Raw genomic sequence first — 115343 nt, forward strand, 5'->3', positions numbered from 1 at the left:
CTGTAAAACGTGACTTTTTCATTGTTGTCTCCTGTTTGTGATATTACAGAAAACTCTAATTAAACATGTCTCATGTTAAGGGAAGTGGACAGTGTCTATTCTCAAGCCATGGATTTAAAAAGAATGGGTACAAGGGTCTTATTCGGAAGTGGCTTTATTTGGTTTATAAGTACTATTTTATTCGGATTGGTATCTGTGTTTGTTTTTTGGATCATACATTTGTCAAACTTGAGCAAGCATCATTAATCTCACGTTAATAGCATGACGACAGTGAGCCAAAGGCGCTCGCTGTCGTTTGATAACATCGAGCTCTCAGCTATATCAAGCAAGGAACTAACTTTAGTAACTTTGCTCTTATAAGATTGCAAGAAAAGGAAAAACTAAGTTTATTCAGTCCTTCATCAGCAACATAGATGCATTTCAGCGTACACGTGTAAGCTTTTAATTTATCAACAAAATTTCTTAATCAAATGAAACTGCAGTAAAAAACTCGTTAAAAATTTCGATAGAGCAATTGATCTATTGTCATTTTTATGCCGTAATGTATGTATATCTATCTGGTCGGATGAGTTGATTATGAGTTTAAGAACACAACTAAAGAAAGTATTACCAAGTATCTCAGTAACAGAACAAGAAGCATTAGATGCGGGTGATGTTTGGCTTGAAGGCTCGATTTATCGTGGCCAGCCTGATTTTGATGCCCTAAGAGCTGTACCTGAAGCAAAGCTTAATGCTGAAGAGCAGGCGTTTTTAGATGGCCCTGTACAAGAACTAATGGCGATGATTGATGATTCTGTAATTCAAAACAGCAAGCATCTGCCAGAACATATTTTAGAGTTTTTGAAAAAAGAGCGTTTTTTCTCGCTTATCATTCCTAAGTCATTTGGTGGCCGTGAGTTCAGCCCATACGCTAACTCGACGATTGTTGGTACGATTGCGACTAAATCATCGGCGGTAGCTGTAACTGTAATGGTTCCAAACTCATTGGGTCCGGGTGAGCTTCTTCTGCATTACGGTACACAGGAGCAACAAGCTCATTATTTACCTCGTCTGGCTGATGGCCGTGAAATTCCATGTTTTGCACTAACTAGCCCTGAAGCAGGTTCAGATGCGGGCGGCATTCCAGACATTGGTATTGTGACTAAAGGCCAATACAATGGCGAAGAAGTTATCGGTCTAGAGGTAACTTGGGACAAGCGTTATATTACTTTGGCGCCAATCGCGACTGTGCTTGGTTTAGCGTTCAAGGTAGAAGATCCAAATGGTCTATTAGGTGGTAAAGAGCATTTAGGGATCACCTGTGCGCTTATTCCTAAATCACACCCAGGTGTAGAGCTTGGCAATCGTCACGACCCTATGGGCATTCGTTTTTACAACGGTACAACTCGTGGCGAAAAAGTATTTATTCCAATGGATTTCATCATTGGTGGTCAAAAGAATATTGGTCGCGGATGGCAGATGCTAGTGAGCTGTTTAGGCGCAGGTCGCGGTATTTCTTTACCTGCGCTTGGTGTGTCAACGGCACAAGTAGCACTTAAGTCGGCGTCTGAGTATGCAGCGGTACGTGAGCAATTTGGCTTATCAATTGGTCAATTTGAAGGTATTCAAGAGAAGCTTGCGGATATCGCAGGGAAAACTTACCTTCAAGAAGCGATGCGTGTTTTAACAACTGAAGGTTTAGGCATGGGCTTAAAGCCGTCGGTAGTGACTGCCATTGCAAAGTATCACATGACTGAAATCGGTCGCGATGTGTTAGATTCAGCTATGGATATTCAAGCTGGTAAGGCCATTCAAAATGGTCCTCAGAACACGCTTGCTAGTGGTTATGTGGCACAGCCAATCGCTATCACAGTAGAAGGTGCGAACATTCTTACGCGTAACCTGATGATTTTTGGTCAAGGTGTAATGCGTTGTCACCCTTACCTTCAGTCTATGGTTGAGTCTATCCATAGCGAGGACAAAGATGCGGACAAGTCGTTTAATAAGATTTTACGTAAAACAGTCGGTTACAGTGTCGCGAATAGCTTGCGTGCATTCCGCTTAGGTGTTCTGCCGTTTACGGCTGGTAGCAAATCATCACTACCTGAAGTACAAGCATACGAAAAAGCAGCGCATCAGCTATCTGCTAAACTAGCTGTATATGCTGACTTCTCACTCCTTGTGTTGGGCGGTAAATTAAAGCAAGCAGAGATGCTTTCAGCACGTCTAGGTGATGTGATGAGCTACTTGTATGCTGCAATGGCCTCTATCAAGTATTACGAGCAAAAGGTCGCGGTTGCGGACAGACAAGCTGCTGCGCCTTACTTCCATTACGCAACGCGTTGGGCGCTACAAAATGCTGAAGATGCACTACATAAGTTTTTAGACAACTTCCCAGCGTCAATGACTCGCAAGTTCATGCGTGTGATCACAATGCATTATACGCACAGAATGCCAACCATTAGCGACGATTTGGTACGCGAACTGGCAAAAGCGGCGCAAATGGATACTGCATTCAAAGCCCAGTTAACGCACTTAGTTAAACCATGTGCTGGCGATGGTCATGACATTAACGAACAAGCGTATAAAGCGAAAATGGCATGTTTAGACCTACTTGCTAAAGTGAAAAAAGCGCTGCGTAAGAAAGAGATCAAAGCGGGTGTTCGTTTTGCACAAACATTGGATAACGCATTAGCGGCTAACTTAATTACAGCACAAGAGTATGCGCAACTTATTGATTACAATAAGAAACGAGAAAAAGCGATCCGTGTTGATGAGTTTGATTTCGACTTAAATTTGTTGGATGACAATGCACAGCCGGTTGAAAATGTGCAACAAGCAAGCTAGAAAATACTCAACAATGCCTTAAGTGTCAGAACCATCGACACTAAGATATCCACGCGAAGCCTCTAAATTTAGAGGCTTTTTTTATGGTTCGTGATAAGGTTCTATAAAAATCACTTACTCAGCAATCATGTTATATCACATACTTAACCAGCAGTACTCTGACATTATAGATACAGACAAAAGTATGCCGCTGTGGAGTGGTTGTGGTGAAGTGCGCAAAATGCGATTGGATGGACAAAATCGTGTTGTGAAGTTTGCCCAAGTACCTGAACAGCTTAGTCACCCTCGCATCAAACAATCAAATATTGCGCTTGCGAGAAAACTAAAGTCGTATCAAGTGGAATTAGATTTTTATCAATATCATAGCCAGGAGCTGAGAGACAGCTGTGCTGTTCCAGAATTCTGTTACGGTGTACAACGCGACGATGCGACTTGCTTAGTATTATCTGACTTTACTAATTGTGGTTTCGCGCCTGAGCTTGAACCTAACATGACACAGCATAGAGCTATTTTAGATTGGCTGGCGCAATTTCATTGTTACTTTTTGCATCCTCAAAAGCCAGTTGGATGGCAATGTGGGGGATACTGGCATTTGGATACTCGACCCGATGAGTGGAAAAAAATGCTAAGTAGCGAGCTGAAAATGGCCGCTAAGTCTATCGATCACAAACTTAGAGAATGTGCTTATCAATGTGTTATTCATGGCGATAGCAAAGCAGCAAATTTTGCACTAAACCACAAAAACGATGTGATTGGCTATGATTTTCAATACGTTGGGCATGGTATCGGTGTACAAGATGTCATGCTGTATTTCACCAGTGTATTTGACGAGCGAGACTTGTATGATCACAGTGATATGTTGCTTGAGTACTACTTTTCAAGGCTAGGAGTCTACTTAAAAGAAAAATTGACCCAACATGAAGTGACACATTTAGAGCACGTGTGGCGAACTTTATGGCCTTTTGTGTGGGCAGATTTCCACCGTTTTTTGATGGGTTGGAAACCGGAGCACTTCAAAATTAATCAATATATGCTAGAACAATCGCAATCGGCTTTGAGCAATTTGAGAAACCTATGATTTTTGCATTGATAAGTGCCTTATGTTGGGCTGGATTTGATACATGCCGAAAGCAGCTTTCTAAGTCATTCAGTGCACCTTTCATGTCTGTCATTTTTAGCTCGTTGGTATTACCTATTTTTGTCACGATGTGGTTGTTAAGTGGCGCGAGCATTCCATCAAGCAATTATTATTGGGTTGCCACTTTGAGCGGTTTGATGGGGGCGATAGGCAGTGTTGCATTTATCAGGGCATTGTCGCTAGGAAAGCTGGCTGTTGTTTTACCGATGATGTCATTCACACCAGTTTGTTCGGCGTTGTTTGCTTGGGTTTGGTTATCTGATCCGCTTAGCATTTATCAATGTATTGGGATCATTGGTATAGCGATTAGCTCCTTTTTAGTATTGGGTGGCAGATTTAAAACCAATGAGAAGGGTATTTGGCAGGCGTTGCTAGCTGCATTTTGTTGGGGGGGCTGTATTGTGCTTGATAAGTTTTGTTTGCAATATAGCTCGAAAGAATTTCATGCGGCCTATATTACTTTTATTATCTTGATTGCGACCAGATTGCTACTGCGTGTAAAGCTAAACACAGAGAAAGTACAGGGTAAATCGGCTTGGTGGTTGCTATCGGCGGGCTTTTTAGCGTGCGCATTAATCTTGCAGTTTATTGCTATTACGCAACTTCAGCCGGGTATTGTGGAAGGGTTAAAAAGGGCGGTCGGTATTACCAGTGCGCTTTTGATTGGTGTTTTTATGTACAAAGAACGACTTAGTAAGAAGCAGTTAAGTGGCATTGCATTTGTACTGTTCTTTAGCGCTATGTTAGTGAAATAAAGCGCCCACAGGTGGGCGCTAATAAGGTTTTTATTTACAAGAACCTACACGTTTCCAAACGTTGCTGAAGATGTCTGGCTGAGCTGCTTGTGACCACCAAATTGCTTCGTACTTGTAGTTTTTGTAAGCGACCTGATTGCCGATTTGGTACATTTTTGAAGCTGACCATTGTGCGACACCATCACAACCAGGAGGGGTTACGTCACCCACTTGTACTGATTTAGTCACTGAGTTTGATTTGTTACCATCTGTTGCAGTTAACGTTACTTGGTAAGTACCCGCGCTTGCATATGTGTGGCTAGGTGACATTTCTGTGCTGCTTGCACCATCACCAAACTGCCAAGAATAACTGCGAGCATCTTTCGATGTGTTGTTGAACTTAACAGATTGACCATTTACGCTGAAACTAAAGCTTGCAACTGGCCCACCTACAGGGTCGCCACTACAGCCATTTTGAGCGATAAAGTCATAAGCCGCTTTTGCTTGCACGATACCATGGCCATATGAAGTGTCGCGACCAGCCGCGCCTTTATCTTTCGCAGTATCGTTTAATATTTTACGAATTTCTGCGTTTGTACAATTAGGGTAGTGGCTCCATACCAGCGCCGCGACACCTGACACATGCGGTGTTGCCATTGAAGTACCACTGATTGATCTATACCCATTGTTATTCCAAGTTGAGTTAACACCAACACCCGGTGCGGCGATTTCAACTTGTGCATTGTATTGTGAGAAAGACGCTTTGTTTTCAGAGCTATCAACAGCAGCGACTGACACAACCGCATCATAGGATGCCGGGTAGCTTAAGCTACTATTGCCGCTGTTACCTGCTGCAGCGATGTGTAACATGCCACGGTTATAGCTTTGCTGGAATGCACTGCGCTCAGCCGTTGAGCTACCACTACCACCTAAACTCATGCTAGTTACATTTGCGCCAGCAGCTTCACACTGTTCAATTGCTTTGATTAGATCTGAGCCGTATGCCCAATTGCCTTGGTCGTTAAACACTTTCACAATGTGCAAACCAAGTTGACCTGATGGGTTAACTCCTACCACGCCTTGACCATTGCCACCAATAGCAGCAATTGTACCTGCTACGTGAGTACCATGGCCGTTACCATCGTTGTACCAATTACCTGTGTCATTTGAGCCGTAGCCATCATCGCCAGTAATACCAGTGCTTGGCAAATCAGGGTGGTTTAAGGTATAGCCTGTATCCATAATACACACTTTACGATTGCCACTCATGGTATCTGCAAGCTGATTAGCCTGTACCATGTTAATACCATAAGGTGTTGATTCAGCCATTAAAAAGCGTTTGGGGTCAATCTCAACATTTGCCACTTGAGGGTTTGCTTTTAGTTCTGCTAACTTCTGCTGAGTGACATTCAGAACAACAGCATTCACGCTTGGCAGCGTTGTCATTGGCTCTGTGCTTACTTGCTGAGCAAAAGCGGTAAGCGTTTGAAGCTTATATTCAGTGGCTTGCGCCTTGCTAGTTGAAATTGGGAATGTATTGATAGCGTTGTCATTTAGGGTGACAATAACTCTTTGTTCATCATTTGCTGATGCAGTACCACAAAGGGCAGCACCAACGCATGCAGAAAGAAGAGACATTTTTACGCTGTTAGAAACTATTTTTTTCATTTTAAGTTACCTTTATTACATGTTGTTAACGCATGTAAATAAAACAGGTAATTTGATCTATGTCAATAGTTTGTTTTTTGAACATTTTGCTGGGGGATTTGTTTTGTCAAAATGCAGAATTTGATTGGATAAAAATTGCTCAAAGTTGTGTTTTCACTCAATGACTAGTTAATTTTCTGATTAAAAAACATATAAATTCATTTTAATAGGTTGGTTAGACTATCAAGTGTAAACGCCTTCGGTGCTGGGGTGGTATGCAAGCGAGAAAAATAGCGAAAATCAATTTTATCGATTTTTCCACTGTGTATAGCATTGTATAACGGCGCGTATTTTTTCTCATAGACTTTAAAAATAGGGATTTTTCGATGGCCAATTACATGGCTATTGTCGCTGTGATGCTCGTTTAGATATACCAACAAAAGTGCACCGAGTGTAACGTGTCCTCCAATTGAAGCGTCAAGTAACAGATCTTGTTCTTCGTCCCAATTTATTCCGCCAATGTATATGTAGTCTCGTAATGAAAGCTCTTTGGCTGCTCGCGCTGCGCCTTTGGCCATGGCATCGTTGGCAGCCCAGATTAGTTTGGTTTGTGTAAAACGAGCCAATAGACCTTTAGTAACCGTGTAAGCTTCTTGTTCGGACCAATTAGCGTTAGCACGTTGTTGGAGTTTTAAGTTCGGTGAGCGATTGCTGTAACTAAGTAATCCCTGTTCACGTTGCCGAGCAGCATCAGTCGCCGATTCGCCAAGCAGTGCTAATGCATTGACTGTAGGGTTTTTATTCGACTTTATAATTAAACTATCTAGTTTTTGAATCAGTAAACGGCCAGCTTGGTGGTTGTCTGGGACTATCGAACCCAAAATGCCGAACCCTTTGCTTTTGAGACGGATCAAGGTTTGTTTATCAGGGGTGTTTAGTAAAAAGACGATTCGATTATGAACTTCTTTAGAGGCGAGTAAAGCTTGTGATACCGCCGATTTTTCGTCGACAAAAATGAGGTAATGGTCTTTTCTGGTTAATGCCATTTTGATCATGCTTTTCATCACAATATGGTTTCTATCAGCGTATAAAGTGGTTAGCTCTATATTTAGGTCATCTGCTGCAGCATCCATAAAAGCTGATACATTTTTCCAAAAATTACCGGTAGGGTTCTCTTGTGAAAAGCCTGGGTTCACAAAAGTTACTTTAATGGGCTCAGCAGCACAGGCTAAAGGGGCTAACAGTAATAATAGGGTCATCAATGACACTTTGATCAACACGCACCTCAGACAAAATCTTTAACTAAGTGATTATTATGGCACAAAAAAATAAATGTGCAGGGCGGGCGACTTTTGTGTCGATGCTAGGTGCTTTTGTATCAAGCCAAAAACACATTTATAATGCAGCCGAGCTTTTTGGGAGGGGTTATGCATAAAGTTTTATTTTTAGCAATTTTATTGGTTTGCGGTGTTACGCACGCAAAAGAGTCGAGTGAATTAGAAGTCACGATGAAAAACATGGGACATGCTTTTAAAAGCGCACTTAAAAGCGAGTCGAAAACTGACATGCTAGAGCAAATAGCGCTTTTCAAGCAGTACCTTGCGCAAAGCCAAAAGCATCAATTTAAAACTGGTTTACATGATAAATCCTTACAAGGCCTCAGTGAAGTCCTAAAAGTGGTAGAACAAAGTGAGCATCTTGCAAAACAAGGAAAAATGGTCGAGGCAAAACAACGACTTAAAAAGGTTGATGCGTTACGCAAAGAGTATCATAAGCTACATGAACCGCCGAGTGTATGGGATCTTATCTTTGGTTAGTTGCATAAATAACCTCAGCTGCATATAAGAGAATTTGCCCAATAAAGCTATTTCACTCACTCTCTTCGTTATTTTCATTTGTAATAGCTCGCTATTACAAATGAAAATGCCTTGATATTAAGCGAAACATCGTCATTGGAGATTGAAGGGGTTGTAATTTCTCTCTTCTGAGTTATCAAAACTCTTATCCGCAGCTGAGGTTAAGTAGCGCCTGGACCTAGAGGTACGTATGGGCAGTAATTGCGCAGTATTATGAATTTTTTGAATGTTCTGTTTGAATCTTGAGCATCCGTTCATTTTGGGGCTGGCTATTCGTCGTCAGCCTGATATAAATAAGAGGCTAATAAGAAAAAAGGAGCCGCTATGACGGAGCAACACGATCAATTAGACAATAGCGTCATTGCGACATTGAAAAATAAAGACCACTCAGCTTTGAATACGATGTTAGATTCTCTGGCATGTACGCACGCCGATGTATTGGAACTATTGGCGCAATATGTGGTTTTGAGCGAGCAAGAAGATGAGTTATTTGATAATTGGTATGATGGACTGTGTAAGAGTCAGCTTGATGTTTTAAAAGCGTTTGAAATTATGCGAGCACATTTTGAGCAATCATTATGAGCCAAAATGTATTTATGATGGCACTTTAGGAGCAATTAAGTATAGTTTGCCTACTTAAACCTGCTTTGGCGGGTATCTAGAGGAACACATAACTTGTTTGAGGTTATGTAATTTTATGTCAATGAAGTAATTGCTATATAAGCTTTATGAAAATATTAATTTCTCTTGCTTGATTGGCACACCTCTAATTTAAACAAATCGATTCAACTAGCTGAAACTTCAGTTTTCGAGCTAGCTAGTCAAACAGTAGACTAGTGATTAAATCTTCGACTTGTTTTTTTTCCAAAGGTAGCGAGTTCGCCGTAATAGAAAAGCCTTCAATTAATGGGATCAAAAGGGACACGATTTCTTTTACTTTTTGTTCTTCAAAACCAAGTGGCGTAAGTAGACACTCCAGTTCAATACCACAACGTCTGTAATAATCATCCAAGCTAGCTTGCAATTTCTCAGAACGATAGGAAATAGCCCATATTTCCCGAAATACTTGGCACCAGTCCTGAATATCTTCAAAAGAAAGCAAATTTCGCACGAAATTCTTGATTTCCTGATGGCAGTTATCTTCATCTAAATCTCTAATCGAATCTCGTATATGAGCTAGGCAAACCTCAAGGTATGAGTCGATGACATTGACAATTAGCCCATCTCTATCTCCAAAATGGTACTGAATGTTGCTTAAGGTAACGCCGCTTTTTTCTGCCACTTTTCTGAGCGTGAGTCCATGACTACCGTTCTCACTTAGCATCTTAGTTGCCGTTTTGATGATGATCTCTTTATTTGATTCAACTCTCATTGCCACTATTTCCCCTATAAATTTGCATTATAACCAAAAAAAATATTTGTTACTTTTTTGTACGGCTTTTTACAAGGGGCATAACATATCCTATTCGTCGTCGTCATGACAACTGATTTCGAATTACTTTTTATCTTAAAGAGGTACTAACCCTTGAGTGTTTCTAAAACTGAGACTCTCAATAGGGTTAATCGGTGTTTCTATGATTAATCTACTGATTAATATAAATATATTAATAAATCGACTACTTTGGCAGTTTCGAGAATGTGATGTAATAAAGTTGTCATTGATACTATTTTCGAAATTTAACGCTTTCAGCATCTAGATTTATTGGACAAAAAAAGCGCTTCTACTGATGCATCAAATAGGACATATGGGCACAATTTTGCTTCATGCAAAATTAAAATAACATTTCACTTTTGTTAACTTTATCGAATTTATTGCATCAACCTGTTGACATTATTGGTCAAGTGACCTAATTTGTGCCCATCTTAAATCAACCGTTTCTGAATAAGGAAAATTACTATGGAAATTACAGAATCAAAAATCATTGAAATCACCGCTGAAGTTATCGATCTTGAAGAAAGCGAAATTAGTATTGATGACGCTCTAATCAATGATTTAGGTGCTGATTCATTGGATATTGTTGATCTATCTTTTTCGCTAGGTAAGGCGTTTGGGATCAAACTTCCAGCAAAAACAATCTTAGTTATGGCTCAAGAAATGAGCGATGAATCATTCGTTGAATCAAGTCGTTTAACAGAGTTGGGTGCTGAGCTTTTATGTCAGGGTCCAAATAAGTACTCTACTGATGATGTTAAAGCGGGTACTTATGTGAATGACGTACTTGAAAACAACACGTTGAAGAGCTGGCTTAACCTATGTCAATTTGTCGCGCAACACGAATCTAAAAACGGCGATAAAGCTGTTAAGGAATATATCGAAGGCTTCCTAAGCTTAGAAGTTGCTTGATCACGTTCGTATTTATTTGATTCAACCATAGTTATCAGCGGCATTTAGTTGCTGATGACTTTTAATTTGCTCTACAAGGATTTGGAATGCGAACTGTTGTAGTAACTGGTGTTGGAGTGTATATCCCAGGCTGTGCTAATCCTGAAATGCTCTTTAGCACATTACAAGAAAAAACCTCTTTTATTAAATACGACGAGCGTATTGCTGCTTTAGGTATTGATGGCATCGCGACTTGTTCAGTGTCAGACGATGAAATCTCCACACTGGATTACTTGTATCCAAACATCGCAAATGAAGTCAATACTAGTGGCAAAATGGCTTTTCACGCACTTAAAACTGCGCTTAACGAAGCACAAGTAGATATTGCTGCGCTTGGGCGTAGATGTGGATTATTTTACGGTGTCCACAAGCACCTTATGTCCCCTCAATTGTTGCACAAGCTTTGGAATCAATATGATCCAAAGAGTCAAAATATTATGCCCAATGAGCAAGGTATTAATGAACTTCAGTCATGGTACAAGCCTGATCAAGTCATGAAAAGCATATCTCGAGAATTGGGATTCAGTGGACCTGCATTTGCGTATGCAGATGCTTGTGCTGCTGGGACAACAAACATTATAGCCGGTATGAGACGTATTCGTAGTGGTCATCTAGATGTGGCGTTGTGTGGTGCATCTGATCAAGGTTCTCAACCACTTTGGAATCTCGTCTTTAAGCACATCGGTGCATTAAACATGAATGAGTATAACAGTGCTGAAGAGGTATGTAGGCCATTTGATAAAGATCGCGCAGGAACTGTGTTAGGCGATGGTGCTGGCTTTCTTGTGTTAGAGGAACTCGAACACGCTAAAGCCCGCGGCGCAAATATACTCGCATATATATCGGGCGGAAGCAGAGACAGCGAGTCAAACAAAATAACTTCCAGTGATCCGGATGGTAGCTTTTATTTTTCAGTTATGGAGCAAGCGCTTGCGGATGCAGGTCTCGATGCGAGTGATATTGATTTCATTAATGCTCATGGTACTGCGACTAAAAGCAATGACATCGCTGAAGGGCGAGCAATTAATCAGTTATTTGGCAATGAAATACCTGTGTCTTCAACTAAATCTGCGTTGGGCCACTCCTTATCTGGAAGTGGAGCCGTTGAGGCAGTATTGAGCGTATTAATGCTAAACAAAGGAATTTTACTTCCTACTCTCAACTATCAAGCGGCGAGCGCAGAAGAAGAACAAATAAATATTGTCACAGAGCCTGTTAAGTCTCCAATTCAACATGTGCTCAGTAATTCTTTTGGTTTCGGTGGTCAGAACGCGAGCCTCATTATATCTGCTAAATGCTAGGACAATAGGTTAAGGAGAAATAAGTTGTACATTAAGCACGGTTACTCATTACTTCCTCAAGGTGTAGCGCTTTCGGATATTGCCAGTGCCGCATCGCGCCTCACCTTTGAAAAGTTACCCGAGTGGGATCTCGAAGGCACAGCATATGGCGCTGTGATAGGAAAGGTAAATCTCAAATCTGTTAATGCCGACAGAATGGTTAAAAAAACCACAGAGCGACAATCGCAATGGGTTGTTTATGCTGCAGCAAAGACCGGGCAAGAACAACATATAGACCCAGAAGATGGTGCTCGTACTGGGCTTTACATTAGCTTGGGCGCGGTAGACTGCGACGAAGAGGAAGAATACGAATATATAAATGCAAAGGAAAAGTTCCAAGCATTGAGTGAGTATCAACTCAATAATAGCAAGCCACTAACAGGGCTGATTTTATTAAATACTACCGCGACTAGTCACGTCTCTCAAATGTTTAATATCACAGGCAGCAATTGCTGTTTTGCGCCTATGCAGGATGGTGGAAGTAATGCGTTTATTGAAGCGATTTATGACATGGAAGAAGGTCGCATCGACAAGGCACTATGTGGAGGTGGTAGTCAAAAAGTATCACCTTGGTATTTCCTATCAAATGAAGATTATTGGAACCGCTACGACGAGATCAATTTAACTGAAGCAGCATCATTTTTTGTCTTAGATAAGTCACCAAAAGATGCAGAAGCTCAAGTTATTTATCACCACAGACGTAATCTCCCAAATGGACTGTCATTGTCACCAGTCATGGATAAAGTTTACACAGCATTAGACGTGCATGATGTTGAACTGAACGAAGTGATGGTGGTAGGTGGCTTACCTCAACGTGAAGCCATTACAGCGTTAATTAAGGAATGTTGGTCAACGATTACACCAAAGTTTACAGAAGATTTGGTCGGTTTTGCTGGTGCGGCTTCGGTCCCGCTTTGTATTAACTTGTCGCTGCTCGATTTGAAAAAGGCGAATGAAGAACAAGAAGGCAAATCAAAAGGATGCTTGGTTTTGGTGTTTGGAACTGAAAACCAATTCAGCTGCTTCGTATTGTCTGGGGTGAAAAATGAACATGAATAAGGTAGTGGTAACGGGCATAGGGATTGTCAGTCCTTATGGAACTGATTTGGACGAATTCTGGAATGCGCTTAAAAATGGTCAGGGCGCAATTCAGTCTTGGCAATACCCCGGTGTAGATGGGTTTCCTGTTCAGTATGGTGCGCCAGTTGATGTTGAAAAATTAAGAGGGGCGTACGAAAGCTATTTTGAGACGAGTAAAAGTGTTGAACGTAGAGTGATTTTTGCGCAAATAGCAGCGGCACTCGCTGTGCAAGATTCAAAAATTGACTCATCAGCAACCTCGCAAACATTGGGTGTCTGTGTATGTAGCGGTGTGGCTGATGCCGATAATGAAACGATGGCAGCGTTAATGCAAATTGATGCGCAAAATCCAGTTGCCGAGTTGGTTGAAAAACGTGATGAAGTGGTGAGTAGGCTTGGTGGTTTTCGTTCAAGCAATGATGCATTGGCAAGCAGACTTGCAAATGAATACGCTGTCAATGGCCCCGTAATTAATCTAACAGGTGCTTGTGCTGGTGCTACACAGTCAATTGGTGTGGGTATGAAAGCGATTCGTAGAAACGAAGCCGATATCATGATTGTTGGCGGTGCAGATTCAGTGTTCAACTTAAGAACTATGAGTGCGCTAGTTTCTCTTGGTGCAACCAGTACGTCGGTACGCCATGGTGAACAACTGTGTCGTCCTTTTGATGAAAATCGCTCAGGGCTTGTTGCAGGTGAAGGCGGTGCGGTGTTGATTTTGGAAAGTGAGCAGTCAGCAAAAGCTCGTGGGGCTAAGATTTATTGTGAAGTAACAGGTTACGGCAGTTCTTTAGATGCTTATAAAGTGACAGCCCCTCATGAGGACGGTTTAGGTGCTATCGCGTCGATGGAAAGCGCACTTGCAGATGCCAACCTATCCCATGACTTAATAGGCCATGTAAATGCGCACGGGACATCAACGCCGCTGAATGATGTGATCGAAAGTAAGGCTATTGAAGCCGTTTTTGCTGACCATGCGAATGACATTATTGTGTCTTCCACAAAATCAATGATTGGCCATTGGATTGCCGCAGCCGGTGCACCAGAGGCGATAGCGACGATACTAGCGCTACGTGAACAATGTGTTCCACCCACAATTAATTTAGAAAAACCGGATGAAAATTGTCGCCTAAATTATGCGACGGAACTACGTGAAAAACCAATGCAGTACGCTTTATCTAACTCATTTGGTTTCGGTGGGATAAACGCTTCGGTGATCTTTGGAGTGTATCAAGATGTCAAATAGTAATTCAGTTGCAATTGTTAGCCAAGCGGCAAGTTTCCCTACTGGCGATTTCGGGAATGTATTTTCAACTGCCGAAGATATTTTAGAGCAGATACCGTCAGCGAATAGAAGACTTCAGCGTTATATGTCTGATTCTGCTGCATCGGCTATTGCTGTGGCAGGCGCTGCGATGACGAGTGCAAATATTAAGCTAGATGATGAGCAGCATCAGATTGGGATATACGCGAGTCAGCATGGCTACTTAAATCCACACTTACGTGAATTTACGAATACATTGAGTAACACACTTCCAGATAATGAAAAGCAAGCTTACGTCGACTTATGGAACGGGCAGGAAATTAGCCCATTTGTAGTGACCAAAATGCTAAGTAACAACCTGTTAGCGATTTTGAGTTTACATTTTGGGATCCGTGGTGACTGTGCTGCGTTAATTCGTGATAGCGCAGGCTCCTCTGCTGCATTACTTGAGGCAATGCATAGTGTTCAAGACGAGTATTGTCAAAGTGCCGTGGTAGTCAGCGCGGGGTGTGATGAAGATTTTGTACAAAACTATTTTGACAATAAAACAAGCAACTTGAACGAGGTTGACGTCGGTGCTGTGTCATTTATTTTGCAAAATTCAGCGTACGCTAAAAGCAATGGACTGCCTATTCTCGGCATCTTACAAGACAGTATTAGTGGCTACTCACTGGACAATGTCTTAGCTCAAATTCATGACCAAATTATTGATATTAATACTAATGTTGAGGTTGTGATTGATTTAAACAGTAGTGAGCAGATACAAGCCGTACAGCAAAAGTTTGGCCAACTTCATAATGTGAGCCTTACTGACATGAAATCAATATCTGGCGCTCGTGGCTGCGATAGTTGCTTGACTCTCCTTCATGCGGCGTTGCTTGAAAAACGACAAGATAAAAACACATTACTCGTAGTACTTAACGGTAGCAAGGACGACCATTTTTCGTCAGTAATCGTATCTCAGGATGTTTAACATGAATAATTATCAAAAATACTGTAAGCCTTCGCTTCACAAGGCGCTACAAACAATGGGGCTAGACGTTGAGTTTCACCGTGCAGATCAAGATAAACTGTTTTATTACGATACTGACACAGCAACAGAAGTAGAAATTCTGGATTTGCTTGGTGGTTATGGCGCTGTTCTTTTAGGCCATAATGACTCTGAGCTCACAAAAGTAGCAACGAGTAACTATCTTGAGCAAAGACCATTCAATGATCAATTTGCCGTCAGAAGCAGCTCAGCAAACCTTGCCGCTGTTCTTAATCCGATTATAAAAGCGCAAACCCAGAGCGATAATGACTTTTTATTTTCGTTTTGTTCTACAGGCGCTGAAGCGGTTGAAGTGGCGATTAAACATGCTGAACTTGCAAGAACTCAGCACAATCAGAATATTTCAAAAGAAATTGAATTTGCGCTTTCTAACTTAGCACGTCAAGGCGATAAAGCGCTGAATCTAGGCACAGAATTACAGCAAAAATTAGGTCTACAAGACGAAACACTTACGGCTAAAACACTGGCTGATAAGGTGCGTGACTATAACCGTGAAATTATGAGTCAGCAGCCGCTTTATCTTGCTTTAAAACATAGCTTTCATGGCAAGTTGAGCGGTTCAATTCAACTGACTCACGGTTTAGGGTTTAGAGGCCCGTTCCAGCATATGGGATTAACGTCTCAATTTATCGATACGGACAACATTGAACAGCAAGTTCAAGCGTTATTTGATGAACTCAATAATAAACTGATTAAAGTCCGTGTAAATAATGAACAAGCCTCTATGCGCGAGGAAACTGTGCAATTGGTTAGTGGCTTGTTTGTTGAACCAATTCAAGGTGAAGGCGGTGTTCATTGCTTAACCAGCGCGCACGCGCAACAGTTGCATGCAGCAGCTCAGTTGCTCGGTGCCCCAATTATTTCTGATGAGATCCAAAGTGGTTCAGGGCGTAGTGGTGAGTTTTTAGCGGGTCATCATATCGGATTGAAAGCTGATTATGTGATTCTGTCTAAGGCGCTGGGTGGCGGTATTGCTAAAATAGGCTTGGTTGCAATCAAGCAGTCTCGTTACGCCGTGGGCCACGATTTAATGCAAAGTTCAACTTTTGGTGAAGATGGACATTCAGCTGAAATCGCAAGAGCTTATGTAGAGCGATTGCATGCAGATGAAGGGACTATTTTATCAAGAATTCAGCAAAGAGGCGCGCAACTAAAAACGCGTTTAGAGCAGGTTCAAGCTGAATTTCCAGATGTCATCATTGATGTCAGAGGGCGTGGTTTGCTGTTAGGTGTTGAACTTAAACCGTTGCATGATGCCGAGTCTTCAAGCTTGCGTTCAATATCTTATCAAAATGCGTTGGGATACATTGTTGCTGGATTTATGTTCAACGAACATCAACTCCGTGTAGCGCCATCAGCTAGTGCGCCAAATGTAATAAGACTTGAACCAAGCGCATGCTTAACGGATGAAGGAATTGAGAGGGTTGCTCAGGCCTTCGAGCAATTATGTAAAACATTGCGTTTCCAAGATGCATACTTCTTGATCCGCTACCTATCAAAAGGCTTCGATAATCGATTACAAAGAAATCAACCTGAAGATTACCGAGGAATATACCCTGTTAGCGAAAAGCCGAATTGCACAGTGAAAGTTGCCTTTATCAATCACTTAATATCACCTGCTGATATGTTCAGTGTAGAGCCTTCTATGGCAAAGGTTTCATTTGAGGAAGTTGAGTATCTGATGAATAAGATGGACTTTGACTTACGTGTTGCACCGCTTTCTCACACAAAGTTCACTTCGAAACAAGGTAATAGCGTTGAATTTGTTATGTATCCACTTGGGATCACTTCAGCACAAATTTCAACCATGATTGAAAACAATGAGCTTGAACAAATTCGTTATGCGGTTGATGAGCGTGTAAGCGCTGCAAAGGCTGATGGCTGTTCAGTTGCTGGCCTAGGTATGTTTACTTCCGTTGTAACCAATAATTGTAAATCAATCAGAACACCAGATATCACTTTGACGACAGGTAATTCACTCACGGTAGGTATGTCAGTTGAAGCAGTAAAATCTCATTTAGATTCAGTAGATCGACAAGTTAAACGCGCGGCGATAGTTGGCGCTGCAGGCAACATCGGCACCGTTTACGCATCGATGATGACTGAGATAACACCACAACTTGTACTTATTGGTAGTGGCCGTAGCGGCTCATTGAATCGCTTACAAAAGGCTGCTGAATCAATTTATCAGGATGTATTTGAAGATCTGATATCTGGTCGTCAAACAGAAATGGGGTCGGTACTTATGCAAAACCCTGAAATAAGTCGTTGGGTTGAGCAATTACCGGGTGACAAAACGATTGGTAAGCAAATATTTGCCCTGTTTGATGGACAAGAAAATGCGCCGATCAAGTTATCAAACGAACTAAGTGAAATTAGTCGCTGCGAGTTACTCGTGTGTGCCACAAACGCGTCACAAGCATTCATTGAACCCGAGCTGCTGCAGCAAAACACAATCATTTGTGATGTATCAGTGCCACATAATATTGATGAAGCAACTTTGGCACAAAGACCGGACATTACATGTATCCGAGGTGGGGTTGTGGCGACGCCACATAAAGAGAGTTTAGCTCAAAATGTTCGGGCTTATCTTAATGCTGGTGAGGTTTACGCGTGTATGGCGGAAACAATTTTGCTCGGTTTAGATGGTACTGAACAGCATTACTCTTACGGTGACTTAAGCAAAAGCAAAGTCAATCAGATTTTAGATATGGCTGACAAACACGGATTCTCGCTATCTCAGGCGAAAGTCGAAAACTCGATGTAAGGAGAAAAACATGAGTAATTTAACTGCGTTTGTGACTGGCGCTACTCGAGGGATTGGCCGAGGTATTGCCTTGTCTTTAGCGCAAGCGGGCTATGATGTTGCGTTTTGCTACCGTAATAAGGCCGTAGCAGATGAGTTAGTTTCAGAACTGAATGAGCTGGGCGTACAAGCGCTTGCGATTGAAGGAAACTTGGACGATATCAGCGCAATCCCGAGTATGTTCGATACGTTTGCGACAAAGTTCGACACCTTAGACTTGCTGGTCAATTGTGCGGGCTTAACTCGAGATAATTTGTTGGTTAGTACTTCAGACGAAGATTTATTGACGGTTATTCAAGTGAATTTGGTTGCGACGATGGTATGCAGCCGTGAAGCACTCAAGCTGATGCTGCCTAAAAAACGCGGGAATATCGTTAACATTTCATCTATTTCTGCGCATAAAGCAAACCCAGGGCAAGCTAGCTACGCCGCGAGTAAGGGGGGCGTGGAGTCATTTACTAAGGCGCTGGCCGTTGAGGTAGGCAGGAAGAAGGTACGAGTGAACTGTATTGCACCCGGTGTGATTGAGACGGATATGGTACAGGATCTGTTGGCGGATAGAGGTGGCGACCTTAAGAAGAAAGTATTAACAAAACGTTTTGGCCAGCCTTCAGATATTGCAAAGGCAGTATTGTACCTTGCAGATCCCGAAAATGAGTTTGTCACTGGACAGATCATTGAAGTGAATGGTGGGATGATGCTGGTATGAGTACGATGAAATTAGCAGTAGTAACGGGCGCAGGAAAAGGAATTGGGGCGGCGACCTGCCGACAGCTTCTTGAGCAAGGCGTCACTAAAGTAGTTGCTATGGACATTGACGAAAAGGCCCTTGGCGAGCTGAGTAACTCAGTTCAATCACCTGAGAGCTTGGTGCCTCTAGTTTGCGATTTACGAGACTTTGCTGCGTTGCAAGAAAAAGTAAGCTGGATATTGCGTGAACTCGGTAAACCAGACGCTGTGGTGATAAGCCATGGTGTCGCTGACGAAAATGAAATTTCTGACAATGATGTTTGGGATAAGGTTGTATCAACCAATTTATTGTCTTCGCAAAGGCTCCTGTCACTGCTGGTTGATGAGATGAATAATGGCGGCGGCATTGTGATCATATCGTCGATTTTAGGTTTAGTCGGCAAGGTAAAAAACACGGCATATTGTACTTCTAAGCACGCCTTATTAGGCATGATGAAAGGACTTGCGTTGGATTTAGCAAGAAGAAAAATCAACGTTAATGCAATTTTGCCTTGTTGGGTTGATACCCCAATGCTTCGTAACGAAGTACAAAAGCAAGCAGATATGACAGGGATCGAGCTTGAGGCGATGTTACGCCAAATACGCAAACGGATCCCTTTGCGCCAATTTGTTAGCTCAGAGGATGTTGCAGCTAGTGTCGCGTTTTTACTCTCACCGCAAGCAAAAATGATAACGGCTCAGTCACTGGTAATTGATGGAGGTGAAGGGTGCGGTATGTAGTCGCTGGAACACTGATGCTATTGAGCACGAGTAGTCAGGCTTCTTGGTTTGTGCAACCGGCGCTTGAGGTGAGTTATAGCCACAATCTGGTTGATAATTATGACTCAAGACGACAAGTTGCGTTGGACTTAGAGGCTGAATATCAACGTGATGCATTCTCATTTAAGTTTGATGGCTCCTATTATCATGACTTTATTTATCAGTCTGAATCTGAACGCTATTCGCAACGCGATGAGGATGTATACGAAAATCGTTTACGCGTTGATGAGGGATATGTTGGTTGGGAATCCGAGACTGTAATGTGGCGCTTCGGTGTTCAGACAGTAGCTTGGGGCGAAGCGGACGACTTACGACTAGTCGATGTGATCAACCCACTTGATTTTAGGGACTCAGTATTATTCGACTTGGACGAATATCGAATTGGTGTTCCGGCCATTCGCGCCGAGGCGTTTTTGTCTGATGACGTAACGCTCGATGTGATCACATTACTTGGCTATCAATCAAACCGTTTTGTGCCGCAAGGCGGTGAATTGACTACTCCAGGTTATGTCGATGTCGATATTAGTAAAGACGAAATTATCGAAGTTGGTATGAGGTTAAGTTCATTTTTGTGGGGTGCGGATGCTAGTTTATTCGCATTTTCAGGACATAACGACACGCCGATCCCGTTAGGTATGGAAGCCTTTTCTGGCGCCAATCAAGATGAATGGCTTAAAACAAAGCGCTATACCATGTTAGGTACAACCATTAGCTCGCCATATAAAGAGTACTTATTTAGAGGTGAGTTCGCGTACTCAATGGACATCTTGGAAGCGGGAAGTGATTTTAGCTATAAGTCTGTAGATAAAATTCAAAGCCTATTAGGCGTTGATTATCGTTATATCGATTGGAACTTCACGTTTCAAATTGCTCAAAACTATATCTCTGGCTATTCGAAAAACCTAATTGCTGAAAGGACAGAAAATACCCTCACGCTATCAGCTGAGCGAGAGTATATGGCGGGCATGTTAACTACCAGAGCCGCATATAGCTATGTTGATAGCTATAACGGGGGCAGCCTATATCAAATCAAAATGACTTATCGACCTACTTCAAAAATATTGCTTACGTTCAATATTGATGTTTTAGACGGTGATCAAGGCAACGCGTACGGAGTCTTGCAGAACCAAGATAGGTTATACGCAGCTATAAAATATTATTTCTAGAAAAAAGGATGAACGATGAAGAAAATCATAAGTTTAGTTTTGCTGATGAGTGCTGCTGCACATGCATCTGATGCAAATAGTATTCTGACAAAGGTTAGGGACCGCTACGATGGCGAGGACTATGTTTCTAAGCTGACATTGAAAACAACCCTCCAAGATGGGCTGGTCAATACTCGTCAGATGTACATGATGCAAAAAGATATCGATGATGAAGAGTTCAGCGTTATGTCTGTGCAAGCGCCGGTAGACTTGCGAGATGTGAGTTTTCTAATGAAGACATACAAAGAGAAAGCACAGCAAGAAGATGAGCAGTGGATGTACTTACCAGCGTTTCGTAAAGTTCGTCGTATTTCTCCTGTAGACAAACGTGGTGCCTTTATGGGCAGCGAATTCTCATACTTTGATCTAGATAAACTCAGAGTGGGTGATTTCAATTCAAAAGTTTTGGGTGAAGAAACTGTAAATGGCCGCCCTGCGTGGAAAATTGAACGTATACCTACTAATCAAGACGTTATCAACAAAACTGGTTACTACAAAGTGATCGTATGGGTTGATAAAGAACGCGATCTTGTCATTAAGCAAAGATACTTTGATGCAAAAAATATCGCGTTTAAAGAACAAGAGTCAGTGTCTGTAGAAAAGCTTCAAGACATCTGGACAATCACCAAAAGTAAAATGACAAACCATGTTGAAAATAAAGTGACTGAGGTTATTTATCACCAGACAATTTATAACGTAGGTTTGCCCTCATCAGCATTTAAAAAGAGCAAGTTGAGACGCGGTATTAACCATACCGATGTAGCAATGCTTAAACCAATTACACTTAACTAATAGAGCAATAAGATATGATGGAGAAATATTTAAATTTCGTTTTCAAGTACCCACTGCTAATCCTAGCAGCGTTGGCAGGCTTGACTTACTATTTGTTCGTATCAATTGGCGGCCTGAGTGAAGACAACAACCCGTACTTCTTACCTGAAACGCACCCAGCGCGTTCAGCAATTTATGAAATGCGTGATGAATTCACAGGAACTTATGACTCAATCCTCGTTGCATTTTATAACAAGGAAGGAGTATTCAATACGCAAACATTAAACGCCATCTATGAGTTAACCGAAAAGTCAAAAGGCATCATGTTTGTTGATGAGACTGATGTTGAATGGCTGCAGTACATTGCTGATGCTAATCAAGGTGTACAGCCACTTGTTGATGGTATCAATCAGATGTTAGAAGGTGGATTGACGCAGAGCGACGGTGAGATTGCACGTGAGTTATATCGAGAGTCAGCCAATTGGGGCGTGGCGTTTCAGGACCGAAAGTTCCTAAAAACAGTTGCTGAACGTTTGGACCCAGTACGTGAAATGGCAGGTATGGCTGCAACAGAGAACGTTTTCTTAGACGAATACGGTACTTTATTTGCGCAAAAGACAGTTAACAATTACGACCTAGACCCTAAAATTGTTAAAGATGCGATCATGAACAACGAGTTGATGGAGCATGGTTTTGTTAATGAAGAAGGCACAATCGCATTATTAGTGGTTGAGCTTAGCTTGTTAGAAGATGATGCCTATGGTCAAGTTCGTGCTTATGAAGCTTACAAGCAGATGGTTGCTGATTATCAAACTGCACATCCTGAGTTCAAAGATGAAATGTATGTAGGTGGTGTTCCTGTATTCTTTGCTGCGCAAAAGCAGGTAATTGATCATGACTTTGGCTTATTACTGCCAATCGTATTGTTACTAATAGCGGTTGTATTAGCACTATTCTTCAGAACAATTTTGGGTGTGGTATTGCCACTACTCAACGTTATACTGTGTACAATCTGGACGCTGGGTATCATGGCGCTGGCTAATTTCCCGATGGATATTATAACCGCGATCTTACCTGTGTTTTTGATCACAATTTGTTCATCAGACGCAATTCACGTTATGGCTGAGTACTATCACCAGAAAAAAGTGACCAAAGAAAGAGCCTTGGCGATGAGACGCGCTATGATATTAATGGCGTCTCCAGTTATTCTTACTACATTGACAACATGTTTTACTTTTATGATTTCAACGTCTACTGCAATTCAGAGTTTACGTAACTTCGGTTTATTGATTTCATTTGGTATGTTTGCAGCATTGATCATTTCATTACTATTAATCCCAGCGGTACTGGCTTTATTTAAAGGTAAAGTTGTAGCGACAAAAGAGAACGTAGTTGATGATAAAAAGATTGCTCAAAAGTACTGGATCAGCCGCGTATTGATTGGTGGCTTGAAACCAGTAATGAAGCACCGTACACGTTTTACTTTCGTATTTGCAGTATTCATGATTGGTGCAGCTTATACCGCATCTCACGTTGAAGTTGACGATATGGGTAGCGGATACTTTGCACAAGATAGCATGTTCCGTATCGCTGATGACTTCATCAACAATAATATTGCGGGCACAAGCCCAGGTTGGATAGAGATTGACACAGGCAGTGCTAACGGTGCGATGACACATGATGCGCTGATGTTTGTTGATAAACTAGAGAAGTTTATCCACGAACAAGAAAAGGTGTCATTCAGTTATTCAGCAGCACGTTATGTGCGTCGTATCTACTACACTTTGAATGATTTTGACCCATCATATGACCGTCTGCCTGAAAAAGTAGAAATTTTAGAATATACAGACGAAGATGGCGAAGTGATCCGTGATTCAGTATCTGGTGAAGATTTGATCCGCCAATCTGTACTTATGTATGAAAACAGTGGTGGTACTGACATCAATAACGTTTACAACAACGACTTCTCTAAAACGATGATCCTGTATACCCTAGGTACAACGGTTGCAAGTGATTATCAGCAGTTCTTAGATGCTTTAGAGCCATGGCTCGCAGAGAATACACCTGAAGGCTATTCAATTAAACTTGCAGGTACACCAATTATTTGGACTGCCGTGCTAGATGCACTTATTACCAGCCAAACTCTAAGCGTATTCCTAGCATTTGCTACTGTAGTTGCTGTAATGAGCTTGTGGTTAAGATCAATCAAACTTGGTGTTGCCGGTACTTTACCACTGATCAGTACTGTTATCGTTTACTTCGCGCTAATGGCTATCTTTGGAATTGAGCTAAATATCGGTACAGCTATCATTTCATTCCTAGTATTGGGTATTGTTGACTACTCAGTACACTACTTACTAAGGATTAAGGTTGAGTTGGAGCGGGGCGTAGCAATCGACGAAGCGCTAGAGTCAGCTATTTTAGTGTCTGGTAGAGCGATTATGGCGAACGTGTTTGTATTTAGTATCGGCTTTGTGGCTTTACTGTTCTCAGACTTTAAACCATTAGTAGATTTAGGTACATTGGTTGGTTTATCTCTATTTATCAGTGGCATCATGACATTGTTCATTGTTACTTTGTTTGCTCCTTGGTTCTTCAGTGCTGAGGCATCAAAGGCAACTGGCGATGTTTCAATGAGCTTGAATAGGGCTTAAACCTTACTATGAAAATAAAATTTACTATCTTTGTAATTTTATTTTTGATGTGTGGCTTCGGCCACGCATCTCAAATAAAAGCATTTACGCCTAGTGAGCTATCGCTTGCACTCGGAGAGCTAGATGCGAAAAAAATGGACCGTTTTGCTCAGTTTTACAATGACAACGTTTACTTTTCAGACCCTGAAGCTCAAGTTGCTGGAAAGGAAAGTCTGGTCTCTTATTTTAGACAAATGTTAGACGTGATTGGTATCAATAAGACCACAGTTAATAAAGTGATAAGAGACGAAAATAACTTAGTCGTTTTTTGGACTTCATATATCTACTTTCAAGGCAAACAGGACGAAGAGTATGTGTATGAAATGGTCTCTGAATTGCAGCTTGATAAACAAGGTTTGATAGTGACAAGGCGCGATTATTTTGACCGAATGGTGAGCTATCAACATATTCCTGGTTTTATTGAAGATGCAGGGAAACGTTTAGAACATCATATAACGTCCAAGGTGAGTGGAGATTAAGGAATAATATGTATTTAGTGACAGGCGCGACAGGGAACACAGGTTCTTTGGTTGTATCCGAATTGAATAAGCAGGGCATTAAACCAAGAGTTTTTGTTCGTAATCAGTACAAAGCGCAAACAGTGCTGGCTAACAATCAATATGAGACTGCCATTGGAGACTTTGCTGATAAGTCGAGTATTGAAAAGGCATTGGTTGGTGTTAAAAGTGTTTATTTGGTTACAAATGAGAATACAGGCTTTTTGGAGCAATTAGATACCTTTATCCGCTGTGCGGAGGCTGCAAAGGTTGAACGCTTTATTGTTTTATCAGCCCTTGCTGATGTGAACTCTGACGTCGAATTTGTGCGGTTGCATGGGCAATATGAACAGAGAATTCAACAGTCCTCATTGAATTACTCTATTATTTACCCAGACTGGTTTATGCAAAATTTTCTTTTTCACCTGCAAAGGAGAGAGTTTATTTTTCCAGGTGGAGATGGCAAAGTCAGTTTTATCGATATTTATGATGTCGCGAGCTTTGCAGCAGCATTAATGACACAACCGGATCTACCAGAACAGCAAATATATTCAATCACAGGTCCTGAGGCGATGAGCTTTTCTCAAGCTGTAGATAAGTTTAACCAAGTGCTCGTACCATATAATGCTAACAAGTTTGTTTATACGCAATTAACGCCACAAGAATATGTTAATTTAATGGTCGCAAATGGACAGCACGCGCAAGGCGCTCAGTACTACGCAGACATGACCAAATTTACCCGTAATGGCACAAATTTCATGCCTACAACTGATTTTGAACGTATAGTGGGAAGAAAGCCGAATAGTTTTGAAGTGTTTATCGACAGATATCTTAACTATGTCTTACAGTGCTTAGGGTAGTATCAATATGAGCAAATACACCCCGTATTTGCTCTATAAGTCATATTTAGAAATGAGCATTTGACCTAACATCTATGACTTGAGTGACAAATCGTATTTGGTGACTAGGGAATCAATATATCGCTCGCGCAAAGAATGACTTCGCTCATGTTGAGCACTGTGGCTAAAAGCGCGATTAAGCAGCTTTAGTGTTTGTAATAAAACTGGTCTTTGCTCAGTTGTAATACTCGCAGCATTACGCTCTTCTGTTATTTCATCGACAATCGCTCTGCCTAGTTCAATATGTACCAACTCTTCAATCAAACCATTTTGGCTTACCACTCCATATTTACTGCATAGATACTGTTGCCAAGCACTTTGTACTTGCTCTGTAATATCTTCACTAAAGCGTTCATCCTGGCACAGGTAACCTTGCTGCTGGCATTTACTTAATGCATGTAAGTATTGCTGATAAAACAATTCAAACGCTTGTGCTGAACTTGAGATTTTATGCTTAAGTAAATCTAACCCCCATTGCACACATCCTCTAGGGTAATAGTCAGTGAATTCTTCACATTCATAAAGTCCCAAAAAAGAACTGCACTTGATTTGATTTTGAATGCTGTAACTTGGTTTTGGAAATAACCCGATTTGTTGCCACTCATCAAGCTGTCCGCTCTCTATTTTTAGTGCATGGCAAAGCTCTTCTGTGCGATAGAAATATGTATTTAGATAATTAAGCAAACTCATAAGTGGTACTGGTTAAATATACAGTGCTTGTATTTTGAATCATGTTCTCATTTTTTACAAGAAAAATATTGATGGTTAAGGCATAACAGCGCGATGAGGAATTAAGCAAAAGACAAAGATATGTTTCAGCTAGATAAGCATGTGGTCTGTTTATTTAAAGGTTAAAGATTATATCCGACGAGCAAAGTAAGGTAGAAACAAAAAATAAACTTGAATGTTGTATTCAATATGCCTTGAATTGCTTGTGTGTTGTGTGTTGTGTGTTGTGTGTTGTGTGTTGTGTGTTGTGTCGGCAAATGCCTTCAAAGCACTCCAATAATAAAATCAGCAACAGAGGGTTATCGCCTGATTTACATAGAATAACGATACGATCAGACTCTGCTTTGCCAAAAGTACCCGAATGACTGCTGTAAAAACACACCGTAAAGAACAACATGCCCTAAATAGCTTGTAATTTAAAAATTTAATAGCGCTAGCACTCGGATAATACCGCTAATTATGGTAAAACAATGCGCAAACTCTGTAACCCCAAAGTAAGAGCAAGATGCGAACAATCCAAACCATAAAACAAGCAAGTTTAATTACTGCAATAAAAACCCCTTACACAATGGCTGGTGAAATTGATCTGGCAACATACGATGCGTTAGTTGAGGCCCAAATTGAAGCGGGTGTTGATGGGATTATTGTGGGTGGCACCACAGGTGAAGGGCAGCTCATGAATTGGGAAGAGCACCTTATGTTGATTGCCCATAGTGTGAACAAATTTTCAGATAGATTAGTTATTGTTGGTAACACAGGGAGCAACAACACACGCGAAGCCATGAAAGCAACTGAATATGGCTTTGCATCGGGTATGGATGCTGCGCTGCAAATTAACCCTTACTATGGCAGAACATCGGTTGAGGGCGTTAAAACACACTTTGAGCGAGTATTAGAAATTGGACCGGCATTTATTTACAATGTACCTGGTCGTACAGGGCAAGACTTAACACCAGATGTTATTGAGCCGCTTGCACAGCATAAAAACTTTATTGGTGTAAAAGAGTGTGCGGGTAATGAGCGTATTGCGCATTATGAATCGAAGGGGATTGCATGTTGGTCTGGTAATGATGATGAGGCACATGATAGCCGTCACTGCTTCCAGTCTCATGGTGTTATTTCCGTGACATCAAACCTTGTGCCAGGTTTATTCCGCCAGTTGATGGACAAAGAAAATAACGAGCTAAATACCCAACTACAACCACTGATGCAGTGGCTTTTTTGTGAGCCGAACCCAATTGCCATTAATAGCGCATTGATCATGACAGGTGCGGTAAAACCTGTGTTCCGCTTACCTTATGTACCTCTTAGCAAAGCACAACAAGCACGTGGTATTGACCTTATTAATGAACTCAATGAAACCGATATCGTTGGTAGTAAAGCAGTGCTAATTGACGAAACATTACTAAAACTTTGTTAGGTCAGCACAAATAACGTATAATCTGCGGCCCTTAATGTATTGGCCGTAGGTTTTTACCATGAATTTTAAATCTTTTAGCTTTTCTCCTTTGCTGTTACAAGCATTAGACGAACTTAATTTTCACACCCTAACCCCAATACAACAAACCGCTATTCCTGTTGTGCGTAAAGGTCACGATGTTTTGGCAACGGCGCAAACTGGCACCGGTAAAACCGCTGCATTTGCACTACCGATCATCCAAAAGTTGATAGAAGGGGAGTCAATTGACAGCCCTAGAGCCTTAATAGTTGCACCAACGCGTGAGCTAGCCGAGCAAATCGCGCAAAACTGCACCGCTTTTAGTAAACACACAGAGCTTAAAACGGTTGCGCTGTTTGGTGGTGTCAGTGCCGAAGGGCAAGCACAACAACTAAGCGATGGCGCTGATATTGTTGTGGCAACACCTGGCCGTTTACTGGATCATATTCGCCTCGGTAACTTGAGCCTAGCAAAAGTCACACATCTTGTTCTGGATGAAGCTGACCGTATGCTTGATATGGGCTTTATTGGTGACATGCAGCAGGTCATTGACCTTGTAGATGACGAGCGCCAGTTATTATTGTTTTCGGCCACTTTCCCGCCAACGATGAAACAGTTTGCGAGTAAGGTGCTACGTCATCCAAAATACGTACAAGTGACGCCAGAAAACACCACGGCAGAAACCGTTCGCCATGTTGTATACCCAGTTGAGCAATCGCGTAAACGCGAGTTATTGTCGGAGCTGATCGGTAAGAAGAACTGGCAGCAAGTGTTGGTATTCGTCAACATGAAAGATGTAGCTGACGAGCTGGTGGAAGAACTGAATCTCGACGGCATTCCTGCGATTGTATGCCATGGAGATAAAAAACAAGGCGCACGTCGCAGAGCTTTACGCGAGTTTAAAGAAGGGAAGTACCGTGTACTTGTCGCAACGGAAGTAGCAGCACGCGGAATTGACATTGAAGGCTTACCTCGTGTTGTTAACTTTGATTTGCCTTATTTGGCCGAAGATTACGTACACCGTATTGGTCGTACGGGCCGGGCAGGTAACTCGGGCCAAGCGATTTCTTTTGTATCTCGTGAAGAAGAACAAGTGCTAGTACATATTGAGCAGTTGATCGAGCAACAGATCAAGCGCTATTACTTACCGGGCTATGAAGTGAGCAGTCGTGATACGCTCATCAAAAAGCTAACCAACAAGCCATCACACCAGCGTCGCCAGCCACGTAGTAATCGTCCAAGCAACCAAGCAAGCGGTGAAGCAAGAGCTAAAAACCGAGCGCGTATTGCGAATGTGCGTAAGCAAATTAAGGGCAAAAAGCTGGGTTTGGATAAGTAATCTCAGTTGAGGCTAAATAAGCTCGTTAAATTCAGGTAAGAAAGCGGCTGGAATAGCCGCTTTCTTAGTATTAGTCGATGTTTACTTGTTTAACGTTAATGATAATTTCACCTTCGCTGGTTGTGTCATCACCAACAACAAATAATGAGAGTTCGCCTTGTGTTGTTACAAAGGTTGGCGCGTTGGGTGAAATGGCCGCTATTACCGCATCATTTTGCTGGTTAATGTAACTTACGCCCACGGAGCGGTAAGTATTACCTGCAGCATTATACTTTGCAGCGTTATCAAAGATTTCTAGCGCATATGTGGTATTTGCATTAACTGCATGCTTTAACGGCTCACCTACTTGCGTACCTAATACGTGTGTTTTGGTATTCACCGTAAGCAATTCGCCTCTGATTTTCGATTCACCGGTTATAGAAACGCGCACATCGCTAATTTTAACGCTTGAGTCAGTAGTGAATGGCGTGAAGGCAATTTTACCCTCGCGTATAAAGCTTTTTGCAAAGCCTTCACTTTCGCTAAAACATTGGCTATAGGTTGGGTTAGCTAACGAATTAGCTCCGCCTCCGTGACCATTATCCCCTCTAAATGTATCGCTATAAACAAAGTAACTATACAGCCTCACGCCAGCATCACCTGGCGTCATTCCTTGACCAGAATACGATGTATCAACTTCAAAACATACTGAGTCAATGCTCGTAAAATATTTAGAAATATCGACATAAGCTTTAGCAAAGTCGGCAAGGTAGCCAATATTTTTATTTTTTATATCATAACCATTCGCTTGAGATTCTGATATTGCAAGTGGAAAGTTACCTTTTACGACAGGTGTTAAGCTTCGTGTTTCAGTTGCTGCGAACGTTGATACAGTGAAAAGTAATGACGTGGCAATTAGTGCTTTTTTAAGCATGTTTTTCCTTTTATAAATTATACAGCGCATAGTCCTTCTATGCGGGGTGTAGTATATTTACTCTAAAGCCTGGGTCAAATTAATTATTTAAAAACAATATGTTAAAGTTGTGTGTGTCGGTGAGACGCTTGCGGTGTTGTTGCTTACTCGCAACATTAAGGGGTAAAGACATTAGAGCAGCGAACTCGTTTAAGGTGCTGAGATTTTGAGAGCTTAGAGTGACTGAATTAATTTAATGAAGAGTTCCATTAGAAAAGTAACTGTAGGTAAAAATTTGTCTTGTAAGCCAGAGGGAAGTCAGAAGTTCAAAAGTACTCTTAATTATTAAAAAGTAGGGCCGCCTTAATACAAAGATAGTGTGAGCTTTTAATAGAGTCTTGGTTATATTTTAGTTACAATGTGGCTAAAATAACAACAGGGTAGTTAATTATGGAAGCACGTCAACGGTTTCATTTTATTGATAATCTCAGGAGTATAGCTTTACTACTGGGAATTGTATTTCACGCTGCGCTCGCATACGGGCCTTACTATCATAACATTTGGTTTACTGCAGATCCTAAAACATCGCCTTTATTTGACTACTTAACCATGTGGCTTCATGTATTTCGAATGCCGTTGTTTTTTGTGATTGCTGGTTTTTGTAGTGCTTTACTTATAGCGAAATACGCGAGCAAAGGGTTTATTGTGAATAGAACCAAGCGCGTATTACTCCCTTTTATTGTGTTCTATCCATTAAGCATACTGGCATTTATTCACGGGTTAACATGGGGGGCTACGTTCGCAGAGCCTTTACCAGCTATTTTTAGCGTGCTGCAAGAAGTAGAAGAACCAAAAATAAGCACCATGCATTTGTGGTTTTTATGGAACTTGATGCAGTTTTGCATCGTACTTTGGGTGCTGAGTAAAGCTCCCAAATTATATGAAAAAATACTGAGTTTTGTCGTGACACCGCTATTTTTTTGCGTACTTCTGCCGCTGCTCATATTTTTTTCACTAAGCTTTCAGTCAATTCCCTTTCCCCCGCCAGATAAACTTATTCCACAGGTTTGGTCTTTTGGCTTTTATGGCTGCTTATACATTATTGGAGCCGGGTTGTATGAAGCCAGAGAAAAAATAAGTCGTGCTGAGAAATATATCTTACCATTAGCAGTTATCGCGATTGCCTCTTTTGGTTTTTATCTCTTTTTAATGCCAAGCCCGCCCTCAATTGAGGCGGTAACGAAAGCTGCGATTCATGGGCAGTTCGAGCCAGAAGGGGCTGCACATTATGTTCTAAGCATGCTGCAAACGCTTTCGATCATAGCGTGGACTGGATTAATGTTTTTAGTAGGATCAAGATTTCTTAACAAAGAAAGTGCATTAAGTCGTTATATTTCAGATGCATCTTACTGGATTTATTTAATCCATGTTCCGCTCTTGATTTATATTCAAATGCCATTGATTAACTTAGAGCTGCCAGCTTTAGTAAAGTTTGTAATTAGCACATTGATAACCTTGTTTGTTGGTCTGATAAGCTACCAATTGTTAGTTAGAAAAACTTGGTTAGGTATGTTTTTAAATGGTAGGAAACACATAAGTAAGTTACAAACTAGTCAGCCAGCTTCTATCAGTAAATCAGTTTAAATATAAAAATGGTATGAACGGATATGATTTAGTTGCCGTTCATACCATTCGTTTGTTTTATAGTTCACTGACATTCGAATTCAGATAATACGTGCACTACTAAGGCTAAGCGGTGAAAGTGTAGTGGCACCATTATTATGATGTAGAAATATCTGGGACGAATTGCAGATTGATTTAATTAGTGATGATATCAACATGCGTGGCATCATTTAGCACCACGCCTTTTTATTAACATTAATGACTAGTTAATGTGAACAGAGTAACTGTTTTCTGACGAAGTACCTTCATTTAAAGTAACTTTTGCATGTGCAACTAACGCTCTTATGCCTGTAACATCCCTTGCAAACCAGTTAAGTTTCCCGTAGCCAGTATAATCAGAACTGTCTTCTGAAGATTTTAGCTTAACTTTCGCTGTGCTATATGCTTTTATGCTCAACTTAATAGATGGGCCAAAAGGTTGTGTTGCCTCCACAGCAGATAAAGCATCCCAAGATTTAATGTTTCCGGTCAAATCATTGCCATCGTCAGTCAAAAGGTTGCCTGAATCTGTATGTAAGTATATTTCTAGCTCAAGTGATTGAGAGCTATTATTGGTTAGGTAAAGTGTGGTACTGGAGTTGTTGTTATCAGAGAAAGTGTAATGGGGTAGAACTGCGAAACCATAATCCATTGCTAGTGTAGATGCGCTTGTTACGCCGAGAATTAAACTTGTGATAAGTGCTTTCATATTTTTCCTTATAACTGTCATTATCAAAAAACAATATTTGTATGCTAAAGCTCAAGAGAGCGACTATGTATCAAGTACACAGCCTTTTATTTTATAAGGCTGTGTACTTTGTCCCCAATATTATTACACTATTTGATGTATAGGAAATTGTAAGGGAGCTTTGGTTAGGTCAATTATTAAAAAATTACTTTAAGCGGCCAGCATATAGAGTTAATACTGGCGTCTATGTGAAAACTGCTTACGTAGTGAGTTACAAGAATCAGTGAGTTTCGAAGGGCTATTTAGGTCAGGTGAGTTATCTTGAGTCCAACATTTAGCTTTATTACGCCTAGCTTTCATACATGACGTTGTCACCGCTTACATAGACAGGTGTTGCGTAACAATTATCTGGACATCTATCGCCAATCTCAAAGGTGACTTTTACAGTATGCGCTGATTATAAATTATTAAAGTGTTGACCACTACACCTTATGTACGCCAATTTTAGGTGGCTTTTCATGTAACTCCCTTAGGAAAATACTTACAGTAGGTTTCGGATACAGGGCAGAGCTTATCTTCGGTTAATGGTCGTTAACGAAGTATGCTCTCACCCTGAGTTAAATGCTTAAACGCATTTTTAATCTCAAGATATTTATATTCATTTAGTTAGGTTTGCGCGCAAGTCTAGTAATATTGTCGTTCTGGTATTTAGTTTTCCCTTATTATTTTGATTTTTTAATTGATTTAACATCGATTTTGTTTTAATGCCTTGCTATTTCGAGAGATACAAAGAAAACACGTTTTTTATTTTATTGAAGTGAATAATGTTTTTCCTGTGATTTTTAATAGTTTGACCGTTGCCTTTTGATGGGGTAGTTTCCTTTATTGGGAACTTGATAACCAAATACAACAGAAGGAAACTAAAATGAAAAAAAGAGTACTAGCCGCACTGTGTTCAAGCCTTTGTTTTACACAACCTGCTCTGGCGGATAATGATATTGAAAAAATAGTTGGGTTACTTTCGGGTAAACAGACTGTTCAATACCTTGTGCAAAGCAACCCAGCGGCAGAGTTACACCTGCAAACGGTAGAATATTCAGTTGAGTTGCCTGGTAATGTTTTCTACACGTTAGAGTTTGATTCGAATGAAGTAAAAGAAACCTCTGGCTCACTTTATCTACGAGATACTCAAGGTGACGTGCAAGGTTCTTTGAGTGTATCTCGCAAAGGGAACTTACAAGGCTATATCACAACACCAAGCGGTGAGTTTAAAATAATTAGTGTGAAAGACAAGCTCGTGGTCATGGAAGTGAAGCGTCCGCTAGGTTTGAGCGAAGAGGCAGAACAAGAACTAATGAAACACCCAAGCAGGAGTTTCGGATCAGTATCACTACCTTCACGTTTAAGCCGAACAAGCGCTATATCTAGCTCACAAACTCGCACCTTACGTCTATCACTATATTACACAAATGATGTGGCTAAGTTTTTAGAAGGCATCGGTGCTGATCCAAAAGAATATCTTGAATTTTATATAGATCGTACAAACCAAGCATATAAAAATAGCGGCATAAACGTTTCAGTTGAAATTGCGAATGTCACAGGGGTTGATTACGACGAATTTAACCCTTTGTATTCGGCGGTTGACTTTTGGTTGAGTGAAGGAGAAAATTTAAACAAATTAAAGCTCTTATTCCCTGATGATGATTATGTTTGGGAAAGAAGTGAAATGGACGAGGAACTAAAACAAAGCGAAAAATACGGCTCAGATATGGATATGCTTTTCACCGACCTACGTGAGGGGTATTGTGGCGTTGCTCAAGTTATTGGTGCTGAACTAAGAGACCAGTCAATGGCGGTGACAAACATCCACTGCTTGTCTGGCAATACACTTCCTCATGAAATGGGTCATTTGTTTGGAGCGGAACACAATTGGGAAGCGACTGCAGAAGTACCATTTAGAGCTCAATATGCGCATGGCTATTATGATGCACAAGACTGGTCATTTAGAACGATTATGTCGTACAGTTGTGTAACATCAGCTGGAGGGCCAAAAGAGTGTCCAAGGATTAATTTCTTTTCTACACCGCGTAAAGAATTCAACGGAAAATATATTGGTACTGCGGATGAACATGATAATGCGCGTCAGCATAACGAATGGGCACCACTACTCACTAACTTGAGCGCAGGCGCTGATTGTGAGCAGTTCAACCCTTGGCAATTACACAATGCATACCAAAAAGGCGCCGAAGTTGTAAAAGATGGCATGCTTTATCGAGCAAATTGGTGGAGTTATAACGACAATCCAAGCACTGCGAGTTCAAAAAGTGAATGGAAGCAGGTTTGGCAGCAACTAACCAACTGCCGCTAAAACCAAGGCTTTATGATACTCAGTAAAAATACAGGCAAACTCAGAGGTTTTTTCTCGTGAGCCTATAATGGTGGAGCACAGCCGTGCTCCACTTTGTTTTTAGAACTTTAAAATGCTTGACCTGCGTTAACTGGCACAGAATAGCTACTTTCCATTGATGTACCTTGTTTACGTACCACGCGAGCGTGGGCAAACATCGCATTTGGCACATTCTAATTAGATGTCCAGCTAATAGTTACTGTGCCATTTTGCCCATTATTCACACCAACCGGTTGCAATTTGATGATAGAAGTACCTTGTCCACGCATGGTGAGTTTTGCTGATGGACCAGGACCGGAAGTTGGTTCACTAGCAAATAGTGTGTTCCAAATCTCTATGTTGCCGCCGATGATATTACCATCATCATAAAATACGCCACCGACGTCTGGTTTGACCGAGATCTCTACTTCAAGCATTGCATCGGTCGTATTGGTTAGATAGATGAAGGTGTTTGATGCTTCATTACCTTGGAAGGTGTAATGAGGCAAAACTGCGCTGCCTGTGTTTTGTGCCAAAGCAGCGGAGCTCGTCGTAGCAAAAAAATACATGGTAGTAGCCTTTTCATCATCATTTTTCCTTAAATTTGAGTGTTATTTCGCTACTTGCACATTAAGTACATGAGCACGCTTCAATATACACCTGAGTTATTTATACTTCCTGCTATACAATGAACCTTTGTATAAATGATGTTGCAAAATGTGTACGAGTGTTATCAGTGATAAGTTCGGGAGTACAAGAGCAAACGAAGTTAGAGTGAATAACCTGGGAGCAAATTTGTATTTTATCTGGTTGTGTCTTTGTATATTTTTGTCTATTTCGTAGCACCTCTGGTGTGTGCAAAAAAATAAACAGTCGTACGATTAAAGAAAAGCATATGACTCTCGTGTGAACTCGAAAGTAATAATGATGCCGAAGTAACTCGTCATACAAAAAGGGCAGCCAGTTGACCGGTTCGTTATGTAGTTCAAAGCAAAAGTGATGAATTCTGCGCCGAATATCGGTAAGATGCGGCAAATTTTATTTTTATTAAACGGAGTTGTACTTTCATGGCAAAGACATTGAAAGTTCCTCATACCTTAATTTTGTTGTTGGGGATGATGGTGGTCGCTTTGGTGGCGACTTGGATTGTACCGCAAGGCTTTTTTGATACAGCGACCACGGAATCTGGCCGCCAAATGGTGTTAGCGGGGACGTATCATGTCGCCCAAGATACCGTGATGCTTACGCCGTGGGACTTGCTTAAAGCAATACCGCGTGCATTTGCAGCTGCACAGGATGTTATATTTTTTGTGCTCATTGTTGGTGGGGTACTATCAATTGCTCGAGCAACGGGTACGGTAGATGCCTTGATTGGTCGACTTCTTGAGAAGCACGGTGATAAGCCGCAAAAGCTTATTTTTATGGTGGTATTTTGTTTCGCCATGGCGTCGAGTTCAATTGGTATTGCGGGTGAATACATCCCGTTTGTACTTATTTTGGTTGCACTTTGTAAAGCGATGAGACTGGATGCGATGACCGCTGTCGGCATGATCATTGCGGGCTATGGCATTGGTTATGGTGTGTCGGCTTTCAACCCATTCACCGTTTTAATTGCTCAACAGATTGCTGAGATCCCTGTTTATTCAGGTATTTGGTTGCGATTAGCTATTTTCATTCCGTTTGTGTTAATTGGTTTCCATCATGTGTGGAGCTACACTAAGCGAGTGCAAGCGAATCCTGACCTTTCAATTATGAAAGGTGTGCCTTGTCCATTGTCGGGTCAAGCACAGCCGAATTATCCAGCATTGAACAAACGCCATCAAACTATTCTGTTTTCATTTCTGGTGACCTTAGTTGTGGCTGTTTGGGGCATCGCAACACAGCATTGGTACCTTTATGAGCTTGGCGGTTTGTTTATATCTTGGGGTATTTTAATTGCTATCTTGGGCAAATTAAGCGCAGATGAAGCTGCACACAAGTTTATTGATGGTGTTGCAGAGCTTGTCACTACGGCAATTTTGATTGGTGTGGCTCGGGGGATCGCTTTGATTTTAGAAGATGGACAAATCCTTCACACCATAGTGAATGCCCTTTCAACGCCACTGTCGTATGTTGCAGCAGAAGTTTCAGCTGTTGGCATGTTGTTTATCCAAACGTTTTTAAATTTATTCATTCCTTCGGGCTCAGGCCAAGCATATGTGACCATGCCGCTTATGGTGCCAGTCGGTGACTTAGTGGGGGTACCTCGTCAAGTGGCTGTTTTGGCTTATCAATTTGGCGACGGGTTTTCTAATATGATAGTACCAACCAACGCGGTACTGATGGGGATCATTGGTATGGCGGGTGTGCCTTATACGCATTGGTTTAAATTTTGTGTGCCGTTAATGGCTAAGCTCATGGCCGCTGCGAGTGTCGTGCTAGTGCTAGCCGTTATGTTTGGTTATGGTTTGGATGTTCAACCTAGCTTATAAAAACGAACGAGAGTGAATGAATAGGCAGCTATACCTAATAGCTGCCTATTTAACCTTAGTTGCAAATAAGCCAAATATCATCATTGGATGTTGAAGGGATGGCAAGATCTCAATTAAAACCCTTATTCGCAGCTGAGGTTATTCATATTATTTGCTTGGCTTTTGCTCGACTACTTGCCAATTCCAAGGACTGATTTCATAAACATTGTCTGAATCAGTAGTGCCACCTTTACATACATCATCTTTGCCAACAATTCGCAGTGGTAGCTGTTCTTTGTAAGCATTAAGTAATAGCTCATATTGAAGCTTTGCTACTGGCGATGATAAGTCTAAATACCAAGTTAATGAGTCTGTATCTGATATACAAGAGGCATATGTGGCACTTTCTTTGTGTACTTTCATACGAAAGTAAATTTGATGGTCATCCGAAGCCGCTTCAGAACGTAAAATTAATTCATCAACCGTACCATAGACATCATTTACTGCGTATGCAGGCGCTGAAACACCTGCTAAGAGTGCTAATGACAACAGCGTATTTTTCATAAGGCAATATCCTTTATATTGAAGTTATTATTATCAAAGGGATATGTTAACACTTTTTCCTATAAAGTTAACAGCTTGGAGCGTGTATTTTTTATTACGGCAGCAATAAATTATCATTAATTGCTATAAACTTATCGCAACTTTCAATAAGTTGCTGCGATGTTAGTTTTTCTGCGCCGTATACGTGACTGGATACACTATAGTGGTTACGCAAATGTGTGAGTAATAGAGCAAAGTCTCCATCGCCGGAAAGCAGCACTACTTCGTCAACCGTTTTAGCCGTTTCCATCATATCTATGGTAATTCCTACATCCCAATCGCCTTTTTTAGAGCCGTCTTGTCTTTGAATGTAGGGTTTTAATTTAACTTCAAAACCAATTGCACGAAGAATGTTTTGAAACTGAGTTTGTTTGTCATCTCCGCGATACGTTGCATACGCGAAAGCATGTTCGATATGGCAGCTTTGCTGAATTTCGCGCCAGAATGCATTGTAGTCAAAGTTACGTCCAAACGAATGTTTGCAGGTGTAATAAATGTTTTGAACATCAACAAAGAGCGCTATTTTTTTCACATTCGTTCCCAATAAAACCTATGTGGTTATCTTATCCGAAGTTGAGGTTAACTTAGTCGGTTCACTTAAACCATATATTTTGTGTTTACTGATTTAGATAAGGCTTAGCATATCGGCAAAAAGTTGATATAAGCCATATTAATGTATATTGTATGCAAAAATAAAAATCGAGGAGTGTGCCTTTTGGCCAAAAAAATATGAAAAGAACAATAATATTAATGCCAATTTTCGTTTTAGGGCTCGTAGCATGCCAAAGTAGCTCGATACATGGAAATACGATTACCATGCCTAAAGTAAATAACTGGTGGCAACACAACGTATCACTTGATAACTATAAGCGTGCTGTTGAATACATCCACTATCAAGCAAAGAGAAAAAAGACCAACTGGGCCCAAGTGAATGAGTTGCTATATGGGCTAAGAGGCTTTAGTTACTTTGGAGATACTTCATTGCTTGAAGTACAAGAATATAAATCGCTTTCGTCAGCCTTGTTAATGCTGGTGGGTAAACCTCGACCAGCAAACGCAAATGCGAGATTTATTGAAAACTATTCGGTGCTTGTCTATCGCTTTTTACGTAAAGAAAAACAGTTAGACCGTTGGCCAATCCATTTAAGTCATATTGAAAGTTTGCTCACTGAGTTGAAGAGCGAACAAGGTACTGAATATGACTATGCTAGATGGGAGCTATTCAGAGCGATCGGTTTTGTCGCATTTGCAGCACGCTCAAATGAACAATTGAAGTCAGATTTTGCCGCTCAAGCAAAGGTTGTTAATTCACTTGTGAATGAGTTGAGCTATGCGACTTGGCGACGAGAACATGCACTTTGGGCGCTTGGTTACATTAGTCAGCTTTTGGATGAAAAGCAACAAACTGAACTAGACAATCTGGTTTGGCAAAAATTACAAAGCCTACCAGCAAAATCGGGGCGACAGGCCAAGCAGGGCTATTCCGATCTATATTTAGTGAATAGTTTTCGTGGTAAAAGCGAATGTGAGCACAATACCCCCGAGCGCTGTATGAGTCATGATATCGATAAAGTATTGCCTATTAAACACGCGTGCTCTGACAGACTTTGGATCCGAGCAACATCACTTGATGATGAGCAACTAGCATATAGCTGCAACCGTTTGATTTCTCAAGAAAGTGATTTTCATAGCTTGTTTAACACCCAAATGAAAAGTGTTGCAAATGATAATAATAAAGCTTTACAGGTAGTTATTTTTGATAACTATAGTGATTACAACCGCTACGGTCAGCTACTTTTCGATATCAATACAAACAATGGTGGCATGTACATTGAGGGGACACCCAGCGATCCAAATAACCAAGCATCATTTTTCAGCTTTCAGGCGTTTTGGACTGACGATAAGTTTAAGGTTTGGAACTTAAATCACGAGTATGTACATTATCTAGATGGTCGCTTTAACAAATATGGCGGATTCGGACATTTTCCTGACAAACTTGTTTGGTGGAGTGAAGGCCTCGCTGAGTTGGTTGCAAAAGGGAATGAAAATTCGCGGGCAATGAAAGTGCTTAACGAGACAGAGCGGGCAGAGTGGCCAAGTTTAGAGGATATTTTCGAGACTAAATATGGACAAGGCTCAAAGTTGATATACCAGTGGTCGTACCTAGCGATGCGATTTTTATCTGAACATAAATTAGATGAGCTTCGTGAGTTACAGTATGCGCTTAAATCAGACTTTTTTTCAGGTTATGAGACCAAACTGCAAGAAATTTCAAAGGATTATGAGCAGGAGTTTGCTATGTTCCTCAGTGAAATAATGACTAACGCAGATAAGCCAAGTGACACATCGGAACCAAAGATCCGTAAAGAATATCGTTACTTGTATCGCAGCTACCTACAGCCACCACACTTGAAGTTAACCGAATTACATCGCCATTATTTTTAGCTCAAGAGGGACATAAAAAGCGCTGCGCAAATTTTAAGTGCAGCGCTAGCTGATTGGCGGTTAAGATTTATGTGCTCTTTTATCTTCATAGGCCGTGAAGCTTTTTTGATAAAAGCGTAGAGGCCAAGTGTGGTAAGGAATAAACACACGAGGTAACATATATAAATCGGATTGGGTTTGATAGTTGGCTCGACCTCTGATTGTCGTCGTTGCGGTTTCGAACCCAGCCATTTTTACCTGCTCAACATTGTTTTGCGTAAAGTGACCGTATGGATAGCAAAAATCACTAACAGGTGTTTGAAATTTATTCTCAAGATCTTTTTTACTGCCAATAATTTCTTCAGTCGCCTCAGTATCGCTCAGTGTATTTAAGTGTACATGGTTTTTGGTATGCGCACCTATATCTTGGCCTAAGTTAAGCCATTGTTTAATTTGAGATTCATTCATTAATGGGTTGGCCTCTATATTTTTATGCTCATCCCATTTATTGTGCTGACCAATGAGATCACTCACCACGTAAAGCGTTGAACTAAAGCCAAGTCTATTTAATATTTTAGCGCCATGTGTCAGATTGTTTAAATAGCCATCGTCAAACGTAAGCCCGACGACTTTTCCCAGCTTTTCGCCTTTTAAATATGGCGTAAGGTCTTTCATACTGAGCGCTTTATACCCAAGTAACCTAAGCATTTGCATGTGGTTTTCAAAGCGTTGTGGCGGAACATGGATACTACGTAAAACAGTACCTTTCTTTTTTACAGCGAGACTGTGGTACATCAAAATTGGTATTGGTTGCATCATATTGTTTTTACGGCTGAGTTAGGGCAATTTGATTGTGTTATCTTATAAAACTTTTCTTTAACAAAAGCAGTGATGGTTCTTCTTAGGCGTAATTCAGGATAACGTTGTAATTGTATATCGAAGCCATAATGTGCGTATTTGTTGAAAAACGTGTTAATGTTTGCTTGTGCAAATGACTTTCTTCCTTTATGTGAGTAATGGTGAACCCAATTCTTGCCTTCAAGAAGGCTGCCATGAGTTTCAAGTACCTGCGCCATAGCAAATTGTTCGACAGTTCTGACTTCTGGAGCATGTAAATGTAGTGCGATCAACAGGTCATCTGCTTTATCTATGAGCGCCCGCTGGCCTGCGGTAATTCCGACCATTAACGACCCCCACATATGTTGCTCGTGAGAAAGCGTATAGATTTGTCCGTTTTTTAACGTTATTGGTGCACCATATGATTGGCGATATTCAGTAAAGTTTTTCTTTGTCAGCGGCCCTTCATCTAAGAACATAAGTGATTGACTGGCTGTTATTTTGTCAAACAACACATTGATGTTTTCAGTGAAATAGGTATCAGTATCTAGAGCGAGTATTTTGTCATTTACATCTAAATCTAGGTGGTCAATTGTATGCGCTAACGCACGATTTTTAATCCGGTAATGGTATTTACCTTGTAAGCTCCACGCATGTTTTAGCTTTTTCGTAATGGTAATATGTTTAATAGGATAGTTACTGAACAGTTCTGGCTTTTCACTGACTACGACGATTTCCGGCTGATTGTCACAATTGCAATGATTTAAGATAGATAAAATACTGGCTTTTACGCCTAGGTAATAGAGCAGGTCATCTCCATATGCGACATAAAGCAAAACTTTACGTAGCTGACATTGCCAGTTTGTTTGCGCGAGATTCTTCATACTACTAGCTTCCTTTTCACCCAAAAAATGAGCTCACTTTTTTGGCAAATTAATGAAAAAATTAAATTGATTAACTTTGACGTCAAATACAATGGCGGAATTGTAGAGTGGATGTCTGTACAAAACTATTTGGAATAAGTAAGAAAGTGTAGGCTATTTGTAAAACAGTTTTTGATGTCTTAGATTATGAAAATACGGCTTTTTATTTGTCACAGGAAAGGTGTGAATGAAGTGCTTTATAGAAATAATTGACTTGTTTGAATACAGGTAGCGAGCTAAATTCGCCCGCTACCTTCTTCATTAAAAAACGCTTGGATTAGTAGAAATAGCGCTTACTGTTCCAAAGTGGTGTTTTACCACTATCTAAACCTACAAATTTGACTGAGCCAGAAGTCACACCTTCAGGAATAACAAAGTCGAGGGTCGTTGCTGTTTGACCATATGCGTAAACTGCAACTCTATCAATTTTCTGGTCATTAACGTACACGTCAACCAATTCAGTGTTTTTAATTTTCACCGTAAAAGTATTGTTGATATCAGCAAGAGCGACGTGGCGAGGTTGCTCAAAGCTTACGCTTGCCGGCTTGGTTCTTTGGCTAAGCAAGGCTTTTGAAATGGTCGCAAAATCTTCACCATCACCGTTTAATATATCTTGTAAGTCGTAGCTAATAACTTGGTCAGCAACACAACCATAGTCTTCGATAAGGCTGTTTACGTTATGACCATGACGAACCATCTGACGCCAAGAAACTCGCATACCTTGTCCGTGAGGTAGCTTTTCGAAAGGAGCGCCAACATAAGTTGCGAAAACATCTTGCTCTAGTACGTTTGCACCACCTGCACCTGTACGTTTGTGTTGACCAAAGATAGTTGCAAAACCATTATCTTGCATACCACATGTGAAAACATCACCCGAAGAATAGGTTTTTGCGTTCGACCAAACACCAACAGGTTTATAGTAAGCTTGGCCTACTTGGTTGTTCTCGTCTTTAGTAACAAATGTAGTGGTTGCGGTGTATTGCGCGTTAGTATCTGCAGCATCACTTACTACCTTTCTCCAATGTTCATCAAAGTACATGCCAAACTGATTTTCAAGCATCATGTATTGATTTAACGGCGTATTGGTTAGTCTAAAACGTGTTGGTGTTGCTTTTTGTGGTGCAAATAGTTGCATCAATGCATCAGCATACAGGATGTTGCCGCCTGGGTTATCACGTACATCAATGACTAATGCGTCGGTGTCGCTTAGTTGGTTATCTAATGTTTGTACTACAGCGTTGATTGCACCTTCCGTCCCTGTTTGCGGAATAAATGATGCAATGCGAATGTAACCAACCGATTGGCCATCAACATTTACTTTGTTCCAAGTAATTGTTGGTTCAAAAGTTGGGTTTTGTGCTAGTGCAAAGTTATCGTCAATATCAGCTTCAGCTTCAAGCGCTTGAATTCGAGCAAAAACATCGTTGGTGCTCTGTGCGTATATATTTGCTTGATTCTGTTCACTGGCTGCGCTTGGCGCACTATTATATACAAGCCAAGGTAATGTGACATTATACACCTCTCCAGTTTCGTGAGACTCTAAAGACAGAGTTAGCTCATTGCTTTGAGGTACCAGAGAAGATGAGTGTGATCTTAAGCTTAATACTTCTAGTGCACGAACATAGCCACCATCAGGGTTAGCGCCAGCACCATTTTCAAAGTTATCTTTTACAACTTCATCTATGTCTCTGCCATTGTAAGAGACTACTTTATCGCCCAGCGCAATCTTGTCACCTTCAGGTATCAGCGCTAAGAAGCGACTCCAAATATCGTTTACACGAACTTCAACCGAGCCATCTTCAGCAATTGTTTGTGCGAATTTAAATGGTACAAACGAGATGTAGTTTGATAATGGAGCTGGGTAGTTATAGTTTAAATGAAGATCTCGTTGTGAAAGAAAGATTTTTTGAATCTTTTTATGAAACTCTTCAGACGAAAGAGAACCCAACTCATCGATGACAGAATTAATCGCATCTACTGGGTCTAAATGGCCTGTTGGGGAAATTCCGTAGTAAAGATTTTTTGCATACTTGTGGACATATAAACCGTCTAGCAATAGCTTGGCCTGCTCAGCTACAACTACTTTTTCATCGTATGTGTAATCAGGAAATACAAGTGCGTCTCTTGTATCTTGCAAGTATGAAATTTGTGCTTGTGCTGCTGATGAACATCCAAGAGCCAACATAATTGTCAACGCTGTCTTTTTTAACATGGTTCTGACCTTTTTTATTGTAGTTACCATTATTTTTAATTACATTTTTACCTAAAAGCAATACGGGTTAAATAAAAATGTGATAGCAATGTTTTAAACGATTCTTTTTTGTAACATTTGTGTTTTTGTAGTCATTCACTGTTTCTTTTTTTTATTTCATTTTAAAACAATGGTTTAATTTTTTTGATGTGTGTGTTTTTTCGGTTTTTCCGTTCTATGAATAAGAGGTGTTGTAGCTGTTAACTTGTAGTGTAAACAAATGTAAATTAATGGTTTGGTCTTTTGTTTTTCATGGTGGAGAGGCTGCGCTAAAAGATAACGACCAATTTTGCATTTCTACAAGTCGACTTTTTGTTCGTTCAAACTCAAATGCGAGCTTTTTGCCAACATAAAGTGAAGTTAAGTCAACTTGTGCATTTATGACGATCAGGCACTTCCTTTCGTAACACTCATCAACCAAGGCAATAAATCGTCGGGCTTGATCATCTAACTCATAGCTAATATCGTCATTTTTTGTTCGTTGGTATCCATCTTCAATGCCTTGCGCTGTGTTGTCGTTCAAAGCGTGTTTGCCCATTTGTGGAATATTGGCAATAAACAAAGCGCTAAACTTGTTGGCAAGTTCCATATAGTCCGCTGTTGCTCGAGGTGCTGAGCATATAGCCATAAAGTCAAACATGGCGACCTTTTGTCCAATACCAACTAGCGTTATTTCACGTCGGCATAGGGTTATCGGCGCAGTGCCAAAACTTCCTCCTGCGTAAGCAAATTTTTTATTAAAGGCTATTTTGTTGTTTTGATAGTAGTGGGTGGTATTAAACCCATGTGCAAATCTGTGGTCGTATTCACCTGAAATATTGACTATTTTGCATTGCTTTTCCAAAAGTGCGATCGTAGGTAAAAAGCGGTCACGTTGTAATCCATTATGGTAGAGGGCTTGTGGGTGACAATTGGAGGTCGCAACTAAAACAACGCCTTCGATAAATAATTGTTCAAATAAGCGAGCCATTATCATTGCATCGCCAATGTCTGTCACAAAAAACTCATCAAAACAGAGCACTTTTACGTTTTTTGACCAGCTCTTTGCGATGAGGCTCAAAGGGTTTGGTTTCCCCTGAATATGGTTCATTTCTTGATGCACTTGTTGCATAAAATGATGAAAATGAAGGCGTTGTTTCGAATTTGAATTAAGCGTGTTGTAAAACATATCCATCAACATTGTTTTACCACGCCCAACAGGCCCATACAGATAGATACTTTGTGGCGTGTTGCCCGCTTCGATAGCATGTTGTAGAGCATCTAGCATTAAAACTGCTTCGAGTTGCGCAGGATCTTTTGTAAGTTGTTGAGAGTTAAGTTTTTGCTGATAGTATTGGCGCATTACACAGGTTTTTACAAATGAACGCATTACAGCATAAAGCGTAAAAACATGCGACTATTTTGCTTTTCAAATAAGGAATGAGGAAAATATGAATACACCACTTCAGCAGCTCAGAGAGGTTATTCAAAGCTACAGTGAAATATCTGATTTAACATGGGCACAGCTGGTACCGTTATTTCAAATTGTCCATTTCAAAAAAGATGAGTATTTGTATCCATTTTTTGAGTTGCCGAGCACATTCGCGTTTATTCACTCAGGGTTAGTTCGACTTTTTGCAAGCGATCACAATGGTCAAGAATATAACAAGCGATTTTTCAAAGCGGGTGAATTCCCAGGAATAATGAGTGCTTTGCACCAGCAGCAAAGTGTTGAGCAGGGCGTACAATGCCTTCAAGATACAGTTGCTGTATTGATTAACTTTAAACAGTTCAGGCAATTACTTTTTGATAATGCTGAATTAATGCGATTTCAGATTAAATACTTAGAAAAAAACTGGTTGTTGGAAAAAGATCACCGTGAGATATGTTTGATACAACAAGATGCAACGCAAAGATACCTATTGTTTCTTGAGCAGCATCAAGAACTTGCTAAAGTGATACCTCAATATCACTTGGCATCACACTTGGGCGTGAGTGCAACACAGTTAAGTCGGATCAGGCATACCTTAAAAAATCAGTGATTATTTACATAGGTAAATGAGCCTCAATATCGAGTAGCGTACTCTCCTTAGCAAATGGACAAGCCGTTGGAGAGACAAGATGCACAATGCGACAAACATAGAAAAACTACTAAATTGGCGTTACGCAGTACGCCGATTTTCCTCTGAAAAAGTTCAGAGCAATGTATTAGAACAGTTGTTACATGCAACGCGACTGAGTGCTTCATCTTATGGTATTCAACCCTATAAGATACTAGTGGTAAATAAGCAAGGCTTAAAGGAGCAGCTGGTTGGAGCCAGCTACAATCAACGAAAAATAGCCGAAAATAGTCATCTTTTGGTCATTGCGGCGAACATGGAAAATATTGGCTTGCAAATCGACAACTATATTCAGCGAATGAAGCTTGCAAACAATTTAGAACAGTCCAAGCTGGCAGCGATGGCGCAAACCATTCGAGCGTCATTGTTACATTTGAGTGAAACCGAGCGCTATCAATGGGCAAGCCAACAAGCTTATGTCGCACTTGGTACGTTATTGATAAGTGCTGCGAGTTATAAAGTGGATACGTGCCCAGTGGGGGGGATTGAGCATCATAAGTACGATGAAATACTTGGTTTAAAGGAAAAGCAGCTCAAAACAGTGATTGCGTGTCCGATAGGTTACAGAGAGGCTGGTGATGCCATAGCAAAGAACAACAAAGTTCGTCTTACCTTAGGAGAGCTTGTTATGGAGGTAAACTGATATGTTATTTGCCTTATTGTCTGTGTGTGCCGGTGCGGCAATCGCATTGCAAGCAAGTATGAATGCACAACTTGGCAGTTTGCTCAATAACCCAATACTTGCGACGGTGTGTGCATTTTTCTTTAGTGCAAGTTATTCTCTTATCGCTTTAGCGACAATGGGGAAGTCTTTGCCAAACTCACAAATGATAGCGTCTGTGCCATGGTATTTATGGGGTCTGGGCGGCGTGCTCAGTGCGGTTGGTGTGGGCTTATGCTATTTTCTTATACCCAAAATGGGTATTGGTAGTTTGATGTCTTTTGTTTTAAGCGGGCAAATATTGATGGCGATGCTCATTGCACACTTTGGCTGGTTTAATGTCCCTCAAGTAAGTATTTCGACCCAAAAAGTATTTGGTATATTAGCACTTGTAGCAGGTATTGTATTGATTAATAAAGACTTTCAAAGTATTTTAAAATGAATGTGTATCTATCCATGGGGTACATCACATTACGCCCCATGGAGCTTGTATCGTCCTATTTATATGCGCTTAAATCCGTTTCTTCAGCTTCACACACTGCTTTTATTGCTGGATGTTTAGCAAGTTCTGACAAGTAGCGTCTTAAGTTAGCAAAGCTAAGAGGTGGCTTTTTAAGTTCATCAGCCCAGATGCACAACATGAACATATAACAATCCACTACAGAGAACTGCTCGTTCACCATATAGGTTTTGTCGCCAATGTGATGATTAAGGATCTCTAAACACTCGCTGATACGAGATTGCTGCGTATTGACAATGTCGTCATACATAATGGCGCTTTGAGTATGGCGTTCTGGGTAGTAATAAACCATCAACTCATTCTGCACAGTCGTAGTCAGATACATTAGCCATTGATAGAATTCGGCCTTAGCTTTTTGCTCGGAGGGGATCAAATTGCCTTGTGGATGCTTTTCACTTAAATAGAGGCATATGGCTGCACTTTCGAATAGCACAAAGTCATCATCAACCAAGGTTGGTATTCGGCCTGTTGGGTTAATTTTGAGATATTGTGCTGATTTGTGGGCAACTTTGGTGCGGTCTACAAGTTCAAGCTGGAAGGGAACGTTGAGTGCTTTCAATACAAAGTGCGGCGCGAGGCTCGCATTACGAGGGTAATAAAACAGCGTGTACATAAAATACCTTAATGATAAAAATAATGTTTCGTGAGAAACCTAAGCTCCTTTTTTGGCGAGTTCTACTGAACTGTAGGTGAGCATTCGCCTTTTAACAAATCAAATTTGGTTTTTTATGTCAACATCTTACTTGAATTGGTACCTTTATTAAATACATGCAATAAAAACGCCAGCTAAAGCTGGCGTTTTTATTGAGCTATTAAGGTGTGTAATAAATTGGTGAGTTAGGCCCGACTGGCATGCCAAAACCAAACACCCAAATATAAAATAGGGCAACCCAACCGATAAAGAAGAACATGCTGTAAGGCAACATGGTTGCAACTAAAGTTCCGATACCCATATCTTTCTTATATTTTGTTGCAACAGCAAGGATCAAACCAAAATAACTCATCATGGGCGTGATTAAGTTGGTGACGGAATCACCAATTCGGTATGCCGCTTGAATTGTTTCAGGCGCATAGCCGACCAACATGAGCATCGGTACAAAGATAGGTGCGGTTACTGCCCATTGAGCAGAAGAAGAGCCAAGACTTAAGTTTACAATGGCACACATTAATATGAACAGCACAAATACTTCTGGGCCTGTAAGGTTAAGCGCTTGTAGTAATGCAGCGCCATTAATCGCTAAAATAGTGCCTAAGTTTGTCCATTTGAAGAAAGCAACAAATTGTGCTGCGAAAAACACGAGCACAATATACATGCCCATAGAACTCATTGACTTACTCATCGCGTTAATGACATCTTTGTCATTTTTCATTGTGCCAACAACGCGTCCGTACACAAAGCCTGGAATCGCAAAAGTCACAAAAATAAATACGACAATCCCCTTTAAAAATGGAGAGCCGGCGACTAAGCCTGTTTCAGGGTGACGCAAAATACCGTTCTCTGGCACAATGGTCAGTGCAAGTAGTGCAGATACAACCAGTAATGCTACGCCAGCCCATTTTAACCCTGATTTTTCTTTTTCAGATAAGTGCTCGATATTATTTTCACCGAGGTCGACGCTGGCTTCTTTCGGATCATACATACCAAGACGAGGTTCAACGATTTTCTCAGTGACCCAAGTACCAACAATAGCGATAAGAAATACAGAGATCATCATGAAATACCAGTTGGCTTCTGGACCAACTTGATATGTAGGATCAATCATTTGCGCCGCTGGGGTCGTAATACCTGCAAGCAGAGGATCTATGGTGCCGAGCAGTAAGTTAGCACTGTACCCGCCGGAAACGCCGGCAAATGCCGCAGCAAGACCTGCTAACGGGTGGCGCCCCAAACTGTGAAATATCATTGCGGCTAATGGGATCAAAACAACGTAGCCGAGTTCTGACGCGGTATTTGACAAAATGGCGGCAAATACAACCATAAAAGTAACTAGTCGTTTTGACGCGCCCATCACCATGCCACGCATTGCGGCAGATAACATGCCGGAATGTTCAGCAACACTTACGCCAAGTAAGGCGACTAATACGGTTCCTAGAGGCGCGAAGCCTGTGAAGTTGGTCACCAAACCAGTCACAATTTTTTGCAAACCTTCGGCGCTGAGCAAACTTACAACTTCAATAACGCCATCTGGCGCACGTCCTTTAGCACCTTCAGGCCGAGGATCAATCGCACTTAATCCCATCCAGTCGGCAATGCCGCTAAAAATAACGATGGCAATACAGAACATCGCAAATAAAGTTATTGGGTGTGGAAGCATGTTACCCAAGAATTCTATGGTAGCTAAAAAGCGGTTAAACCAGCCTTTTTGCTGAGAATTCTGGGCTTGCTCATTGGTGTTAGTCTCTACAGCATTTGACATCACGAACAATCTCTAAATCACAAAATCCCCGTAATCTATCATTTTATGACGTTATTTTCACAGTGAATCGGCGATTAAACGTATTAATAAGACGAAATTTACCGATTATCTACATTTTCACGCTTTTTGTTATTGCAGTGCACTTCCAAAAACCCTGTTGTCATATAAATTAATAAGTATAACTTTCAAATCATTACAATGGTTTTGTATGAGTTTTGACAATGCGTAAGGCACAATACTTTTTACAGTGATAGTTAATGTGTTTTTAAAACAGACTCAACTGGTTATTCGAAGCGGATTTCGTTCTGTTTGGCTGGCGTTTCCTAGAGGCATGTGTCGTGATCACACGTTGTGTTTCATTTTTATCTAAGTGCCTGTCATAGAAGCTTTTTATTTTTGACTTCGCAGTGCTTGCAGCTTCTTCCGGTAGTTGACTGGGTTTGTCGTATAAATCTGTTTTCAGACCAGCGTAAAGCCAAGGCCGATGAATATAGCTGTCTGGTACATGGGCTAATTCAGGAATATAGTGGCGTATAAACCCACCTTTTGGATCGTATTTTTCACCCTGAGTAACGGGGTTATATATTCTAAATGGATTGATGCCAGTCGTTCCCGATTGCATTTGGACTTGTGGGTAGTGGATACCAGGTTCGTAATCGACGAAAGTACTTGCTAAAAATGCCCCCGTTTTTGGCCAATCTAGCCATAGGTGATAGCTTGCAAATGACATGAGCATGGCGCGCATTCTGAAATTTATCCAGCCCGTTTTTAACAACATTCTCATGCATGCGTCGACAAAAGGCACGCCGGTTTGGCCATGCTGCCAACGTATAAAGCTCTGCGCGTTAAATTCACTTGCACGCATATTGATGAGTGATTTATGAACCGACTCATACGCATATCTCGGTTCTGACTCCAGTTTTTGCACAAAGTGGCTATGCCAATGCAGCCGTGCAATAAAACCCGACAAATTCTTTTTATCTACTTTAAGAGCATAGGCCCGATGTATAACTTCTCTGAGGCTTAGTACACCGTAACACAGGTAAGGGCTAAGACGAGAGCTTGCGGTTATTGATTTAATGGGGCTTGAAATCCCATACATATACTGGTTGATCCGGCCACCGAAAAAGCTCTCTAGTGTTTTGTTAGCTTGATACAATCCACCTTGTTGGGATTCTAAAGCTGAAAATTTGTCGTTGCCGGGGTAAATGTTGAGTAACGATAAACCACTATGTTGAGTTAATAATGAATTAATACGATTTGGAATACGGTAGGTGGAAGAGTCAAGCCATTTAGATGCTTTAGCTTGCCAGTGGTCGCGATTCAGCTTAGTGCGAAATACGGCCTGCTGTTGGTATTCAAAAGAGGATATGTGCTGTGCTTTACACCACTTGAATACCTGAGTATCCCGCTTATAAGTCCAATCGTTACCCGTTTCCTGATGGCAATATAACGAATGGATCGGATACTTCTGATGTATTTTTTCCAGTATATCGACAACGCTGCCGCTGCGAATGCATATAAAACCGTTGTACCTAGCCAACTCATTAGCAAAGCTATGGATACTTTGAGCGATAAATTGAAATTGACGTTTACTTGTATCAGCTAGGGACCAATACTCAGGTTCAATCACATACAAAAATAGCGTTGGCCGAGTGTTTTGTTGACTGAAAAAAAGAGGAGCGTGGTCGTTAAGTCTGAAGTCACGCTTTAGCCAAACTAAATTAATCACTGACAACTCCCTTAAAAAGCAAAGGGTATCGCCGGATCCGGTTGCCAATGTAGTCATCGGCTAATACTTGTTCGCAGATCCGCTCCACATTGTCATCAATATCAAATACCCATTCGAAGCGTTCTATCGCGAGCAGCAGCCCACGCTTAAGGTGTGCTTGTTGTTTAAATTGAGCGCAGTTACTTTTAATAATGGCCAATTTGTGAGGATGCGCTTTAAGTTCTTCAAGTGCAGAAATAATAAAAGCGCGATTGCGATTATCATCTCTGCGAGCTTTTAATTTAGGTTTTTGCCAATACATTGTTCATATATCGGTTAGTCACCGTCTAGATGCTTCCCGATGGACTCCACTTTTTTAATAAAGTCTTCTTTATTTTTATCAACCGCATAATCCAAATGGTAGGTGTTGTGAAAGCCAAATCGCATTAATACGCCACTGCCTTTTAGATAAATGGTGTATCCGTCAACGTCTGAAAACGCCAAGATACCTTCATAGAGCTTACCTTCTTCCGTTACTTCACCATGTTTTTGTATCGTCTCGTAAACTTTTAAAATGGTTTTACTGTCTAGTTCATTTTTCATGATTATTCCCTGTATGGTTTTAGTATTACGTTATAGATTTAAGGTAAGATCATCCAAAATCAAGTTATTAAGTTAGTTTCTTTATGCACATTCAATTTTTGGGTACATCATCGGGTAGCCCAAGTCACACAAGAAATATGTCAGCTACGGCAGTGAGCTTTGATACGTCAAAACAGTGGGTGCTGGTGGACTGTGCTGAAGCAACTCAGCACCAATTGCTTAAAAGTAACTTATCAGTGCATAAGCTCAGTGTGATCTGCATCACACATTGTCATGGAGATCATTGTTATGGCTTACCTGGGTTGTTGGCTGCACTAAGCATGAGTGGGCGTACAGAGCCTGTACATTTGATAGCACCCCAAAAAGTGATTCATTTCGTTGCAGCAACCCGCGCTATGACAAGTTTGACTTTACCTTTTGATTTAGTCACGCATGCCATTGAGGCAGTGAAAGGCCAACTCGACTTTGCGTTGTGTGCTATCGATATTATTGCGCTGAAACATAGAGTACCCAGTTATGCATTTAAAATAACGGAAAAGGGAATTCCGAATAAACTGAAAATAGCTGCCTTACAGGCTCAAGGCATTGCTAGTGGTCCTCATTATAATCAATTACAAAAAGGGCTCAACGCACAGTATCAGGGAAAAACACTCAAAACGAACAAGTACACTTACCCCAGTTGGCGACCTAGGCGAGTGATAGTCAGTGGTGATAACGAAAAGCCAGCCTTACTCAAAGCACATTGCGAAGATATAGATATGTTGGTTCATGAAGCGACGTTCACTCATGCTGATTTACATAGAGTTGGGCTCCATACAGGGCATTCTGACGCAAAACGTGTTGCAAAGTTCGCCCAAAAATGCGCGATACCAAGGCTTGTATTGACGCACTTTAGTGTGCGCTATCATGGCCCGAATATGTTAGACAAGTTAGAACAGGAAGCTAGAATGCACTTCAGTGGGGAATTACACCTAGCCCAAGATTTCGATACGCTAACTATCAGCAAGCATTTGAGCGAGTAAGTTACAGTCCGTTTGCACTTGTTCGGCATATTGACGGCTCGAAGCAATTATGGTGTTGACATAGCTTGGCAAGGTGTCTAAACAGGCTTGTTGGAACAGTAAAGAGCGGCGGTCACCGCGCATATGCGTTAATGCTAAGGCAAAGCCACAGCTATCTGCAAACTGGGTAAAGCCATTTTTCAGTGCAGCACGTTTACCGAGTAATATATCTTCGGGGGCGATACCGACTCGGGCATGGTGTCGTGAGCGAATGAGCCAGTGTTTATCTAACCAAAACGCATCATCTAAAACTAGATCAGGGCGGCGCTGCATTTTGCGCTGACAATTTACCGTCAGGTGTGCGGCATTTAATTGATTGACAGGACTTAAATTTGGATAAAATGCTAGTGGTGCTGCGGTACGCTGCTGTTTAACCTCAACGATATGACAAAGGCTTAAGTCTAGTTCTGTTTCACTATTCACCTCAGGGCCGACAAGTAAATAGTAACGTTTCATATTATTAGAACCTGTACCTGCATTCAGGCGCTCCACGCAATCAAGAATTGTATCGTCAACGTAGGGAGAAAACGTGCTGACTATATCTTCAAACACCGCAGGGGAAAGAGACTCAAATCGTTCAGGGTTTTGTTTAAAACGTAATGGGAAAGTCGCTAAATCCAATTCTTTTGCCAGCGTACTGTTAGTCAAAAATGCGGCGCCACCGGCTTTTCGTTGTAATGCTTTTTGCCAGCGCTTGTGGAGTATGTGCTCTTTATCAAAGTGAGTTAAAGCAGATTGACTATTAATTTCGTGGCTAAGCGAACGCTCACATGCAGACAAATAACTGCTGATTAGTTGTCTCGCGGCTATGTCAAGCTGCTCTTGTGCCACTAATGGCTTTTGTCGAACTTTTACATCATCACTTTTAGCTTGCTCTCTTTTAGCGTGATCATGTGCCAGATATAGGCTCGTCACTAATCTAAAAATGTCCCAAACAGCGTGGCCTATACATGCATCATCAAAATCATTTGGCGCAAAAATCAATGTATCACCGTGCGAACCCTCTTCACTTATAAAGCCAAAGTTGCCGGTATGACAGTCTCCAACAATATTGGTTAGAGGTAAGGTGAATAGTTGTTCTGGAAGGGCAATATGGTTACTTTTAAAATCATGGTACATAAGTGCCGCACTGCCGCGAAAGAACAAATAAGGGCTACTGGCCATTTTTAAATGTTTGGGCAACTTAGCTACAGCAGGCACGCCATCAACGTTATTCAAAATAGATTCTATTTGATCTGCTCTTCTCATTGCATTCCCCTATAAATAGAAACGTCTAGGTATATTCAAAACCTTGGCGCCTAGCCGTTGTAAACGGATGTTCTTCAACGCTAACTTAAGTTTGTGACGTCTTTGTTACACTTTGTGGTCAAAAATGAACCCGTTGAACAAATGTGGTGAGGAAAGTACCTCAACTGGCTGAGCGGGACTTTTTATTTTAAATAGCACTTTAGTTATTGATTAAAAATGAAAATTCTTATTTAAGTATGTGAGTTTTGGTTTGAATACAGATATGTGACTCATACTTTCGGGTGGCTTGTTTATTTACTTTGTGCATAACCTAAACCACTCAAATTACGCATTGATTGCGTTGCTGTCAATGGATAAAAAATAGGGGCATGCTCATCCATAAAGTTGAATGTACCCAATTATTTACCAAAGATGTTTATTGTAAATTACTCAATACAAAATCTCACGTGAGACTTGTTTGTACATAAATTGACTACAGCGCGGCTTTTTTCATATACCTAATACGCAACTACTTAAGCAAACTTAATATTTACAAATAAGTGGTGTGAGTCGTACTTAGCAAAACGCTAAATAATAATAATTAGTGAGTCGATAGGATAAGATATGAATCATTTCAATCGTAGTAAGGTCGCCGTCAGTCTGGCATTACTGTTCGCGGGTAGCTCAGGCTATGCAGCAGAACAAGACGGAGTAGATGAAGTCGAAAAAATTCAAATTACGGGTTCTCGTATTCAGCGTTCAACCGCTGGTACACCCACCCCAACAACCATCATCGATTCAGCGCAAATAGCGTTATCAGGGGTCACTAATGTTGGCGATATTTTACGTGACTTACCTGCGTTCACTGGTGGCTCAGGTCGTTTAGGCACCGAAAGTAATGGTCAATTAGTCGGGGTTGAATTGGCCGATTTACGCGGACTTGGTACAAACCGTACTTTGGTATTGGTCAATGGTCGCCGTCATATTGGCAATAGCCCTGGCGACTCATCCGTTGATTTAAATAGTATTCCAAGTAACTTAGTTCAGCGAGTGGAAGTTATCACTGGAGCTGCCTCTGCTGTGTATGGGGCAGATGCGGTATCTGGTGTAATTAACTTCATTATGAAAAAAGACTATGTGGGCACTCAGGTAAATGTGCAATATGGTGAGTCCGCACAAGGCGATGATGAGAATTCAGTATTTAGTATTGTGCACGGTCTTGATTTTAATAGTGGTAAAGGGAATGCAGCGTTTACATTTGAGTACAACGACCGTAAAGAAGTGCGTCAAATGGACAGAGATTTTGCGTCGAAGGGTTTGTCTTGGGTTAATGCAAATGATCCAAGAGACCCAGAGTTTGACCCAAACAATCCGCCTCCTTATGAACAAAAGATTGTTGAAGACCTTCGTTTTCTCCCTTTAAGCGCTGAAGGGATCGTGGCTGCAGATCCGGGCTTTGGCCCAATTGGTGAACTCGGAGTCATCAACATCGACGAAAATGGTAATGTAACTCCTTTTGACACTGGTTTGTGTTTTGGTATTAAGTGTGTGGGTGGTAAGGGCTTCTCAATTCATGAGTATGGCATGATAAGCCAACCGTCAGAACGAGTGCTTGCAACGACCTCAATTAATTATGCACTCAACGATTCACATAGTGTTTTCTTTGATGCTAAGTATTCAAAAACAAAGGCGCAAACCACTTCACAGCCCGCTATCAGCGATGGTTACTTTGGCCCGTTTGCAATTGCTAAATTAGATAACCCATACATTCCTCAGTCGGTGCATGAGGTTATGGTGGCGCAAGGTATTGAGCAGTTGTTTATTCGCAAAGCGCATGCTGATTTAGGAAAACTTCCTAATAACAACACGTTAGAGCTTGCTCAGTTTGTGTTTGGTGGAAGCGGCGAGGTAAATGACGATATTAGTTATAATTTTTACGCCCAGTATGGCAGCAGTGAGCAAGATGATCGTCGCTTAGATAGGGTAACGGACAAGTATGTTCAAGCATTGGATGCTGTGCGTAATGAAGGCGGTGAGATTGTCTGTCGTGACTCCAGCAATGGCTGTGCACCGCTTAACCCGTTTGGTTTAAATGCGGCTTCTATGGAAGCGGTTGGCTTTGTTATGCAAGAAACGGGTACCAAGAGTAAAATTACGCAAACCGTTTTATCTGCATCAATTGATGGCAGCTTATATAGCTTACCTTATGGCGACATGTTGTTTGCAGTTGGTGCGGAATATCGTGAAGAAACAAGCGAAGCGCATCCAGATGAGATCTTACGCACAGCGAGAGTGACAAATGCGGTTTGGAATGCACCTCTGAATTCTGTTGAGGGTGAGTATGATGTGACAGAAGTGTATGGGGAACTTTATGTACCATTAATAAGTGATGTTTACTTGGTTAATGACTTAGTTTTAGAAACCGCTTTTCGCCTGTCAGATTACAGCAGTGTAGGCGAACATACCGCTTATAAATTAGGCTTAGACTGGACTGTTAATCCATCACTTAGGATCAGAGCATCTCATGGATTGGCAGTACGAGCACCTAATATTAATGAGCTATTTTCTCCTGAGTCAAGCAGCCCTGAACATGTGGAAGACCCATGTGATATTGACCGTATAAACAGCCCTAAAGATGCAGCTATTAGAGCAAACCGAGTCAAAAACTGTGCGGCACGGGGTGTACCAGAGAACTTCAACTCGCTTGCTGATGGTGCTTCACAGCCCGTATTTAAAGCGGGTAATAGAAACTTAAAACCAGAAGAGTCTACGACTTTCACCTACGGTTTTGTTTTTACACCGGAATCAATTGACAATTTCTCCGTGGGGATAGACTACTGGAAAATTGAGATTGAAGACGCTATCGCAACCGTGTCTACCAATTCGATATTGTCGCGCTGTGTTGACTCATCGTCCATTGATAACCAGTACTGCCAAGCGATCAGTCGTGGTGAAGATGGTAACTATACCAAAATTGTGGCCGAAACTTTGAATATTGCCCGTCTTGAAGCTGCAGGCTATGACCTAGAAGCGCATTATGGGCTGGATATGGCAGAAGCTGGTGAACTCAAGTTCAACCTTGTGGCATCTTTGATGGAAGAAAACAAAGACTATTATGACGCGGAAGATTTAACCAAGTTTAATTCTCGCGTTGATACACGTAATCGTCCTAAAGTGAAAGGCAATTTGAATGTAACCTATGATATTGAAAATGTTCAATTACATTTAGGCTTTAGATATCTTGGTAGCTCGAAGTACGATAATAAAGTGGCGGATAATTATTACGCGATAAACAAGGTTGACTCGGTGCTTTATACCAACATGCGTGCGGCTTACAGCTGGGATGACAATCTGGAAATGTATTTTGGGGTCAATAACCTAACTGACAAAAAGCCACAAGCGATACCAGGGATAGACAATGGTAGCGTAATGTATGATGCAATTGGCCGTAGTTACTATGCTGGTGTAAATTATTCATTCTAATGAGTTAACAACATATGCAAAAGGCCAAGTCGCATAGCAAACTTGGCCTTTTTATTTGGGATAAAGCGCGATTAAGCGTTGTTATCTCGCATTGGTACTTTCAAAAATTTTGTCTGCAGAAGCGGCTACAAAGCCTGTGTAAATTTCGCCATCCGGTTTGTTGTAACGCAGTGCAAACTCATAGAAGCAGCTTGGAATGCTAAATTCACCGTCGCTGAACTGCACGTTGAAGTGATCTGCAAGCGTTGAAGATTGTTCTAGTAACACCTCTGGTGAGCCTTTAATTTCTCCGCCTGAACTGTTTAGCTCAAAACCAGCATCTTTTAGCGCTTGGTTTACCGCTTCAATCGTTGTGAAGTTTTGTAAGTAGTTAATGCTCACTGTAAAGTGGTTTGCACGGTAACCCCATGCGGCCATCCAAGCTGCGTATTCGCTTTCTTTTAGCAATGCTTGATATGCTTCATGACTTACTTGCCAGTGAGTGCCTGAATATAGGAAGTTATCCGCCGTGATCGCGCTTTCGTCGATTTGTGCAACCATGTCTTTAACGATTGCTTGAAGTTCAGGTGAGAACTTCTCTACCAATAACTCAGAGATGAATACTTTTGGTTTTGTTGGATCTGAATGCTCAAAGTGCTTTGCATACAGCTTTTTAGCTTCAAAGTGGTACTCACCACACTCTTCGTAACCAACCGCTTTAAAGTGAGCTGCTAGCTTTTCTAGGCCTACTTTTTCAAGGTTGAAAGTACGAAGCGCGATGTGGTCATTGATCACGTCGTCTTGTTGTGTTGAACCAAGCAGCTCATGAACTTTAACTGCTGAAGGGGTTACCGAAAGGTAGTTATTCCAAAGTTCGTCAAATAGTTGATCAACATTGTTGTGCATAATGGATTCCTTAATAGTGCGGTTTATCCGCGTTAACTTGGTGCGATTAAGCTCGACGCAGCAAGTTTATAACGTAAACGTTCTTACTTTATCGCCTTCATTCAGCGTCAACGCTTTTGCAACTGTGCTATCAATTTGTAGAACATTGCTTTGTGCATCATAAGAACACTTATCGGTAAATGTAGCTCTAAAGTTTTCAAGTCTCTGATTTGAAATAGCGCGTGCTTTTGAGTTTACGCCGTCTTTAATTTGTATATTTGCTACAACAGAACGCTGTACGGTTCTGATGTTAGACAGTTTTGCTTCAACCGTAGGGCCCGCATCAAATAAGTCGATATAGCCTCTGTGTTCAAAACCTTCTTTTTGTAAAAGTTTAAGCGCAGGTTTGGTTTTTTCATGAACCTTGCCTATCACCGCCTGAGCATCTTTACTGAGCAAGTTTGCGTAAATAGGGTATTTTGGCATGAGTTCACTGATGAAGACCTTGTCACCTAAACCAACAAGGTGGTCGGCTTGTGGGAATTCGATGCTGAAAAAGTGCTCTTGTAACCATTTCCAAAATGGCGAGTTACCTTGGCTATCGCTGACACCGCGCATTTCAGCAATGATGGTATCGCTAAAGCGCGTTTCATGATCGGCCATAAACACAAAACGTGAACGGCTCAAAAAGCGCCCGGCCAAACCTTTTCGAAAAGGCTCTCGCAAAAACAACGTGCAAATTTCACTACAGCCCGTGTAATCGTTACACATGCTTAAAATATCAACGGTGTTATACACGTTTAGCGTACGAGAATGGTGAACGGTCTTGCCTAAATGATAGTGATACAAAGGGACTTGCATGCCCACGGCAGCTTCAATGGCTGTGGTGCCCATGATGTCGCCGGTTTCGCTATCTTCAAGCACGAACACATAGCCCTCATCTAGCGGCTCATTCACTTGCTTGGCAAAGCTTTGCTCTGACCGTTCGATCTTGGCTTGTAATAGCGCGTCATCCACTGGCAATGAGGTAAAGCCATGGCCTGATTCAATGGCAATTTGCTTAAAGGCAGCGAAATCGCTGCTGGTAATTGGTCTAAGTATTTGCATAGAGTTAACCTTTAGGAGGCACAGAGTGCCCCCTAAACCAATTAGCCGTTTACAACGTCAGCAACTGCTAGTTCAAAACGTGCTAAACCAGCTGCGATGTCTTCGTTTGGAATAACAAGCGAAGGGGTGAAACGAATTACGTTTGTACCAGCAACAAGTGTCATTAGGCCATGTTTAGTGCTAGCTACTAAGAAGTCTCTTGCGCGATCTTTAAAGCTATCGTTAAGTACAGCACCTAGTAACAAACCTTTACCACGTACTTCTGCAAACACGTTGTACTTCTCGTTAATTGCGTTTAAGCCATCGCGGAACAGCTGCTCTTTTACTTTAACTTGCTCAAGTACTTCTGGTGTGTTTACTGTGTCAAATGCTGCTTCAGCAACCGCACATGCTAGCGGGTTACCGCCGTAGGTCGAGCCGTGCGTACCAATTTTAAGGTGTTTTGCAATGTCAGTTGTGGTGATCATCGCACCGATAGGGAAGCCACCGCCCAGCGCTTTTGCTGTGCTTAGAATATCAGGCGTTACACCTAAACCTTGGTATGCGTATAGCTCACCAGTACGGCCTACACCTGATTGTACTTCGTCAAAAATTAATAGTGCATTGTGCTTGTCACAAAGTTCACGAACGCCTTGAACGAATTCTTGAGTTGGGCTGATGATACCGCCTTCACCTTGTAGTGGTTCCATCATAACGGCACACGTTTTGTCACTGATCAACGCAGCGAACGCATCTAAGTCGTTGTAGTCGCAGTGTACGATGTCAGCAGGCTTAGGGCCAAAACCATCTGAGTAAGCCGCTTGGCCACCGACAGTTACCGTAAAGAATGTGCGGCCGTGGAAGCCCTTGTTGAATGCGATGATCTGTGTTTTTTCTTCGCCATGGTTATCAAGCGCAAAACGACGTGCTAATTTAAGTGCTGCTTCATTCGCTTCCGCGCCAGAGTTTGCAAAATAAACTTTGTCTGCGAAAGTGGCATCGGTAATCTTTTTAGCTAGGCGTAGTGCAGGCTCGTTAGTCATTACATTTGATAAGTGCCATAACTTTTGACCTTGCTCAGTTAACGCGTTAACAAGCGCTGGGTGGCAGTGACCTAAACAATTAACCGCGATGCCACCTGCAAAATCAATGTACTCGTCACCCTTTTGATCCCATACGCGTGATCCTTTACCTTTTACAGGGATAACTTCTGATGGATTGTAGTTAGGTACCATAACCTCATCGAACAGTTCGCGATTAGTTTGCATGACGACTTCCTCATAATTTACTTCAATTTGTAATGCATCCTTTTTATACAATTTTATTGGATGCGCATTTGTTTCCATTATCACGATGATTAAAGTAAATTTGCAGTGCAAAATTGCGCAAAATGGTTAAAATAAAAGTCAAATTAACGAAGGTATTTGGCAAAATGATAAATTCACAAGACGAAAAGCTCATTTCTCTACTGCGAAGCAATGCACGGGCGAGTATTTCAGATCTTGCAAGAAGCTTAGATGTATCCCGCTCTACGGTCCAAAGTAGACTGCATAAATTGGAGCAATCGGGCGTTATACAAGGCTACAGTGTCGAGTTTGGTGCCAGTTATTTATCTGAGCTGGTGGAGGCACACGTTTCTATTAAGGTGAAGCAAAAACTCACCACCAAAACCAATATTGCTCTTAAGCACCTCCCCAATGTTAGTGCCCTTTATGCCATTAGCGGCGAATACGACATGATAGCGGTGGTAGAAGCACAAAGTTTGCAGCAACTCAGCATCATTTTGGATGACATCGGTAATTTGGAAGGGGTAGAGCGCACCAACTCGTCGGTGATTTTGGAAACCAAGTTTAAGCGTTAGGGTGGTCGTCTATAAAAATAAACAAGAAACGTGGGGTGGCGTTTTGTTTATTCCGATCCACGTTCGTATTGAGTTGGTTGATTATGTGGTGCAGTTACGTCATCCGGAATAGATTTCAAAAATTGGCTTGCTCTGGAAAAATCATTTACTGTGGTTTTGCACAGGTATAATTTAAGGCATTAAATTTTGCAGCGAGAGACCCCGTTAATTTTTGTACCAATTGTTCATCTGAGGTCTTGATTGTTAGTCCATCATATTAATTCGAGATAGGTTTTACTTCGTTAGGTAAATTATCATATTCTCGTTTAAGTAGATTCTCGTTTTATTTTAGGGAGGCTGTTGACTTTTTAAGGGTAAATTAGAAGTTAACATGTTAATATTTAGAGTTATTAAATTTGATAATTGGTGTGTAGTAGGGCTAATGGGTAGAACATTAACGCGAATTCACGCTAATACGCTGTTATAAATCAAGGATAGTCCAGTGAAACTCGAACTATGGGAGGGGTTAGATAAACATCCCGGTCAAAATCGGTTTATTGCTTCTTTAAATTATTCCTATGGGTTACTGAAAATTCAGGTTGAGTACCGAAAGCTGGATACATCTTATATTTTGATGTTTAGGTCACCAACGTATTTTAGGGTTATGGATGAGGGCGATTTGTTAAAGTTTCAGAGTCAATTTAACAAACCTATTTTTGCTGACAGCTTCATATTTGAAGCATTTGAAACTGACCTCATTGACTTTTGCCACAACGAAAAACAAGAAATACTTGATAAAAGTAAGTATCGGCATTTTATAATTGTATCTGACGATGATTTCATTGACGTTGTTACGTACGATGACGAACCAACTTTGGCTGTAATTGATTTATAACAAGCGCCTAAACAAAGGACTCAAAAAGCTTGGCTTGAGCTCCTTCGTCGCAATTTTAGCCAACCATTTTTCGCCAGTTAGGCGAGCGTTAGGCATTTCCACGCGGCCAGACCAAAATATATTTAAGGAGTGAATGTGACAGATAACTTGCCCGCGATACTAGGGGAACCATCAAAAGATAATTTCCCTGCAACAGTTGATGCCGAGATAGGGTATTTATCACAAGCAAGAAAGCTATTGGATGCAGGATTTCCTGATCACTCGCTTTTAGACATATGGAATGCAGCAGTGCACAACTTGCGCAGAAGAATCGAAGCTTATGGTATTGAGCTTTTTTCTTCGGCTGTAAAGGATGAAGCTGGCAGAAAAAAATATGATAAAGATGGTGAGACACTTGGTGAAAGATGGTCTGGTGTTGATGACCTCACTCTAATAAATGGTGCTACGAAGCTTGGTGTCTTAAATAAGAAGGCAGGTAAGTCTTTAGAGATGATTAACTGGATGCGTAACCACGCATCCCCAGCCCATGGTAGTGATGATGCTGTAGAAGCTGAGGAAGTATTTGGGTTAGCTCTAATGCTTCAAAAAAATCTCTTTGAAGCCGAAATGCCAGATCCTGGTCATTCACCGTCGGGTCTATTTGAACCAATTAAAAGTTCGGAATTATCCGAAGAGAATGAAGAAATATTAGAGACCAGATAAGAGCATTTAAACCTGGGGACATTCGCCTGACATTTGGATTCCTGCTAGACATGATCTGTAAAGGGGAAAGTCCTTCTCATGAAAATGCTAGTAAGCTATTCCCTGAGGCATGGGGAAGAGCCAACGAAGACTTAATGAAATCAGCCGGCCAGCGATATCATTCATATCTAGTAGACCCTGACTCAGATTCAAGTGACGATAATGGTGCAAAAATACGAGTTCTAGAAACTCTTGTGAAAGTCGAGGGCATTAAATACATTCCTGATGCTGCCAGAGCTAGCCTTTACAGGCATGCTATTAAACAGCTAGCTAAAGCGAAAGATACTTCCTACGGCTGGGGTGACGAAGAAAAAGCTGCAAAAGCACTTTCTCAATTTGGTCCTCATGTACCCTCCATTGCATTTGAAGATGTTTACCAAGAAATTTTGGCTGTCTGGTGTGGCAACTACTGGGGAAGATCAACTGCGCATGTCACTCTGAAGCCCTTTATTGATGCGCTTAATAGTAACCAACTCATGACTTTGGCGAGAATGTTTAAGGACAATGAGCGAGCAAATGGAGAGCTATTCCAAGGGAAACCTAGCGCGAAAGCGAAAGCGCTTTTAGATTACATTAGAGGGAAGCTTACGATTCAAGCTAGCATCGATGAGATCGATGAAATTAAGGATCTAATTGATGACATGTAAATGGCCTAACAAAGCGTGGCTGTCGAACAAATTTAACGCTGCGCAGCAAGCTCGCCAACAATCGCAACGTTAGGAGGCAGGATGAGTAAAATATTCCACTCATATATTAAGAAGTACCAATTTTTAACACCAGAGCGTCTTTACGACGAGTTTGTTGAGCATTTTGAAACCGAATTTACCAAAAATGACTCTACTATCTATCTGATTGCAAAGTGCAAGAAACCACATTGGGTGAAAGATTCGATCAAATTCTTAAGAGATTATAAATTTTCGGCCAAAATCAGAATTGATGACATTATTCATGCTGTTGAAATAGATATGGCTGAATTCTGGCATGTTATGCCATTTATGCAGGAGAACTTCCCTGATAAGTACTCTGTGGCTAGTTATTTTATGGCTAGGTCTGATTCTCTACCATGGAGACTTTTACCGAAGGATTTGCGTTACAAATTTTTATCTTCAGTAGATTCTATAAAAGGCGATGGAAAGCAATTGACTATCAATTGTGAGATCATGAAAAACTCTAACAAAGAGGCAAAGTCATTAACTGACATATTTTTGTATCAAGCAATAAATCACTATAACCTCCCTGAGCCCAAGTTGGATATCATCTATATTGGATCAAGCTTAAAAAGTACCTTTTCTAGGCTCCAGAAACATGAGAAGTGGGGTTGGATTCAATCTCAGAAAGCCCCAGATGAAGATATATTGGTTTATTTTTGTGAAATTGAAGGTGATGAGTTTACCGTAAATAGCCAGCTTGTTTCCCGCAATGATCACGGGCTAAGTCGAAAAGATGAAACTTTGATAACTGAAATGGCATTGATAAACTATTTCAAGCCAAAGAAGTACAATGACAAACATGTGGATCGAGATATTAAGCACTCAGAAAGAGTCAAGAACAAGCTAATTAATCGTGGTTACACTCAGGTTTGTGTGGAAATGCTCTTGGAAGGGAATATTGCCAAGCTTGGATCAAAGCATATTCCCCGGTATGGTGAGCATACAATTTACCATGATATTGCCTAACAAAGCGCTGCTACGGAAAATTCACTCGCTGTCGCTCCTGAATTTCCGCAGAGCGCGGCGTTAGGCACCTGAAAGGTTGGAGAGATTTATATGGATCAAGAAGAAGGAAAGCCACATAAAAAAGCTTGGCTTTCTCCTGTCATAACAACCGTCATAAGTATTCTAGTTGCTATAGGCTTAACGTGGTATCAGATTAGTAGAGCTGAAAGGGAGAGCGCAGAAGCGGAAATTGAACGAGTAAAAACAGTCAAATCAACGATGGTCTCGATAGTTGAAGATCATGTCATTAATAATCAGCCAATTGATATCCCAAGGCTGTCCAGGTTAATTGAAGTAAAGAGCCATGAGGTAGGAATAAAGTCGGGTATTAGGTTGCTAGAGGTAGTTCAATTGGCCGAATTAAACATCCTTAATAGCGGTTACTTGGATTTCAAAACAAAGGAAGAATATAAAGAAGTTTTTGACTCTATTTATTCGAGCGTTAGGGAAGAGTATAAAATTAATCATTCCGACGCCAAACACGCTGCCCTGATTGATGAAGTGGTAAAAAGCATAAAGGTCGGAAAAACAGAAGAGTCCGTAGCAAATCTTCAGCTTCTTATCGAAGCGTACAATGCCGATCTTAAAGACCTAGAATCAAAGCAGAGAAAAACCGATTCTATTTCCGTTTTAGTCAAGGCAATAGATGATGAGCCTAAACTGTTTTTGGTTTCAGCTATTTTATATATTGCTTTCATTATCCTATTTATGCCGCGTATGAAAAAAATAATTAGAAGAATACTGGAAACAGGGGATTAATCGTGCATAACAAGGCCATCAAATTCGCTCCCTATGGTCGCCGGGCGCTCGCAAGCTCACGCCGTTTATGGCAGCGTTGGTATGACTCCTACTGTCAAGTTAAACACACTGATCCTTGCCTAACTTTTTAAGCCATAATTACCTCAGCTCGAATTAGAGCGAGTTAATACATAGGATGAAGCAAGTAATTTCGTCGGTTTTCATGCTGATATTCGTTGGTTATTACTATTTCTAGTAACAGAGCAGACCTTACTTAGTTCGTCGTGGCACCTGTCTTCAGTCTATGTTCGTGGTTCAATGCTGTGTTAGCAGCATTGCCATCCTAACGCCGTCGGTGGTTGTGCCACACCCGATGCTTGACCCAATGCATTAACTCTAATTCGTTCATATTAACTGGGTACTCTCGATAGTCTTAATTTAGGATTTACCGGTGAGAGTACAATGTGTTTTGCAATGGCCCAGATATACGCAATCATTTCTCGCGCAATAGCCGTGACAACAAGGTTATAATGCTTTCCCTTACTGATTAGCTTTTTGTAGCGCTTGCAGAGCCTTACTTGTGCTTTCCAGGCAATATCAACAATCTGTTTTGGTAAACCTTCTTGCCGTTTTTGCATATCAGTTGAGATATTAGCGGCATACCTGTAGGTATGCGCTCCTTCAATAAGGAGGCGTCTAGCTCTACCATTACCACATTTTGTTATCGCACCGATATGACGTTTCCCGCCGCTTGAGAGTGAATTGTTGTTGGACAGTCGGTTATTTCATTTTATAGGGCTCCAAACCCACCAAAACATAGTGTGTTATAGTGAGCCAGTATGATGCAGGCTTACTTTTTTCCTACCCCATAGTATTTCATCTGATCAGAAGTAGAGTCAGACTAGTTTCTTTGTACCCATTAATGTAATCTGTGTGTTGATAATATGTGAACGGCATTGGCGCGATTCATTAGGAGCCCCAAATGGCATTTGTACGGCTAAAAAATAACAAAGGAAACTGGTATGAACAAGCAAACCCTCTCGGATTTAGAGCCTCGAATGCCTCAAAATCAAGCACAGGATATGGTATCCGTGGAAGTCGCATTTGCGGCCCGGGTACAGCGCCACCCTGACAGAGCCGCGCTGATTGATGGCACCCAGGAAATCAGCTATCAGTTATTATTAAGCCGAGCAGAGGCGATTGCCGCGAAACTGGTAAAAAGTGGCATTCAGAGCGGTGCTCTGGTAGGCGTTTGTATGGAACGTAATTGGGAATTGGTGGCAACCTTGCTGGGGGTGCTCAGGGCTGGTTGCACTTATGTGCCTCTGGATCCAGCCTATCCGCGAGCTCGGATTGACTACATGCTAGCGCACAGTAAAGCTGCCGCGGTGATCGTAGATGGCAGCGCGTCAGCTGAGTTATGTCAAAGAGTGAGTACGCTCATTTTTCTGGCTGATGTGGACGATGAGCCGAAGCTCCTGCCAGATCCACAAAGCAATCCGCAGGCATTGGCTTATGTAATATACACCTCTGGGTCGAGTGGCGAGCCAAAAGGCGTGGCAATAACACACGCGAACGTGCTTGCCATGTGCACTGCCATGAGCACGCTGTTATCCGAAGAAGAGCTGAGCGGAGTGCTGGCTGCCACGTCGGTGTGTTTTGACCCATCAGTAATGGAGATCATTGGTACCTTATTGCTCGGTGGTACGGTGATCTTGGCAAAAAATATTTTGACATTACCTGAACTACCTAACCTAACACGTGTTCGGACCTGCATTGCCGTGCCTTCGGCCATGAGAGCTTTGCTCAGTGGGTATACATTACCAAATACGCTGCGTTGTTTGATCTTCGGTGGTGAGGTGCTCAGCGCCGAGCTGGTCAAAAAGGTGTATGGCCAGCATCTGGACCTGCGCGTTATCAATGTCTATGGCCCGACCGAGGACACGGTATTTTCAACGGCTGCAGAGATAGGGCCTGATAGGGAGGAAATCACAATCGGCCGCCCAGTCTCAAACACGCGCGCGTATCTGCTTGATGAAGCCTTACAGCCAGTATCTGCTGGCGAAGCCGGTGAACTGTATCTTGCAGGAGATAAGCTGGCTGAGGGATACTTGTTTGATAAGCCCCGCACAGACGTGCGCTTTGTAACGCCTGTATCTGGCAGTGGCATTAAAGAGTCGCGTTTGTATAAAACTGGCGATTTATGTCAGTGGGGCAACAATGGCGAATTGTGCTTTATTTCCCGTGTTGACCAACAGGTCAAAATTCGTGGTTTTCGTATTGAACTGGAAGAAATAGAAGCGGTGCTAAATAAAATGCCGAGTATCGCACAGGCTGCCGTGAACGTGCTGCAGGGCAATTACGCACAGGCTAGATTACAAGCCTGCATTGTCCGTCAGCAAGGTGAAACCTTGAGCGCGGATGTGATTTTATCTTTCGTGGCGCGTTATCTGCCAAATCATATGGTCCCCACTAATGTATGTTTTATGGAATCATTGCCCTATTTACCTAACGGTAAGCTGGACCGCAATAGCCTCCCCGATATACCGGCATCACCGGTGCCCCTAAAAGCGAGTAAGGTAGCCGACTCCGATCAGGCACTCGTAGAACTGATCTGTGATGAGCTGTTTACCTTGCTGGGCCATGCAATAGAGACTGTGAATTTGCAAACTTTTGAACAGGCCGGGTTGGATTCATTAACCACGCTAGAGCTCAGTAATCGCCTGAGTAAGGTGCTTGAATTGAGCTGCCCTGTGCAGGCCATTTATCAGTTTAATACGCCCCAACGTCTGGCTGCGCATCTTCAGGAGTTACGTGGAAACAAGTCATCACCTTCATGTGTTGAAACATTACGTGACACTTTGGGGGAGCTCAGTAACCAGTTACGTGCCAGTCACCCGACCTTTGCGCTGGCCAAAGCCCCAAGCTGGTCGGCTGCAGATAAAAGCAAGTTGGTGCGGATTGCTACTCAGATGGTCAGCGAACGTCGAGCTAACCCCTACAGTAAAGTCTTGCGCAACGGCAGTGGCACACGCGGTGTCGTGGCAGATGCTTATCACAACGATGCGCAAGAGGCGATTATTTGGACCACCAATTTATATCTTGGCTTGAACCGAGATGCCACTGTTGTTGCTGCAGCGCAAGAAGCCGTTACAAAATTTGGCACCGGCATGGGCACCTCTGCTGCTGCGTCAGGGTTAACTGATTTACATCTGGCGTTTGAACAACAGTTTGCCACTTTGGTGGGTAAGCCAGCTGCTTGCTTATTTCCCACAGGCTATACCGCCAACGTTGGTGCGGTTGCTGGGTTACTGGGTGAAAATGATGTGGTGGTGATCGATCAGTTATGCCATGCCTCTATCGTCGATGGTGCGCGCTTATGCGGTGCAAAAGTTCGCACCTTTAAGCATAACGATGTTGATGATCTCAATTCAGTGCTTGTGAGCGAATGTTCCCCGTATAGGACTGTGTTGGTCATTATCGAAGGGGTTTATAGCATGGGGGAAGGAGCGGCACCTGTGGCTGAAATTGTGCGTGCCGCTAAGCGAAACAAGGCGCTGATTTTGGTTGATGAAGCGCACTCCTTTGGGTTTTATGGAGAGCGCGGGGCTGGGATCTGCGCTGCACAGGGCGTCAGTGACGAGGTTGACTTTATTATGACCACGCTGAGTAAATCTCTCGGCAGTCTGGGTGGCGTTGTTGCTACGAGCGCTGAGTATGTTGACTTGCTTAAAGCCTCAGCGAGAGCCTATATTTTTCAGGCGTCAGTGAGTCCGGCTGATATCGGAGCCGCGCTGGCCGCGCTGCAACGTCTCAGTCAGGATGAATCGCTTCGAGAGCAGCTTTGGGATACGGCTCGGTATATGCGAGCACAATTTAGTGCCGCTGGCTTTGAGCTAGGTAGTGGTGACGGACCAATCGTTACGCCACATTTTGGTGATAAAGATAAACTGTATGCGATTGTGCAGCGTTTGTATGAAAAGGGGGTTCAGGCCTCTGCTGTGACTTATCCAATTGTGGAAAGTGGTCGTGGTCGATTACGTTTTATCTGTTCGGCAGCTCATACTAAGGAGGATGTGGACACAACGCTGGTGGCACTAAAAGAAGCGGTACAAGAAGTAGAAGCGCAGTTTGCCAATTTATCAACTGATAGAGAAAGCGTGCCACATAGTGCCTGTGTGTCTACCAACTGGTGGAGCAGTTTTACATCGTATCTAAAACGATGGGTGGATGCACAATCTGGCAAAGCACCAGAATTACAGTTGCTGATCAGTACACCGAATGAGAGTCAGGTTTTGTGCGTGTATCAGAATACCTTGGTAACAGGAATACAGTGCGAAATAGACCTGCCGATGTGTCAAATCATTTGTCATAACGCGGATGCCGCTGCTGCACTTACAATGGGGGATGTTCAGGCGTTGCTGAGGAGTATATGTGATGGTGAATGTGAGTTGAGCGGTCAAAGCGAGGTCTTTATTTGGTTTATGAGTCGTTTACAAGCGTGGGCCTGTGAAAAAGAGCCAGCAACTGAGATGCCTGGAGCTGTCGTTGCTTTGTTATAGAGGCTGTGTTGACTAATACAGAGTTATAATATTCGGTCGGTTAATCAAAAGCGATGTGCACTATATTCAGCGTAAGGCCCAGCTTTACGCTCAATTTTGCATTGCCGTTTTTAGATTGCGTTTAGTAGAGCGCGTTCTGCAGGTTCTATTGCGTAAGCTCTGTGGAGTAAGGAAACGAGTTGTTCGGAATGGGTAAAATTGTTCGACTCAATTTGGGCAACGCCAATCCCTGGAGTCCATGAGTTCATAACGACTCCGCCTTGTAGCTCTGAAAGCCGTTTAAGTGTTATGCTTTCTGTGCGCTGTGGAATATTGAGCTGAGCTAGCTGTCGTTGCACTATTGCCATCATAGTACCTTTGAGCATACGTGCTTTTGGCCAGATGATCGTTTCGCCATCCCAAAAGGCTAAATTCCATATAGTGCCTTCACTCAAATGACCTTTTTTATCCATAAATACGGCATCATCAAACCCTTGACGTACGGCTTGATGCAAAAAGTAAGTTTTGCCTATCTCCCCAACGTGCTTAATTTCTGCAAGTGGTCTCTCGTGAGCAATCACTGCCAGTCGCAATGGCCCTGTGGGACCATTTGTAGGTGAACTTGTGCGAATTAGCACTTGTGGCGCTACGTGCATACTATCAGTAGTAAATTCACCTTTAGGTGAAAACATGGTTATCGTCATTGATTGGTCTGCAAGCCCATTCTCAATGGCCGAATGGATATAAGACCTTAAAAGTGTATCCGGTAGCGCTTTACCATAAAGCACTATGGAAGCCTGACGCAGTCTATCTAGGTGTAGATCCAACCCTTTTACCTTATGATTTCGAACCTGTAGCGCTGAAAAGTGTGCAAACCCTGCAAATGCTAAGTCTGTAAGTTCAGAGCTTGTTATCCATTGTCCATTTAATAAAGTGCGATTGGGAGAAATTGTTGCGCTCATAATGTTAAACCTGATTGAAATAATTTTTCTGAGCTACTAGCATAAACCCTCACATCGCTGTGAGGGTCAAGAGGAAAAGTGAAAATAGGTGAACTGTCCCAAAAAACGGGAGTAAGTATACGCATGCTGCGATACTATGAAGAACAAGGCTTGCTTAAACCAAAACGCACCGCTTCAGGGTATAGGGATTTCGATTCTGGAGAAATCCGTACGCTTGAGCGGATCAAACTGCTCAGCGCTGCGGGGATGAATTTGGCGACAATTTTGCAATTTTTACCGTGCGTAAGAGGTGAAGAACCTGTATTTGAACCTTGTGATGAGCTTAGAGCGCTCTTAAAGGAACAAATTCAAATTGCTGATGAGAAGCTCGCTAAGTTGGCAAAAAGTAGAACAATACTTAAGCATTTCTTATGTGAAATTGAGAAGGATTGAGGTTAAATAGGTACTTTTTAGTTTCGTGGCTGCTTGGTTTACCTTGTGGCTTTTATTGGAACGTAAAAACATAGAGCTAACAAAAATCCATCCAACTGTGTGCCGAGATCATTCTAGCTGCTGGGTTATTGAGGCACGCTTGGTTGCTTGCAGTTAAGTTGTTTCGTTTCACATCCACTTCACATCCACAAACCTAATCTACTTGCACTTAATGTCATCAAGTGGAAACCAAATATGTTGAAAAGCATCATTTTTATAGTCGCTACGGCTGTGATGGGGAGTTTATCAGGGTGCGATATTGTGAATGCAATTCGTATGAAACAATCAAACTCTGATATTGAGCCGGTGTGGGCTGAAAAACAACGGATAAAACTCAAGTCGGTCTTTTTAGGAGAAAAGCCCTATATTTACGCAAATGTGCAGGGGGAAGAGTTACTGTTTTTACTTGACACTGGCGCGAGTTTTTTCGTCCTTCATGATACGCCAAAAGTGCGAAAACTAAATTTAAATCGCACCTTTGAATTTTCAGTGGGAGGATGGGGAGACGAAGAACGCAGTAAAGCTTATCAGTCACATATTGAACGCATTGACCTTGGCGGCGTGTATTTTGACAATGTGAAAGCAGCGGTGATCCCTACCTCTAGAAGTCGTTATTATTTGCGTGATGATGAAGCTATTGAAGATGGCGTGATAGGTCATGACATGATGCGCCATTTTACCTGGGAGATAGATGCAGCTCACAATGACATTTATATCTCTTGGGATAAATATCAGCCAGAAAACAAGGCGCAATATCTAAAACTCGATGAGTTTTTCGGAAAAATTAGAGTTAAGGGTGACCTTGCTTTTAACGAAGAACATATTACAAATGGAGAGTTTATTGTCGATACGGGCAGCCGTCATTACGTTAAGCTCAGTGCTTCCTACCCTGAAAATAAAGAAATCAATATTGCCTCTAGTCGAGTACGAGCCGCTGATTTTGGTCTAAGTGGAAAGGTGGAGCATGACCGAGTGACCTTACCATCACTGACTTTTGGTCGTATCAAATTAGACAATGTAAAAGTAAATTTAATCCCCGGTGGAGACGAAGATGACTGGTGGATTATTGGCAATGCGCTTATGAATCAATTTAAAACGGTCATTGATTACAAAAGTGAGGCATTCTATTTAGTGCCACAACAAGAGTATGTTACTAACTATAACTTATTGGGCCTTGAGCTTCGTAAAATACGTAGCGGCGAATTTGTCGTGCGTTATCTGTTCCCAGAACTACCAGCGAGTGAATTGGGCATCAAAGTGGGAGATTTAGTTACCAAGATAAATACTAAAAGTGCCCATGATATTTCCCTAAGCGATTATAACAACATTGCTTCTCAGGCTGATAAACATCAGCTATGTATTCAGCGAGATAACTTGTGCTTTGACGTTGAAGCCAAGCACATAGACGGATATTCGAATCTATAACCTTGACCTATGAGTGAGCGGCAAAGACAAACTCGTTCTACGTAAGCGATTGAGCGCCTGAAATGCTTAAACGGTTCTTTAAAGGTTAGGTATGTCGAGTGTATTTCCAATCAGGTGCTAGACATTGCTGTTGGCACCTAGATGCGGTTATGAAAATTTCTTTGTTTGCAGGATAGTTACATTATTAATATTAATAAAATGGTATCTGGCAAGTTTAAGTAGTAAAACTACTTTAGTCACAACTTTATTGATGAGCTTAACGCTTCTTTCAATGGGGCGTTTCAAGCACAAAGATAACATGGGCGAAAACGCAAAATGTGACTTATCGCTATGTTTATGGATCAAAAAATACGTTGAGTATCATAAAGCAATAGTATTGATGTATTTATTCCATTACTTTTTACCCAGCCAGTTTTTCTTTATTGCCATCACAGTGTTAGATAAAAAACTCATGAAACTTGATTCATGAGTGAAAGCCAGTATGTAAAAGGCTCAATAGCGGCATGTTTCTTATTCTGCTACACCGTCTTTCTTACACATAAATTATTACAGTACGACCAGTTGAAATGTAAAGTAACATGAAATTTGTTTAACTGCGCCAAGTGGCCTAGTGAGTGGCTGATGCATGTACCTTTATTTACATGAATGGTTTTTATTTATGCAATTGCATTAATTTAATTAAACCGCGAATTCTTATGTAACTCATTGAAGGAGATATTAATTATATTCACTTTACACAATGTGAAGTTAATCATATTTTAATTAGTGATTAGTTGGTCTGTGTTTTGCTCTTAAGTCTATAAGACCTGCCACATGGGCCTAAATTTTACTGTTATTGCACTACAATAGTGCGCAGTAGCGATCAAAATGCACTGTCATAAAGCGTAAATACAATTTTGTTTTACTGCCTAAATGACGACCACTGTTTCCGATTGTTAAGCAGTTAAAGGCACGGCACTGTGGCAAGGATTTATTTACCATGAAGTGGTTTATTTGGAGCCTGCTATGTTAACCAAACGCTTTTTTAAAACAAAAGATGAAGCTGAAGTCACTTTTGAGTTTTCTCACCCTGATGCTAAGAAAGTAGAACTTGTTGCTGAGTTTACTGATTGGCAACCTCTTACAATGAAGTTTGTGAAAAAGGACAATGCTTTCAAGCTCAAGCAGCGTCTTCCAGTAGACAAACAATATCATTTTAAATATTTGATTGATGGCGAACAATGGGATAACGACCACCAAGCTGACGCATACGTAGCAAATGGTTTTGGTACCGAAAACAGCGTTGTTGATACGCAACGTTTAGCGTAGCACGCGGTTATGCAAGGTTTGTCTCAGCTGTTTTATTTGCACGGTATAGGTTACGACTACACAAAATACACCGGGGAACATGTCATTTTTAACGAGCAGGTGCGTGAACAGGCGCTGCGTTGTTGTGGCATAGACACGCGTAACCATGATGAAGTGGAACACCTTAACTATGAGTTGGATATTGCACCGTGGTTACGAGTGGTAGAAGATGTTTGCACGGTAGAACAACACGATGCACTGTTTAAAATAAAAGTGCCTGATTATCGACTTGATTGCTGTGGATATTTAAAGCTTAAAGAGCTGCCCGATTACCGACAAGAGCTAGATTTGTCGAACGCTAGGGTGGTCGGTGAATATCTTTACCAAGGCGTCCGCTACGTTGAAGTTGCATTTAAAATTACCCCTTTACCAGTTGGTTACTTTAACGCTCAACTGCATTTGCCATGGGGCGACTTTGAAACGCAAATATGGTCTGTGCCCAGTGAATGTTATAACCCGATCACCGCTAAAACAACGGGGATTTCGGTTCAGCTATATACATTAAAGAGCGAGCGTAACCTAGGTACTGGTGATTTTGCGGATTTACAAGTATTGATCGAGCAAAGCGTTCAAGTTGGCTGTGATTATATCTTGCTCAATCCGTTGCATCTGCTTTTTGAAACCCAGCATCAACGCGTCAGCCCATATAGTCCAAATCACCGAGCTTTGCTTAACCCTTTGTATATTGCCGTCGATAGAACCGCACAATATGCAGATAGCGCGCAATTACAATCCTTGTATGCCCAATCACGAGCCCAACTAGCGCATGAGAAGTCACAGCAATATATCGACTATCAGGTGGTGAGTGAGTGCAAATATGCGCTGCTCAGGGCTTTGTATGCTGATTTCAAATCGTTTGATGATGGCAGTGAAATTGCCAATCAATTTAGTCGTTTTAAAGTACAGCATGCTGAACAGTTGAGTGTATTAGGAGATGATGAGCAGGGGGGTTTTTGGCAGTTTTTGGCTTTTCAACAATTAAGTGAGTGCCAACAGTTAAGTCGACGTCTGGGTATGCAGGTGGGTTTGATTAACGATTTAGCGGTAGGTTGTGCCGACGATAGCTTGGAATTTAAGGCAAATCAGGAGCTTTACGTGAGTGAGGCGCATGTAGGTGCGCCGCCGGATCCTTGGGCCGAAAATGGTCAAGATTGGGGATTACCCGCGTTAAATCCACAAAAACTCAAAACTGACCGCTATTCATTTTTTAGGCAGCTACTGCGAAGCAATATGTCTTGTGTTGGTGGTTTGCGCATTGACCATGTAATGGCAATTCGACGTTTATGGTGGTGTTTTAGCGTGGCACAACAGCAACAAGGTTGTTATGTGTACTACCCATTTGAGCATTTAATCGCGCTTTTGAAAATAGAGTCACAACTTAACAAAGCCTTGGTTATTGGCGAAGACCTTGGGGTTGTACCCCCGGAAATAAGAACGGTAATGCTAGACGCTAGTATGTTTGGTAATACGCTGTTTTATTTTGAGAAAAATCAATCTGATGAATTCTTACCACAACAACAGTTACGCCAACATGTTTTATTGATGGTGGCTAATCATGACGTACCACCGTTTATTGCGTGGTGGCAAGGTGATGACATTCAACTGCGTATTGACTACTCACTACTTGAGCCAAGTTCACGTGAACTGGAGTTTGAAAAACGTCAACAAGAGAAGAGTAAATTATTGAATTGGATACATACGTGCGGTTTCAAGGAGGTTAGCATGCAAAGCAGTGCTTCAGAAGTCTATGAGCGTTTAATGCTAGCGCTTGCGCAGTCCCCCAGTGAACTGCTTTGTATACAGTTGGACGACCTCGATGAGCAAACCCTACCAGTTAATATTCCGGGCACTTATTTGGAGTATCCTAATTGGCGTCGCCGACTTAACCATAGCGTTGAAGAAATATTTAATAAAAAAGGTGACTTTGTTGCCACCTTAACAAATAGCAGGAAAGGACTATGAATAGCGTGGTATCAGCAAACCAACCAATCGTAGATTACTCAGCACAACTAGAGGCATTGCAAAACGGCTGCTTCTGTGACCCATTTTCATTCCTGGGGTGTCATAAACTATCAGACAACAAAGCTGAACTTAGGGTGTTTTTGCCGAGTGCTAAATCGGTCAGTATTAAAATTGCTGGTAAACCCCATAATCTGAAAAGGTATTTGAAAAGCGATTTGTTTTTATTGTCGCTAGAAGATACGAACCTGTCGCATAAAAACAAATTAACGGTGCAATACGATGATCATCAAGTGACTAAGTACGATGTATATCGCTTTGGCTGCCATTTGGATGAGCAAGCACTGTATTTGTTTAATGAAGGTACACTTGAACATGCTTATAAGCATTTGGGTGCACATTTTGTAAAACACGAGGGTGTAAAAGGGGTTCGCTTTGCGGTTTGGGCGCCGAATGCAAAAAGTGTTTCGGTTATCGGTGATTTTAACTGCTGGCAACGCTCTGAGCATTTTATGCGTTTACATCCGGCCAGTGGTATTTGGGAGTTGTTTATTCCAGATCTAAAGCCGGATCAATGCTATAAATTCAGTATTGTCGATAATTATGGTCATGTACAAGACAAGGCCGATCCGTTTGCGTTTAAAATGCAACAAGCGCCGGGTACCGCTTCAATATTGCAACCGAGTGCAAAGCGCAAACCTTTAACCGCAAGCCAGCAAAAGCAAAAGGCTGCTCGCAATAGCATTAGTGCGCCAATTAGTATTTATGAAGTGCACTTAGGCTCTTGGAAACGCCGTATTGATGAAGACAATCGTTATCTCACATATCGTGAATTGGCAGATGACTTGATTGAATACGTTAAAGGCATGGGGTTTACACACATACAGCTTATGCCAGTGAGTGAATACCCCTTTGATGGCTCATGGGGTTATCAGCCCGTGGGCTTATTTGCACCAACGAGTCGATTTGGTAGCTATGAAGATTTTATGTATTTTGTTGAGTGTTGTCATGATGCAGATTTAGGCTTGCTAATAGACTGGGTGCCAGGTCATTTCCCATCAGATCCGCATGGTTTGCACAAATTTGATGGCACACACCTCTTTGAGCACGCTGATGCCCGTCAAGGCTTCCACCCCGATTGGAATACCTATATTTATAACTACGACCGCCCCGAAGTGAAAAGCTTTCTACTAGCCAGTGCTATGTATTGGTTGGACGAGTTTAAAATTGATGGGCTCAGGGTCGATGCGGTTGCGTCAATGCTGTACTTAGATTACAGCAGAAAGGATGGCGAGTGGGTCGCAAACGCCTTTGGTGGAAGAGAAAACTTAGGTGCCATTGATTGCCTACAGCAGGTAAATAAGCGTTGTTATGGTAATGACAATAGCATCATGATGGTGGCTGAAGAGTCTACTGCTTGGCCGGGGGTCACTAACAGTGTTGATAACAACGGCCTAGGGTTTGGTTTTAAATGGAATATGGGTTGGATGAATGACAGCTTAGGCTATATGAGTCGTGATCCAATTCATCGGCAATATCATCACCACGAAATGACCTTCTCGATGGCGTACGCCTATTCTGAAAATTATATTTTGCCACTCAGTCACGACGAAGTGGTTCACGGTAAAGGCTCTTTGCTTAGCAAAATGCCGGGCGATGATTGGCAGCAATTTGCGAACCTACGCGCCTATTTTGCCTTCATGTTTGCACACCCAGGTAAAAAGCTCTTGTTTATGGGAAGTGAGCTCGGTGGTAGAGATGAATGGGACCACAACCAAAGTTTAGATTGGTCTCTATTAGCACATGAATCCCACCAAGGTATTCAAAAAACCATTAAGCACTTGAATCACATTTATCGCTCAACACCTGCCTTATACGAGTGTGACAACACGCCTGCTGGGTTCCAATGGATAGATTGTAATAACGCAGCACAGAGTTTGTTTAGCTTTGTTCGTTTTGGCAAAAGTGCCAAAGAGTTGCTGGTGGTCATTAGCCATTTAACACCTCAGGTGTTTCATCAGTATCGAATTGGTGTACCCAAAGCGGGCGTTTATGAAGTCGTCCTTAATACAGATGATAAAACTTTGTATGGCTCAGGCGTGAAGGTGGTAGGAACTAAACAGCAGTTGATACAAACGCAAGATACACCAGCACATGGTTTTGAGCAAAGCATCGTGATCAGTATTCCTGCATTGGCTACCTTATACCTGCGTTGGATAAATGGATAACCTATGTTGACTTCTAAGCGTGGGAGCTGTCGCCCGCTAGGCAGTAGTTTGGTTGATAACGGTGTTAACTTTGCAGTTTATGCACCGGATGCGCGCAAGGTTAGTTTATGTCTTTTTGATGTGAGTGGACACTCCGAAATTGCACGTATTGAGATGTGTTTACATGAAGGGGGCGTGTGGAGCACATTTGTAGAGCCTCTCTCGATAGGCTGTTTATATGGTTATCGCGTCGATGGTGATTATAACGCTGCCAAAGGGAGATTGTTTAACCCAAACAAGCTCCTTCTAGATCCATACGCAAAAGACTTTCACGGTGAATTTACCTGGAGCGAAAGACATTTTTGTCACATGCCCGTGGGAACGCTTAGCTCATTAGATAATGCCATTGATATGCCCAAGTCCAGAGTCGTTGATATTGAAAAGTATCAAGGAAAGCGACCAAAAGTACCTTGGTCAAAAACAGTTATTTATGAATGTCATGTAAAAGGTGCAACGTATCGTCACCCTGAGATCCGCGCATCACTCAGAGGCAAGTTTCTCGCGCTGGCAGAGCCCGCGTTTGTGAATCATATTAAGCGACTTGGGGTGACTACCATCGAATTGTTACCTGTCCAGGCGTTTGTAAGTGAGCAGTTTCTTACCACGAAAGGTTTGAGAAACTACTGGGGATACAACACGTTAAATTACTTTACGCCACATAAAGCTTATTTAAGCTCAAATGATGTCAGTGAATTTCAACAAACGGTTCAACGCTTACATGAAGTAGGGTTGGAGGTCATTTTAGACGTGGTTTATAACCACACCGCTGAAGCGGGGGTGGATGGCCCTATGTTGTCGCTAAAAGGATTTAATAACCGTGGTTACTATCGAAGTGTTGAAGGTCAGCCAGATGTTTACATCAACGATACGGGTTGTGGTAATACACTTAATATTGACAACCCTTACGCACTGCAACTCGTACTCGATAGCTTGCGCTATTGGGTTGAGGTGATGGGCGTTGATGGCTTTAGGTTTGATTTGGCTCCCATTTTGGCTCGTAACGCGGATGGTTTTAATCGTTACCACGCGTTTTTACAAGCTATACAACAAGATCCCGTACTGCAAGATGTTAAGTTGATTGCTGAGCCTTGGGATATCGGTCCAGGAGGCTATCAACTGGGCGCATTTCCAGCACCTTGGCGCGAGTGGAACGATAAATACCGTGATACGGTTAGGCAGTTTTGGCGTGGTGATAAGGGAGTGCTTCCCGAACTTGCGCGTAGAGTGCATGGCTCTCATGATCTTTTTGAGCACAATCTGCGAGGACCTTTGAGTTCGATTAATTTTATAACCAGCCATGACGGTTTCACACTTGCTGATTTGGTCAGTTATGAGCATAAGCATAATGAAGCAAATGGTGAAATGAACAGAGATGGACATAGCGCAAATCATTCAATGAACTGCGGTCAAGAGGGATTTTCAACAGACCCAAAAGTAACCTCATTACGTTTAAAAATGCAAAAGAATGCTTTGTTAACTCTGTTTTTATCTAAAGGTGTGCCTATGATTGCTTCTGGCAGTGAGTTTAGTCACTCTCAGGGGGGGAATAACAACGCCTATTGCCAAGATAACCGCACTAACTGGTTGGCTTGGAAATCATCTCAATTTAATCATAGCTTAACGTTTTTTATTCAAGAATTAATCGCACTTCGAGACAAGTTTGCTGCTTTTTCGCACCCATTTTACATTCATGCGAACGATCCCCGTTTTAGTGTGCAGTGGCTTAATGAGCAAGGCGAACCTATGTTGCCAGAGCAGTGGCACGAAGTCTCAAGGCAGTGGTTAGGGTACATGCTGGTTGATAAACAATGCTCGCAAAGCGTGTTGATTGTGTTAAATGCAAGTGTCGATGCGATGGAGTTCACCATGCCATATTCGCCTTTTAGTGAATATTGGCAGCTTGTTATTGCAAGCGATCCGCAAGCAAAGTCAGACAAAATTTCAGTTTCTATTTCCCCCCAATCTAGTTGGGTTTTTACATCGGTAAAAGAAGGAATCTCTCATGGCCAAAAAGACTGCTAACGTGTGTGTGGTTAAGCACTGGCAAGATGCGCCTAAGTTAGACGAAAGTACACTAAGTGATGATTTAAGTCGTCATTTTTACTACACACTCGGTCGCGATAAAGTCGGTGAGTCGCAACTGTACTTGTATCACGCATTAGCGCTGACCATTCGCGATAGACTTGTTTCAAGGTGCCGAGCAACAAAGCAGCACATTAGCGAGAAGAAAACCCGCAAAGCAGCCTATCTATCGTTAGAGTTTTTAATGGGTCGAGCTTTAGGTAATGCGGTACTGAATTTAGATTTAGAACACAGTACAAAACAAGCTTTAGAGCAGTATTGTACTGAGCTTGAGAAAGTCGGTGAAGCCGAACACGATGCGGGCTTGGGTAATGGTGGTTTAGGACGTTTAGCCGCATGCTTCTTGGATAGTTGTGCGAGCCTTGCGTTGCCTGTAGTCGGTTATGGTATTCGTTATGAGTACGGTATGTTCAATCAATCAATTGAGCAAGGTTACCAAGTTGAACAGCCTGATAACTGGCTGCGAGAAGGGCACCCGTGGGAATTGGCTGCACCAGAACAATCACAACGAGTTAAATTTTTTGGTCATGTCGAAACTTTTAAAGATAGAAATGGTCGTGAACATAGGCAGTGGGTAGATACGCAAGATGTACTTGCTGTGCCCTACGATGTGCCAATCCCTGGTTATAAAAATGGTGTAGTTAACACGTTAAGACTTTGGAAATCTGAAGCGACGGATGAATTCGACCTATCGGAGTTTAATGCGGGGAGTTACTCAGAAGCTGTGGCTAGGAAAAACCTTGCTGAACAGATCACCATGGTACTCTATCCTAATGACAGCAGCGAAAACGGTAAAGAATTACGCTTACGTCAGCAGTACTTCCTATCGAGTGCAAGCTTGCAAGATATTCTAGTTCAATGGGTCGAGCGTTATGGTGCTAATTTTAAGGATTTTGCTGATTATCATGTATTCCAACTAAATGATACACACCCAAGCATTGCGGTTGCTGAACTCATGCGTTTGTTTGTGGATGTTTATGAGCTAAGCTGGGATGAAGCGTGGCAGATCACGACACAAACCATGGCTTACACTAACCACACATTATTACCAGAAGCGCTTGAGAAGTGGTCAGTTCCTTTATTCCAAAAGTTATTACCTCGTTTGCTTGAAATCATTTACGAAATCAATGCACGCTTTTTAGCGCAAGTTGCTTTGCAATGGCCGGGCGATGTGGATAAACAAAGAGAATTATCGTTAATTGAAGAAGGAGATGTGCCACAAGTACGCATGGCATACTTGGCAATCGTTGGAAGTTATTCAGTTAACGGAGTTGCGGCTTTACATACTGAGCTATTAAAGTCAGGGCTCTTTAAAACCTTCTATGAACTGTGGCCGAAAAAGTTTAATAACAAAACCAACGGCGTAACACCAAGACGCTGGTTAGCGCATTGTAACCCTGCTTTGAGCGAACTGATCACCGCAAAAATTGGGGCACAGTGGACGGCCGATTTTTCGCAAATTGATAAGCTACGTCGTTATTACGATGACGAAGAGCTCCATAAACAATGGCTGCGTGTAAAAAGCGAGAATAAGCAGCGGCTTTGTGAGCTTGTTAAGTTACGTTGTGGCGTTGAATTTGACCCGTCAATGATGTTTGACGTGCAGGTTAAACGTATCCATGAATATAAGCGCCAGCTGCTTAATGTGCTGCATATCATTCACCTTTATGACCGAATTTTAAAGGGAAATGTTGATGGAATGGCACCGCGTTGTGTGCTGATCGGCGGAAAAGCCGCGCCAGGTTATTACATGGCAAAGAAAATTATTAAGCTTATCAACAACGTTGCCAGTGTGATCAACAGTGATGAGAAGGCCAAACCTTACTTGCGCGTGGCCTTTTTCCCTAACTATAACGTCACTGCAATGGAAGCAATTTGCCCTGCGACAGATTTGTCTGAACAAATATCTACAGCAGGTAAAGAAGCGTCGGGTACTGGGAACATGAAGTTCATGATGAATGGCGCAATTACCATTGGTACTTTGGACGGCGCTAATATCGAAATACGAGACAATGTGGGTGCAGATAATTTCTTTTTGTTTGGCGCGCACGCTGACCAAACAGATGCAATCAGAAGCAACTACAATCCACAGCAAATAATTGAACAGAATCCAAATTTTGAAGCAGTCATGGCACTGCTAGAAAGTGGTCATTTTAACTTATTTGAAGTGGGTATATTCGACGACATTATCAATGCAATAAAAAGCCCACAAGATCCATGGCTCGTAGCACATGATTTTCCAAGTTATGTGGAGGCGCAGCAAAAAGCGGCCGACACCTATCTTGATAAATCCACATGGACTCGGATCAGCATACTCAATACTGCGGCCAGTGGAAGTTTTTCCAGTGACCGAACAATTCAACAATATTGCGATGAGATTTGGCGCTTGCAGCCAATGCAATAGACCACCACACAAGGATAAATGGAGAAAGTTATGCCCAGTTATGCAAATCGCTACATAAGTAGTTTAACCAGAGAAACTTACGCCTTGATTTTAGCCGGTGGTCGAGGATCTCGTTTACATGAATTAACCAATTGGCGTGCTAAGCCTGCAGTGTATTTTGGTGGTAAACACAGGATCATCGATTTCCCCCTGTCAAACTGTATTAATTCAGGGATCAGACGTGTTGGTATTGCCACGCAATACAAATCACATTCATTGATCCGCCATGTCAATCGCGCTTGGGGACATTTTAAGAAAGAGCTAGGTGAGTCGGTAGAAATTCTGCCAGCATCACAAAGGTATAGTGATGAGTGGTACTGTGGTACGGCGGATGCCGTGTTCCAAAACATGGATATTATCAGACATGAACTCCCTAAATACGTGATGATCCTATCTGGCGACCATGTATATCGCATGGACTACGGAGCATTGCTTGCAAAACACGTTGAAACGGGTGCAGACATGACAGTTTGTTGTATTGAGGTGCCCTGCGAAGAGGCTGCGAACACCTTCGGTGTAATGACTGTAGACGGTGATAAGCGTGTTCGTCGCTTTGATGAAAAGCCAGCAGAGCCGACTTCAATACCCGGTAAAGATGGCATTTGTTTGGCATCTATGGGTAATTATGTGTTTAATACTGAGTTTCTGTTTGAGCAGCTAAAGCAAGATGCTGAGCGAGAAGGGTCAGGTCGCGATTTTGGACATGACATTATTCCAGCCATCATAGAAGAGCATAATGTTTTTGCATTCCCATTTAGAGATCCCAGCCATGAAGGTCAGCCTTATTGGCGCGATGTGGGTACTTTAGATTCTTTCTGGGAAGCGAATATGGAATTGGTTTCACCAGAGCCACAACTTGACCTTTATGATCCTACTTGGCCAATTTGGACTTATCAGGAGCAGCTTCCACCTGCAAAGTTTATTTTTGACGATGATGAACGCCGTGGTATGGCTGTTGATTCAACCGTTTCAGGTGGATGTATTATTTCTGGTTCGGTTGTTCGACGCTCACTATTGTTCTCAAACGTTCATGTGCATTCATACTGTGAAATAGAGGGATCAGTTGTGCTTCCTGGTGTGGTAATTGAGCGTAACTGCCGAATTCGTAATGCAATTGTCGACCGTGGTTGTCACTTACCTGCTGGACTAGAAATTGGTTTTGATGCGCAAACGGATAAAGAAAATGGCTTTAGAGTCACCAATAAAGGTATAGTATTGGTCACGAGAGAAATGTTGCTGGCGTACGAGAAAAAAAAGCAACTAAGCTTGGTTGAACGACAAACTGCATAAATAAGGCGTAACATGCGGGTATTAATGGTGGCGGCCGAAAATGATCGGTTGCCGAACTGTAAAGTAGGTGGCGTTGCGGATGTGATCCGTGACGTGCCTTATGCTCTGGGTAAACAGGGCATTCAAGTTGCGGTGGTTGTGCCTGACTATGGAAGTGGTCAGCTAAATCGTACGTTTGTTGGTGATATTGCTGTACCGTTTCGCCAGCATCTAGAGACTGCTTCTTTATGGCAAGTCGAGCAAGAAGATGGCGTAGTGCAATATGTGTTGTCGCATTCGCTGTTTAGCGAGCATCATGGGGCAATCTATTGTAATGATGAGAGTCACAGGCCATTTGCGACAGATGCGAGTAAATTTGCATTTTTTTCCGCTGCGGTGAGTGAGGCGATTGAGCATATGATGTTTGGTAAGCTTGACGTCCTTCATCTTCATGACTGGCATGCCGCATGTGTAAGTGTGTTGCAAAAATTTAGTCCGCGTTTTGTTTATCTTAAGCAATTAAAAACGGTGTACACGGTACACAACTTGGCGTTACAAGGGATCAGGCCCTTTAACGGCGATGACTCAAGCTTAGAAGCTTGGTTTCCTACGCTAAGTTATGACGGGCAGCAGCTTTGCGACCATCAACATCCTAATTGCTTTAACCCAATGAGAAGTGCGATAGGTTTGGCGGATAAAGTGCATGTCGTCTCACCTACTTACAGCGAAGAAGTGCTACACACCAGTGAACCAGATAGAGGTTTTTTTGGTGGTGAAGGCCTAGAACATGATATGCAAATTGCCAAACGGCATGGCAAGCTGCACGGTATTCTCAATGGGTGTGAATATCCCAGCGACATGTGCGAACAGCCAACACTTGACGAATACTTGCATCGTGTAGAATACACATTGCTAGCGTGGATGGCGGGGGATAGACAGCTTAAGTCTTGTCACTATATCGCACATCAGCGATTAAAACAGTGGCAAGGTAGCTCATTTGAGGGCCCGCTTATTACAAGTGTCGGTCGTTTGACAGATCAAAAGGCATTGCTTTTACGTCAAAGCACCGAGCATGGTTTGGTGTTTGACACGATCGCAAGCATTGCATCAGGGTATATGGGCAAACTGATAGTTCTTGGGTCTGGTGATCAGTACTTAGAAGACTTGTTTACACAAGTAATGGCTCGGCATGAGAACGTATTGTATCTGAATGGCTATGGTAAGCACATTGGCGATCAGTTGTATAGCTTGGGCGATCTGTTTTTGATGCCAAGTTCGTTTGAGCCTTGTGGGATCAGCCAAATGCTGGCAATGCGAGCGGGGCAACCTTGCTTGGTACATGGCGTAGGTGGACTTGTAGATACCGTAACACATTTGGAAACGGGTTTTTCATTTGGGGGTGAAGACCTATCCGAACAGGTGCAACAGTTAACGGCAACTTTTGAAGATGCAATGGCCTTATATCGCCAAAATAGTCAACAGTATCAACAGTTACGCAACAATGCGAGCGCGTTGCGTTTCACATGGGAGTCTGTTGCACAACAGTACATAAAGCAACTTTATGATTAGTAAGTAGTTTGTTTTATGAGCGATTTTATAAAAAGCAGACTTCGGTCTGCTTTTTTATTAGTAGATGCTATAGTTAATAAACTATTTTTTACCAACTATTAATAGCTTAGTTCTATATTATTCTTCGTCATTTATGGTTAGAATCTAACTTTTAATCAGGAACAAAGTGCTACATGGGAAGTGGCAGGTAATGAGGAGTCAACATTTGAAGGTTTTTGTTGCTCGACAAGCTATTTTCAATCGCAAAAAGCAGGTTGTAGCTTACGAGCTGTTGTTTCGTGATGGTAAAAGCAATTGTTTTCCTGACATTGCTGAGGACGCCGCGACCGCAAAATTGATCATGGACAATCAGCTAAATCTCGGAACTCGTTACCTTACCTCTGGAAAAAAGGCTTTAATCAACATTGGACCGGACTCATTGAAGCAAGATTTGGCTCATTTTTTACCTGCCCGAGATGTGATACTTGAGTTACTAGAGACGATTACGCCCAATCATGATAGCTATGAGAAGGTCAGAGAGCTTTTTCATTTAGATTACCGATTGGCACTCGACGATTTCGAATACACTAAGCAATGGGAACCATTTTTAAAGCTTGTTAGGCTCGTAAAATTTGATATTCAACAAAACTCGTTAGATGAGATTACCCATTTAGTTGAAGAGTTTAAAAAAAGAAAAAATGTAAAGTTATTGGCAGAAAAAGTAGAAACAGAAGCCGAGTTTGAGCAAGCTAGGACAATGGGTTTTCATTTTTTTCAAGGTTACTTTTTTGCTAAACCTAGAGTCATCCAGCAAAATGATATAGAAATAAACTATGCAGTGGCTCTACTCATCTATGCGGAAGTGTTAAAACCCCATATTAATATCGATAAGATTGCACGTCTGTTCGCGCAAGATACAGCGCTCGCTTATAAACTACTGCGATTGATCAACTCTGGTGTTTTTCCATTAAAAAATCGTATTGAATCTCTAAAGCAGGCGCTTGTTTATTTAGGTGATGAGAGAGTTAAAAAGTTTGTTGGGCTGATCATGACGGCACACGTCGCGGAAGGAAAGCCTACAGAGTTGACTCGCTTAAGTATCGTGCGTTCGCGCTTTTGTGAACTTATTGCTAAAAGCTTACAACCTAATATGAGCGGCATGAGTTTTTTAACAGGTTTGTTTTCCTTGCTGGATGCGATACTGGATAGGCCAATGGAACAAGTGGTAGCGAGATTGCCGTTTCCAGATGAATTACAAGATGCCTTAATGGGTAAGCACAACTTTTTGTATTACATCTTAAATGTGGTTAGAGCATATGAAAGTGGAAGCTGGTGGAATTTGCAAGAGGCGTGTGGCTTATTAAATTTAGATGATAAAAAACTGCCCGATTTTCATGCTGATGCCATCCGTTGGGCTGATATGTACAAGGATAATATTTTCTAAATGGCGCGCATTAAACAATTAGATAGCTTGCGCGGTATTGCGGTGCTTGGCCTCATTTTACTTAATATTTATTTCTTCTCAATTTTTGAATCTGGCTATGTAGGGTCCATTTCACCTCCCGTAAGTGACGTATTGATAGATTATCTGAATGTGTTACTTTTTGATGGAAGATTTCGCGCACTATTTTGCATGCTGTTTGGCGCAGCACTCGTGATCCAGTTCAATAAGCAAGGTCGCTCTGACTTTTTGAAACCGAGACTTAAGTTACTTGTCGTTTTTGGTGTTTTACATGGCATTTTTATTTGGCCTGGCGATATATTATTGAGTTATGGATTAGCCGGTTTTATAGCACTGAGCTACTTGCAGCGATCTGATGCGACCTTATTACGTCATGGTATGCTTATGATATTAATAAGCGGTTTGTTATTACTTTTACTGACAGGTGACGAGCCCACAATTTACAGGGACACACCAGAATTTGAAGACATTTTAAATTCAGCGCCAAACACACTACTTGGTTTGCTCGTCCATAATATTAAATTGTTTGTAATCATGCTTTTTATGCTGCCCATTTTAACATTGTGGAATGCGTTGGGTGTAATGCTCATTGGTATGCTGTGCTACAGACATAGCGTGTTTCATAAAGGCCTACCAGCCCCTGTGTTGTCTCGATTGCTAGTTGCTGTTGCGGTTTTATCTGTGATGAGTGGTGTTATTAAGTATGTTGGGGAAGCGCGCTATGCTTACTTTGTTGATGCCATTATTTGGGCTAATGCCGTTATTGGGGGGCTTCTCATTGCGCATGTTAATGCCCATATGTCTATAAAAAGTGTAATTTCTGTACGGCTGCAAGCCGTTGGAAAATTAGCTCTTACATGTTATCTGATGCAATCCATTATGATGGTGCTGTATTTTACCTGGCTAAATTCAAATGCCCGTATCGAATTTAATCGCATTGATTACATACAATTGGCACTTATTGTAATTATCTTGCAGCTACTTTTAGCGCCCATTTATTTAAAGTATTTCAAGCAAGGCCCTTTTGAATGGCTGTTGCGTGTTTTGACTAATAAGCAGCTTAGGCGCTTGGAGTATTAGTTCAGAACATTGAAGCGTCAGAAAATTAAGCATTTTGCACTGTGATGGTTTAAAATGCCTTCTTTTGATTGAGCATTAAGAAGGGTAACGCGTGACGCAATCAACACGGCTAAATAAATACATCAGCGAGACAGGTTTTTGCTCTCGCAGAGAAGCTGACAAGCTGATAGAAACGGGCCGAGTTAAGGTGAATGGAAGTTCACCCGAAATGGGGTTGAAGGTTAGCGATGCCGATTCCATTTTAATTGATGGCAAGCCGCTCAAAGCAAAGCCAAAAAGAGTTTATATTGCCTATAACAAACCGGTTGGCGTGACCTGTACAACAGAAAGAAAAATAAAAAGTAACATTGTCAGTGCCATTAACTATCCTGAGCGTATTTTTCCTATTGGGCGATTGGATCGGCCTTCTGAAGGCCTGATCTTTTTGACCAATGAAGGCGACATAGTGAATAAAATCCTACGTGCTGGAAATAATCACGAGAAAGAGTACGTTGTAAAAGTAGATAAACCAATCAACAAGCGTTTCGTTGAGCGAATGGCAGGAGGTTTACCTATTCTAGATACTGTTACTAAAAAGTGTTTTGTTAAGCAAACAAGCGATAGAACATTTACTATCGTTTTGACGCAAGGACTCAACCGACAGATCCGCCGAATGTGTGAGTATTTGGGATATGAAGTAACCAGCCTTAAACGTGTTCGCATCATGAATGTCAACTTGAACGGTCTTCGTCCGGGTGAGTGGCGGCATCTTACTGATGATGAAATGAAAGAGATCAACGGCTCGATTGCAGATTCAGCGAAAACTGAAGAAGGCTCAGTTGATGTTAATAAAAAGCCAAAAATGCCACGAGCACAGCAAAAAGAGAAAACGCAAAGTAAAGAGCCTAGAAAAGCCGCTGCTAATAAATCAACATATGAAAACAAGCGCAATCATCGCTCCAATCAAAGGCCAAAAAGGAAATCGGGCACGTTGAGCTTGAACAAAAGTAAGACTTGAAAGGATTGATATGAAACAAGAGCTAATTCATATTGCTCTAGTGGTAAAGGATTACGACGAAGCTATCGATTTTTATGTCAACAAACTTAATTTCGACTTGCTAGAAGATAGCTATCAAGCTGAGCAAAACAAGCGATGGGTTGTGGTTGCCCCACCAGGATCGAAAGGGGCAAGCATTTTATTGGCGCGCGCTTCTAACAGCGAGCAGGCTCAGTTTATTGGCCAACAGTCTGGTGGTCGTGTATTTTTGTTTTTAAATACGGACAATTTTTGGCGCGATTACCATGCAATGTGTGAAAAGGGCATTGAGTTTGTACGCTCGCCTCAAGAGCAGGAATATGGCACGGTGGCAGTTTTTGAAGACCTATACGGCAATCTGTGGGATTTATTGCAGCTAAATAAAGGGCATTCAATGGCCTGTCGTTTGGCACAGATACATTCATAAACACATACAATAACCTTATAGTTTGCGTGTGTTCTATAAGGGCTTTTACTATTACACTTATGCTTTACCAACATAGTGAGAAGAACAATGATTGAACAAGGACAAGCGTTACCTGACGTTACTTTAAGTGAATTGAGTGTGGATGGCATGGTAACACACCAAGTTAGCGAATTATTTGCAAATAAAAAAGTTGTGTTATTTGCTGTACCAGGCGCTTTTACCCCCACTTGCTCTGCGTCACACTTACCTGGTTATGTCACGCTAGCTGATAAAATCAAAGACAAGGGTGTTGATTTAATTGCATGCGTGTCTGTTAATGACGCGTTTGTAATGAAGGCATGGGGTGAAGTTCAAAATGCATCCCACATCGCGATGCTTGCTGATGGTGACGCAAGCTTTACCAAAGCTTTAGGTTTAGATATGGACACACAAGGCTTCGGTGGTATTCGTTCGCAGCGTTATGCGATGATTGTTGAAAACGGTATCGTGACGCAATTGAATGTTGAGCAGCCAAAGCAATTTGAAGTCAGTAAAGCCGAAGTTATTTTAGAAGCACTATAAGCTTACTTGATAAAAAGCAGTCAACTCGGACTGCTTTTTTACATATCGTATTTTAAAGCTAGATTATGAGCCTCCATCCAGACAAAAAATCAATTCAAAACATTGTGTTCACCATTCAATCTCAAGAAGCCGCTCTAAGACGCAAATATACCTTTTTGAAATATCAAAATGCGCTAGGCTTGAGCTGTCTGTTTCTATCACTTGTTGGTATGTTAAGCGTCGCTTGGTGTTATGCAATGGGCTTTCTGATGATATGGCAATGCATCATTCTGTCGGCCTTGTTTGCATCAATTTCACATGAGATTGAACACGATTTGATACACAAACTGTACTTTTCCAACAAGCCAATTATTCATAACGCGATGATGTTGATTGTGTGGTTAATGCGACCCAATACCGTTAATCCATGGTACAGAAGAAAAATACATTTACATCATCATAAAACTTCGGGTACCAAGCAAGATTTGGAGGAACGGTTAGTCGGTAATGGCGTGCGAAATCCGCTACTGCGGTTGGTGATCAACTTCGATGGATTAATAGGTTTATTAATCCATCGACGCCGCCTTAAAAAAGAAGTTAGATGTTTTAACTTTTGGCATGTTTTTCATGCGGGTTTTCCAGTCGCGACTTTTTATTTTGTAGCGCTGTATGGCTTTGTGATTTTTCAATGTATAGATTACTTCACCGATGGCAATTTTAGCTATCCTGACTGGCTGCTCATTGCGATAGATAATTTGAGCTTTCTGATGGTCGTATTGATCGGCCCAAATATACTGAGATCGTTTTGCTTGAATTTTATCACGTCAAATATGCACTACTATGGCGGCGTTAAAAACTTAATGCAACAAACGCAAATCCTTAATCATTGGCTGTTTTATCCCTGCCAATTATTTTGTTTTAACTTTGGTAATACACATTCTATTCATCACTTCGTGCCAAAGCAGCCATTTTATATTCGCCAATGGATCAGCAAGCAGGTGAACGTCGTAATGTATGAAAATGGAGTACGAGAAAACGACTTAGCGAGTATCAAAAGGGCTAATCGTTATAATACCAATCCGCAATAACACTTAATCATCTTGAGGGGCTAAACCTGACGATAGCAGAGTGCGGTAGCGGTGCTACTGATAAGGTTTTCTTGCCCACAAATAGACTACTTAGTTAAGCGGAATGGTATAAGCTGTAAAGGGGGTTTACTGCTTTGTCATAGCCAATTTGTTAGGTCAGAAAGTAGAGGGCTCTAAAGCCCCCTTAGTTAACCAAATCAGTTTGGTTGTCTAATTTTAAACACCACGCAATACATAACCGGTATTACGAGCAGTGTCAGAATTGTCGCAAAGCCAAGGCCAAACATAATTGTAACTGCCATCGATTTGAAGAACACATCAAATAGCAATGGAATCATACCAAGTATAGTGGTAATAGCGGCCATAGATACTGGTCTTACACGACTTACACCAGAATCGAACACGGCTTGGTAAGGAGATTTTCCTTGCGACAACTCTAGATTGATTTGATCCATCAACACTATTCCGTTTTTGATCAACATACCTGACAAGCTCAGTAGCCCAAGAAGTGCCATAAAGCTAAACGGTGCGTTAAGAGCCACCAAGCCTGCAGTGACACCAATGATAGCAAGGGGGACTGTTGACCAAATCACAAGCGGTTGCTTCACTGAGTTAAACAGCAACACAGTAATGATGAACATCGCTAAGTAACCAAGTGGCAATGAACCAAAAATGGCTTTTTTAGCTTTCGACGATGATTCAAACTCGCCACCCCATTCCATCTGGTAACCGTGTGGAAGTTCAATATCTTCGATGTCTGCACGAACCCGAGCGAAGAGTTTCGCTGGTGTTTCATCGCCAATCACATCATGATCTGCCATCACTGTAATGGTACGTTTTCGGTCTCGTCTCATGATCAATGGATCTTCCCAAATCACATCAAAACTATCTACCACCTGAGTGATTGGCACGTAAACGCCAAGTACAGGGCTAAATATTTGTAAGTCGCTTAGATTTTCTACATTCTTCCTTTCCTCTTCGGGAGAGCGTGCAACAATGGGCAGCAAACTTGTACCATCGCGATATAAACCAACTTTATTACCCGAAACACTTGTGAGTAACAATTGGTCCAGGTCTGATTTACTGACACCCAAACGACGTGCTTTTTGCTCATTAAACGTTGGGCGTAATACCTTGGTACGTTGACGCCAGTCATCTCGAATATTGAATGCGCGATTATCTTGCGCTAGCAAGTTCTTTGCTTTGTCAGCAAGCTGTCTTAGTACAACAGGGTCAGGGCCAGAGAAGCGGGCTTCAATTTTGGCGTTTGTTGATGGGCCAATTTCCATACGCTTAATTTTAAGTGCGCCGCCCAGAGCATTAGTCTGCTCAAACGTGCGCAGTTTGTTTATCATTGTTGCGACCGCGTCTCTATTGTTAACGCGAACAATTAACTGACCATAAGCAGCATATTGTTTTTCTGGTGCATAGGTCAGCATAAATCGAGGTGCACCTTGGCCAATCGTTGAGGTGACTTCTTCAACCAGTTCATCGTTTAGAAGAAATGACTCAATCGTCGCTAGGTTTTCCGCAGTGCTTCTTATGTCGGCACCTTGATAATGCCAGTAATCTACATAAAACATTGGGGTATTAGATGCTGGAAAAAACGACTGCTTAACTGACTTAAAACCAACGATTGAACCAATCAGTAGCGCGACCATGACAATGAGCGTTATGGCACGATGTTTTAGCGCAAATGACAAAGTGGCTTTGTACACGTTAAAGATCACACCTTTGTAAGGGTCAACGTCATCATCCATATTTTGAGAGTTTGATTCTTTGAAAAGCGAATTAGCAAAAAACGGTGTTAAAGTGATTGCTGTAACCCAACTTAACAGTAATGAAATCAAAAGCACCCAGAAAAGTGAGCCAGCAAACTCACCGCTTGCATCGCTACTTAAACCAATGGGGGCAAAAGCCGTGATACCGATTGCGGTGGCACCTAATAATGGCCACTTGGTTTGTTCAACGATATTCACGGCAGCTTGTAGCTTAGTTTGACCGCGTTTTAAATTGATCAATATGCCTTCGGTAACAACAATCGCGTTATCTACCAACATACCCAAGGCAATAATTAGCGCCCCAAGTGAAATTCGTTGTAAGTCAATGGAGAACATTTTCATGAAAATAAATGTACCAAGCACGGTTAGAAGCAACACTGCGCCTATCAACAAGCCGCTTTTTAGCCCCATAAAGATAAGCAGAACGACAATGACAATGGCAACCGCTTCTAGCAGGCTGACAATAAAGCCATCAACTGATTTTTCTACTTCATTGGGTTGATGGTATACCGTGTTTATTTCAATGCCATGCGGACGTTGATACTCAAGGTCAGCAATATGCTGGCTGATTGCTTTACCTACATCTACAACATTCACACCTGAGCTAAATGACACTCCGAGCAACAATGCCTGTTGTGTGTTAAAGCGCGTAATATGACTTGGGATCTCTGCATAAGCGCGTTTTACAGTCGCAACATCACCTAAGTAAATAAGCTCTTTTGCTCCCGCTTTTGAAATGAGCAAGTGTTCCAGTTCTTTCACATCTTGAAACTCGCCTGTGGGATGTAAACGAATAGACTCTTCACCGACTCGAATAGTACCCGCATTTGAAACGCTGTTTTGTGATTGTAGAAGACTGAAAATATAGGATGGAGCGATCCCAAGCTGAGATAATTTTTGTGTTGAGATTTCAACGATGACTTGTTCTTGCTGTTCACCCGCTACTGTCACCTTACTTACACCACTGACAAGTACTAATTCACGCTTTAGATAATCAACGTAATCTTTTAGCTCGTCGTAGGCGTATCCGTCTCCTGTTATGGCGTACATCACACCGTAAACGTCTGCAAAGTCATCAATGACTTTTGGTGTATAAACACCAGGGGGCAGATTTGGCTTCAAATCGTTTATTTTACGACGTAATTCATCCCAAATTTGTTTTAAGTCGTCTTTACGATAGGTACTTTTCATCTCTACCGTGATCTGTGATTTGCCAGCAGAAGAAATGGAGGTGACATAATCAACATATGGCAATTGCTGAATCGCATTTTCAACAACAAAGGTGACTTCTTCTTCAACTTGTTGTTGTGAGGCTCCGGGGTAGAGGGTGACTACCATTGCTTTTTTCAAGGTGAATTCAGGGTCTTCAAGTTGCCCTAAACCAAAATATGAATTGGCACCAGCAAGCAATAAGAGGGTGGCAAACACCCAACTGATCACTTTGTTTTCAATAGACCATTTAGCAAGACTCATCTGTTATAGCCCTCTTTCTTTGGTCCATGGTCTGACTTTGAGTCCTTCCTTTAAATGATGGACACCGGCAGCGACGATTGTCTCGCCACCATTAAGGCCATTTGTAATTTCAATGGTTTGTGAACGCATTTTACCAACACTGACCGCATGACGAGCGATCGTTTGTGTATCTTGATTATAAAGCCAAACAAAAGCATTGTTACCTGTGGGCAAGGTTTGCTCTGAAAAAACAGCTTCAACAGGCACGAATATTTGGCTATGAACAATGTTAGTTACTTTACTTCGGTCGATATATACGTGGCCTGTCATACCTGCCAATAAGTTGAAGTCTTTCGGTACAGGTAATGTAAATACGACTTTATAGCTCAAAGTTGCAGGGTCTGCTTGAGTGTCCCACTCTTTGATGCTTAATTCGTAAGATTTGTCAGGATAACCGTCAAAGATAACACTTGGGTGGTAGTCTAGCTGCTTCTTAACACGCGCTATGAGTTTTTCAGGTACTTGGATAACCACATCCATCATATCGCGAGTCTCTAGGCGTAAAATATTTTGTTTTGCCACAATGTTTTCGTAGTTTTTTACGAAAACTTTGGCAATAGTGCCGTCAAAGGGGGCGCGTAATTCGCTATTTTCTAGATTTGTTTTCGCAATTTTTAATGCAGATTCGGCTACTTGTTCATTAGCAACGGCTTCATCATATTCCGACTTACTAGCGATTGACTTTTGATAGAGCGATTTCACTCTCGCCAGTTGTGAAGAAGCGAGTTTAAATTGCGCTTTTCGTTGCTCGTGTTGTAATTCAAAGTCTTCAGGATCTAATTTGGCCAAAAGCTGGCCTTTTTTTACATCTTGACCTGCGCGAACTGGAAATTCCATTAATTCGCCATTGACCCTAAATGCCAGATAAGAACCTTGATTGGCAACTACATTGGCAGGAAAGCTGCGAATATCACTTTGCTCAACGGTGTCAACCGTAATTAATTTGACAGGCCTGATTACTTCGGCTTGAGATTTTTGTGGTTCGTTGTCTTGGCAAGCCGATAATAGCAGCAGTGTTGTAACAAATAAGATGCTACGTAACATGAAAAACTCCATCTATATCATTGATGAGAAAACATGGGGTGCAGAGTATAGAAATTTTATTTAAAATAAAAATTATATTAAATTTGAATCTTTATAAGTTTTAATTATGAAAATCTCAGATCTGGAAATTTTAAAAGCGGTTGCTAACACGACTAGTTTAAGTGATGCAGCACAACGTTTGTATAAAACCCAACCAGCGGTGACACAAGCACTCAAAAGGCTTGAAGAACAGTTAGGTTTTGCGTTGATTAATCGTGATGGCTATAGAGTCACATTGACAGAAAAGGGGCGTCGCTTTTGCGATGAATCAGAAAAATTGCTCACTTTGAGAGATGATTTGCAAGTGTTAGCTAATGAGTTTTCTGTTGGAAATGAAGCAAAATTCAATATTTGTTACGAGCCTCTTTGTTACCAATCTGAGTATAACGACGCCATAGGAAGAATATTTAGTCAGTTTCAACACACTGAAATGGCGATAACCAGTGGTAAACGTTTTGTTGCGTTGGAGCAAGTGAATAGTGGAGTGGCTGACTTAGGCATTGGACCATGGTTTGATCTTTTTCACGCAACTGGTGATTTAGAGTCCATAGCCATAGGCGAGATCCGACTGGGGTTAGTTGCAAAGTCAGGCTTGCTACCCCAATCACTTAAATTTGAGCAACTTGCTGATTACCCCTGCCTCGCCATGTTAGAAAGCGGTTTTAACTTTGATAGTGAGCGCTTGGCATACGCTCGAGGTACAGGCATGATGAAGCTGGATGACATTGCGTCAATTAAATCATTTTTATTAAGTGGAACGGGATTTGCGATGATAAGTCTGAGTCATTGCCAAGCTGAATTGGACTCAGGGCTTTTAGAGCAAATCACGGTAACGGATAGAAAAAGTACATTTAACGCAAAAATTCATGTGTTTAGAAAACTTGCCAGGCACCATGGTCCTGTAGCGAGAGCAATTTGGAAAGAGTTTAAAAAGATAGGAAAGCAGTATGGAAGTGCACTTTGAACAACAAATTTATACTTTGATTGGTGCTATTCCATATGGACAAGTAGCGGCCTACGGTCAGTTAGCGCGTTTGGCTGGGGCTGCCAATCAATCTCGTGCGGTTGGCCGTATCTTAAAGCAGCTTCCTAAAGAAAGTACACTCCCTTGGTATAGGGTTATTAATAGCCAAGGAAAGATATCGTTTCCAATTGGCTCTGCAAAGTATGACCAGCAAAAAGTGTTACTTGAGCAAGAAGGTGTCGTGTTTATCAAAGGTAAAGTTAACCTTAAAAAATATCAGTGGCTTGAAGGGAGTTGATCGTAACTTTGGATAATTGCGTAATTAATTGCATGATGGGTATTAACTTTGGGTTTTTATGAATTGCGCTATTTTTCCACTTCCGGTTTTTGTATTGCCAGAAGGATACACAAAATTAAGAATATTTGAGCCTCGTTATCTTGAAATGGTGAGTGAAGCTCTAAAAAACGAGCATGGTTTTGTGCTATGTCAGTTTGACAAAAATAGTGAATTAAATGTACCCGAAGACGGTGTTTACGTTGAGGTAGTAGATTTCTCGCAAGATGAGTCTGGACAGCTGCTCATTGACGTTTACGCAAACTACCGAGTGACGATTTCAAGCCCTTATCAAGATCACAAAAAACTCAGGTATGGCCATATCGTCGAAAATCGTCATCCTCTTTGGGCTGATGAAGAATTACAAGACCCCCAGCTTATTCGCGATATGGGAGAAATGCTGTCAGATGTATTCAACCAGAATCCACACATTGATGAGCTCTACAGGGAAAAAAGGTTTGATGATGCTATTTGGGTAACGAGCCGATGGTTAGAGCTAATGCCATTAAATATTGAAGAAAAACAAAAGCTTTGTTCATCTGTAAACTTTGATCAAGTGGTCGATTTCATCCATACTGTTTTGTATCAACAACAGTGATCTGAATGGGCTGTGCTCTCGTATAGATACCAACGTCACAAGTATGAAGAGATATCTAGCTATGGTTGAACACGCACCCACTGAGGCAGCTCACCTTCAAGCGGGAAATCAAAAAAATATGGATCAATTGCCAACTCAGGCTTTGTCGGATGCACTTTGTGAAGTTGCAAATAGTCGAGACAAGCGCGCTTTTGCGAAAATATTCGAGTACTTTGCTCCAAAAATAAAGCGCTTTGGTATAAAGCAATTTGGCAATGAAGCTCTGGCAATGGAGCTTGTTCAAGATACTTTAACTTCGGTTTGGAGAAAGGCGCACTTATATCACCCTGATAAAGGGGCTGCAACGACTTGGGTTTACACGGTTATGAGGAATGCTTCTTTCGACACTTTGCGGAAAATGAAAAGTAACAAAGAAGAGCACTTGAGTGAAGATATTTGGCCTCTATTGCAAGATGAACAAGCTTGTGATGATGACTTTCAGGACCACTTGCAAGACCAGCAAATTAAAAAATACATTAGTAAATTACCAAGAGCGCAACAAGAAGTTGTAAAAGGCGTTTATTTTCAAGAGATGTCGCAGGAACAACTTGCAGAGCATCTCAATATTCCAGTCGGTACGGTCAAATCCAGATTAAGGCTTGCTTTGCAAAAACTTCGCGCTGAAATGGGAGAGAGTAATGATTAAGCATCATCCATCGGAGCAATTTTTATTACAGTTTAGTCAAGGTGCACTACCAGCATCACTGAGTATTGCTGTCTCAGCCCATATTGAGTTATGTGAATGTTGTCGTGGAAAAGTTGAAATGTACGAGGCATCGCAGGCAGCAGAAGCCTTTGTAGATGCTACAGAAGAACAGAGTTCATCAAACGAGTTTTCAGACATGTTCGACTTCATTACGTCAGACGAGGAAGTCGAACAGCTCAAAGTATATCAACCGACACAACTTGAATACCAAGATAAAGTTGCAGTGTTACCCAGAGCGATTGGCAACACCCAACGCAGCGCGTTTGTGCATGTTGGAAAACTGGCTAGAGCACGCATGCAGGTTGATGATGGTGATGTGCGTGCAAGCTTGCTTCAAATCGACAAAGGCGGAGAGATCCCAGAGCATACGCATACCGGATTTGAGTTAACGCTACTATTGGATGGGGAGTTTTCTGACGAAGATGGCTCATACGTACCCGGTGATTTTATATGGCGTGATGCACGGCATAATCATTCACCAAAAACGGCTGACGGGTGTTTGTGCTTTACCGTGGTAAACAGTGCTCTACATTTTAATAAAGGTCTGAGCAAACTACTTAACCCAATCGGAAATCTGATTTACTAGCTTGGAGTCAAAATGGAAAAGTCGTCTTCGATGAAAATTGGGATTAGCGCCTGCCTTACTGGTGAGAAAGTTCGTTTTGATACAGGACATAAGCGTTCCAATTTCTGTATGGATGAATTTGTTAATCATGTCGAATACGTTAGGTTTTGTCCTGAAGTAGCGGTTGGTTTGCCTATCCCTAGGCCAACCATTCGCCAAGTTAAAGTAGGTGATACCATTAAGGTGTGTCGCCCTGACGGCTCAGGTGATGTAGGGCCTCAGTTGAGTGAATATGGGAAGCGAGTAGCTCATGAATACGCAGAAAAGCTGTCTGGGTTTATTTTTTGCGCTAAAAGTCCAAGCTGCGGTATGGAGCGAGTTAAAATCTACAACGAAGCGGGGACAGGCAATACGTCTGAAGGCGTCGGATTTTTTGCGCAACAGATTATGGATAACAACCCATTGTTACCTTGCGAAGAGAATGGTCGTTTGAATGATATGCACTTGCGCGAAAACTTCGTACTCAGAGTTTATGTGTATAAAAGTTGGCAAACTCTGAATGAACAAGAAATTGGTTTACATGAGCTGACGCAATTTCATGCCAAACATAAGTATCTTGTTATGAGTCACAATTATCAGTTGTACAGACAGCTTGGTCGATTACTGGCGCAAGCGTCGCAAATGCCTTTGGAGCAAGTTAAGCATGAGTACATATCGGGTTTGATGAAAGCACTGAGTAAGCCTGCGTCACGCAAAAATCAAACGAACACACTGACCCATCTTCAGGGCTATTTTAAAAACGATTTGTCAAAGGTCGAAAAGCAAGAATTGTGTACGGCCATTGAACAGTACAGACAAGGCTTAGTTCCATTGTACGTGCCGCTGACGCTGTTGAAGCATCACTTAACCGTGCATCCAAACGAATATCTTGCACAGCAAGTGTACTTTGACCCTTACCCGAACGAACTAAAGCTGAGGTTTGGTATTTAATGGCGCCTGTATTTTGGTTTAGAAGGGATTTGCGTTTTTTTGCAAACGAAGCCCTTATTGAAGCAGTCAACCAAGGTGCCACAGAGGCACTTTTTTTTGTGTGTGAAAAGCAATGGCATGAGCACGATGCAGCGCCAATCCAGATCGATTTATTAAAACGAAGAGTGGTCTGGTTAGGAGAGGCGTTGGCTAATTACGGCATTAAACTTCATGTACAAAATGTGGAAGACTTTAAAGCTGTGCCTGTTGCACTAAAGCAATTTTGTGAACAGCTTAAAACCAACCGAGTATTTGCTAATGCCGAGTATGAGGTAAATGAACGGCAAAGAGACGGCGACTGTTCTAAATGTGGTATTGAATTAACATTGTTTGACGGTGATTTAATTGCCCCGCCGCACAGTGTTGTGACAAAAAGTGGCGAGATGTTTAAGGTGTTTACGCCATTCAAAAAAACATGGCTAAAACGCTTTGAGGCCGAGAGCTTCGTGATACAAAGTTGGCCAAAAGCCAAACTTGAAAAACCAATTGCGTGGCAAGCGCCAGCATGTTTGCAAGGTGATGGGTGCTCACATAAATGGCCTGTGGACGATGAGCGCATCGCCAAAGTGGTTAGACATTTTATTGAAAGCAAGTGTTCAAGCTATCAAGCAGTTAGGGATTTTCCAGCAATTAAAGGTACCTCAGGTTTGAGCCCCTATCTTGCACTTGGGGTTGTTTCTACTAAACAGTTGTTGGCGCAATTACAGTTTTATAACCCTGATATTTTGCAAAATACGACGCATGCTGATTTTTGTTGGGTTAATGAGCTTATTTGGCGTGAATTTTATCGTCACTTAATTATTACTTTCCCCCGATTGTGTAAGCATTTTAATTTTAACGAAAAATATGACTCTGTCTCCTGGCGAGAAGATGAGGTTCAATTTAAAGCTTGGTGTGAAGGTAAAACTGGTTATCCGATTGTAGATGCTGCGATGCGGCAATTAAATCAAACGGGTTGGATGCACAACCGTTTACGTATGATAGTCGCAAGCTTCTTAACCAAGCATTTGCTGATAGATTGGCGAAAGGGAGAGCAATATTTTATGCGCCACCTAATTGACGGTGATCTTGCTAGCAATAATGGTGGCTGGCAATGGGCCGCGAGTACTGGGTGTGACGCTCAGCCCTATTTCCGGATTTTTAATCCAATCACGCAAAGCGAAAAGTTTGATCCTGATGGCGAGTTTATACGTAAGTATGTTCCAGAGCTTGTTGATATTCCAAGTAAATATATTCACTTTCCGCATGATTACTTGGCTCTTAAACAAGGTACACAATACGTAAGCGCCATTGTTGACCATAAAACGGCGCGAGCGAGGGCACTTGACGCTTTTAAGGTTTAAAAATGCATCCGATCATTGAACGTTTTATTGATATGTACGGCAAGTTAAATACGAACAACTTGTCACCACTTAAAGACGTATACCACGGCGACATCGTGTTTCGAGATCCATTGCATGAGGTAAGTGGGTTGCATGATCTGACACATTACTTTTCGAATATGTATGCCAACGTAAGTGAAATAGAATTTGCTATTCATGATGCTTATAGTATTGATGACAATGGTTTTTTATATTGGACTATGCGATTTCGACACAGAAAGCTTAATGGTGGAAAAGAGATAAGCGTTGAAGGTCACAGCAAACTATCCTTTTTGGACAACAAAGTTGTATATCATCAAGATTATTTTGACTCGGCTGCAATGGTTTATCGACAAGTGCCTATATTGAAGAATGTGATTGGTTTTATAGACAAAAGGGCAACCCAGTGATGAAAAAAATACTCATAACTGGCGCGACATCTGGAATTGGGTTGGGCCTAGCAAAACACTATTCGAGCAATGCCAAGGTACTTGCGTGTGGTCGAAATCAAGAGGCACTTGAAGCGCTATCTCAATCCAACAATATTGATGCCCTTGAGTTTGATGTCACAGACATTAATTCGATAAAGCAGGCCTGTACTCATATCGAGGGCTTGGATGTTCTAATACTCAATGCTGGCAATTGCGAGTACATTGATGACGCTAGAAACTTTGACAGTGCACTGTTTAAAAGAGTGATAGACGTCAACCTATTGTCGATTGGTTATTGTTTAGAGGTGCTATTACCCAAAGTGAAGGAGGGGGGGCAGTTGGTTGTAGTTAGCTCCAGCGCTTCGTTTTTACCTTTACCTAGAGCGCAAGCCTATGGCGCGTCAAAGGCCGCTGTGAGTTATTTGGCAAAAACTTTATCTGTAGACTTAGAAGATATCGATGTGAGTGTTGTACATCCGGGTTTTGTAAAAACGCCATTGACCGCGAAAAACGATTTTCCTATGCCGATGGCTATTACGGTTGAAGAAGCGGTTGAGGCGATTTCTAAAGGCATAGCGAAAAGGGACAGAGAAATTCATTTTCCAAAGCGCTTTACATATCTGCTCAAGCTGTTGCAGCTGCTACCAAGTAGTGTGTGGTATACCTTAGCAAAAGGAATAAGAACTTGAAAAAAATAGCAATCATTGGTTCTGGTATTTCCGGAATGAGTGCTGCGTATTTATTAAATGAGCAGTACGATATTACCGTATTCGAGAAGAATGACTATATCGGCGGACATACGGCGACAGTTGATGTTGAGTTAAATGGCGAACAGTACGCCATTGATACTGGGTTTATTGTATTTAATGATCGAACTTATCCCAATTTTGAGAGGTTGTTAGCGCGTTTGGGTGTAGAGCGTCAGCCTACACAAATGAGCTTTAGTGTTAAACGCGCCGATACCGACTTTGAGTACAATGGTCACACGTTTACTAGTTTGTTCGCGCAAAAGCGTAATGTTATCCGTCCTAAATTTTGGCGCCTGCTTTACGACATTATTCGCTTTAATAAAATATGTAAGGCGATGTATGCCAGTGGTGACTATCAAAGCGACTACACTTTAGGTGACTTGCTCGCTCAGCACCGCTTTAATGATTTTTTCAAGATGCACTATATTTTGCCGATGGGCGCTGCTATTTGGTCTAGCAGTATTAAAGAAATGGAACACTTTGAAGTTGAGTTTTTTGTACGCTTTTTCTATAACCATGGGTTGTTAGATGTGACTAATCGTCCGCAATGGTACGTGATACCAGGGGGGTCTCGAGAATACATTGCGCCGCTTATTGAAAAGTTCAAAGACAAAATCAAGTTAAACGCTGATATTAAAACCGTAAAACGAGACATTCACGGTGTGTCTATTGTCATGGCAAATGGCGAACGCCACGAATTTGATAAAGTGGTTTTCGCCTGTCATTCAGATCAAGCTTTGGCACTAATAGACAGCCCAAGTGAAGATGAACAGCTTGTGCTTGGCGCCATCCCTTACACAGCAAATTCGGTAGTATTGCATACAGATGAAAGCATTTTACCTAAGCGCAATGGTGCTTGGGCAAGTTGGAATTATTTACTCAACGAACATACTGACAAGGCCGCTGTGGTTACATACAACATGAATATTTTGCAGGGCGTACAAAGTGAAGCTACATTCTGTGTCACGCTAAACTGTGATTGTGGCATTGATGAGAACGCCGTGCTCCGTCGTTTCACCTACCATCATCCGGTTTTCAATCGTTACAGCATTGCTGCTCAGAAGAAAAAATCATTGATTGACGGGAAAAACAATTCCTACTTTTGCGGCGCGTATTGGTTTAATGGCTTTCATGAAGATGGTGTAAAAAGTGCAGTAGATGTTGCTAAGCAATTGGGTGTTGAATTCTAATGGAAGCGCTAAACAGTGCTTTGTACATTGGAGATATCCGTCATCGACGGTTTGTCCCTCAAGTTCATGATTTTAATTATCCAATCTACATGGCCTGGTTAGATCTTGATGAGCTTGCGTTACTCGACAATATTCATCCAACGCTGCTAGGTACAAAGGGTTTTAAACCGCTCAAATTTGTACAAAGTGACTATTTACAGTATTACCACGGCACGTTAAAAGAGCGTGTTGTGCAGGCGAGTAAAACGCTTGGTTATCAAGGCGAAATAGCTAAGGTCATGATGTTGTGTCAGTTACGATGTTTTGGTATTTATTTCAGCCCTGTTAACTTTTACTTTTGCCAAGATGAACAGGGTCAATATCAACATATGCTAGCAGAGGTGAGCAACACACCATGGAACGAATGTCATTGCTATTTGGTCAAGCTGCATAAAAAAGTGAACTTTAAAAAGTCTTTTCACGTATCTCCTTTTATGGATCTTGAAATGAATTATCACTGGAAAGTGAATGTGCCAGATACAAATGCGCTGATCCATATCGCAAATAAACGCGATGATAATGAGCGTGTATTTGACGCTACTTTGAGATTGAAGCGCAGTGAGTTGAGCAAGGAAAATGTAAAAGGCTTGCTAAAGCGTTTTCCTGCGATGACGCTTTCTATCTTTAAAGGTATTTATTGGCAGGCGTTAAGACTGTTTTTGAAAAAAGTGCCGTTTGTTGGGCACCCGGGGATTTAACATGGAAAATACCACTTTATTAGAATCACAATTTTCATTGTCATGGTTAGACAAAGTGTATAGCAAACTTGTGTTTTCAGCTTTTGAAAGCATCGAAGACGGCCACTTGAAGGTAGTGATGGGTGAGCAGGTGTTTGAGTACGGTAAAGCGAGCAGTGAGCTTAGTTGTACAGTGACCGTTTTAGACCCAGCCATGTTTAAATTATTTGCGCTTGGCGGTAGTGTTGGCGCTGGGCAAGCTTATATAGAAGGGTACTGGCGCTGCTCTAATTTAACCACGCTGATTGAAATTTTCGCAAGAAATCAGGCTCAGTTAGATGCTTTCGAGCGCAAGTTCGCGTTTGTAACTGGGTTAGTTAACAAGTTTAAACACATAAAGAATAAAAATACTCAGGCGGGTTCGAAAAAGAACATAGTAGCGCATTATGATTTAGGTAATGACCTGTATAGTGCATTTTTGAGTGAAGAAATGCTTTACTCGAGCGCTATTTATCCAAGTGAGCAGAGCACACTTGAGCAAGCACAAGCGCATAAATTAAATACGATTTGTGAGCAAATTGACCTAAATGAAAGTGACCATGTGATAGAAATCGGCACCGGGTGGGGCGCTTTTGCAATTTACGCTGCACAAAACTACGGCTGTCATGTCACTACAACAACTATCTCTGAAGAGCAGTTCCGCTATGTGGAGAAAAAGGTCAGCGAATTAGGGTTACAGGATAAGATTACTTTGTTGAAAAAGGACTATCGAGATCTAGAAGGTCAGTACGATAAGCTTGTTTCCATAGAGATGATTGAAGCTGTTGGCCATGAATTCTTGCCTAGTTTCTTTCAAAAATGCGATTCATTAATAAAAGATAATGGTGTGATGCTGATCCAAGCAATTACTATTGCTTGTCAGCGTTACAAACATTATTTGAAGCAATCGGACTTTATTCAGCAATATATATTTCCAGGTGGTTGTTTGCCTTCTGTCACTGAGCTGAATAAGCAGATATGCGCTAATACAAATATGGTCGTACATCAGATAAGCGACATTGGTTTACATTATGCTCGAACGCTAAATGATTGGTACAAACGATTCAGACAGGCTTGGCCAAATCTCGATAGGGCTAAGTTTGACCAACGATTTTATCGATTATGGGAGTTTTACTTGTGTTACTGCGAAGGCGCCTTTAAACAACGTGCAACGAGTACGGTACACTTAGTCGCACGCAAGCAAAAGTACATGTCAAGTCAATGCAATGCTGCCCTTAATTATTAACTTTGGGTTATTTCAGGCTTGCTGGTTTTTGGCGCTTTTTTATCAAAATCAAGCAGTATGGTGGATGGGATTACTTTGTATCGGGATCTTTTTTACACACAAGAATAAAAAGCAACAAATTAAACTAGTTTTAGCTTGTTTACCTATAGGTATTTCGGTTGAATTTATAGCTGTGTATAGTGACTTAATTAGACATCCCAGTGATGTTGTACCTCTTTGGTTGTGTATTTTGTGGGTAGCGTTAATACTCACTTTCAACAGCTCTTTACGCAAGGCAATGATTCTTCCTAAACGCGCTGGGGCGGCCGTGTTTGGGGCTTTCGCCCCACTTAGTTATATTGCGGGCAGTAAGTTTGGTGTGTTCGAAATAATCCCCTCAATGTATCAGTTCTATTTTGTTTTTTCGATTATTTGGGTCGTTTGTACCTTATTTATAATCATGATTTATGATTGTATATTCACAAAAAGCTAAATTAACCACAGTTAACTATTGCGTAATGTATCAGTGCTTGCTAGTTTGTAAATGCTTGGTTAGTGAGTGTATTAAGTGCTACAAGCGCACGCCATATCTGACTTAGAACACTTTTTGGTTAAATTAGGCAGTTAATGGTTGCACATCGAACCAAAATGCATAAACATAGGTTTTGCTTAGGCAAAATATTAAATGAATAGGAATCTAATAATGAATAAAGCTCAACTAGTTGAAAAGATGGCAGCAGACGCTGAAATTTCAAAGGCAGCGGCAGCGCGCGCATTAGACGCCTTTACTGGTGCCGTAACCAATTCTTTAAAAGAAGGTGATTCAGTTGCACTGGTTGGTTTTGGTACATTCTCAGTGAAAGAGCGTGCGGCACGTACAGGCCGTAACCCACAAACAGGTGCTGAAATCCAAATTTCTGCGGCGAATATTCCTAGCTTCAAAGCAGGCAAAGGCTTAAAAGATCAAGTAAACCCATAATACGGTTGAAAAGTTCATATAACAAAGGGACCATTAGGTCCCTTTGTTTTGCCTATAATTTAGCAATTAACCTTTGAGCGCTTTGTCACCACGTCCAATGCCTACGGCACCAGAACGAACTAGCTCAATTATATCACTTTCGTGACGTAGCATATCTAAAAACGCTTCTAATCGCTCAGCATTACTTAAAAGTTGTAATGTATAACTTTGCTTACCCATATCGATAATAGAGCCTTGAAATACATCTGCGATACGCGTCACAGCGGCTCTGGTAGTCTCATCTTTAGCAAATACCTTTACAAGTAAAAGCTCCCGCTCTATGTGTGGCATTTCTGTTAGGTCGACAATTTTGAGTACATCGACCAATTTGTTTACCTGTTTGGTAATTTGCTCAACCACACGGTCATCACCGTGGGTTGTAATCGTGATACGCGATAGAGTATTGTCTGCCGTTGTGCCCACCGTTAAACTGTCAATGTTGTAGGCGCGCTGTGAAAATAGGCCAACAATACGAGACAGTGAGCCTGGTTCGTTTTCTAGTAAGATACTTAATATTCTGCGCATTATGCTTTTACTCCCTTTTTAAGCCACATGTCATCAACGGCACCTAGTTTAATTTGCATTGGGTAAACGTGTTCTTTTTCATCCACACGAATGTCGAGAAATACTAATCTATCCGTAATAGAGAATGCTTTTTCTAGTGCAGCATCAAGTTCACTCGGATGGTCAACACGTATGCCCATATGTCCATAACTTTGTGCAAGCGCTACAAAGTCGGGTAATGACTCCATGTATGAGCTTGAGTGGCGACCACCGTACATCATGTCTTGCCATTGACGTACCATGCCTAATGAGCGGTTATTAAGCGACACGATTTTCACAGCTAAGCCATATTGTAAACAGGTTGAAAGCTCTTGAATGTTCATTTGAATAGAGCCGTCACCCGTTACGCATACCACATGGTCTTGTGGAAAAGCCAACTTAACGCCCATGGCAGCGGGCAAGCCAAAGCCCATAGTCCCTAATCCACCAGAATTGATCCACTGACGGGGTTTTTTAAACGGATAATATTGTGCTGCGAACATTTGGTGTTGGCCAACGTCGGAACAAACGTATGCGTCGCCATTAGTGATTTCGTACACTTTTTCAATTACAGTTTGTGGTTTGATCGAATCTGCTTCTCGCTCGTATGATAAACACTTTTGTGCACGCCATTGTGTAATTTGTTGCCACCATTCTTCCTGTGCACTTCTATCGATTCGGCTCGAACTCTTATCTATCGCACTTTGTAATTGCTCTAGTACAGTGGCCAAGCAGCCAACCACAGGGATGTGTGCTTTGATAGTTTTTGAGATTGAAGTCGGGTCTACATCAACATGGACGATTTTAGCGTTAGGGCAGAATTTATTAACGTTATTGGTTACCCGATCATCAAATCGTGCGCCCAAAGCTAAGATCACGTCTGCGTTAGCCATTGCTTTGTTTGCTTCAAGGTTACCATGCATGCCGAGCATACCAATGAAGTTAGGATGTGTGCCACTTATCCCGCCTAGTCCCATCAGTGTGTTGGTGATCGGCGCGTTCAGCGTTTCAACTAGTTCGGTAAGTTGGGTTGATGTGTTAGATAAAACAATACCTCCGCCCGAATAAATTACGAGTCGCTTAGCATCTAAAATGGCTTCAACCGCTTTTTTTATTTGCTTTGGATGGCCTTTAACGTTTGGATTGTAAGTGCGCATTTCTATAGAGGAAGGCATCGTATAGTCAAACTTAAGCTGTGGGTTGAGAATATCTTTAGGGAGTTCTACAACAACAGGTCCTGGACGCCCAGTGCTTGCTAAGTAAAATGCTTTTGCTAGTACGGTTGGGATTTGCCCTGCATCGCGGCAATTGAAGCTATGCTTTACGATAGGTCTAGAGCAGCCGACGATATCGGTTTCTTGGAATGCATCGTCACCAATCAAATTGGAAGGCACTTGCCCTGAAAGTACAACCATGGGGATCGAGTCCATATAGGCTGTTGCAATTCCTGTGACACAGTTCGTTGCGCCTGGCCCTGATGTGGCCAATACGACGCCCACTTGTCCAGTTGCTCTGGCATAGCCATCAGCCATGTGTGTTGCAGCCTGTTCGTGACGCACCAGGATATGCTCAATCTCGTTTTGTTGAAAAAGTGCGTCATATAGATCTAATACAGACCCTCCCGGATAACCGAAAATATATTCAACGTTTAATGCGGCGAGTGCTTTAACTACTAACTCGGAGCCATTAAATTGCTCTGTTTTCATCCTCATTCCTCAGTTTGTAGTGTTACCTGTTGGATTTTTACCAAAAAAAAACCCCGCAGTTGCGGGGTTAAAGCGTAAATTTGCTCAACACGGCCCCGCTGGACTTAAAGTTAAGACCAGGACTAGCACATGTAGGTTAGATAAAATACGTTTCATTTATTGGTAGCAATTGTTTGTTTTTAACAAAAGTTATTAAATGTTGTTTTTAATAGTATGTCAAGGATAGTTCTGAACTATTGCATAAAAAAGATATAGGGAGGGGGCAGAAGGAAAAATTATGGCTTTTCTTTGCAATAAAAATCGTGATAAAGGAGGTTCTATGCAGTTTTTGATAGGGAGGGTTGGGCTGGATGAACCAGCCCAGAGACAATTATAGTCTTTCAATCACTGCTTGAGTGAAGTCTGTCGTGCCGTGATTACCACCAAGGTCACGCGTTGTGCGATCACCAGACTTGATAACATCAGCTACAGCATTGCGAATGCGCTCAGCAGTCTCACCCATACCTAAGTACTCTAGCATTTGGATAGATGCAAGAATGACAGATGTTGGGTTAGCAAGGTTTTTGCCAGCGATATCTGGTGCACTACCGTGAACAGCTTCGAAGATCGCTGCGTTTTCACCAATATTTGCGCCTGGTGCCATACCTAGGCCGCCAACAAGGCCTGCACATAAGTCAGATAAAATGTCGCCGAACAGGTTAGTTGTAACGATAACGTCAAACTCTTCAGGCGTCATCACTAGTTTCATGCATGTCGCGTCTACGATCATTTCCGCAGATTCGATATCTGGGTAACGCTCGCCAACTTCACGTGCAACTTTAAGGAAAAGGCCTGAAGTTGACTTAAGAATGTTCGCTTTGTGAACCGCTGTTACTTTCTTACGGCCTTCACGACGTGCGAGTTCGTAGGCAAAAGTGACGATCTTTTCAGCACCTTCGCGGGTGATCTTTGACATCGCCTCTGCTTCATTGCCATCTTCTGAAACAACTTGGCCAAGACCTGAATACATGCCTTGCGTGTTTTCGCGTACAGTGATGATGTCAATGTCTTCGTAGCGAGCTTTAGTGCCAGCGAAAGACTTTACTGGACGTACGTTAGCGTATAAACCAAACTGCTTACGTAGCGTTACGTTGATAGAAGTGAAGCCTTCACCAACAGGTGTTGTTAAAGGGCCTTTTAGCGTGATCTTGTTCTTTTCAATAACTTCTAGCGTGTCTTTAGGAAGTAACTCGCCAGTTTTTTCTAATGCTGCAAGACCTGCATCAACATATTCGTAGTCAAAATCACAGCCGGCTGCGTTTAAGATTTCAATTGCTGAATCAATAATGCTTGGACCTATGCCGTCGCCTTTAATTACGGTAATGGTTTGCTTTGCCATTCTGGTTTCCTTTATCAAAAAAATTATTACACCACACCCAATGGGTACTTTTGAGAAGTTTAGTAAACAAAGAGGGAAGGTGTGTGCTCGCTTGAAAATTTAAGCGCGTTTTATAACAATTTATCAGGACTTATGCCAGTCAGTTATGCTTAATTAGATATAAACAGTATTTATGCTTGCTATGCATTGTATTTATTGTGTAAATATCAAACTCGGATGGCGTATTTTTATTCAATCAATACAGCAACTGGGGCTATGTGACATAAACTCTTCATAGAATGCTGCTAAGCAAGGCCACTCGAATTGAGCAAGAACGTCGTCAATAACTTGCTGCTGCCAAGGGCTTAGCTTTTGTGCTCCGCCAAGGGTATAAATGCAAAGTAGCTTTACGACTACTAATGTTTGCGCATTCTTATCAAGTGAAGATTTACTTTGATGTTCTGACGCCAAAAGTGCCTGGTGTGCAGTAGAGTGTTTAAAGTAGGTGTTAGTGAATTCAGAAAATTGATCAATATTGAATTGGTTAAAACCGAATACTCTCGCAGTTGATATTGGTGTGTCGTCAATATCTTCATGGCATGGTTTGACTTTACGCATTATCTCGCAGGCGTGGTTGGACAGAATAAAGTACAGCGCCATAGTAAAAGGGCTTAGCAAAAATTCAAATAACTCAGATTGTGTTCGGCTCAACAGTGTAACTATCACTTTGTTGATATGTGTGTATTTATGCCATATATCACTTGCAAATGGATGGTTGAGTTGACTAATGAGCGTCTCAAGCAAAACGCGTTGGCAGAGTAATCCAGCGGTATCCAAACCTACCATGGTTAAACAATGGCGAAGCGTTGAAGCTTTTTGGCCTTGGCGGTTATATTGACGTGCCGCCATTTGAAGGGCCTCTATTACCTGAGGAAAGGGCTTTATAGCTCGTTCAATTGGCTTAAACTCTAAAAACTGCTCTTTACCAAGTTTGGTGACCGCTTGCCACGCGTCCATGCTGGTTGTCGTTTTGTAAATCGGTGATGGAACCTGCTCGCTAAACCAAATTGAGAACAGTAAGGTTTTATCGCCCGTGGTAATGGGTTTATATACCGGTGAAAACTTGCGCCGTGTTTTGAGCATTCCCATGGCTTGATTGTTGTTCAGTAGCGCCAGCACGTAGCCATTGTGGTCGGCTGATAGCACAAGCGCACTTTGTCCTTTATACCTTACCAGCCCACCTCCTGGGAATTTAGCAACTTGCTTAGCCAAGGCCATTAACGATATGTGTGCATAATGACTATGGGTGCCTAAATACAAGGATTTTATAGCTTGTACTATGTTAAACGTTTTGGCATTTGGCCTTGGCGTAATCGCTTTAGCGATACGTTTAGCGAGTGCTACAAGTATGCTGGTGTTGTCGTATAAAGGAATGAAATTAGTGCCCGTCAACGCTTTGCTATAGGGGTCTAGCCTAGAAAGAATGCGCTGGAGCTGGCCTTGTGGCACATTTGCGCTATCGAGCATTTTTATTGCAAATTGGTGTCTCAGTTTGATTAGCTTGTTTTCCTGTGGGGAAAGTCGCGCACCTCTTGCCATTTTGTTGGTTTCATTTGAACAACACAAATGATCGCTCAGTGCGGCGATAATCAATTCTTCCGTAAAATATTCATCATAGCCATGGGCGCTGCAAAATGCGCAAACCAAAATACATTGATTAACGGTAAGATTGGTCGTGTAACCCTGATCACTGGCATAAAACTGTAAATGGGCGTGCATCGCGTTTGGTTGAGCATGGTACGTCTTCACAAAACGTTCTGCTAATTGGCTGAGAGTTGGGTAAATCGCACTCCACTTGTTTTTGTTATAGTACAAACGTAAGGTCTGATGCGTATGTTCAAATAGCCTCTTAAGATGTTTTGGAGAAGCAATGAATTCAGACATTAATCTGTTGCCTTTTCATAGGCGACGCTCGCGGCCGGACCCCACAAAATCAATTTGCCATTTTCGAATAGTAAACCCGTACATTCATCTTTTGTGGTGATACCATCGGGTTTTGACAATTGCGTACGATAATAAACGATTTGTAGCATTTTACCGGGCGTTTGTTTTACATAGGTAAGATCTGGGCTACCTAAGGTTTCCAATACGTCACCCACTAATACTTCCTGATCAGGCTTCAATCTACTGATAAAGCGATTATTAAACGCTTCTCTGTCTTGCCAGATCATGGCTTGTGGGTCATCTTTGTAAAAATTGATGACAAGCATTACGATAGCTGCATAAACCGCCAAACCTAACACTATGTACTGTAATACTTTTTTGATCATACACAACTCATTAAAACGTAGACTGAGAGTATAGCAAAGGTCTTAAACAGATAAACTCTGTTGCGACAGATGCATTAAATATGCCTTATAGCCTGAGCGCTCGCATGTTAAAACCCAAATGAATATCGGTGCGAAGCTGGACTAAGTTCTTGCTTAAAATGAAATTATCCATGCCTGCGACTAATTTATTCTTAATCGCTGTTTTACACTCGGGATCATCAACGGCTTGAGTTATATTAGGATAATGTTCTATCAATGCTTGAGCTGACTTTTGACCAATACCAGCCACACCTGGAATGTCGTTGGTTTTATCCCCGCTTAATGCCCAAAAATCAATTAACTGATGCTTGCTCACTCCGAAACGCTCCAAGATTTGCTGTTCAGTTAACCACGAGCGCTTAAAGTAATCGTAAATACTGACTTTCTCACCAAGCAAGGGGTAAAACCCTTTATCGGTTGAAATGATAATGGAAGCGACATCGGCTTTTTGTGCTTTACTCGCTAATGTTGCGATGATGTCGTCCGCTTCGTCTTGCTCTGGTTTGTATACGGTGACACCATGCTCAATGAACGCTTGTGCGATCACTTCTAAATTTTCAGCAAGCAAATTTGGCATTGGTTTACGGCTGTGTTTGTAGTTTGAGTAGTAGTGATATCGCCAACTTTTTTCACCATCAAAAACCGCGATGGCATGTGTTGCTTCGGTTTGATTAAGTAGCTTTTTAGTTGCGTGGCTAACGCGGCTCTTACAAGAAATTATGGTTTGTTTGTCGCTGCGATAGCTTTGTTGTTCATCTACAGCAAAAATGCGCCGAATAAGGTTCAGCGCATCGATTAAGACGAGTTTTTGATTCATGCTTTAATTTGATAACAAGGGATATATTTACTACCAGGTAACTTCATTCTACCTTGTTTTACAAAGGCTTTCAGTAGCTTATCCATATCTTTCATCAGCGATGTATCACCGGTGAGGGTGTAAGGGCCATGTTCTTTAATGGCACTTATTCCTTCATCTTTAACATTACCTGCAACAATTCCCGAGAAGGCGCGGCGCAAATTAGCTGCTAGTTGTTGAGTTGGTTGGTTCAAATGCAAGTCTAGCGCAGCCATATTTTCGTGTGTTGGCGCAAATGGCATTTGAAACTCATTATCTATCTTCAGCGTCCAGTTGAAGTAATAAGCATCGCCGGTTTCTTTTCTGTATTCACGTACCTTAGTCATGCCAGACTTAAGCTTTTTAGCAACGAGTTCAGCGTCATCAACGACGACTTCAAATTTCTCGAGTGCGGCTTCTCCTAGCGTACTTTTTACGAATGCACAGATCTCTTCAAAATACTGTGCTGATTCTTTTGGTCCAGTTAAAATAACAGGTAAACACTGCTTTTCGTTATCGGGGTGTAATAAAATACCCAATAAATACAGTAACTCTTCTGCTGTGCCAGCACCACCAGGAAAGATGATAATACCATGAGCAGTTCGAACAAACGCTTCTAAGCGCTTTTCAATGTCAGGTAAAATTACCAATTCGTTTACTATTGGGTTGGGGGGCTCTGCGGCAATAATACTTGGTTCAGTTAAACCTAAATATCGGTTACTGGTGATACGTTGTTTAGCATGACCAATCGTTGCGCCTTTCATAGGGCCTTTCATAGCACCGGGCCCACAGCCTGTACAAATATTTAAACCACGTAAGCCTAACTGATAACCCACCTCTTTCGTGTATTTGTATTCGACTTCATTGATGGAGTGGCCGCCCCAGCAAGTGATGATGTTGGGATCTGAGTTTACTTCCAAAGCATCAGCGTTGCGCAGCATATCAAACACCATATGCGTAATTTCTCTTGGCGTATCTATTTTTTCTTGATGGCGCTGACAAATAAACAAAATGTCTCTAATGACAGAGAAAATATGTTCGTGAATACCCAAAATAATTTCGCCGTCAACGAATGCGGTTGCAGGCGGATTGCTCAGCTCAATTTTAATGCCACGTTCACGGGCAATGAGTTTGATATCAAAATCCTGATATCGATTATAAATTTCTGAACTTGAGTCGGTATGGCTGCCTACATTTAATACGGCTAACGCGCAGTTTCTAAACAGCCTATATCGCTCGCTGTTAGATGACTGTTGTAGTAAGTCTACTTCTAATTGAGATAACA

At 41.7% G+C, this 115343-nt stretch carries 97 protein-coding genes and 1 pseudogene (1 of these 98 running past the window's edge); 65 read left to right on the plus strand and 33 right to left on the minus strand.

What is annotated here, in order from left to right:
• The first annotated feature begins 576 nt into the window (after window positions 1-576).
• From ACW689_RS13265 to ACW689_RS13275, 3 genes are all read left to right on the plus strand, one after another.
• Window positions 577-2826, plus strand: coding sequence for an acyl-CoA dehydrogenase (locus tag ACW689_RS13265; protein ID WP_476292104.1), 2250 nt, complete (start codon window positions 577-579; stop codon window positions 2824-2826).
• A 127-nt stretch (window positions 2827-2953) separates the two neighbouring features.
• Window positions 2954-3904, plus strand: a complete 951-nt coding sequence (locus ACW689_RS13270) for a protein kinase family protein (RefSeq protein ID WP_476292106.1) — start codon at window positions 2954-2956, stop codon at window positions 3902-3904.
• Window positions 3901-4719: an EamA family transporter gene (locus tag ACW689_RS13275; RefSeq protein ID WP_476292108.1), complete on the plus strand. Its 819-nt coding sequence runs from the start codon at window positions 3901-3903 to the stop codon at window positions 4717-4719. Before ACW689_RS13270 ends, ACW689_RS13275 begins: the two co-directional genes overlap by 4 nt.
• Window positions 4720-4749: 30 nt before the next feature.
• Here ACW689_RS13275 and ACW689_RS13280 read toward each other — a convergent pair whose 3' ends face one another.
• Both ACW689_RS13280 and ACW689_RS13285 read right to left on the minus strand, forming a co-directional pair.
• Complete coding sequence (locus ACW689_RS13280) at window positions 4750-6366, minus strand: S8 family serine peptidase (protein ID WP_476292110.1); 1617 nt, start codon at window positions 6364-6366, stop codon at window positions 4750-4752.
• A 197-nt stretch (window positions 6367-6563) separates the two neighbouring features.
• Complete coding sequence (locus ACW689_RS13285) at window positions 6564-7604, minus strand: ABC transporter substrate-binding protein (RefSeq protein ID WP_476292112.1); 1041 nt, start codon at window positions 7602-7604, stop codon at window positions 6564-6566.
• 168 nt (window positions 7605-7772) lie between these two features.
• Between ACW689_RS13285 and ACW689_RS13290 the strand changes: the two genes are divergently transcribed.
• Window positions 7773-8162, plus strand: a complete 390-nt coding sequence (locus ACW689_RS13290) for a cytochrome b562 (RefSeq protein ID WP_476292114.1) — start codon at window positions 7773-7775, stop codon at window positions 8160-8162.
• 363 nt (window positions 8163-8525) lie between these two features.
• Window positions 8526-8783, plus strand: coding sequence for a hypothetical protein (locus ACW689_RS13295; RefSeq protein WP_476292116.1), 258 nt, complete (start codon window positions 8526-8528; stop codon window positions 8781-8783).
• Between the two features lie 235 nt (window positions 8784-9018).
• Here ACW689_RS13295 and ACW689_RS13300 read toward each other — a convergent pair whose 3' ends face one another.
• Entirely contained in the window at window positions 9019-9573 is a 555-nt protein-coding gene (locus ACW689_RS13300) for a TetR/AcrR family transcriptional regulator (protein ID WP_476292342.1), read from the minus strand.
• 525 nt (window positions 9574-10098) lie between these two features.
• Between ACW689_RS13300 and ACW689_RS13305 the strand changes: the two genes are divergently transcribed.
• From ACW689_RS13305 to ACW689_RS13365, 13 genes are all read left to right on the plus strand, one after another.
• Window positions 10099-10545 carry an acyl carrier protein gene (locus tag ACW689_RS13305; RefSeq protein ID WP_476292118.1) on the plus strand — a complete coding sequence of 149 codons (447 nt, stop codon included), beginning with the start codon at window positions 10099-10101 and terminating at the stop codon, window positions 10543-10545.
• Window positions 10546-10631: 86 nt separating this feature from the next.
• Window positions 10632-11885, plus strand: coding sequence for a beta-ketoacyl-[acyl-carrier-protein] synthase family protein (locus tag ACW689_RS13310; protein WP_476292120.1), 1254 nt, complete (start codon window positions 10632-10634; stop codon window positions 11883-11885).
• Between the two features lie 24 nt (window positions 11886-11909).
• Window positions 11910-12983 carry a beta-ketoacyl synthase N-terminal-like domain-containing protein gene (locus ACW689_RS13315; RefSeq protein WP_476292122.1) on the plus strand — a complete coding sequence of 358 codons (1074 nt, stop codon included), beginning with the start codon at window positions 11910-11912 and terminating at the stop codon, window positions 12981-12983.
• Window positions 12970-14250 carry a beta-ketoacyl-[acyl-carrier-protein] synthase family protein gene (locus tag ACW689_RS13320; RefSeq protein WP_476292124.1) on the plus strand — a complete coding sequence of 427 codons (1281 nt, stop codon included), beginning with the start codon at window positions 12970-12972 and terminating at the stop codon, window positions 14248-14250. Before ACW689_RS13315 ends, ACW689_RS13320 begins: the two co-directional genes overlap by 14 nt.
• Window positions 14240-15241, plus strand: a complete 1002-nt coding sequence (locus tag ACW689_RS13325; RefSeq protein WP_476292126.1) for a hypothetical protein — start codon at window positions 14240-14242, stop codon at window positions 15239-15241. The genes ACW689_RS13320 and ACW689_RS13325 overlap by 11 nt, the downstream gene beginning before the upstream one ends.
• A 1-nt stretch (window position 15242) precedes the next feature.
• Window positions 15243-18086 carry an aminotransferase class III-fold pyridoxal phosphate-dependent enzyme gene (locus tag ACW689_RS13330; RefSeq protein WP_476292128.1) on the plus strand — a complete coding sequence of 948 codons (2844 nt, stop codon included), beginning with the start codon at window positions 15243-15245 and terminating at the stop codon, window positions 18084-18086.
• Between the two features lie 10 nt (window positions 18087-18096).
• Window positions 18097-18834: an SDR family NAD(P)-dependent oxidoreductase gene (locus ACW689_RS13335; RefSeq protein ID WP_476292130.1), complete on the plus strand. Its 738-nt coding sequence runs from the start codon at window positions 18097-18099 to the stop codon at window positions 18832-18834.
• Between the two features lie 5 nt (window positions 18835-18839).
• On the plus strand, window positions 18840-19595 hold the full coding sequence (locus ACW689_RS13340; RefSeq protein ID WP_476292132.1) for an SDR family NAD(P)-dependent oxidoreductase: 756 nt from the start codon (window positions 18840-18842) through the stop codon (window positions 19593-19595).
• A complete protein-coding gene (locus tag ACW689_RS13345; protein ID WP_476292134.1) occupies window positions 19583-20800 on the plus strand; it encodes a DUF1302 family protein in 1218 nt (405 codons plus the stop codon). The genes ACW689_RS13340 and ACW689_RS13345 overlap by 13 nt, the downstream gene beginning before the upstream one ends.
• Window positions 20801-20815: 15 nt before the next feature.
• Window positions 20816-21631 carry an outer membrane lipoprotein-sorting protein gene (locus ACW689_RS13350; RefSeq protein ID WP_476292136.1) on the plus strand — a complete coding sequence of 272 codons (816 nt, stop codon included), beginning with the start codon at window positions 20816-20818 and terminating at the stop codon, window positions 21629-21631.
• 14 nt (window positions 21632-21645) lie between these two features.
• Window positions 21646-24264, plus strand: a complete 2619-nt coding sequence (locus ACW689_RS13355) for an efflux RND transporter permease subunit (protein WP_476292138.1) — start codon at window positions 21646-21648, stop codon at window positions 24262-24264.
• A gap of 8 nt (window positions 24265-24272) precedes the next feature.
• Entirely contained in the window at window positions 24273-24782 is a 510-nt protein-coding gene (locus ACW689_RS13360; protein WP_476292140.1) for a nuclear transport factor 2 family protein, read from the plus strand.
• Between the two features lie 8 nt (window positions 24783-24790).
• Complete coding sequence (locus ACW689_RS13365) at window positions 24791-25660, plus strand: NAD(P)H-binding protein (protein WP_476292142.1); 870 nt, start codon at window positions 24791-24793, stop codon at window positions 25658-25660.
• 72 nt (window positions 25661-25732) lie between these two features.
• On the opposite strand, the gene ACW689_RS13370 is transcribed toward ACW689_RS13365, so the two are convergent.
• Entirely contained in the window at window positions 25733-26389 is a 657-nt protein-coding gene (locus tag ACW689_RS13370; protein ID WP_476292144.1) for a DUF6058 family natural product biosynthesis protein, read from the minus strand.
• 544 nt (window positions 26390-26933) lie between these two features.
• Here ACW689_RS13370 and dapA point away from each other — a divergent pair.
• Complete coding sequence (gene dapA, locus ACW689_RS13375; protein ID WP_476292146.1) at window positions 26934-27848, plus strand: 4-hydroxy-tetrahydrodipicolinate synthase; 915 nt, start codon at window positions 26934-26936, stop codon at window positions 27846-27848.
• Window positions 27849-27906: 58 nt separating this feature from the next.
• Window positions 27907-29205, plus strand: coding sequence for a DEAD/DEAH box helicase (locus tag ACW689_RS13380; RefSeq protein WP_476292148.1), 1299 nt, complete (start codon window positions 27907-27909; stop codon window positions 29203-29205).
• Between the two features lie 70 nt (window positions 29206-29275).
• On the opposite strand, the gene ACW689_RS13385 is transcribed toward ACW689_RS13380, so the two are convergent.
• A complete protein-coding gene (locus ACW689_RS13385) occupies window positions 29276-30118 on the minus strand; it encodes a hypothetical protein (RefSeq protein ID WP_476292150.1) in 843 nt (280 codons plus the stop codon).
• A gap of 429 nt (window positions 30119-30547) precedes the next feature.
• On the opposite strand from ACW689_RS13385, the gene ACW689_RS13390 reads away from it, so the two are divergent.
• On the plus strand, window positions 30548-31741 hold the full coding sequence (locus ACW689_RS13390) for an acyltransferase family protein (RefSeq protein WP_476292152.1): 1194 nt from the start codon (window positions 30548-30550) through the stop codon (window positions 31739-31741).
• A gap of 241 nt (window positions 31742-31982) precedes the next feature.
• Here the strand turns inward: ACW689_RS13390 and ACW689_RS13395 are convergent, their stop codons facing one another.
• Window positions 31983-32468 carry a hypothetical protein gene (locus ACW689_RS13395; protein ID WP_476292154.1) on the minus strand — a complete coding sequence of 162 codons (486 nt, stop codon included), beginning with the start codon at window positions 32466-32468 and terminating at the stop codon, window positions 31983-31985.
• Window positions 32469-33372: 904 nt separating this feature from the next.
• Here ACW689_RS13395 and ACW689_RS13400 point away from each other — a divergent pair.
• A complete protein-coding gene (locus ACW689_RS13400) occupies window positions 33373-34815 on the plus strand; it encodes a M12 family metallo-peptidase (protein ID WP_476292156.1) in 1443 nt (480 codons plus the stop codon).
• Between the two features lie 212 nt (window positions 34816-35027).
• Here ACW689_RS13400 and ACW689_RS13405 read toward each other — a convergent pair whose 3' ends face one another.
• Complete coding sequence (locus ACW689_RS13405) at window positions 35028-35402, minus strand: hypothetical protein (RefSeq protein ID WP_476292158.1); 375 nt, start codon at window positions 35400-35402, stop codon at window positions 35028-35030.
• 498 nt (window positions 35403-35900) lie between these two features.
• Between ACW689_RS13405 and ACW689_RS13410 the strand changes: the two genes are divergently transcribed.
• Window positions 35901-37304: a YfcC family protein gene (locus tag ACW689_RS13410; protein ID WP_476292160.1), complete on the plus strand. Its 1404-nt coding sequence runs from the start codon at window positions 35901-35903 to the stop codon at window positions 37302-37304.
• Window positions 37305-37451: 147 nt separating this feature from the next.
• On the opposite strand, the gene ACW689_RS13415 is transcribed toward ACW689_RS13410, so the two are convergent.
• The gene (locus ACW689_RS13415; RefSeq protein WP_476292162.1) at window positions 37452-37847 is read right to left on the minus strand and encodes a hypothetical protein; all 396 of its coding nucleotides are present in this window, start codon (window positions 37845-37847) and stop codon (window positions 37452-37454) included.
• A gap of 94 nt (window positions 37848-37941) precedes the next feature.
• Window positions 37942-38418, minus strand: a complete 477-nt coding sequence (locus tag ACW689_RS13420) for a LabA-like NYN domain-containing protein (protein WP_476292164.1) — start codon at window positions 38416-38418, stop codon at window positions 37942-37944.
• 284 nt (window positions 38419-38702) lie between these two features.
• On the opposite strand from ACW689_RS13420, the gene ACW689_RS13425 reads away from it, so the two are divergent.
• Complete coding sequence (locus tag ACW689_RS13425; protein WP_476292166.1) at window positions 38703-40331, plus strand: collagenase; 1629 nt, start codon at window positions 38703-38705, stop codon at window positions 40329-40331.
• A 60-nt stretch (window positions 40332-40391) separates the two neighbouring features.
• Here ACW689_RS13425 and ACW689_RS13430 read toward each other — a convergent pair whose 3' ends face one another.
• From ACW689_RS13430 to zapE, 4 genes are all read right to left on the minus strand, one after another.
• Window positions 40392-41129: a polysaccharide deacetylase family protein gene (locus tag ACW689_RS13430; RefSeq protein ID WP_476292168.1), complete on the minus strand. Its 738-nt coding sequence runs from the start codon at window positions 41127-41129 to the stop codon at window positions 40392-40394.
• Window positions 41126-42031: a hypothetical protein gene (locus ACW689_RS13435; RefSeq protein WP_476292170.1), complete on the minus strand. Its 906-nt coding sequence runs from the start codon at window positions 42029-42031 to the stop codon at window positions 41126-41128. The genes ACW689_RS13430 and ACW689_RS13435 overlap by 4 nt, the downstream gene beginning before the upstream one ends.
• A gap of 316 nt (window positions 42032-42347) precedes the next feature.
• On the minus strand, window positions 42348-44282 hold the full coding sequence (locus ACW689_RS13440; RefSeq protein ID WP_476292172.1) for a S41 family peptidase: 1935 nt from the start codon (window positions 44280-44282) through the stop codon (window positions 42348-42350).
• Between the two features lie 289 nt (window positions 44283-44571).
• Window positions 44572-45690, minus strand: a complete 1119-nt coding sequence (gene zapE, locus ACW689_RS13445) for a cell division protein ZapE (protein ID WP_476292174.1) — start codon at window positions 45688-45690, stop codon at window positions 44572-44574.
• A gap of 61 nt (window positions 45691-45751) precedes the next feature.
• Between zapE and ACW689_RS13450 the strand changes: the two genes are divergently transcribed.
• The 3 genes from ACW689_RS13450 to ACW689_RS13460 all read left to right on the plus strand — a co-directional run bounded on the left by ACW689_RS13450 (window position 45752) and on the right by ACW689_RS13460 (window position 47523).
• Complete coding sequence (locus ACW689_RS13450) at window positions 45752-46342, plus strand: Crp/Fnr family transcriptional regulator (protein ID WP_476292176.1); 591 nt, start codon at window positions 45752-45754, stop codon at window positions 46340-46342.
• A 79-nt stretch (window positions 46343-46421) separates the two neighbouring features.
• On the plus strand, window positions 46422-47063 hold the full coding sequence (locus ACW689_RS13455) for a nitroreductase family protein (RefSeq protein ID WP_476292178.1): 642 nt from the start codon (window positions 46422-46424) through the stop codon (window positions 47061-47063).
• 1 nt (window position 47064) lies between these two features.
• The gene (locus ACW689_RS13460) at window positions 47065-47523 is read left to right on the plus strand and encodes a DMT family transporter (protein WP_476292180.1); all 459 of its coding nucleotides are present in this window, start codon (window positions 47065-47067) and stop codon (window positions 47521-47523) included.
• A 55-nt stretch (window positions 47524-47578) separates the two neighbouring features.
• Here the strand turns inward: ACW689_RS13460 and ACW689_RS13465 are convergent, their stop codons facing one another.
• The 5 genes from ACW689_RS13465 to ACW689_RS13485 form a co-directional block, all read right to left on the minus strand.
• Window positions 47579-48214, minus strand: coding sequence for a glutathione S-transferase family protein (locus ACW689_RS13465; protein ID WP_476292182.1), 636 nt, complete (start codon window positions 48212-48214; stop codon window positions 47579-47581).
• 199 nt (window positions 48215-48413) lie between these two features.
• Window positions 48414-50018, minus strand: a complete 1605-nt coding sequence (locus tag ACW689_RS13470) for an AbgT family transporter (protein WP_476292184.1) — start codon at window positions 50016-50018, stop codon at window positions 48414-48416.
• Window positions 50019-50283: 265 nt separating this feature from the next.
• Window positions 50284-51750, minus strand: coding sequence for a cryptochrome/deoxyribodipyrimidine photo-lyase family protein (locus ACW689_RS13475; RefSeq protein ID WP_476292186.1), 1467 nt, complete (start codon window positions 51748-51750; stop codon window positions 50284-50286).
• Entirely contained in the window at window positions 51743-52051 is a 309-nt protein-coding gene (locus ACW689_RS13480) for a hypothetical protein (protein WP_476292188.1), read from the minus strand. Before ACW689_RS13480 ends, ACW689_RS13475 begins: the two co-directional genes overlap by 8 nt.
• Window positions 52052-52065: 14 nt before the next feature.
• Window positions 52066-52332, minus strand: a complete 267-nt coding sequence (locus tag ACW689_RS13485; protein WP_476292190.1) for a DUF3081 family protein — start codon at window positions 52330-52332, stop codon at window positions 52066-52068.
• 83 nt (window positions 52333-52415) lie between these two features.
• Here ACW689_RS13485 and ACW689_RS13490 point away from each other — a divergent pair, with 83 nt between their 5' ends.
• On the plus strand, window positions 52416-53354 hold the full coding sequence (locus tag ACW689_RS13490) for a ribonuclease Z (protein ID WP_476292192.1): 939 nt from the start codon (window positions 52416-52418) through the stop codon (window positions 53352-53354).
• On the opposite strand, the gene ACW689_RS13495 is transcribed toward ACW689_RS13490, so the two are convergent.
• Window positions 53325-54641, minus strand: a complete 1317-nt coding sequence (locus tag ACW689_RS13495) for a DUF2252 family protein (RefSeq protein WP_476292194.1) — start codon at window positions 54639-54641, stop codon at window positions 53325-53327. The two genes, ACW689_RS13490 and ACW689_RS13495, sit on opposite strands and share 30 nt — an antisense overlap.
• Window positions 54642-55244: 603 nt before the next feature.
• On the opposite strand from ACW689_RS13495, the gene ACW689_RS13500 reads away from it, so the two are divergent.
• Entirely contained in the window at window positions 55245-58103 is a 2859-nt protein-coding gene (locus ACW689_RS13500; protein ID WP_476292196.1) for a TonB-dependent receptor plug domain-containing protein, read from the plus strand.
• Between the two features lie 81 nt (window positions 58104-58184).
• On the opposite strand, the gene ACW689_RS13505 is transcribed toward ACW689_RS13500, so the two are convergent.
• The 3 genes from ACW689_RS13505 to ACW689_RS13515 form a co-directional block, all read right to left on the minus strand.
• Entirely contained in the window at window positions 58185-58988 is an 804-nt protein-coding gene (locus tag ACW689_RS13505) for a 2-oxoadipate dioxygenase/decarboxylase family protein (RefSeq protein ID WP_476292198.1), read from the minus strand.
• Window positions 58989-59054: 66 nt separating this feature from the next.
• On the minus strand, window positions 59055-60074 hold the full coding sequence (gene astA, locus ACW689_RS13510; protein ID WP_476292200.1) for an arginine N-succinyltransferase: 1020 nt from the start codon (window positions 60072-60074) through the stop codon (window positions 59055-59057).
• Between the two features lie 41 nt (window positions 60075-60115).
• Window positions 60116-61321 carry an aspartate aminotransferase family protein gene (locus ACW689_RS13515; protein ID WP_476292202.1) on the minus strand — a complete coding sequence of 402 codons (1206 nt, stop codon included), beginning with the start codon at window positions 61319-61321 and terminating at the stop codon, window positions 60116-60118.
• 164 nt (window positions 61322-61485) lie between these two features.
• Between ACW689_RS13515 and ACW689_RS13520 the strand changes: the two genes are divergently transcribed.
• The 6 genes from ACW689_RS13520 to ACW689_RS13545 all read left to right on the plus strand — a co-directional run bounded on the left by ACW689_RS13520 (window position 61486) and on the right by ACW689_RS13545 (window position 66003).
• Complete coding sequence (locus ACW689_RS13520) at window positions 61486-61914, plus strand: Lrp/AsnC family transcriptional regulator (protein WP_476292204.1); 429 nt, start codon at window positions 61486-61488, stop codon at window positions 61912-61914.
• 481 nt (window positions 61915-62395) lie between these two features.
• On the plus strand, window positions 62396-62788 hold the full coding sequence (locus ACW689_RS13525) for a hypothetical protein (RefSeq protein ID WP_476292206.1): 393 nt from the start codon (window positions 62396-62398) through the stop codon (window positions 62786-62788).
• Between the two features lie 135 nt (window positions 62789-62923).
• Entirely contained in the window at window positions 62924-63490 is a 567-nt protein-coding gene (locus ACW689_RS13530) for a hypothetical protein (RefSeq protein WP_476292208.1), read from the plus strand.
• A 50-nt stretch (window positions 63491-63540) separates the two neighbouring features.
• Window positions 63541-64176, plus strand: a complete 636-nt coding sequence (locus ACW689_RS13535; RefSeq protein WP_476292210.1) for a hypothetical protein — start codon at window positions 63541-63543, stop codon at window positions 64174-64176.
• Window positions 64177-64257: 81 nt separating this feature from the next.
• On the plus strand, window positions 64258-65205 hold the full coding sequence (locus ACW689_RS13540) for a hypothetical protein (protein WP_476292212.1): 948 nt from the start codon (window positions 64258-64260) through the stop codon (window positions 65203-65205).
• Between the two features lie 90 nt (window positions 65206-65295).
• On the plus strand, window positions 65296-66003 hold the full coding sequence (locus ACW689_RS13545) for a hypothetical protein (protein WP_476292214.1): 708 nt from the start codon (window positions 65296-65298) through the stop codon (window positions 66001-66003).
• 389 nt (window positions 66004-66392) lie between these two features.
• On the opposite strand, the pseudogene ACW689_RS13550 reads toward ACW689_RS13545, so the two are convergent.
• A pseudogene (locus ACW689_RS13550) lies at window positions 66393-66737 on the minus strand (IS110 family transposase); the annotation flags it as partial.
• Window positions 66738-67004: 267 nt separating this feature from the next.
• Here ACW689_RS13550 and ACW689_RS13555 point away from each other — a divergent pair.
• On the plus strand, window positions 67005-70544 hold the full coding sequence (locus tag ACW689_RS13555) for an amino acid adenylation domain-containing protein (protein ID WP_476292216.1): 3540 nt from the start codon (window positions 67005-67007) through the stop codon (window positions 70542-70544).
• 110 nt (window positions 70545-70654) lie between these two features.
• On the opposite strand, the gene ACW689_RS13560 is transcribed toward ACW689_RS13555, so the two are convergent.
• Window positions 70655-71485, minus strand: a complete 831-nt coding sequence (locus ACW689_RS13560) for an aminotransferase class IV family protein (protein WP_476292218.1) — start codon at window positions 71483-71485, stop codon at window positions 70655-70657.
• A gap of 78 nt (window positions 71486-71563) precedes the next feature.
• Here ACW689_RS13560 and ACW689_RS13565 point away from each other — a divergent pair, with 78 nt between their 5' ends.
• The 15 genes from ACW689_RS13565 (at window position 71564) to ACW689_RS13635 (ending at window position 91908) form a co-directional block, all read left to right on the plus strand.
• Window positions 71564-71917, plus strand: a complete 354-nt coding sequence (locus ACW689_RS13565; RefSeq protein WP_476292220.1) for a MerR family transcriptional regulator — start codon at window positions 71564-71566, stop codon at window positions 71915-71917.
• 234 nt (window positions 71918-72151) lie between these two features.
• The gene (locus tag ACW689_RS13570; protein WP_476292222.1) at window positions 72152-73381 is read left to right on the plus strand and encodes an aspartyl protease family protein; all 1230 of its coding nucleotides are present in this window, start codon (window positions 72152-72154) and stop codon (window positions 73379-73381) included.
• 1005 nt (window positions 73382-74386) lie between these two features.
• Window positions 74387-74689, plus strand: a complete 303-nt coding sequence (locus ACW689_RS13575; RefSeq protein WP_476292224.1) for an isoamylase early set domain-containing protein — start codon at window positions 74387-74389, stop codon at window positions 74687-74689.
• Between the two features lie 9 nt (window positions 74690-74698).
• Window positions 74699-76690: a 4-alpha-glucanotransferase gene (malQ, locus tag ACW689_RS13580; protein ID WP_476292226.1), complete on the plus strand. Its 1992-nt coding sequence runs from the start codon at window positions 74699-74701 to the stop codon at window positions 76688-76690.
• Window positions 76687-78915, plus strand: a complete 2229-nt coding sequence (gene glgB, locus ACW689_RS13585; protein ID WP_476292228.1) for a 1,4-alpha-glucan branching protein GlgB — start codon at window positions 76687-76689, stop codon at window positions 78913-78915. The genes malQ and glgB overlap by 4 nt, the downstream gene beginning before the upstream one ends.
• A 3-nt stretch (window positions 78916-78918) precedes the next feature.
• On the plus strand, window positions 78919-80976 hold the full coding sequence (gene glgX, locus ACW689_RS13590; RefSeq protein WP_476292230.1) for a glycogen debranching protein GlgX: 2058 nt from the start codon (window positions 78919-78921) through the stop codon (window positions 80974-80976).
• Window positions 80957-83440 (plus strand): glycogen/starch/alpha-glucan phosphorylase, encoded by a 2484-nt coding sequence (locus ACW689_RS13595; RefSeq protein WP_476292232.1) that lies wholly within the window; start codon window positions 80957-80959, stop codon window positions 83438-83440. The genes glgX and ACW689_RS13595 overlap by 20 nt, the downstream gene beginning before the upstream one ends.
• Before the next feature lie 30 nt (window positions 83441-83470).
• Window positions 83471-84769, plus strand: coding sequence for a glucose-1-phosphate adenylyltransferase (gene glgC, locus ACW689_RS13600; protein WP_476292234.1), 1299 nt, complete (start codon window positions 83471-83473; stop codon window positions 84767-84769).
• Between the two features lie 12 nt (window positions 84770-84781).
• Complete coding sequence (locus ACW689_RS13605; protein WP_476292236.1) at window positions 84782-86317, plus strand: glycogen synthase; 1536 nt, start codon at window positions 84782-84784, stop codon at window positions 86315-86317.
• Window positions 86318-86522: 205 nt separating this feature from the next.
• On the plus strand, window positions 86523-87740 hold the full coding sequence (locus tag ACW689_RS13610; RefSeq protein ID WP_476292238.1) for an EAL and HDOD domain-containing protein: 1218 nt from the start codon (window positions 86523-86525) through the stop codon (window positions 87738-87740).
• Window positions 87741-88838 carry a DUF418 domain-containing protein gene (locus ACW689_RS13615; RefSeq protein ID WP_476292240.1) on the plus strand — a complete coding sequence of 366 codons (1098 nt, stop codon included), beginning with the start codon at window positions 87741-87743 and terminating at the stop codon, window positions 88836-88838.
• Between the two features lie 91 nt (window positions 88839-88929).
• A complete protein-coding gene (gene rluF / locus ACW689_RS13620; protein ID WP_476292242.1) occupies window positions 88930-89835 on the plus strand; it encodes a 23S rRNA pseudouridine(2604) synthase RluF in 906 nt (301 codons plus the stop codon).
• Between the two features lie 10 nt (window positions 89836-89845).
• Window positions 89846-90280, plus strand: a complete 435-nt coding sequence (locus tag ACW689_RS13625; protein ID WP_476292244.1) for a VOC family protein — start codon at window positions 89846-89848, stop codon at window positions 90278-90280.
• 87 nt (window positions 90281-90367) lie between these two features.
• Window positions 90368-90841 carry a redoxin family protein gene (locus tag ACW689_RS13630; protein ID WP_476292246.1) on the plus strand — a complete coding sequence of 158 codons (474 nt, stop codon included), beginning with the start codon at window positions 90368-90370 and terminating at the stop codon, window positions 90839-90841.
• A 65-nt stretch (window positions 90842-90906) separates the two neighbouring features.
• Window positions 90907-91908 carry a fatty acid desaturase gene (locus ACW689_RS13635; protein ID WP_476292248.1) on the plus strand — a complete coding sequence of 334 codons (1002 nt, stop codon included), beginning with the start codon at window positions 90907-90909 and terminating at the stop codon, window positions 91906-91908.
• A 197-nt stretch (window positions 91909-92105) separates the two neighbouring features.
• Here the strand turns inward: ACW689_RS13635 and ACW689_RS13640 are convergent, their stop codons facing one another.
• Complete coding sequence (locus ACW689_RS13640; protein ID WP_476292250.1) at window positions 92106-95162, minus strand: efflux RND transporter permease subunit; 3057 nt, start codon at window positions 95160-95162, stop codon at window positions 92106-92108.
• 3 nt (window positions 95163-95165) lie between these two features.
• Window positions 95166-96245: an efflux RND transporter periplasmic adaptor subunit gene (locus ACW689_RS13645; RefSeq protein ID WP_476292252.1), complete on the minus strand. Its 1080-nt coding sequence runs from the start codon at window positions 96243-96245 to the stop codon at window positions 95166-95168.
• A gap of 106 nt (window positions 96246-96351) precedes the next feature.
• Between ACW689_RS13645 and ACW689_RS13650 the strand changes: the two genes are divergently transcribed.
• From ACW689_RS13650 to ACW689_RS13715, 14 genes are all read left to right on the plus strand, one after another.
• Window positions 96352-97248: a LysR family transcriptional regulator gene (locus tag ACW689_RS13650; RefSeq protein ID WP_476292254.1), complete on the plus strand. Its 897-nt coding sequence runs from the start codon at window positions 96352-96354 to the stop codon at window positions 97246-97248.
• Entirely contained in the window at window positions 97232-97546 is a 315-nt protein-coding gene (locus ACW689_RS13655) for an MGMT family protein (protein ID WP_476292256.1), read from the plus strand. The genes ACW689_RS13650 and ACW689_RS13655 overlap by 17 nt, the downstream gene beginning before the upstream one ends.
• Window positions 97547-97604: 58 nt before the next feature.
• Window positions 97605-98180 carry an LON peptidase substrate-binding domain-containing protein gene (locus ACW689_RS13660; protein ID WP_476292258.1) on the plus strand — a complete coding sequence of 192 codons (576 nt, stop codon included), beginning with the start codon at window positions 97605-97607 and terminating at the stop codon, window positions 98178-98180.
• A gap of 118 nt (window positions 98181-98298) precedes the next feature.
• Window positions 98299-98865 carry a sigma-70 family RNA polymerase sigma factor gene (locus ACW689_RS13665; protein WP_476292344.1) on the plus strand — a complete coding sequence of 189 codons (567 nt, stop codon included), beginning with the start codon at window positions 98299-98301 and terminating at the stop codon, window positions 98863-98865.
• Complete coding sequence (locus tag ACW689_RS13670) at window positions 98858-99511, plus strand: ChrR family anti-sigma-E factor (RefSeq protein WP_476292260.1); 654 nt, start codon at window positions 98858-98860, stop codon at window positions 99509-99511. The genes ACW689_RS13665 and ACW689_RS13670 overlap by 8 nt, the downstream gene beginning before the upstream one ends.
• 12 nt (window positions 99512-99523) lie before the next feature.
• The gene (locus tag ACW689_RS13675; RefSeq protein ID WP_476292262.1) at window positions 99524-100480 is read left to right on the plus strand and encodes a YbgA family protein; all 957 of its coding nucleotides are present in this window, start codon (window positions 99524-99526) and stop codon (window positions 100478-100480) included.
• Complete coding sequence (phrB, locus tag ACW689_RS13680) at window positions 100480-101862, plus strand: deoxyribodipyrimidine photo-lyase (protein WP_476292264.1); 1383 nt, start codon at window positions 100480-100482, stop codon at window positions 101860-101862. Before ACW689_RS13675 ends, phrB begins: the two co-directional genes overlap by 1 nt.
• A gap of 2 nt (window positions 101863-101864) precedes the next feature.
• Entirely contained in the window at window positions 101865-102290 is a 426-nt protein-coding gene (locus ACW689_RS13685; protein WP_476292266.1) for a nuclear transport factor 2 family protein, read from the plus strand.
• Window positions 102290-103000 (plus strand): SDR family NAD(P)-dependent oxidoreductase, encoded by a 711-nt coding sequence (locus ACW689_RS13690; RefSeq protein ID WP_476292268.1) that lies wholly within the window; start codon window positions 102290-102292, stop codon window positions 102998-103000. Before ACW689_RS13685 ends, ACW689_RS13690 begins: the two co-directional genes overlap by 1 nt.
• A complete protein-coding gene (locus ACW689_RS13695; protein WP_476292270.1) occupies window positions 102997-104250 on the plus strand; it encodes an NAD(P)/FAD-dependent oxidoreductase in 1254 nt (417 codons plus the stop codon). The genes ACW689_RS13690 and ACW689_RS13695 overlap by 4 nt, the downstream gene beginning before the upstream one ends.
• Entirely contained in the window at window positions 104250-104987 is a 738-nt protein-coding gene (locus ACW689_RS13700; protein ID WP_476292272.1) for a DUF1365 domain-containing protein, read from the plus strand. Before ACW689_RS13695 ends, ACW689_RS13700 begins: the two co-directional genes overlap by 1 nt.
• 1 nt (window position 104988) lies before the next feature.
• A complete protein-coding gene (locus ACW689_RS13705) occupies window positions 104989-106251 on the plus strand; it encodes a class I SAM-dependent methyltransferase (protein ID WP_476292274.1) in 1263 nt (420 codons plus the stop codon).
• Complete coding sequence (locus ACW689_RS13710) at window positions 106232-106723, plus strand: DUF2878 domain-containing protein (protein ID WP_476292276.1); 492 nt, start codon at window positions 106232-106234, stop codon at window positions 106721-106723. Before ACW689_RS13705 ends, ACW689_RS13710 begins: the two co-directional genes overlap by 20 nt.
• A gap of 210 nt (window positions 106724-106933) precedes the next feature.
• Window positions 106934-107209, plus strand: a complete 276-nt coding sequence (locus ACW689_RS13715) for an HU family DNA-binding protein (RefSeq protein ID WP_476292278.1) — start codon at window positions 106934-106936, stop codon at window positions 107207-107209.
• A gap of 66 nt (window positions 107210-107275) precedes the next feature.
• Here the strand turns inward: ACW689_RS13715 and ilvN are convergent, their stop codons facing one another.
• The 7 genes from ilvN to ppnN all read right to left on the minus strand — a co-directional run.
• The gene (gene ilvN / locus ACW689_RS13720; protein ID WP_476292280.1) at window positions 107276-107773 is read right to left on the minus strand and encodes an acetolactate synthase small subunit; all 498 of its coding nucleotides are present in this window, start codon (window positions 107771-107773) and stop codon (window positions 107276-107278) included.
• Entirely contained in the window at window positions 107773-109497 is a 1725-nt protein-coding gene (locus ACW689_RS13725) for an acetolactate synthase 3 large subunit (RefSeq protein ID WP_476292282.1), read from the minus strand. The genes ilvN and ACW689_RS13725 overlap by 1 nt, the downstream gene beginning before the upstream one ends.
• A gap of 370 nt (window positions 109498-109867) precedes the next feature.
• The gene (locus ACW689_RS13730; RefSeq protein ID WP_476292284.1) at window positions 109868-110875 is read right to left on the minus strand and encodes an isocitrate dehydrogenase; all 1008 of its coding nucleotides are present in this window, start codon (window positions 110873-110875) and stop codon (window positions 109868-109870) included.
• 231 nt (window positions 110876-111106) lie between these two features.
• Window positions 111107-112798 carry a hypothetical protein gene (locus ACW689_RS13735; protein WP_476292286.1) on the minus strand — a complete coding sequence of 564 codons (1692 nt, stop codon included), beginning with the start codon at window positions 112796-112798 and terminating at the stop codon, window positions 111107-111109.
• On the minus strand, window positions 112798-113184 hold the full coding sequence (locus ACW689_RS13740; RefSeq protein ID WP_476292288.1) for a DUF3192 domain-containing protein: 387 nt from the start codon (window positions 113182-113184) through the stop codon (window positions 112798-112800). The genes ACW689_RS13735 and ACW689_RS13740 overlap by 1 nt, the downstream gene beginning before the upstream one ends.
• Window positions 113185-113269: 85 nt before the next feature.
• On the minus strand, window positions 113270-114040 hold the full coding sequence (xni, locus tag ACW689_RS13745; protein ID WP_476292290.1) for a flap endonuclease Xni: 771 nt from the start codon (window positions 114038-114040) through the stop codon (window positions 113270-113272).
• Window positions 114037-115343, minus strand: the 3' portion of a protein-coding gene (gene ppnN / locus ACW689_RS13750) for a nucleotide 5'-monophosphate nucleosidase PpnN (protein ID WP_476292292.1). It continues 37 nt past the right edge of the window; the window shows 1307 of its 1344 coding nt (coding positions 38-1344); its start codon lies beyond the right edge, outside the window — the gene reads right to left on this strand; it ends in the stop codon at window positions 114037-114039. Before ppnN ends, xni begins: the two co-directional genes overlap by 4 nt.

Source organism: Pseudoalteromonas sp. ABE4_541 (assembly GCF_056312285.1).

Bases quoted from the DNA above. Each gene is read 5' to 3' on its own strand.
- ACW689_RS13265 (WP_476292104.1), top strand. From the start codon at position 577: ATGAGTTTAAGAACACAACTAAAGAAAGTATTACCAAGTATCTCAGTA.
- ACW689_RS13270 (WP_476292106.1), top strand. From the start codon at position 2,954: ATGTTATATCACATACTTAACCAGCAGTACTCTGACATTATAGATACA.
- ACW689_RS13275 (WP_476292108.1), top strand. From the start codon at position 3,901: ATGATTTTTGCATTGATAAGTGCCTTATGTTGGGCTGGATTTGATACA.
- ACW689_RS13280 (WP_476292110.1), bottom strand. From the start codon at position 6,366: ATGAAAAAAATAGTTTCTAACAGCGTAAAAATGTCTCTTCTTTCTGCA.
- ACW689_RS13285 (WP_476292112.1), bottom strand. From the start codon at position 7,604: ATGACCCTATTATTACTGTTAGCCCCTTTAGCCTGTGCTGCTGAGCCC.
- ACW689_RS13290 (WP_476292114.1), top strand. From the start codon at position 7,773: ATGCATAAAGTTTTATTTTTAGCAATTTTATTGGTTTGCGGTGTTACG.
- ACW689_RS13295 (WP_476292116.1), top strand. From the start codon at position 8,526: ATGACGGAGCAACACGATCAATTAGACAATAGCGTCATTGCGACATTG.
- ACW689_RS13300 (WP_476292342.1), bottom strand. From the start codon at position 9,573: ATGAGAGTTGAATCAAATAAAGAGATCATCATCAAAACGGCAACTAAG.
- ACW689_RS13305 (WP_476292118.1), top strand. From the start codon at position 10,099: ATGGAAATTACAGAATCAAAAATCATTGAAATCACCGCTGAAGTTATC.
- ACW689_RS13310 (WP_476292120.1), top strand. From the start codon at position 10,632: ATGCGAACTGTTGTAGTAACTGGTGTTGGAGTGTATATCCCAGGCTGT.
- ACW689_RS13320 (WP_476292124.1), top strand. From the start codon at position 12,970: ATGAACATGAATAAGGTAGTGGTAACGGGCATAGGGATTGTCAGTCCT.
- ACW689_RS13325 (WP_476292126.1), top strand. From the start codon at position 14,240: ATGTCAAATAGTAATTCAGTTGCAATTGTTAGCCAAGCGGCAAGTTTC.
- ACW689_RS13330 (WP_476292128.1), top strand. From the start codon at position 15,243: ATGAATAATTATCAAAAATACTGTAAGCCTTCGCTTCACAAGGCGCTA.
- ACW689_RS13335 (WP_476292130.1), top strand. From the start codon at position 18,097: ATGAGTAATTTAACTGCGTTTGTGACTGGCGCTACTCGAGGGATTGGC.
- ACW689_RS13340 (WP_476292132.1), top strand. From the start codon at position 18,840: ATGAAATTAGCAGTAGTAACGGGCGCAGGAAAAGGAATTGGGGCGGCG.
- ACW689_RS13350 (WP_476292136.1), top strand. From the start codon at position 20,816: ATGAAGAAAATCATAAGTTTAGTTTTGCTGATGAGTGCTGCTGCACAT.
- ACW689_RS13355 (WP_476292138.1), top strand. From the start codon at position 21,646: ATGATGGAGAAATATTTAAATTTCGTTTTCAAGTACCCACTGCTAATC.
- ACW689_RS13360 (WP_476292140.1), top strand. From the start codon at position 24,273: ATGAAAATAAAATTTACTATCTTTGTAATTTTATTTTTGATGTGTGGC.
- ACW689_RS13365 (WP_476292142.1), top strand. From the start codon at position 24,791: ATGTATTTAGTGACAGGCGCGACAGGGAACACAGGTTCTTTGGTTGTA.
- ACW689_RS13370 (WP_476292144.1), bottom strand. From the start codon at position 26,389: ATGAGTTTGCTTAATTATCTAAATACATATTTCTATCGCACAGAAGAG.
- dapA (WP_476292146.1), top strand. From the start codon at position 26,934: ATGCGAACAATCCAAACCATAAAACAAGCAAGTTTAATTACTGCAATA.
- ACW689_RS13380 (WP_476292148.1), top strand. From the start codon at position 27,907: ATGAATTTTAAATCTTTTAGCTTTTCTCCTTTGCTGTTACAAGCATTA.
- ACW689_RS13385 (WP_476292150.1), bottom strand. From the start codon at position 30,118: ATGCTTAAAAAAGCACTAATTGCCACGTCATTACTTTTCACTGTATCA.
- ACW689_RS13390 (WP_476292152.1), top strand. From the start codon at position 30,548: ATGGAAGCACGTCAACGGTTTCATTTTATTGATAATCTCAGGAGTATA.
- ACW689_RS13395 (WP_476292154.1), bottom strand. From the start codon at position 32,468: ATGAAAGCACTTATCACAAGTTTAATTCTCGGCGTAACAAGCGCATCT.
- ACW689_RS13400 (WP_476292156.1), top strand. From the start codon at position 33,373: ATGAAAAAAAGAGTACTAGCCGCACTGTGTTCAAGCCTTTGTTTTACA.
- ACW689_RS13405 (WP_476292158.1), bottom strand. From the start codon at position 35,402: ATGTATTTTTTTGCTACGACGAGCTCCGCTGCTTTGGCACAAAACACA.
- ACW689_RS13410 (WP_476292160.1), top strand. From the start codon at position 35,901: ATGGCAAAGACATTGAAAGTTCCTCATACCTTAATTTTGTTGTTGGGG.
- ACW689_RS13415 (WP_476292162.1), bottom strand. From the start codon at position 37,847: ATGAAAAATACGCTGTTGTCATTAGCACTCTTAGCAGGTGTTTCAGCG.
- ACW689_RS13425 (WP_476292166.1), top strand. From the start codon at position 38,703: ATGCCTAAAGTAAATAACTGGTGGCAACACAACGTATCACTTGATAAC.
- ACW689_RS13430 (WP_476292168.1), bottom strand. From the start codon at position 41,129: ATGATGCAACCAATACCAATTTTGATGTACCACAGTCTCGCTGTAAAA.
- ACW689_RS13435 (WP_476292170.1), bottom strand. From the start codon at position 42,031: ATGAAGAATCTCGCGCAAACAAACTGGCAATGTCAGCTACGTAAAGTT.
- ACW689_RS13440 (WP_476292172.1), bottom strand. From the start codon at position 44,282: ATGTTAAAAAAGACAGCGTTGACAATTATGTTGGCTCTTGGATGTTCA.
- zapE (WP_476292174.1), bottom strand. From the start codon at position 45,690: ATGCGTTCATTTGTAAAAACCTGTGTAATGCGCCAATACTATCAGCAA.
- ACW689_RS13450 (WP_476292176.1), top strand. From the start codon at position 45,752: ATGAATACACCACTTCAGCAGCTCAGAGAGGTTATTCAAAGCTACAGT.
- ACW689_RS13455 (WP_476292178.1), top strand. From the start codon at position 46,422: ATGCACAATGCGACAAACATAGAAAAACTACTAAATTGGCGTTACGCA.
- ACW689_RS13460 (WP_476292180.1), top strand. From the start codon at position 47,065: ATGTTATTTGCCTTATTGTCTGTGTGTGCCGGTGCGGCAATCGCATTG.
- ACW689_RS13465 (WP_476292182.1), bottom strand. From the start codon at position 48,214: ATGTACACGCTGTTTTATTACCCTCGTAATGCGAGCCTCGCGCCGCAC.
- ACW689_RS13470 (WP_476292184.1), bottom strand. From the start codon at position 50,018: ATGTCAAATGCTGTAGAGACTAACACCAATGAGCAAGCCCAGAATTCT.
- ACW689_RS13480 (WP_476292188.1), bottom strand. From the start codon at position 52,051: ATGTATTGGCAAAAACCTAAATTAAAAGCTCGCAGAGATGATAATCGC.
- ACW689_RS13485 (WP_476292190.1), bottom strand. From the start codon at position 52,332: ATGAAAAATGAACTAGACAGTAAAACCATTTTAAAAGTTTACGAGACG.
- ACW689_RS13490 (WP_476292192.1), top strand. From the start codon at position 52,416: ATGCACATTCAATTTTTGGGTACATCATCGGGTAGCCCAAGTCACACA.
- ACW689_RS13495 (WP_476292194.1), bottom strand. From the start codon at position 54,641: ATGAGAAGAGCAGATCAAATAGAATCTATTTTGAATAACGTTGATGGC.
- ACW689_RS13500 (WP_476292196.1), top strand. From the start codon at position 55,245: ATGAATCATTTCAATCGTAGTAAGGTCGCCGTCAGTCTGGCATTACTG.
- ACW689_RS13505 (WP_476292198.1), bottom strand. From the start codon at position 58,988: ATGCACAACAATGTTGATCAACTATTTGACGAACTTTGGAATAACTAC.
- astA (WP_476292200.1), bottom strand. From the start codon at position 60,074: ATGCAAATACTTAGACCAATTACCAGCAGCGATTTCGCTGCCTTTAAG.
- ACW689_RS13515 (WP_476292202.1), bottom strand. From the start codon at position 61,321: ATGCAAACTAATCGCGAACTGTTCGATGAGGTTATGGTACCTAACTAC.
- ACW689_RS13520 (WP_476292204.1), top strand. From the start codon at position 61,486: ATGATAAATTCACAAGACGAAAAGCTCATTTCTCTACTGCGAAGCAAT.
- ACW689_RS13535 (WP_476292210.1), top strand. From the start codon at position 63,541: ATGATCTGTAAAGGGGAAAGTCCTTCTCATGAAAATGCTAGTAAGCTA.
- ACW689_RS13540 (WP_476292212.1), top strand. From the start codon at position 64,258: ATGAGTAAAATATTCCACTCATATATTAAGAAGTACCAATTTTTAACA.
- ACW689_RS13545 (WP_476292214.1), top strand. From the start codon at position 65,296: ATGGATCAAGAAGAAGGAAAGCCACATAAAAAAGCTTGGCTTTCTCCT.
- ACW689_RS13555 (WP_476292216.1), top strand. From the start codon at position 67,005: ATGAACAAGCAAACCCTCTCGGATTTAGAGCCTCGAATGCCTCAAAAT.
- ACW689_RS13560 (WP_476292218.1), bottom strand. From the start codon at position 71,485: ATGAGCGCAACAATTTCTCCCAATCGCACTTTATTAAATGGACAATGG.
- ACW689_RS13570 (WP_476292222.1), top strand. From the start codon at position 72,152: ATGTTGAAAAGCATCATTTTTATAGTCGCTACGGCTGTGATGGGGAGT.
- ACW689_RS13575 (WP_476292224.1), top strand. From the start codon at position 74,387: ATGTTAACCAAACGCTTTTTTAAAACAAAAGATGAAGCTGAAGTCACT.
- malQ (WP_476292226.1), top strand. From the start codon at position 74,699: ATGCAAGGTTTGTCTCAGCTGTTTTATTTGCACGGTATAGGTTACGAC.
- glgB (WP_476292228.1), top strand. From the start codon at position 76,687: ATGAATAGCGTGGTATCAGCAAACCAACCAATCGTAGATTACTCAGCA.
- glgX (WP_476292230.1), top strand. From the start codon at position 78,919: ATGTTGACTTCTAAGCGTGGGAGCTGTCGCCCGCTAGGCAGTAGTTTG.
- ACW689_RS13595 (WP_476292232.1), top strand. From the start codon at position 80,957: ATGGCCAAAAAGACTGCTAACGTGTGTGTGGTTAAGCACTGGCAAGAT.
- glgC (WP_476292234.1), top strand. From the start codon at position 83,471: ATGCCCAGTTATGCAAATCGCTACATAAGTAGTTTAACCAGAGAAACT.
- ACW689_RS13605 (WP_476292236.1), top strand. From the start codon at position 84,782: ATGCGGGTATTAATGGTGGCGGCCGAAAATGATCGGTTGCCGAACTGT.
- ACW689_RS13615 (WP_476292240.1), top strand. From the start codon at position 87,741: ATGGCGCGCATTAAACAATTAGATAGCTTGCGCGGTATTGCGGTGCTT.
- ACW689_RS13625 (WP_476292244.1), top strand. From the start codon at position 89,846: ATGAAACAAGAGCTAATTCATATTGCTCTAGTGGTAAAGGATTACGAC.
- ACW689_RS13630 (WP_476292246.1), top strand. From the start codon at position 90,368: ATGATTGAACAAGGACAAGCGTTACCTGACGTTACTTTAAGTGAATTG.
- ACW689_RS13635 (WP_476292248.1), top strand. From the start codon at position 90,907: ATGAGCCTCCATCCAGACAAAAAATCAATTCAAAACATTGTGTTCACC.
- ACW689_RS13640 (WP_476292250.1), bottom strand. From the start codon at position 95,162: ATGAGTCTTGCTAAATGGTCTATTGAAAACAAAGTGATCAGTTGGGTG.
- ACW689_RS13645 (WP_476292252.1), bottom strand. From the start codon at position 96,245: ATGTTACGTAGCATCTTATTTGTTACAACACTGCTGCTATTATCGGCT.
- ACW689_RS13650 (WP_476292254.1), top strand. From the start codon at position 96,352: ATGAAAATCTCAGATCTGGAAATTTTAAAAGCGGTTGCTAACACGACT.
- ACW689_RS13655 (WP_476292256.1), top strand. From the start codon at position 97,232: ATGGAAGTGCACTTTGAACAACAAATTTATACTTTGATTGGTGCTATT.
- ACW689_RS13660 (WP_476292258.1), top strand. From the start codon at position 97,605: ATGAATTGCGCTATTTTTCCACTTCCGGTTTTTGTATTGCCAGAAGGA.
- ACW689_RS13665 (WP_476292344.1), top strand. From the start codon at position 98,299: ATGGATCAATTGCCAACTCAGGCTTTGTCGGATGCACTTTGTGAAGTT.
- ACW689_RS13670 (WP_476292260.1), top strand. From the start codon at position 98,858: ATGATTAAGCATCATCCATCGGAGCAATTTTTATTACAGTTTAGTCAA.
- ACW689_RS13675 (WP_476292262.1), top strand. From the start codon at position 99,524: ATGGAAAAGTCGTCTTCGATGAAAATTGGGATTAGCGCCTGCCTTACT.
- phrB (WP_476292264.1), top strand. From the start codon at position 100,480: ATGGCGCCTGTATTTTGGTTTAGAAGGGATTTGCGTTTTTTTGCAAAC.
- ACW689_RS13685 (WP_476292266.1), top strand. From the start codon at position 101,865: ATGCATCCGATCATTGAACGTTTTATTGATATGTACGGCAAGTTAAAT.
- ACW689_RS13690 (WP_476292268.1), top strand. From the start codon at position 102,290: ATGAAAAAAATACTCATAACTGGCGCGACATCTGGAATTGGGTTGGGC.
- ACW689_RS13700 (WP_476292272.1), top strand. From the start codon at position 104,250: ATGGAAGCGCTAAACAGTGCTTTGTACATTGGAGATATCCGTCATCGA.
- ACW689_RS13705 (WP_476292274.1), top strand. From the start codon at position 104,989: ATGGAAAATACCACTTTATTAGAATCACAATTTTCATTGTCATGGTTA.
- ACW689_RS13710 (WP_476292276.1), top strand. From the start codon at position 106,232: ATGCTGCCCTTAATTATTAACTTTGGGTTATTTCAGGCTTGCTGGTTT.
- ACW689_RS13715 (WP_476292278.1), top strand. From the start codon at position 106,934: ATGAATAAAGCTCAACTAGTTGAAAAGATGGCAGCAGACGCTGAAATT.
- ilvN (WP_476292280.1), bottom strand. From the start codon at position 107,773: ATGCGCAGAATATTAAGTATCTTACTAGAAAACGAACCAGGCTCACTG.
- ACW689_RS13725 (WP_476292282.1), bottom strand. From the start codon at position 109,497: ATGAAAACAGAGCAATTTAATGGCTCCGAGTTAGTAGTTAAAGCACTC.
- ACW689_RS13730 (WP_476292284.1), bottom strand. From the start codon at position 110,875: ATGGCAAAGCAAACCATTACCGTAATTAAAGGCGACGGCATAGGTCCA.
- ACW689_RS13735 (WP_476292286.1), bottom strand. From the start codon at position 112,798: ATGTCTGAATTCATTGCTTCTCCAAAACATCTTAAGAGGCTATTTGAA.
- ACW689_RS13740 (WP_476292288.1), bottom strand. From the start codon at position 113,184: ATGATCAAAAAAGTATTACAGTACATAGTGTTAGGTTTGGCGGTTTAT.
- xni (WP_476292290.1), bottom strand. From the start codon at position 114,040: ATGAATCAAAAACTCGTCTTAATCGATGCGCTGAACCTTATTCGGCGC.